Here is a 115,343-nt window from a genome sequence, read left to right as displayed (position 1 = left end):
ATTTAACGTTTTATTACCTGTTTTATTAAAACTGATGAATGTACTCATTATAGAGGATGAACGCTCGCTGGCCCGCGAGGTGGATATTTTTTTGACCAACAGCAACTATGTTTGCGAAGTGGCTTATAATGGCCGGTCCGCGTCCGAAAAAATATCAGTAAACCTGTACGATTTTATACTGATCGATCTCGGCCTGCCTGATTATGATGGTTTGGATCTGCTTAAAGAAGCCAAGCGTAACAACCCCGAAGCAGCCTGCATTATACTTACCGCGCGTGCCGAAGTGAACGACCGCATAACCGGCCTTGATTTGGGTGCTGACGATTATGTGCCCAAGCCATTTTCGCTGCTTGAATTGCAAAGCCGTATGCAGGCCATTACCCGACGCAAGTTTGGTTTAAAGCAGAATACGGTTACCTTAGGCGATTTTTTGATCAACCTTACTGAGCGTACCATCAGCCATGAGGACAATGTGGTTAGCAGCATCACCAAGAAAGAGTTTGACCTGATAGCCTATATGCTGCTGCATAAAAACCGTACCCTTACCCGCACCCAGCTAAGCGAACATATCTGGGGTAGCGTGGTTAATGATGATTACGACTCTAACTATATAGATGCGCATATAAAAAATATACGTAAGAAGCTAAACGCTTTTGCTCCGCCTGCCTGGCTTGAGACAGTGCGCGGCCTGGGCTATAAAATTGTTGTTAACAGTTAAACATTATCCTGTTGAAGCTTAATACAAAACTCACCCTTTTCAATGCCATCTCTAAGTTGGTAATTGTGGTGTTTTTTGTTTTGTTACTGCCACTGCTTATTAACTACATAAGCCTGGGTTACACCGATGGCAAACTGGTTGAGCAAAAGGATAAGGTATTGCAGATAGTTAAAACCCTCGGCATAGGTAACTATATTACCGATGGCGAAAGCTACGGCAGTTATACGTTATTAAAAGAAGAATACATCAGTCTTGACGAAGTGCCTGCAGACGAATACCTGGACACGATTATGAACGAGCGGCGTATTGTTGAGGGTGATACCATTGAGTACCGCATTTTAAGCCACACTTTTAAAGCCGATAAAAAGAATTACCTGTTAGAAGTCGGCAAGAGCGCAAGCACGTTGGATGACACTACCGGCCCGCTGCAAAAAATTGCCTTCCTGGTGTTGGTGGGCATGATATTGCTAACCATAGTGGCCGATCAGGTTTACTCTAACTACGTGTTGCGCCCGCTGCGGCAGATCATTAAAACAAGGTTAAACAGCAGTCGCTTTCCGTATACCGGCAGTTACCGTAAGGTGCGCACTTCAACTGCGGATTTTCAATATCTCGACATCAGCATACACCGCATGATGGAGACGATTACCAATAAATTTCAAAAGGAGCGAGAGTTTATATCAAACGCCTCGCACGAACTGATGACACCTATATCCATCCTGCAAACAAAAATTGAAAACATGTTTGCGGAAGAAGATATTGCTGATGATTTAAAAGTGCGCCTGCTCGAAATGCAACGCATACTCAACCGCCTGAAAAGCATCACCAAAACCTTGCTACTGATATCCCAAATTGAGAATGAGCAGTTTATTAAACAGGATGAGGTAAACCTGAGCGAAATGCTGCACGATGTGCAGGATGAAATATCCATCAGGCTGGAGCAAAAGGAAGTAACACTTACTGTTAACGTGCCGGCAGATGTTGTGATGCACAAGGTTAACAAGTTTTTGCTTTTCAACCTGCTGTTTAACCTGGTTAATAACGCTATTAAGTACAACGTTGAAGGTGGCAGCATAAATATTACAACGCATAAAAATACTTCAGGCTTAATATTAAATATTGCGGATACCGGTATTGGTATTGGTGATGATGAACTGCCGTTTATATTTGACAGGTTTAAAAAACTGAAACGGGCTTTACAGCAGGACAGCTTCGGCCTTGGCCTGCCGATAGTAAAATCTATTGCCGATTTTCATGGTATAACCATTGAGGTAACGTCGCAAAAAGGGCAGGGTAGCACCTTCATCTTACTCATACCGGCGGAAGTATTGAAATAATAAGATACATGCGCTTGTACTAAAAAGAGTGCATGTGTGCAAAAATGACATACGAGCTGAATATTATAATGCGCTTTTGTTTTCCTAAATATTAAAAAATTATTGTAATGGTATTTGCCGGGGCTTAATAATCACAATAAATATTATTAAACCTTTTTGGCACTGCCTTTGTCATAACTGCATAACCAAGATCATACATATACAAAAATGAAAACGTTAAAATTAAGAATAGCCAAATTTGGTATAGCCGTGGCTACCGTAGGTGTTATAGCATCGGGTTGCGATTCGATGACCAAAACTCAAAAAGGTGCCGCTATTGGCGCAGGTGCAGGTGGTACCATTGGTGCGTTTATAGGTAAAGCCGCAGGTAATACTGCGTTGGGTGCCGTAATTGGTGGTGCTGTTGGTGGTACTGCTGGTGCTTTCATTGGCCGTAAAATGGACCGCCAGGCTGCAGAGATCAAACAAACCGTACCGGGCGCTACTGTAACCCGCGAAGGTGAAGGTATCATTGTGAAATTCGACTCAGGTATTTTATTTGATGTTGACAAAACGGACCTAAAATCAGCAGCCCGTACTAACCTGGAGAACCTGGCTACTTCATTAAAGAATAACCCGCAAACCAATATTTCCATTATTGGCCATACTGATAGTACCGGTACTGCAAGCTATAACCAAACGCTGTCTGAGCGCCGTGCTGCTTCTGTAAAATCGTACCTGGTAACCAACGGTGTGTCGGGTTCACGTTTAAGCACTACCGGTAAAGGTAAAAACGAGCCCATCGCGTCAAACGCTACTGCTGAGGGCCGTGCGCAAAACCGCCGTGTAGAGATTGTAATTGTGGCTAATGACGCCATGAAACAAGAGGCTAAACAAGCGAGCAACTAAGCTCAGTTCCCCACAAGAAAAGATTAATAGTAAATAGTTGAAGCCCTGCCACCTGAGGCAGGGTTTTTTATTGGGTTTAATTTATCCGGGAGAGTGGATTTTAGAACATTATTTCTATCTTACCCTAATAAACCAATTACATTATTCCTGATGAAAATTAACCTAAACCGAAAGATCCCTGAAGTTTTATTCGCGTTATTATTGACTCCGGTTTTATTTATGTCGTCGGGATTTAAACAAACCGGTTATGATAGAATTGATACTGCCAAAATTGATGGTATACCGCGTGAAGTGTTGACCAGTCAGCAGATGTATACTGTAGAAGTGACGCCTATCAAAAAAGGCAAATACAAAAACAAAAGAGTTAATTTTCGTGCAGAGCTACGGGATGTATTTCAGGTGTATAGGTATGCTAAGGACACATCAATATTAGAATTAGATTGGGTATTGTGCCCTGATGGTAAATGCCCGGAAGCAAAGTATTATGAACCAGGAACAGCGGAATATGCGCAGCTTGATGTTCTGATCAAAAACGCTAAGGCTGCATTGTCAAAACAGGAGCGTGCCCGTAAAAAGTCAGCTAAATAGTTTGCGTTGATTAATTACTGTCATTTCGAAAGAGGTACGAGGAGAAATCCGTCACTTGGTAACTTCACCCCAACCCTCTCCTTTAGGAGAGGGAGTTAGAAAAATGTCGATTATCTTGGCAGGCAGATTTCTCGCTATCGCATCGAAATGAAATGGATGGTATTTTACTTACGCTATTGCGATTACTTTATCTTTCAACACCCCAAATATTCTGTCTGTCTTTTGGTTGCGGATGGCTACTTTGCCGGTAAACCTGCCAAAAGAAGGTAATATGCCTTGTTTAGCGCCGAACGCAAAGCAGGGCAGGGTAATGTGCTGCCTGCCGAGTCCGGTTAATGATACGCCCGGGTGTATGTGGCCGCAAAAAGAATAAGCGGTAGTTTGTTCCAGTTGTTTGCCGGTAAGCGGATGGTGCAGCATCAGGAAAGGGCCAACCTGCAGTTCATCATGCAGTTCGATATTCAATTCGGTGTAGTGCTTGTCATGTATAATATCGTGATTGCCTCTTATCAATATAATTTCAATTTTAGCGTGGCGGCGGCGCCACATAGCAAACCAATCCCAGTCGGCATTCATATCGCTATGAAAAAGGTCGCCTAAAAATAATATCTTTTCCGGCCGATATTCATCAATCAGGTCCGACAATACAGCTAGGTCATCCTGTTCCATATCTCGCGGAACGGCAATGCCCGCCTTACGGAAATGCCCCACCTTGCCCAGGTGAACATCGGCAGCTATCAGGGTTTTTTGCTGTTGCCAGTAAATGGCACGCTGAGGAAGTAAAATCAGATCTTCGCCTAAAATGTTAAAAGGCAATCCCGCACAAATCGTCATAACAGATGCAAAGATAAGCAAATCCCTAAATGCAAAAAGCCGAGACTAAGTACCCGGCTTTTTGCATTTATAAATATTAAAATCGCTTACAAAATATCCTTTATATGCTTGTAATTGGCTTTGATAGTGTCGAGCACCTCGTCCATTTGTCCGTTGAGCACTAATTTACTCATGGATAGCGCCATGCCTTTTACCTGCTTAAACTCGATCTTTGGCGGCATGGCCAGCGCGTTAGGGTCTGTCATTACGTTGATCAATGCCGGGCCATCATGGGCGAAGGACGCTTGTATGGCCGCTTTAACTCCCGCAGGTTCATTAACAGTAAAGCCCTTCATGCCCATGGCTTGCGCTACCAGCATAAAATCAGGATTATGCATATCAGTTTGCCAGTCGGGCAAGCCTGCTACTTCCATTTCCAGCTTTACCATCCCTAACGACCGGTTATTGAATACGATGATCTTTACCGGTAATTTATATTGTGTGATGGTTGCCAGGTCACCCAGTAGCATAGACAGGCCACCGTCGCCACACAGGGCGACTACCTGCCGGCCCGGAAAAGCCAGCGCCGCGCCGATAGCCTGGGGCATGGCGTTAGCCATGGAGCCGTGGTTGAACGAGCCCAGCATTTTACGCTTGCCTGTCGCGTTGATATAACGCGCACCCCACACGCACGACATACCGGTATCTACAGTGAAAATAGCATCGTCGTTAGCCAGTTCATCAATACAGTGGGAAACATATTCCGGGTGGATCTTATCGGTTTCACCGGTGTCTTCCACATAGGTGTGCATCTTTTTTTTAACCTCCCCGTAAAACTCCTGTTGTTCCTTTAGAAATTTATCATCGGTGCTTTGGTTAACCAACGGAAGCAAGGCTTGCAGGGTATCTTTTACTGATCCGCATAAACCAATATCAACATTGGCACGGCGGCCTATGCGCTCCGGTTTGGTTTCTACCTGCACTATGGTACAGTCAGACGGGATGAAATTAGCGTAAGGAAAATCGGTGCCCAGTAGCAAAATCAGATCCGAATGGTGCATGCTTTGGTAGGCCGATGGTAAACCCAGCAAGCCGGTCATGCCTACCTCATTAGGATTATGGTGCTGTATATCCATCTTGGCACGGAAGGAGTAGGCTACCGTAGCATGCAGTTTTTGGGATAGTGCAACTACCTCATCATGTGCGTCGGCAGCACCTATGCCGCAAAATATGGTAATTTTTTTATGCTGGCCAAGAACAGATGCCAGGTTGCTCAGATCAGCATCCGATGGTTTGATAACCGGAACCGGATTAAAGTTTTGTGTGGCGGTGGTTATTTCTTCGGCATCCATTCCGGTAATGTCGCCAGGCAAGCCTAACACGGCAACGCCTTTTTTATGTAATGCAGCCTGTATAGCACCCTGCAACATACGTGGCAGTTGTTTGGGCGTAGTAGCAATCTGGTTGTAATGACTACAATCGGCAAAAAGTTTTAGCGTATTGGTTTCCTGGAAGTACTCGGTGCCAAACTCGGTAGTGGCTATAGTTGATGCAATGGCAATAACCGGCGCGCCTGAGCGGTGCGCATCATACAATCCATTAATGAGGTGTACGTGGCCCGGTCCGCTGCTACCCGCGCAACAGGCAATGCCAGTTAACTCAGCTTCGGCAGCCGCCGCGTAGGCACCTGCTTCTTCATGGCGCACGTGTACCCATTGTATCTTTCCTGATCGCCTAACGGCATCATTTACCTCGTTCAAACTATCGCCGGTAACGGCGTATATGCGTTTAATGCCCGCGTTTATCAGCATTTCAACCAATTGGTCGGCTACTGTTTTTGCCATAGTTTTATTTGTTAATGTTTAAACACTTACATAGCAACCAATGGTTTAAGTAGGAGTTTTAAAAAAGGTGAAAAGCTTTAATGGTTTATTCATTTATTAAGAGACTGTGCTCTAAACATCGTCAGTCTGCTTTTGGGCGCAGGGCTCAGTTACTTTACCTTAGATGCAAAGTAACCAAACATCAAGCCGGAAAAAACCTTCAGCCCCACAGGCCATACTCCTTGGCCCGGTTTTCCGGCAGGCCACCGCTTTTTTATTTGATTCTATGACTGAGTTAAATGTAAAATCACAAACTGTAAATAAGCTCAATGTCCGGCATCAGTAATGCCCGGAGTAGCACAGACTCTGCCAAAGCATAACCTTTCACCGGGCAGGACGTAGCCGGCGACTTTTGCTTCTTTTGTTCGCACAAAAGAAGTTGAGGACAGGTAATTAACCGTGTATTATTATAAGTCTACAATCTTAGTTATAAATTGCTTTTTATCATCTAAACCCTTATATTGTATGCCCCTTTAAAATAAGGGCATCTATACATGACCGAAAGACAAATCAATATAGCCTTTAAAGAGTATACTTCTGTTGATGAACTATCCGAAGCCGATAAGGCATTATGCCTTGAAGCTGTAAAAGCGCTGGATACTTCGCACTCACCTTATTCGCACTTTAAGGTAGGGGCGGCTTTGCAGTTAAAAAGCGGTAAAGTATTACGCGCCAGCAACCAGGAAAATGTGGCCTATCCATCTGGTTTATGTGCCGAGCGGGTAGCGCTGTTTAACTGGGGTGCCAACCATGCCGATGATGCTGTGGTTACCATGGCCGTTACCGCGCAAACCAATGACTTTGAATTGCTAAAGCCCATAACATCGTGCGGGGCTTGCCTGCAGGTGATGGCCGAATGCGAAAAAATGCAAAACAGCCCATTGCGTGTGCTGTTGTATTGTATAAACGGCCCGGTTTGGGTGGTTGAGGGAGTGCAGAGCTTTTTGCCTTTCCTGTTTTTTGAAGACCGTTTAACACATTAACCAATGAAAATTAAGCTCGTATTACTTTTATTTACTACGCTTTTTACTATTAACGCCAATGCTCAAAAAGGCTTTCCGTTTGATGCCGAGGTGCGCCAGTTTAAACACCAGGATAGCTTACAAATGCCGGCGCCGGGCGGTATATTGTTCGTAGGCAGTTCGTCCATTAGATTGTGGGATGACCTGGAAAAGCGTTTTGAGGGTAAGCCGGTTATAAAACGCGGACTTGGCGGCTCCGAACTTTGGCAATGGGTAGAATATTACACACCTTATGTGTTGTTTCCGTATCAGCCAAAAAAAGTTTTTATATATGCTGGTGAAAATGATATTGCTTCAGGCCGTACGGCGCAAAACGTAGCCGGTAGTTTTGAAAAGCTGTGGACAATGATCCATGATAAGTTGCCCAATACCGAGATCTACTTCCTGTCAATAAAGCCAAGCCCAAGCAGGGCTAAATTTTTAAATGAAGTGATATTGGCCAACAACCTGATCAAGGCTTATGCGGATAGCAAGCCTAAAACTAAATATATTGACGTTGCTACGCCTATCCTCAACAAAAAAACAATGCGCCCTGATTCTTCGCTATTTAAAGGCGATTACCTGCACCTGAATAGCAAGGGGTATGACAAGTGGGAAAAAGTTTTAAAAAAATACGTGAAATAGCCTTAGTTTAGGCAAATGATGAAATGCCGTTCGTTACTTATTGCTTTAATGATTTTGCTTGCACCCGGTATCGGCAGGTCGCAATCGTTTAAAAAAATATCAACCGATCTGGTTTTTACCGATGCCCCTTTTAAGCAATGTCACGCATCAACCATAGTACAAAATAATGCGGGCGAGCTGTTGCTGGCCTGTTTCGGCGGCACGCAGGAGGGCAAGAACGATGTTTCCATATGGATAACCAAGCTTAGTGATGGCAAGGCAAGCGATGTAAAAATAGTAGCCGATGGCGTGGTGAACGACACGTTGCGTTACCCGGCCTGGAACCCCGTGCTATTTAAGGATAAAGCCGGAAAGATTACGTTGTTTTACAAAGTTGGCGCTAACCCCCGGGAGTGGTGGGGGATGTATAAAACCTCAACCGACGATGGCAAAACATGGTCGGCGGCCGTGAAGTTGCCTGCCGGTATTTTGGGGCCAATAAAAAACAAACCCATACAGTTACCAAATGGCGTGATCCTGTCTCCATCGAGCATTGAGGAGATGGGTGAGAATGGCCGCTGGAAAGCGCATATTGAACGTTCGGCAGATAATGGTAAAACCTGGGATAATATCCCGGTAGATACCGCCGGAAAATTCGATGTGATACAACCCAGCGTATTAACCTATCCCGGTGGCAGGTTACAGATACTTTGCCGTAGTAAGCAGGGCAAGGTAGTACAAGCCTGGTCGACCGATGGTGGAAAAACCTGGAGTAAACTTTCGGAAACAACACTGCTCAACCCTAATTCAGGTACAGATGCGGTCACTTTAAAAAGTGGCAGGCAATTAATCGTCTATAATCCGGATGTGCCGGGTAAAGACTGGTTTAACGGTCGCGGGAAATTACGCGTTGCCAAGAGTACCGATGGGCAAAAATGGACAGATGTTGCCGAATTAGAGAATGGTGACAAAGAGGAGTACAGCTATCCCGCCATTATACAAACCAAAGACGGCCTGATCCACATTACCTATACGTACGACCGAAAGAACATAAAGCATGTAGTGCTTCGGGAAAGCAGTAGGTAATATAATACTTACTCTATCAATATATTATCGCCAAATTTTTGCGAAACGGTGGTATGTTCCTTGCCGTTAATGCTAATCACCAGCGAATTATCAAAAGAGATTTTCTCTATCAATTGTATTTTGGTACCAATGCCAATGTTGAGCTTAGCGAGATATTGCAAAAAGGCGCTGCTGGTATCGCGCACTGCCGCTACCTCGCAGGTGCTACCGGCCTTCATGGCTGCAAGCGTAACCGAATAAGGCTTGGCCATTTTACCGTTAGCTTTTGGTATCGGGTCGCCATGAGGGTCATACTCCGGGAACCCTAAAAATTTATCGAGCCTATCGGCCAGGGTATCGTTATTTATATGCTCCAGTTCTTCGGCAATATCATGTATTTCATCCCAATGGTAGCCAAGTTTCTCTAACAAAAAAACTTCCCATAAGCGGTGCCGTCTAACTATCAGCACGGCATCTTTTAAACCCTGAGCGGTTAGTTTTACTCCCTTTTTCTTGTCGTACTCAATTAATTGCTTTTCGCTTAGTTTGCGTATCATATCAACCACCGAGGCGGGGTTGTTGCCTAATGATTCGGCTATGGCAGTGGGGGTTATCTTACCATCCGCCTGTGCTAAACGGTAAATAGTCTTTAAGTAATTTTCTTCGGACAGGGTATACATATCTACAATACGGTTGTACAAACATACTTATTACTTTAAATAAATAAAATTAGTCAAACCTAATTTTATTTATGTCGTATGTATAATTAATTATATATGTTTGTGCAAAATTAGAATGTATGAGGCTATTAGTACTTAATATTATATGTGTATTACTTCCTGGTTTGTTATTCGCGCAGGTTGGTGCTGTTAAAGGTCGCATCATGGCTGATACCGCGGGCCTGCCTTTTGCATCGGTAGCAGTAAGCGGCACAAAACTGGGTACCCGGGCTGATGCCAATGGCTATTTTGAGTTGAAGGGTATTCCGGCGGGAAATCAAGTGATCAATTTTTCAAATGTAACCTTTGAAAGCAAGCGCGTTAAAGTGAATGTCATTAACGGCGAGCAACAAACTATCAACGTAAGCCTTAAGCCGCTGGAAACTAAATTAAATGAGGTAATAGTAACCGGCGTTTCACGGGCAACACAATTGCGTAAAAACCCGGTTCCGGTGGCCGTGCTGTCAAAAAGTACATTGGAGCGGCAGGTGAGTACTAATATAATTGAGAGCGTGGTAAAAGGTGTGCCAGGCGTTAATGCAGTTACTACCGGGCCTAATATATCCAAGCCCTTTATACGCGGTTTGGGCTATAACCGGGTGCTTACATTGTACGATGGTATTCGCCAGGAAGGCCAGCAATGGGGTGATGAACATGGTATCGAGATAGATGCTTACGGCCTGGGCAGGGTTGAAGTGGTAAAAGGCCCGGCAAGTTTAACCTATGGGTCGGACGCTTTGGCGGGGGTGATCAATATGATACCATATATACAGCCGGATAGCGCTGGTTTAAAAGGTGATGTTACCACTGAATACCATACCAATAATGGTATGGCTGGCACATCAATTGGTTTGGCTTATAGCAAAAGCGACTGGAAATACAACTTGCGCGGCACTTATAAAATGGCGCATGATTACCGCAACCGTACCGACGGCTACGTATACAACAGCGGCTTTCGCGAGCTAAATTTCACAGGCATAGCCCGTACCGATAAAAACTGGGGTTACACACAAATAGCCGCCACGCTATACCATAATTTACAGGAGATACCCGATGGCAGCCGCGATTCGCTTACCCGCAGGTTTACCAAACAGGTTGCTGAGAACGATGATATTAAAAACCGTCCGCTGGTTAATGATGATGAGCTGCGTACCTACTCTATAGCCCCCCTGCATCAAAGCATAAAACATTACCGGGTGTACTCGCAAAGCCGGTTTAAGGTGGGCGAGGGCAGCATCAATGCGCTGGTTGGCGTTCAGCAAAATATCCGGCAGGAGTATACGCATCCAACCGCGCTTAAACAGGCCGCGCTGGATATAGTGCTAAATACTTTGAATTACGAAGCCCGCTATAACCTGCCGGTATTTGCCGGGATAGAAAGCACCATTGGCGCTAATGGCTTTTACCAAACCAACCGCAATAAAAGCGCTACCGATTTTCCGATACCTGATTATAACCTGTTTGACATTGGCACTTATATCTTCGCTAAAAAAAGCTGGGGCAAGGTTGATGTATCGGGCGGGTTGAGGTATGATAATCGTCATATTAAATGGAATGATTTTTATGTAGGCACCGATTCGCAAACGGGCTTTGGCAAGCAGGTGCAGACCGGCACGCCCGATGCAGTTCTGCAATTCCCGGAGTTTGATAAAAACTACACCGGCATTTCCGGGAGCCTGGGTTTAACTTATAATATCACCGAGCGACTACTGGTAAAGGCTAACGTAGCCCGAGGTTATCGCGCACCAAATATTACTGAGATCGGCTCAAACGGGCTCGACCCTGGCGCGCACATTGTTTATCTGGGCAACCGTACCTTTAAACCGGAGTTTAGCTTACAGCAGGACGTAGGATTTATTGCCTACCTGCGCCATATGGACATAATGGCCGAGTTATTTAATAATAATATCGACAACTATATTTACCAGGCCCGCCTTACCGATGCTAACGGTAACCCCGTTGTTATTGTGGAAGGTAATAGCACCTATCAATACCAGCAATCAAAGGCACGGCTATATGGTGCCGAGTTTACGCTCAACCTGCATCCCGAAGGGTTAAAGTGGCTCAACTTTAACAATAGTTTGGCTTATGTGCGCGGCATAAATAAAAATGAGGCGTTGATAGAACAATCAAACGGCGCGGCAAAGTACCTGCCTTTTATACCGCCGCTGCACTTACGTTCGCAGTTACGTTTCAAGCTGAATGGTGAATATGGCGCGTTCTCCAAAATTTATGTAGGTATCGAGGCTGATATTTATTCAGAGCAGGATAAGTTCTACGCCCTCGACAACACCGAAACCTACACACCCGGTTACACGCTTATCAATTTAAGCGCGGGTACTGCCATCAAAACCCGGAGCGACAAAAAATACCTTGAGCTTTTTTTACAGGCTGATAATGTGTTTGACAAGGTGTATCAATCCAACCTCAACCGTTTAAAATACTTTGAGTACTATCAGTCATCACCAAACGGCAGGATGGGTATTTACAACATGGGCCGCAATGTAAGCGTAAAAGCGATTTGGCATTTTTAATACGGAGAACCATTCTATACGTCTTCATCACATCAAACCTTAAAATTTAATTAGCGTTTAATGTGGAGAACGTATTTTTACACCATGAAAAACTACAAAATATTATTATCTGCCGCGGCTTTAGCGCTGGCCTCGTGCGGTGCCGGTAACAGCAAATCGGGCAATGCCGATACAACTGCAAACAATGCCGATACTACTGCACAACAGGATGCCCCGAAAACCATCTATGCCACCATGCAAATAGCCGATACGGTGAAAATGGGCGAACCGGTTAATTTAAAATTTACGGTATATAATCCGGCTGATACAGCATCAAAATTCTTGAAATGGCATACCCCATTCGAGCCACCTTTAAGCAAATATGTCGACATTAAAAGCGAGGACGGGCAGGAAGCCAGCTACAAAGGCGCTATGGCCAAACGCATGATGCCGCCACCTGCCGACAGCTACATCAAGCTTGCCCCGGGCGATAGCATCTCAGCTACGGCCGACCTGTCAAAATCATACGCTATTGAAAAACCAGGCAAATATACCGTGGTTTACAACAGCACAGGTGTAAGCGGACTAGTGGTTAAGGATAGCGTGAGCTTTGTGTATGCCCAGTAGTTCAGAACTGCAATGAGGGTGTATGTATTGGATAAAACAAAAGCAAGCAGTATAAAAAGGCGGTTATTGATACGCTCGCTTGCCATTATTTTGCCGGGTGTTTTAATGGTAATGGGTTATCAATATTATACCGCCCCTACAAGCGAAAAAGGCTTGCAACTTTTGGTTTCTCTTTTTGTGCTGTCATTTTTATTGATCGCTATGTACGTAATGGTCAGTAAGATTATGGCGTCCTATATGTTGTTAAAAATAATAGTTAGTGATAACGGGATTGAGGTTAAGGTCGTTACCGGAAGCAGGTTTTTGCCCTGGAACAACCTTGCTGTTAAGCAAAAAGCCGGTGGTTCAATTATATTGTGGGATACAACAGTTTCCGCCTTTGACCGTATGATGAAAGGGACCGGAAAAATAATGATACCTTATGGAATTCTGGATCGCGAAAAGCTGCTGGCTGATATATTAGCATATACCGGTTCGGGCAGATCCTGATGTGCTGTTTGAAAATCTTTTCTTTGATAATTGCCCAAAGAAAGCCAACTTCGCAGTCCGAAAAAACGACGCTTATGGTAACCCATTTCAAAAAAATTGCCACCGAACTTGCTATTGCCGAAAAACAGGTAAGCGCCACCGCCAACCTGCTTGATGAGGGTGCTACCGTGCCCTTTATATCGCGCTACCGTAAGGAGCTGACGGGCAGTTTGGATGAAGTTCAGGTAGCCGCCGTGCGCGACAGGTTGCAGCAATTGCGCGATCTGGATAAGCGTCGGGAAGCCATCCTGAAGTCTCTTGCTGATATGGGCAAGTTAACGCCCGAACTTGAGGCTAAGGTAAATGAGGCTGAAACCATGGTATCATTAGAGGATATCTATCTGCCCTATCGCCCCAAGCGTAAAACCCGGGCAACCGCTGCACGCGAAAAAGGATTACAGCCACTGGCCGACGCCTTGTTGGAGCAGACCCGGTTTGATGTTGAAGCGGAGGCAGAGAAATACATCGATACGGAAAAAGGTGTAGCTGATATAAACGAAGCCCTCGCCGGGGCGCGCGATATTATTGCCGAGTACATTAGCGAGCATGCCGATACCCGTACCAAAATGCGTGAACTATTTATTCAAAAAGGTACTATACAAAGCAAAGTGGTTGACGGCAAGGAGCATGACGGAATTAAATACAAGGATTACTTTGATTGGAGCGAACCGGTAAAAACAGTTCCGTCGCACCGTTTACTGGCCATGCGCCGCGGCGAAAAGGAAGAGATACTTTGGCTGGATATAAAGCCTGAAGATGATGAGGCCACCGCTTTGCTGGAGAAAGCTTTTATAAAGGGTAGCAACCCGGCATCGCAGCAAGTGCAACTGGCCCTGTTGGATAGCTACAAGCGTTTGCTGAAGCCATCCATGGAGACAGAAATTCGTTTGTACACCAAAAAACAGGCTGATGAAGAAGCCATCCGTGTATTTGCGGAGAATGCCCGTCAGTTGTTACTGAGCGCTCCGCTGGGGCAAAAGCGCGTTATGGCCATTGACCCCGGTTTCCGTACGGGTTGTAAGGTGGTTTGTTTGGATGAGCAGGGTAAGCTGTTAGAGAATACAACCATCTACCCGCATACCGGCGCAGGCAATGTACGAGAAGCTGAAAAAACGGTTAAACATTTAGCGGAACAATATCAAATACAGGCTATAGCCATAGGCAACGGCACCGCAGGCCGGGAAACCGAGGTTTTTGTGCGCGGCTTAAACTTGCCGGGCGTTACCACTGTAATGGTGAATGAAAGCGGCGCTTCTATCTACTCTGCTTCAGAGGTTGCACGGGAGGAATTTCCGGACAAGGATGTTACTGTGCGTGGCGCGGTATCTATCGGCCGCAGGCTGATGGACCCATTGGCAGAGCTGGTAAAGATCGACCCAAAATCAATCGGTGTAGGGCAGTATCAGCACGATGTGGATCAGAATAAACTGCAAACCTCGTTGGATGATACCGTTATCAGTTGCGTAAACGCAGTAGGGGTGGAGCTCAACACGGCATCAAAACAAATATTAGCATACATATCGGGCCTTGGCCCGCAGCTGGCGCAAAACATAGTTAGCTATCGCGATCAGAACGGTGCCTTTAAACGCCGTGACCAACTGCGTAAGGTAGCCCGTTTGGGCGACAAGGCCTACGAGCAAGCGGCCGGTTTCTTGCGTATACGTGATGCGGTAAACCCACTTGACGCGAGCGCTGTACACCCCGAACGGTATGCGCTGGTTGAGCAAATGGCCAAAGATCATAACTGTAAGGTTAAAGATTTAATGACCGATGATAAGCTACGCAAAAGCATCAGCCTGCAAAAGTATGTGTCGGATACGGTGGGTTTACCAACCTTGAATGATATTATGGCCGAGTTGGCCAAGCCGGGCCGAGATCCGCGTGAGCAGTTCGAGGCATTTAGCTTTACCGATGGCGTTAATGCTATTGATGATCTGAAAGTAGGTATGAAATTGCCCGGCATTGTAACCAACATTACGGCCTTTGGCGCCTTTGTTGATATTGGCGTACACCAGGATGGCTTAGTGCACCTGAGCCAGATCACTAACCGCTTTATAAAAGATCCGAACGAGGTATTAAAGGTGCATCAGAAGGTTGAAGTGCGTGTTACCGAGGTTGACGTTAACCGCAAGCGTATTTCGCTATCTATGAAGGATGACGAAAAGCCTGCTCAACCGCGTCGTAATGATAATAACCGGGCGGCATCCAACCAAAAAAATAAGCCACACCCGGAAACGGATATGGCTGCTAAGCTTGCTGCTTTAAAAAGTAAGTTTAAGTAAACGTTTTATTCCAGCGTTATCTGGCGTTTAATGCTTTCTTCAAGTGAAATAAATGTCTCGGTACGCTGGATGCCGCTTACGCTTTGTATGTGCTCGTTAAGTACTTCACGCAGGTGGTTGGTGTCATGGCATACAATTTTGGCGAAAATGCTCCAGCTGCCAGTGGTGTAATGCAGTTCAACAATCTCGTTGATCTTTTTTAACTGTGCCACAGCTTCCTGGTATTGCGAACCTTTTTCAAGGTAGATACCCAGGAAAGCGGTAATATCATATCCTAATTTTTGCGGGTCAACCTCCAGGCTCGCACCCTTTATAACGCCCATCTCTTCAAGCTTTTTCATACGTACGTGTATGGTACCGCCTGATACGATAAGTTCCTTTGCAATCTCGGTATACGGAGTAGTTGCATTCTTCATTAAGATTGATAATATCTGTATATCGAGATTATCAATTTCTAAATTTTGGGCTTTTCTGTGGGGCATAAATTAGAAAATCTATATTTTAATACAAGTTTAATTAAAATCTGAATAAAAATAAAATTATTTTATTGAAATATTTGCAAGAATTTAAGTTGTCCCTTAAATTTGTATTAAGCAAATGAGAAATGCTTGAAGTTCTTTAAAAGAAAAAATACTGTTGGGTGGTGAAATTTTTGGCAGACACACCTCCTTGTCCCGGTGGCGGAGATCATAGGAAACCCGAAGCGGGCTAACTACTCTGTGGAGGTTCGAATCCTTCCCCAACAGCATCCGATGGCTCGGATAATTACTGTAGGATGGTGAAATTTTGGCAGACACACCTCCTTGTCCCGGTGGCGGAGAACCTGGGAAACTCTTAGTAATAAGAATAACCACTCCGTGGAGGTTCGACTCCTTCTCCTACAGCTCTTCTCATAATTTAGGTTTATAATTGGTTAGTAAAGGCCCCTGCCCATCAGGGGCTTTGCTTTTTTATGAGGTTTTTACCTTTAAACCCGCCCTTCCAACCCAAACACCTCCGCCAGTAACTCGTATGATCTCACCCTGTCCTCAAAATTTTCGCAAATGGTTATCGCTATAATCTCATTAACCTGATATTCCTCTGCCAGCATGGTAAGTTTTTGTTTGATTTCGTTGGGAGTGCCGGTAACTATGCGTTTGGCATGATGGATAAGCCGGTCAACCTCGGGCTGATTGTATACCACATCCTTTACATCATCATACGTTAGCGGACCAATGGGGCCGCCTTTTTCAAACTGTAAAAAGCGGTGCTCCATAACCGCGCGGTGCTGCATTAGCTTTTCTGCGTCCTCTGAACAAAAAACAAACAACGCCACGTTTGCTTGCGCCTCAGGCATATCTTCGGATGGCTGAAAGCGCTCACGGTAAAGTTTCACCGCCGCCGCGCCGCCATTAGGATTGATAAAGTGCGCATATGATAGGCCCATGCCAAAATGCGAGGCAAACAATCCGCTTTGCCCGCTTGAGCTAAGCAGCCACATACCCGGCACGGTTTGTACCTGTGGTATGGCGCGTATGCGTGCTTTTATTGTTCCCGGTTCGCCACGGTCATGAAAATAGTCAACCAGATCGGCAAGCTGCTCTACAAAATCCTGCTCCTTAAACTGGTTTGATGGGTTAAGTATGCTGGCGGTAATACGGTCGGTACCCGGTGCACGGCCCATGCCCAGATCAATCCGCCCGGGAAACAACGCTTCCAACATTCTGAAATTCTCGGCTACTTTTAAAGTACTGTGGTTAGGCATCATAATACCGCCTGAGCCTATACGCAGGTGTTTAGTAACACCCGCCAGATGGGCGATCAATACCTCGGGTGTCGACCCGGCCAATATGCCGGTGTTATGATGTTCTGATACCCAAAAGCGGTGATAGCCCAGTTTATCGGTAAATTGTGCTAATGCTATAGTTTCCTGAACAGCCTGCTCGGCAGTAGCGCCTTTGCGAACGGGCGACTGATCAAGAACACTCAAGGTGATGTTATTTGTACTCATATAATAGCTTTAGAAAGCACAAATCTATGAGGCGCATCGTCGAAAAACGACTTGACAGCTGATTATGGCATTGTTGTTACTAAAGGCTATTTATTTGCAGTTTTGGTAATTTCATCATTATAATGCTTAAACATTCCTAAGCCATAAACAACACCAAGTGCGAGGTACGGATTTTTTGAGACATTGCCCTGTAGTTTAAAACCAATACTGGCGCCAAATGCCGTAGGCTCACCAACAGGTATAATATGATAAATACGAAAGCGCCGTTTCCTGCCCTTAAACCAGTTCACGTTAAATTCAAAAGGTAAGCCGGGATAATAGGCGTAAGTTATGGTTTTGCCACCGTCGGCTTTAGGATATTTACGTACGCGGTAATTGAATGAGGCGCCAGCCGAAAAACTTAAGCCTCGTGTATTGGTGAGGTATCTTCGGCCGTATAGCATGCCATATTCCTTATAATATCCCTGATCTTCAATGGCAATTATTTGTAATTTTCTTAATTGAGGATTTCTGTCAGCCAGATCGGCAATGGCGTTATATCTTAGGGTGAACAGATTTTTTTTGTGCTGATAATTAATATTGAAACCACCGTAAATACCTGTAGCCCCTAAAAAGGACCACCCAAAATGAAAATCGCTATAAATAACAGGGTTGGTTTTTGTTTGATTTAAACTTTGAGCACTATCAACTTTCAAGCTATCCTGAGCAACAACGTTTACCGTGATGTAGAGCAGTGCAAATAAGGTAAGAATAACTTTAGGTTGCATATGAATGTGATATGCGTTAAATATAAAGAGTAACGGTTATATAAGTTTAAGTCTCTCTATAAAAATTTGGTGCATAAAAAAGCCCGCTTTAAAAATAAAGCAGGCTTTAAAATTGTATTTAGTTTGGTTTGGAGGTCTTATTTGGTAACGTACATTACCTGTTTAACCGCCTTAACCACTCTGTCGGCATTTGGCAGGTACTCCTGTATCAGGGTAGGAGCGTATGGAAGTGGCACGTCGCCACCCATAATACGTTGAATAGGCGCATCTAAATAATCAAACGCGTCTTTTTGAACTTTAAAGGCAACCTCAGTCGCGATAGAACCTAACGGCCAGCTTTCTTCAACAATTACTAAACGGTTGGTTTTCTTAACCGATTCAATAACGGTAGCGTAGTCAATAGGGCGAACGGTGCGCAGGTCAATAACCTCAGCATTGATGCCTTCTTTAGCGAGTTCTTCGGCAGCGGCGTTAACCACTTTCATAATTTTACCGAAGCCTACCAGGGTAACATCAGTACCTTCTTTTACTACTTTAGCTTTACCTATTTCAATGTAGTAGGTTTCTTCAGGCACTTCGCCTTTGTCGCCGTACATTAATTCTGACTCCATGAAGATAACCGGATCCGGATCAAGGATAGCTGATTTTAACAAACCTTTAGCATCGTAAGGGTTTGATGGTACAACCACTTTTAAGCCAGGGCAGTTGGCATACCAGTTTTCAAAACACTGGCTGTGCTGTGAGCTAAGCATACCCGCGTTGCCGGTTGGGCCACGGAAAACGATTGGCACAGAGAACTGGCCACCGCTCATGCTCATCATTTTTGCCGCGGCGTTGATAACCTGGTCAATAGCTACAAGCGAGAAGTTGAAGGTCATGAACTCGATGATCGGCTTTAAGCCATTCATGGCCGAGCCGATACCGATACCTGCAAAACCCAATTCAGAGATAGGCGTATCAATAACGCGTTTCGCGCCAAATTCATCAAGCATACCCTGGCTTACTTTGTAGGCACCGTTATATTCGGCAACCTCTTCACCCATCAGGTATATTTTATCATCATTGCGCATTTCTTCCGACATTGCCTCGCGAAGCGCTTCTCTGAATTGTATTTCTCTCATTGTACTTTGAAAAATGATTTTTTTACGGACGCAAATATAATCGATAATGTTTGAAATGCAATCTGCCCGCATTTTAATAAAGTCATTTTTACAGGGCGTGTTTATAAGTTTGTTACATTAGGCAAACAAAACTTTATCTGCATGAAATTTCCTTCGTTGAAAAATTTAGCCGAAAGTGCCGCCAAAACCGCAAAGCGTTTCCCTTTTGAATTGCTTTTCGCGCTTACGGCAACAATAGCTACCACTGTAAATATTGAGCTGAATACCATTGCCCGCGAGGCCGAGAACTGGTGCCTGCGCCTTACCATGATGGGTAACCTGGGTTTGTTGCTTAATCTTTCGGCTACCCTTTTTGCGGAGGCGCATGCACTTGCCCGGGCCAAAAAGCTGCTGCTAAATTTGCTCGCATCTATCATAGCAGTTGCCATATTGTTCCTGCTTGATCCTACCGAGCGCGAATCAGACTATACCCGTTTCTTTTTACTAAGCATAGCGCTGCACCTGGTGGTGGCCTATTCGGGTTTTACAGAAAGCGGGCGAATACAAGGTTTCTGGCAATTCAATAAAACCTTGTTTCTGCGATTTTTGACCTCGGCACTGTACTGCGTGGTTTTAGGGCTTGGTATTTCGGCAGCTGTAGGTGCAGTAAATTATCTTTTCGGGGTTAATTTTGAGTTTGATACCTACCGCATCATCTGGACCTGGATCGTGTTCATGTTCGGTACCCTGTTCTTTTTATCTGGCGTGCCTACAGATTTTACCGCTTTAGATGGCGACTTTAGTTATCCGAAAGGATTAAAAGTGTTCACCCAGTATGTGCTCATTCCGCTGGCAACCATTTATGTAGCCATATTATTAGCTTATGAGGTTAAGATTTTAGCGAAGTGGAATCTGCCCAAAGGTAATGTGGGCTACCTCATTATGGGGTATTCGGTATTCGGCATACTATCGTTATTGCTGGTTTACCCCATACGTGAGCAAGCCGAAAACAAGTGGCTTAAAACCTATGCGCGCAGTTTTTACTTTTTAATGTTGCCCTTGCTGGTGCTGTTGTTTGTAGCTATAGGCGCAAGGGTTTTTAAATATGGCATTACCGAGTTCAGGTATTTTTTGATAGCATTGGCCTGCTGGCTGTTGTTTATCACCATCTATTTTTTGCTGTTTAAAAAACAGAATATAAAATTGATACCGATAACCTTAAGCATCCTTGCCCTGCTATCGGTGTATGGCCCGCAGGGCGCTTTTTCGGTGTCTGAGTTTTCTCAGCGGCGCATCCTGGCAAACATTATGGAGCGTAATGGCAGTTACCGCGATGGTAAATTCATCCCCGTAAAAAAAATAAGTAAGCAAGATGGTAACCGTGCGGTAGCGGTTTTGGAATATTTGGTTAACCGGCACGACATTACTTCACTGCAATCTTATTTTAACACAAATCTGCAAGCCGTAAGCGATTCGTTAGGTAAACGAAACAGTAAATGGAACAAGGGTTTCGCAATGGACCGGTACGAGTTAAGGATGAATAAATTAACGTGGGTGAAAAAGCAGTTAAACCTGAACAAATTTAGCGGCAGGTATTACGACGGTGATGTGGTAGAAGTTGATTTACCATTTGTAAATTACATTTTTAACAATAAAGATGAAGTGCTGGTTTTAAAAGGATATGATTATATAATTGATTTGAATGCTTATACCGATACAGCCGGTGTGATATCAAGAGGAGCGGATTTAACCATCAAACAAAAATCTAAATCTTACAAGTATTCAATATGGATAAATAATGAACTGATCACTTTTGACCCCAATGAGTTGATTCCTACATTGACTGCCAGGTACCCTAAAAAAGATGATGAGGGAGTTGATACAAATATTGAAGCGGTTGCCATACCGGCATCATTATTAACGCTTTCAGGCCAGTCAAAAAGTTTTGAGGTGAAACTGGTGTTGAGCAGATTAAGTTACAGCTATGAAAATAAAAAGATAACCCGAATTGATCTGAGCGGTACCTACTTGATCAAACGCAAATAAAAAAGTAAAGGGTCCGGTAAATTTTACCAGGCCCTTTACTTTTTTATAATTGCAGTGTATGGTGGCAGTTTTCAATTTCTAATCTCCGATGACTACTCACCACTCACTACTCACCGCTCACCAACTTATTTCCTTTCGCCCTTTAACGTAGCAGCTATTTCTAACGCTTTTTGGGCATTAACAATGCCGCCTGTTTTTGATAGGGTGGTAAAGTCAACCTTATCGGTTTTGCTGCCTGGTTTTAACACCATGGTGCCGTTAAGTGGCGTGGCCGATTGCAGGATAACCTGTTTCAGTTGTTTGGCGCTCAGTTTAGGATAATACTCTAACACTAAGGCCGCAACACCTGCTGTAATTGGCGAGGCAAAGCTGGTACCGTCTGCCGTGTTAAACTCGGCATCCTTGTCAACCGACGTTACCTTTACGCCGGGAGCGAAAACGTCCACATTCTTTTTACCATAGTTGCTGAATGATCCGGCCAGTTCCTGGTCGTTTTTAGCGGCTGATGCGCCTACTACAATCACGTTGTCCATATCTGTAACCGAGCCATCCTCAAAGGTATCATTCGGGAATTGTGGTTTTGCATCAACATCCTGGTTATCGTTACCTGCGGCCTGCACCAGCAATACGTCTTTTGATGCTGCGTATTTAAAGGCCTCATCCACCCATTTTTTATGTGGCGATAGTTTTTTACCAAAGCTCATGTTAATAATCTTGGCACCGTTATCAACCGCGTAGCGGATAGCTTTGGCTATATCCTTGTCGTATTCATCACCATTCGGAACGGCCTTTATACCCATTATGCGCACATTATCGGCAACGCCATCAATACCGTAACCGTTGTTGCGTACCGCACCGATCAGGCCTGCAACGCCAGTACCATGCGATGCATCCGGGAATTTAAGGATGTTGCTGCCGTAAGGCTTGGTGTCCCAAACATCCGGGTTATCACCTACTATGCGCTGGCGCGAAGTAAGGTCAGGGTTGAGGTCGTTATTCAGTTTGGTAAGATATTCGCTAAGCTCCTTAATAACACCCGCGGCATCATCATCCCCGCCTTGCTGGGTAAAGATTGACTGCCATATGGCTTTGCTCTGCATAATGGTATCATTAGCGGAAGTGATCTTCTCCAGGTCGCCTTTTTTAAATGAACCTTCGGCATTCAGTTTAAGTTCGCGTTTAATGTAACCGCTGGTAGCCATCAATACGTTCAATACCGGCGATAACTGATCGGTCTCCGTTTTAGCTTTAGCAACGGTAGTATCGTGTGTTGCCTTTACCTGTTGCCAGTAGGCAAATTCTTTTTTATCAGTAGCGTTTGCTGCGGTAATGCTTGCGTATTTACCTTTCAGGCGATTGTATTCACGCACTTCCTCAGTAGTTTCGGTATAATCGGCTTTGCCGCCCGGGCCGCCTAAAAAGTTCCAGCCGTGTACATCATCAACGTAACCGTTTTTGTCGTCATCCTTGCCGTTGGCGGCTTTTTCTTTCGGGTTTACCCAAAGTATGGGTGCCAGGTCCTTTTGTGCGGTATCAATACCGCTATCAATGGTGGCTACTACCACCGTTTTACTTTTTTTGCCTTTTATCAATTCATAAGCCGGGGTAAGGCTTATGCCAAAGTAACCATCGGTCTTCAGGTCGAGCAGGTGCCAGTTCTTTGGCAATTCGGCCGCAGGCGCAGCGGGTGCCGCCGGTGTTTGGGCATGCGCGCCAACCGTAAGCAATAAAGCGCTGGCAAGCAAGGGGGCGGCTATCGTCTGTTTAAAATTAAGCATGTATAACTGTATTGTTTTAAAGTGTATGATCTATAATGACTGGCGGGCAATGATTGTTTATAAGGAAGAATACCTCTATGCGCGGCCATGTTTGCGGTGTTGTACTAAATTTATAGTTTTTGTCGTTTATATGTAAACAGTAAACGGATTAACAACAAGGTTGCGTATAATGTTGTATCTTTATCAAAGGTAATTTTTTAATCCGATTTCGGCCATCAACCCTCCGCCGTATTCTTGCCCTTTAATATTTGTTTATTATCAGGTAGTTACAGCTGCAGGTTGTTAGCTAATGTTCGGATGTGGAAAACTAAATAAATACCACATTGATTTTAGTTGTTAAATTCAATGCAAATAAGCCTTAAAAAGCAACATTTTAATATGATTGCTTTATAAGCGAGATGTTCTGCAAACAAATTAGTGAATGGAAGAAGAATTTGAATTTGGTTTTACTGAGGATCCCAAGTTCTCGGTAGAACGTTACGAAGAGATGATTCGTAACCACGACCAGTACTTTTTTGATGCCCAGGCGTTTGAGAACATTATCGACTACTACATCGAGAAGAACGATCCGCCGAAAGCATTACAGGTAGTGGAGTATGCCCGTAACCAGCACCCGTTTGCCGCAGTGTTTTTAATTAAGCAGGCACAATTGCTGATGGTTACCAACCGTGCAAGCGATGCTTTTGAAGCCCTTGACAAGGCCGCCATGCTCGAAGCGTCTGACCCGGATATCTACATCATCCGCGGTAATTTGTACGAGAGTATGGAGCGCTATAGCGAAGCCCTCGAGAACTATGAAAAGGCACTTCAACTGGCTGATGATACTGATGAGGTATTATTGCATATGGCCTATGTGCATCAAAATATGGGTGAGTATGAGCAGGCTGTTGTGTACTTAAAACGCTGCCTTGAGCAGAATATGGAAAACCAGGATGCCTTGTACGAACTGGCTTTTTGCTATGATGTGCTCGACAACCAGGAGGAAAGCGTACAGTTTTATCAGCAATATATTGATAACGAGCCTTACAGCTATGCTGCCTGGTATAACCTGGGCAATGCCTTTACCAAGCTTGGCTTGTTTGAAAAGGCTATTGATGCTTACGATTACGCCATCCTGATTAAGGACAGCTTCGCGTCGGCTTATTTTAATAAAGGCAACGCGCTGGTTAACCTCGAAAAATATGCTGAAGCTATTGAGGTTTACCGCCAGACCTTTGAATACGAGCAACCCAATGCCGATACTTACTGTGCCATTGGCGAGTGCTACGAGAAACTGGAGCAGATGGATGAGGCCCGCGCGTTCTACAAAAAATCAGTTAAAATGGATTCCAAGCTGGCTGATGCATGGTTTGGGATAGGAGTAACGCTTGATTTTGAGGAACGCTATTTTGAGGCGCTGCACTTTTACAAAAAGGCACTCGACCTTGACCTGTCAAACGCTGATTACTGGTTTGCCATTGCCGATGCCGAGTACAAACTGGGGCATGTTGAGGAAGCAGAGAAAGCATATGAAAAAGTGGTGGAGCTTAACCCGGTTGATGTAGATGCCTGGTTAGATTATTCGTCCATATTATATGAGCAGGAAAAACTGGCAGAAGCGATAGAGGTGATGACACAGGCCATCAAAAATAATCCTGACGCGGCCGAGCTATATTACCGTATGGTAGCTTACCTGTTTGCCCAGGGCGATTATAATGAGGCGCTGAACCAGTTGGAACTGGCGCTGGCCACTGATCCGGAGAAACATTACATCCTGTTTGATTATTTACCGCAACTGCAAAAAAACAAGGTGATCATTGATATCATCAGCAGGTATACAAGATAGTTTTTTGATTAATGCTTTATTTTTTCAGCGGCCGGATAACCCGGCCGCTGTTTTTTTATAAGCTCAGGTAAGGTGTCCACCAGTTAGAGATCAGGTTTTCGCTAACCTCAGTAGGGGTACCGGGCGATGGCATAAACAAGCTGATGCCTTTTTGCGCGGCATAGTCGATCACCTTTTCGGCCGGCTCGTACCAGGCATGCGGAGCAAGATTAAAAGTGCCCCAATGTATTGGCAGCATTACCTTGCCTTTTAAAGCTAAATGGGCATTGGTGGCATTGTCAGGCCCCATGTGTATATCGGGCCAGTATTTGCCATAGGCGCCAACCTCAAGCATGGTTAAATCAAACGGACCAAACGCATCACCAATATCCTTAAAACTGGGCGATGGCCCCGAGTCGGCACCAAAGTAAATATTATGCTGCGGCCCTTTTATCACGAATGATGACCAGAGCGTTTCATCACGGTTTAACATTCTTCCGGAGAAATGTCTGGCAGGCGTTGCCGTTATTTTAAGGTGATCAAGCTGCGTACTATCGCCCCAGTTTAATTCGGTAACGGTTTTAACTCCCCATTTGCGCAGGTATCGCTCAACGCCTAATGAGCATATAAACGGAATGTTTTTAGTGGCCAGGTATTCAATGGTGTTCTTATCCAGGTGATCATAGTGATCGTGCGAGCTGATCACGGCATCAATATGCGGTAACTGGTTTAACGGTAGCGGGGCATCAAAAAAGCGTTTGGGCCCTATGCGTTGCGTGAATGATACCCGCTGGCTCCAAACCGGATCAGTAAGCAGGCGTTTACCATCAATTTCGATGATGATGCTGGAGTGGCCTATCCAGGTAATTCTCAATCCGCCGGCGGGCGGTGTGTTGTATAGGGATGCATCCGTATTAAATGGCCCTAATGTTTTTTTGGGTACGTTTTCTTCTTTATTGGTGATGTACTCGCGCAGTATCGGCAGCATGCGGCCGAGCCCGGCGGCATCAGTAGGTATAACGTTGACAAATTTTTTGCCTTCTTTTTTAGCGGGTTGTATGCCCATGGTGTGGTGTGTTAATTATAAACACTAATATGGGGCTTTGTAAATCAATCGCTTTGTAAAAAAGTAATGCATTTGTCGCAAAAGTTTTTTAGCACTATGGGCAGTTCTTTAGCTATATAAGGATGTGTGCCGCCGAATACATGATCACCACCGGTGATGACGTAAAGTTGCGAATTGGGCTGCGCAGCATGTAGTTCTTCCGCGTGCGACAGTGGTACGGTTGGGTCAGCATCGCCATGCGCAATTAACCAGGGTTGCGTGATCTCCGTAGCCCGAACAATAATATTCAGCCGCTCCGGATGCTTATCCAGGTCATCCAGCAGCGAAGCCTTTACCGGCATTTGCTGCCCGGTGCGGTAATTAGGGAAATGCATTACGCCCAGCAGTTTCCATTGCTTCTCGGCCTGGCGTGGCCACAGGTTACGAAAGGTAGCCACCGAAGCCATGGTGATCAGCTTTTTTATGCGCGAATCTTCAGCCGTTTGTATGATGCTGATGCCGCCGCCCATGCTATGGCCAATCAGGTAAACTTCCTCAGTACGTTTAAAGGAAGCGCCGCTGGCAGCAAAGTCGAGCACGTGTTTCAGGTCATCCAGTTCAATCGAAAAAGTGTTTTCGCTAAAGCTGGTAAGGTCGGCAAATTCGGTTGGCTCCTCAGCCGTAGTGCCGTTATGCGAAAAGTTGAATTTTAAAAAACGATAGCCATTTTGTGCGAAGTAACGCGCCACCAGGTCATGCGTGCCCCAATCCTTAAATCCCTTAAAACCATGCGCAAAAATAACAAGCGGTGCTTCCCGGTTATCAGTATCAACGGTAATATCAAGCGAGATGGGGCGGCCCTTAGCGCCGGGGGTAACAAAATGGTCCTGTACTATCATTTGCAATAAACGGTTGTATTATTGTAACGGTATGCAAGTGGTTTTGTTTATGCCGCAGGTTTATGGCCGGCTGATCCGCACCACCAGGCCCAGGCAATAAGCAACGGTTGCAATACAATTAAACGAACCCATGCCAATAGGGGCGTTACCGTTACGTTGCCCAATTGCATAGGTGCGCGTACAACCATATCAATATGTACAGGCAAAAAGGCAATCAGCATCAATATGATGCCGTAGGAGGCTAACTTTCTCGTTTGTCTGAATATCAACATCAAGGCAAAAAGCACTTCAAATATGCCTGCCAATAAATTTAAGGTGACTGGCATTGGCAGGTATTGCGGTATAATTTTTATGTATGATGCCGGGTGAATGAAGTGATTTATACCCGCGAGCAGATAGCCTAGGATCATGATTATTAGCGCTGCCTTTTTCATTTAGTAATTTTTTGTGATTGAGAATTAACCCGCTTACAAACATCAGCAGGCATAATAATAAATTAGCATAGGCAACCTTAGCCATAATTAACAGGTACTTACTAACAAGGATAAGTGATAAGCCGCAAATGCAAAATATTGTTTTGCCATGTTGTATGTGCGAACTGAAAAATGTTTATTTGCGACCCCGTAATCAAGAACTGTAGGTTATTTATACACATTCTAAATACGGCTGTTTGACAAAGTGTTGACATAAGGGGTATTTATTCCTGTTATTTTTGTTGGGTTAAATTTAAAACTGCTTTGAAGTATTTAAAGGTTATAGCTTTTACGCACAAACAGATCGAGCTGAAGGAGTTGGGGAAATTGGTGATATGCCAGGAGGATCTGACTGTGAAACTTCAAAGGGTTAAGGTTGAATTTGGCATTTCCGAATTATTTTACCTGGCTACCTGTAACCGTGTAGTATTTGTTATGGCTACCTCTCAGGAAGTTGACAGGCCTTTCGCCGAAAAATTCATCGGTTCGCTCGAGATGGGCTTATGCTCACACTATATGGGTACCTTTATGGATGCCGCCGTTATTTACGAGGGGCAGGATGCGTTGAACCACCTGTTACGCACCTCATGCTCATTAGAAAGCTTGGTGGTTGGCGAAAAGGAAATTTTAGCCCAGATACGCAAAGCTTATGAGCAGGGCAGAGAAGGTGGCCTTACCGGCGACTACCTGCGTATGGTAATGAATTGTGTGGTTAAAACCGCAAAGGAAGTTTACACCCATACCAATATCTCTAAAAATCCGATATCGGTAGTGTCATTGGCTTACCGCAAATTAAAGGATCTTAAACTTTGCTCAAACGCCCGCATTCTTATCATAGGCGCAGGCGAAACTAACCGCAATATCAGCAAGTATCTTCAAAAACATAAATTCAGCAACTTTACAGTATTTAACCGTACGGTAGCCAATGCAGAGCAATTAGCGGCCGATCTGGGCGGTGAAGCTTACGGGCTGGAAGAGCTGGCTAACTATAAAAACGGGTTTGACGCTATCATCACCTGTACCTCTGCAACACTGCCTATTATTACGCCGGAGCTTTATGCATCATTATTAAATGGCGATACCGGCCGTAAAACCATAGTTGACCTTGCCGTTCCGAATGATACCGCTGCCGAAGTACTGGAGCAGTTCCCGGTAAACTTTATCGAGGTGCATTCGCTTAACGAGGTGGCTAAACGTAACCTGCAGGAGCGCTATCAGGAACTGGTACATGCCGAAGCCATTATTGACGAGAACATTGGCGAATTTAACTTGCAGCTTAAGCAACGCCGTGTGGAAATTGCCATGCGCCAGGTGCCCGAAAAAATAAAGGAAATTCGCAGTACTGCCCTTAATACCGTTTTTGTTGACGAAGTGCAAAGCCTCGATCAGCAATCACGAGAGGTATTGGAAAAGGTGATCAGCTACATGGAAAAGAAATATATCAGCGTACCTATGGTAATGGCGAAGGATATATTGATCAACGAAAACTGATCGTTATCGTAAAACCCCGGTAAGGTTTCCATCCCGGTCAAAACACAAAATATACTTATTCAGCAATGCGGCCCCGCTGCTGTCAGTCACCGTAAAGTGGTGATCTAACTTATAGCCAACAAATTTAGGCTTCATCGTATTCATAATAGCAATTTGTTGTTGCCTGAACCCGGCCTGTTTTTTCTCATAATATCCGCTTTGCTTACGCGCCGTAAACAGCTTAAAATTCTCGCCCATTTCCTGAAAACGCAATGCCTCTATCTGCATAATGGAATCCTCAAGCCTGATATAAGCACTGTCATTACGATAGGAAAGTACGATACTATCTATACTGCTAAAGTTAACCGGCTTGTACCCCGGGGTGTCGGCCAGGTTTTTAGCTACCCACTTTTTAGCATTGCTGTTTATTGCCGCGGCCGTGTGCTCATCCACTTTTTTATTGGAGCAGGCGGCCGCAAATAACGTAATCAGCAATAAGCAAAAGTTTAAGCGCATGGCGCAATTTAGCTTTTTCAGTAAGTATTGAGGCTTAACATATTGTATTATTTACGATGTAAATATTTTATCTACATTGCAATATGGTAAGGTCAAGGCTTTTTTGGGCGGCTGCAATTATGCTTGCTTTAATTCCCGTTTTATGCATCGATATTTCAGAGCATTTGCTGGCCTGGAATAAGGATGTGCGTGAGGAGATGATCAACGTAGTACAAAATGTATACGATTTGAGCCGCGAACAAAAAGCGCACATTCTGGATAGCATTCTCGAACGCAACTATTTATTGAATATGCTGATCTATTTCAAAGGCTTTTTGGCGGTGGCATTATTAGTTGGCGGCATCTGGCTGCTTGTAAAGTATAAACGTGTAACCGGCAAAATAGCTAAGCCACTTGCGTTTACCATTGTGTTAATGGTTTTGTTTATCGGAGCGAAATACGTATGGGCGCTAACGCTCAGTCCTCAAAACAAGAATATAAAGTTTGTAGAAGTTGATAATGCGGAAGTTGATCTTAATAAAATTGTAACCGACAATTTTAAAGGGAAAGTAGTTTACGTTGATTTCTGGGGAACAACCTGTGGCCCGTGCCTGGCTGAGTTCCGTGATTTTACAAAGCCTTTAAAAAACAGGTACCGTCAATCAGGCAAGATAGGCTATCTCTATATCTCACAGGGGAATAAATACCTGTGGCGGAAGCAGGTAGATAAATATGATGTTGAAGGCATGCATGTTTTTGTAAGCAGCGAACAGTACGCTAAACTGTTTAAGGATGCGGTGCACGACAACTCGAGGCGGATACTGATGCCAACTTATGTAATTGTAAACGCTGCCGGTAAAATAGTTGAAACTGATGCCAAAAGGCCAAGCGACAACAAAGCGTTGTTTGCCCAGTTAGATAAATATGCGCGGTAGTTGTAGCTATTGCTTTCACTTGCAGGCTTTTCAGTCACTTCAATTTCATATCGTTAATAATTAAGTAAATCAAAGCCTTAAAAAACTAAATTTGTGGTCGCTAATACAAATATCTTTTGGATAGGACACTCATTATAGGAACCCGCGGAAGCGAACTCGCGCTATGGCAAGCCAACTTTGTTAAGGATAGTTTGGCGGCAATTAACATTAAGGCCGAATTAAAGATCATCAAAACACAGGGCGACAGAATACTGAACCTGAGTTTTGATAAGCTGGAAGGTAAAGGTTTTTTTACCAAGGAACTGGAAGAGGAATTGCTTGCCGGTACTATTGACCTGGCTGTGCACTCACACAAGGATTTGCCTACCGAAAATCCTCCTGGCTTGATCATCGCGGCCGTATCTGAACGAGAGGACCCTGCCGAGTTATTACTTATCCTGAAAGATTGCGTGGATGTACGCCAAAAGCTGTCGGTTAAGTACGGCGCTATTGTGGGTACCTCATCCAACAGGCGCAAGGCGCAACTACTGGCCGTTCGCCCGGATCTGGAAATTGAGGATCTGCGTGGCAATGTGCCAACACGTATTGGCAAGCTGCGTGATGAGGACTACGATGCCATTATGCTGGCCAAAGCCGGTGTTGCCCGTTTAGGTTTAGACCTGAGCGAGTTCCATGTAGAGGAATTAACGCCTACCGAACTGATACCCGCGCCTGCGCAAGGTGCGCTGGCTATCCAGATCAGGGAGAACGACCCGGAATTATTTAATGCCTTACAGGCACTGCACCATGCAGATGTTGCCGAAGAGTTAGCAGTAGAGCGCAAGGTACTTAAGCTATTTGGCGGTGGCTGCCACCTGCCATTAGGCTGCTATTGCCGTAAGGATGATGGCAAATTTCAGGTCTTTACCTCGAAGGCTGATACCGGCGAGGGCTTCCCCGACCGTTTATTTGTAGAAGCTGATACCACCGAAGGCCTGGCCGAAAAAATTGTGGCCCGTTTTGATGCAGGGCGTAAACATCCGGCTAAAGTGTTCATCTCGCGAGAGGTGAGCGAGAACAGTTATTTCCGCAAAGCATTATCAAAAAATAATATAGAGATCGAGGCCCGTTCGCTGATACGTACTGTAGCGGTGATCACCAAGCTCGATCCATTCATCCTGCGTAATACCGACTGGGTATTTTTTACCAGTAAGAACGCGGTTGAATATTTCTTTAAGCTCGACCCGCAGTTACCTAAAAAGGTAAAGTTTGGGGTAATGGGTTCAGGGTCTGAGGATGCGCTGCGCCGCCATGGCTACTTTGCCGAATTTACCGGCGAAGGCACCGACACTGCTGATGTTGCCGCGGAGTTTGCCGCATTAGCTAACGGTACTACCGTAACTTTTCCGGGTGCTGCAAGTCCGATGCGCAGCATTCACCAGGGTTTATCGGCCGATACTAAGATCATCGACCTGCCGGTTTACGAAACCGTGCTGGAAGAAGATGTGGAAGCGAGCTCGGCAGACGTAATGATATTTACAAGCCCGTCAAACGTTGATGCTTACTTTGTTGATAACCTGCTCGATCCGCATCAAAAGGTGATCGCCATAGGAAAATCAACCGGAAAGAAATTTGACGAAATGGGTGTACGCTACACGCTGCCTTTCTCGCCCGACGAGGTAGGATTAGCGGAAGCGGTGTTTGGGATATAGTCCACAGTCCATGGTCCATAGTCGATAGACCATAGATATTTTATTAAAAAAAGAAAACCATGGACCATCGACTATGGACCATGGACTGAGTTACATGTTACAACGACCAAGAAGAAACAGGAAAAGCGAGGCGATACGCCAGATGGTACAGGAAACACATGTGAGTGCGGCAAACCTTATTTTTCCGTTATTTATTGTTGAGGGGGAGAATCAGAAAACTGAGGTGGCTTCGATGCCTGGCATTTACAGGTATTCAATTGATAACTTACTGCGCGAGGTAGAGAGCTGCATGAAACTTGGTTTAACGTCGTTTGATCTGTTCCCGAATATTGAGGAAGCTTTAAAAGATAAATACGCTACTGAAAGCCACCGCGAGGGTAGTTTATACCTGCGCGCTATCAGCCAGGTGAAAAAGGAGTTTCCGGAAGCTTGCGTAATTACCGATGTGGCTATGGACCCTTACAGCAGCGATGGCCATGATGGAATTGTGGAGAATGGCGAGATACTGAACGATGAAACGCTGGAGGTATTAGGCAAAATGGCCCTTGCCCACGCACAAAGCGGTGCCGATATTATTGCCCCGTCGGATATGATGGACGGTCGTGTTGGTTACATACGCCGGGTGCTGGACGAGAACGGCTTTAAGCACGTAAGCATCATGTCGTACTCAGCTAAATACGCCAGTGCGTTTTATGGTCCGTTCAGGGATGCCCTGAACTCCGCGCCAAAGTTTGGTGATAAAAAAGGCTACCAGATGAACCCGGCTAATCAGCGCGAAGCATTGATTGAGGCGCGTTTAGATGAAGCTGAAGGCGCCGACTTCCTGATGGTTAAACCGGCATTGCCATACCTTGATGTGATCAAGTTATTAAAAGATAACACGGAGTTGCCCATAGCGGCCTACAACGTAAGCGGCGAATACGCCATGGTTAAAGCTGCTATACAAAACGGCTGGCTTAACGAACAGCGCGCCATTACCGAGGTACTGCTAAGCATCCGCCGCGCTGGTGCCACCGCTATTTTAACCTATCACGCTAAAGAAGTGCTGGAGAATAAGTGGCTGTAATGTTTTGATGTGCGGATGTGTAAATATGCAGATGTGTGGATAAAATAGAAATGGCCTGTCACCCTGAGCTTGTCGAAGGGTGCGTGCGAGGGGAAATAACAAAGCGGAGAGTGCTTCGACAAGCTCAGCATGACAGTCGTAAGTCACCCTGAGCTTGTCGAAGGGTGTGTGTGAGGGGAATAAATAAAGCGGCAAATGCTTCGACAAGCTCAGCATGACAAAGGACTAAAAGCCATGTCATTGAGAGGTACGAAGCAATCTCCGCAAACCCACCCAACCCTCCCAAAGGGAGGGCTATAATAAATAATAAATAAAGTCCTCCCCTTGGGGGAGGGTTTAGGAGGGGTTCGCAATAATAACACAAACAAACAAAAGCTTTAAGCCTTATGCTTTCAGCTTTAAGCATATAAACTATGTTCGATTCAATAAAGAAGATATTTTCAGACGACGAGGGAAAACCGGTGAGCACTACTGCTAAGCCGGATATAAGCAGGGAAAAGTCTGCCGAATTGTATGAGAAGGCCAAGACCTACTTTCCGGGCGGGGTAAACTCGCCGGTAAGGGCATTTAAATCGGTTTATGGTACGCCGCTTTTTATACAAAAAGGTGATGGCTGCCATGTGTGGGATGCCGACGGTAATCAATTCATTGATTTTTGCTGCTCATGGGGACCGCTGATCCTGGGCCATAACAACGCCAAGGTGCGTGAAAAGGTTGTTGAAACCATCCAAAATGGTATGTCATTCGGTGCGCCTACAGCTTTGGAGAATGAGCTGGCCGAACTTATCCTGAAGAATAACAAATACATTGAAAAGATCCGTTTTGTAAGCTCGGGTACTGAGGCGGTTATGTCGGCCATCAGGCTGGCACGGGGTTATACCAAACGCGATAAGATATTGAAATTTGAAGGCTGCTATCACGGCCACTCAGATTCGCTGTTGGTTAAGGCAGGCTCGGGCCTGGTAACCTTTGGCGAAACATCATCGGCAGGTGTGCCCAAATCATTTGCTGATGAAACCATCGTGGTATCATTAAATGATAAGGAAGCGCTGCAAAAGGCCTTTAAAGAATTTAAGGATCAGATAGCCGCTGTTATTATTGAGCCTATCCCGGCCAACAACGGTTTGCTGTTGCAACACAAGGAGTATCTTCAGTTTTTACGTGAAATATGTACCGCCAACGGTACCATGCTGATATTTGACGAGGTGATCTCCGGTTTCCGTGTAGGCTTTGAGGGCGCTGCCGGTTACTATCAAATTCAACCGGACATCATTACCTATGGTAAAATTATTGGTGGTGGTATGCCGGTAGGCGCTTATGGCGCATCGGCACAAATTATGGATCATATATCACCGGTAGGCAGCGTTTACCAGGCAGGTACGCTATCGGGCAATCCGGTAGCTATGGGCGCGGGCATCGCACAAATTACCGAGCTGCTGCGCATGGGCTTTTACCGCGATTTGAACAACAAGGCGCAGGAATTTGCCGAGGCGATACAACGCTTTGCTACCGCGCGTAATTATAAACTAAAGGTGTTCAGCATTGGGTCTATATTCTGGTTCGCGTTTACGGATAAGGACATTCGTACTGCCGAAGACATTGACCCGCAAAGCATGGAGAAATTCAAAAAAATGCACCGGGAGCTGTTGAACAGGGGCGTTTATTTTGGTCCGTCGGGCTACGAGGTAGGTTTTATTTCATCGGCCCACACAAAAACTGACCTTGAAAAAGCTAAACGTGCTATATTTGATAGTCTGGATGTCGTGTTCAGGTCTAATAATTAATAAATTAGCAGTACCAATTGTATACAAACGCATATAAGAATTGTAGAAGATGAAAAGGTCATTAGTCATATTTTACGCGATAATAACTTACGCGGTAGCTGAACTGATCTGGTGGGGATATATGCTGGTTAAGCTGCAGCCAGAGCGCAGCGGCATGATCATGGGTGAGGGTTGTATGTTTGTGGGCGTGTTCTTTTTAGGCGCGTTCTACCTGCATAAATCCATGAACCGTGAGCGCAAGTTGCAGGAGCAGAAAAAGAACTTTTTGCTATCGGTAACGCACGAGCTGAAATCGCCGTTAGCCTCCATCAAGTTATTGCTGCAAACCATACAAAAGCGCGACCTTACAAAGGCGCAGGTGCTTGATTTTATTGATAAATCATTAAACGACATCGAGCGTTTGGATGATATGGTGGAGAATATGCTGCTGGCCTCAAAAATTGAGAACAGCTCGTACACCTTCCCCAAGGCGAGCTTCAACCTGTCAAACCTGGTTGATAATATTGTTAACCGTTTACAGATCAGCAAATGCGATTGTAATCAGCAGATCATCAATGCCGAGATAGAGCCTAAAATTGAAATAACCGGCGACAAGTTTGCCCTTACATCGGTAGTTACCAACCTGATTGAGAATGCCGTAAAGTATTCAAGCCCATGCCAGTCGGTAGATGTAAAATTATACAGAAACGACGGACAAATATTTTTTGAGGTGGCGGACAACGGCATTGGTATAGCCGATACCGAAAAGGCCCGTATATTTGACCGTTTTTACCGCGTTGGCAGTGAAGAAACCCGCAACACAAAAGGCACAGGTTTGGGGTTATATATTGTTAAGCAGGTGCTTGATAAGCATCAGGCCAGCATAAAGGTAAAAGACAACAATCCAACAGGCAGTATATTTGAAGTTACTTTTGGATTAACCTAAAACACATAACATGCAACACAAAAAACGTATATTATTAGCAGAGGACGAAGAACACCTGCTCGAAGCCATAAAACTTAACCTTGAGCTTGAAGGTTACAAGGTATCAACCGCTAAAAACGGTAAAAAAGCGCTGCAACTGTTTAAAGAGGAGCGCTTTAACCTGATTATACTGGACGTAATGATGCCCGAGATTGACGGCTTTGTGGTTGCCGAAACCATCAGGCTGGAGAACAGCGAGGTGCCAATCATGTTCCTGACCGCTAAGAACACCAATGAAGATAAAATATCAGGCCTAAAAAAAGGCGCTGATGATTACCTGACCAAGCCTTTTAACCTGGAAGAGCTGATACTGCGCGTTAACAACCTGGTGAAACGCAGCCTGAAAGGTGAGGATCTGAAAGAGTTTAACAGCTACAAAATTGGCGAGAAAATTATCCACTTTAATTCGTTCGAACTGGTTAACGAAGATGGCTCAATCACCGCCCTTACTAAAAAAGAAACCATGCTGCTGAAATTGTTGATTGAGCGCCGCAATGAGGCTGTATCGCGTGAGCAGATATTGGAGACCGTATGGAATTACGACGTATACCCGTCAACCCGTACAATTGATAACTTTATACTGACCTTCCGTAAATATTTTGAGCCTGATCCCAAAAATCCGGTTTATTTCCACTCTATCCGTGGGGTAGGTTATAAGTTTACCGAGGATCATCACTAATGTTCACTAACAAAGCGCGTATAATGGTTACGCTTTTGTTTTTGGCTTTGGCCGCTGTGTTTGCGTATTATGAAACCTACCAGCTTACTGCGGTTGCGGTAATGTTTGCCGGCTTAGTTGTTTGGGGATATTTTAAAGAGGGTACGGTGATTTTAGCCGCAAAACAATTTCATCATAAGGAATTTGATAAGGCTGAAAAGTTGTTGTTGCAAATACGTAACCCCGATTACCTGAGCAAAAAAAGGCGTGGATTCTACGAATTCATATTCGGTAGCATCAGCCTGCAAAAGCGCGATTATGAAGAGGCCGAAAAGCATTTTGAAATAGCCGCCCAATACCCGCTGCGTACGGTTAATGATCATGTAGCTGCCTTAACGCATGTGGCTACCATAAGCTACCGTAACGGTAACTATGAAAAGGCCACCGCTTTTTTAGGCCTGGCCGAAAAGCATCGTGACAACATTACCGCCAAAATGCGCGAAGTGCTGAATACATTAAAACAAGAGTTAAACAATAAAAAGAGATAATACCCATCATTATCATAAGATAAGTAAATCCCCTCGTCTTGGAGAGGATTTAGGAGGGGTTAAAAGGTATGAAAGATTCGTTATTTATAAAGGCAGCTTTTTCTGAAAAAACAGAACGCCCACCTGTGTGGATGATGCGCCAGGCCGGCCGTTTTATGAAAGAGTATTGGGACATTAAGAACAAGTACTCGTTTTTAGAAATGTGCAAAACGCCTGAGATTGCCGCTGATGTTACCATGTTGCCGGTTGATCTGCTGGGTATTGATGCTGCTATCCTGTTCTCAGACATACTGGTTACCGGCGAGGCCATGGGCGGCAATTTGAGCTTTACCCAGGGTGTAGGGCCAAAGTTTGCCAACCCGGTACGTACCGCTGCTGATATTGATGCGTTGGAAACCGACGTAAACCACCGCCTGCAATACGTTGCTGATGCCATTAAAGTGATTCAGCAGCGTTTGGATGGCAAAATTCCGCTGATCGGTTTTGCCGGTGCGCCGTTTACCGTAATGAGTTATTTGGTTGAGGGTGGCTCGTCAAAGGATTTTAAGCTGACCAAGCTTTTGCTGCATAATGAACCCGAGCTGGCGCACCGCCTGCTTTCAAAAATAGCAACCGTAACTGCCGATTATCTTAACTTACAAATTGCTGCCGGTGTAAATGCTGTACAGATATTTGATAGCTGGGCGCTGGCTTTATCGTGGGATGATTACGCCGAGTTCTCTCACCGTTACATCACCGAGATCATTAGTAAACTAAACCGTAAGGATATTCCGGTAATATCGTTCTGCAAAGGCAGTTCAGTTTTCGCGCCGCTGATGGCTGAAGCCAAGCCTGATGTGGTATCTATCGACTGGAATGTTGATTTGAAGGACATTAAACAACGTTTACCGCAAGGCATCGCCGTACAAGGTAACCTTGACCCGCATATTTTGTATGCTGATAAAAAGGTGATCAAAGAGCGCATTCACCGCCTGTTTGAGCGCATGCGTGGTGAAGATGGCTTTATATTTAACCTCGGCCACGGCATTATGCCCGATATTCCGTTTGATAACGTGAAGTACGCGGTTGAGGTGATCAAGGAGTTTAGATATTAAGCCCCCTAACCCCCTAAAGGGGGAATGGATGTTTTGATGTGCAGATAGAGGGCTTTACCACCCTGAGCCTGTCGAGGGCGAGCGGAAGGCACTAGCAAAGCGGCGAATGCTTCGACAAGCTTAGCATGACAGGAATACTAAATAACGTCACTTCGAGGTACGAAGCAATTCCTCGGGCGATTTTCTTGGAGAATTGTCCTGAAAAGATTGCTTCGTACCTCGCAATGACGTTTGTGATGAAATAATAAAGTACTGAAAAATAAAAGCAAAACCTCTCATAACCCAATCCTCCGGCCTCTTAATTTTCGGGTAGCAGGTTGTAGCACTATCTCTAATAGAAAATTAAAAAGCCGGCGAGTTATTCGTAGTTGTTTGTTTTTTTTATTTGTACTCATGAGATCGCTAAAGCTAAGTTTTGTTTCTTTTGATCGCTCAAAAGAAATTTAGGACAGGTAATAAATATGTTTAACTGGGGAAAGGCCACATGTACGAATATATAAAAGCCATACACATCATATTTGTAGTCTGCTGGATGGCGGGGCTGTTTTACATTGTGCGCCTGTTTATCTACCATACCGAGGCACAGCAAAAGCCCGAGCCGGATCGTCGCGTTCTGTCTGAGCAGTTCGAGATCATGGAACGAAAGCTATGGTATATTATTGCCGTGCCATCTATGGTACTTACCCTGCTGGCTGGTATCAGTATGCTGATATTGGCTCCCGCCTGGCTGCAGCAGGGCTGGATGCACATTAAACTCACCTTTGTTGTAGGATTGATCATTTACCACCACATCTGCCAAAGCAAAATAAAGCAGATGCGCAAAGGCATCTTTAAATGGACATCTACCCAGTTACGCCTCTGGAACGAGCTGGCCACAATATTCCTGTTCGCCATCGTTTTCCTGGTAGTGCTTAAAAGTTCATTAAATTGGATATTCGGGGTTATCGGCATCATCGTTTTTGCGCTAATCCTCATGTCAGCTGTGAAGATCTATAAGTATCTTCGCGAAAAAAAATAATATCTCTATTTTTTTCTTACCCCTTGCAACCATTCTGCCCAAACATTCATCTTACCTTTAAATGATGCTTTTGGAGCCAACCTTTACAATTGATGATGTTATACAGCGATGCCAAACGGGCGACCGTAAAGCGTGCGAAGTGCTGTATAAACAGTATGCTTCAAAAATGCTGGCGGTTTGTATGCGCTACGCGGTTGACAGGATGGAAGCCGAGGATATGCTGCAGAACGGCTTTATTAAGGTGTTTAAAAACCTGGTGAACTACCGCGGCGAAGGATCATTTGAGGGTTGGATACGCCGCATTATGGTGCACAGCTCAATCGAGTACTACCGCAAGCATCATAAAATGATGCAGGTGGTTGATATCATTGAGCATGGGCATGAACAATCAGTTAACCCGGTGGCGGTGGCTAATCTGGATGTTAAAGACCTGATGGGCATGATACAGCAGTTAGCGCCGGGTTACCGCATGGTGTTCAACTTGTATGCTATTGAGGGTTATACGCACAAGGAGATAGCCGAAATTGTAGGCATTACCGAGGGGGCATCAAAGTCGCAGCTATCAAGGGCGCGCGCTATTTTAAAGGAATTAATTGCTAAAAGCGATGGAAAAAGGTATGAATATGCAGGATAAAGAATTGGACGACTTATTCCGGGACAAGTTGAACGGTTTGGATATAGCGCCTTCCGCTCATGTTTGGGGCAACATAGCAGCCGGGCTCGACGGTAAAAAGAAGAAACCGCTTCGGGCTTACATCAGCGCCGCGGCCGCAGTAGTAGTAATTGTTACTGCAGGTATATTGTTGATGCAGCGTGATGTGAAACCGGAAGGAAATACGCAAAGTATTACAAAAGTACAGCCTGCAAAAAAGATAGTTGATAATACCGAACAAGCAGAAGAGCTTGCTCCGGTTCAGAATACTGAAAAGGCTGATGTGGTAACGCAACCGCAGGCAAAAGGCGCAGATAAAGGAAGTCCTGAAAACGAAAAACCTGCGCCTGTAAAGCTAGCCAAAACCCGGGCAACGCCTTTAAAACCGATAGCCGGTATCAAGGCCAGGCCGATCATGATAGCGGCTGTTACCAATCAGCAGGAGATAATAACAGAGCCGGTGTTGCCCGATGCAGATGTGAAGCTTAGCGAACAAACAATTTTACCTGAGCCCGAACCATTTAAAACCAAGCCTGTTGTAATTGCTTCGGCAGGGCTGCCTCAAACGCTGAAAACGTTTGCTGATGAGCCGGTAAAAAAGAAACGCAGGGGCTTTGGCGGTTTGCTTAATGCCATCGTATCAAAAATTGATAAACGTAAGGATAAGATAATTGAATTTGAAGACAACGGTGACGGGCAAAGGCTTACCGGCATTAACCTCGGCATTATAAAAATTGAAACAGAAGAAGAATAGATCAACCTAAAATAACTATAAATAATATATGAAACGCCTGATTTTTACCCTGATAACTGCCGGTTTTACCACGGCCCTGTTCGCCCAAAATAATGCCGACAGCGTGTTCACCACCACAACTACCATAACCACAACTACTACCGCTAAGGGTACCGTTACTGATACTGTTATACGCAAAAAGCGTAAGCTGAAATTCAGTTTTAGTACCGAAAACCGCGATACGGTTTATAAAGAAGCATCCAAACATCCGGGATGGTCGTTCACGCCAACGTTTTCACGGGTGGACATTGGCTTTGCCACGCTGATTGATAACGGCAGCTTCACCCTGTCGCCGGAGAATGAGTTCCTTCGCTATCGCTCATGGAAGAGCAGCAACTTTGGTTTCGACCTGCTGGAGTTGGGCTACCGTTTTAACAGTTCATTCAAAATATACGCATCTGCCGGGTTCGACTGGACCCGCTTTCGCCTGCGTGAGAACGTTACGCCGTTGCGTTTCCAGGATCAGCTTACTTATAGCGTAGATGACATTGATTACGATAAGAATGTATTTTCATCAACCTACCTGCGCATTCCGTTAACATTTTACTGGAGAAGCAAGAACGATAACGCCGGTCACCGTTTCCACATAGCAGCCGGCCCTATAATGGGTATATTGATTGATGGCCACGTACGCCAAAAAAGCCTGGAGAATGGCGATCAGCACTTCCGTGCAGGCTTTAACCTGGCTAAGGTAAGGTATGGTGGCTTTTTACGTGCAGGCTACGGCGGCATAGGTTTCTTTGCCAAATATTATGCTAATGATATGTTTGAGGATAGTCCGGCGCAAAAAGGGTTGAAGAACTTCTCATTCGGTGCTACTGTTGGATTTTAAACTGAATACAGATTATACTCATGAGGCTGCCCACAGGCGGCCTTTTGTTTTATGTATATTTGCCGGTGATGACTGATAATTCATTTTTGCAGGCGGCAAATGTAAGCATGCGTTACCCCGGCGTACATGCCGCGGGTGTAAACAATGTCGACTTGCATATAAAACCTCATGCCATTACGGCTATAGTAGGCGCGAGCGGCAGCGGTAAAACAACTTTGCTAAGATTGCTTTACGGCTTAATGTCGCCTGATTCAGGGTTGATCACTTTTAAGCGCGAACGCATCTGGGGACCGGAAGAAAAGCTGATACCAGGGCACGACAGTATGAAAATGGTGACCCAGCATACCGATGACCTCAACCTGTTTGCCAAGGTGGCCGATAATGTTTCTATCCTGCTGCCAAGCACTAACCTAAAAGCCAAAAAGGAAAAGACCGAGACGGTACTCCAACAGCTCAATATGCTGCACCTGGCCGGTAAACGCATAGCCGACCTGAGCGGAGGCGAAAAGCAGCGGGTAGCTATAGCCCGCGCGCTGGTAACCCAACCCGAAGTATTGTTTTTGGATGAACCCTTTAACCAGGTAGACACATCATTTCGCGACGGTTTGCAGCGAGACATCAGGCAGATAGTTAAAGATACCGGAATCACGGTAGTAATGGTATCGCATGACCCGGCTGAAGTGCTGTCTATGGCCGATGTATTGGTGGTGATGAAGGATGGCGAGATCATTGAGCAAGGCTCGCCGCAGGAGTTATACCAAAATCCGGGTAGCCTTTATACCGCAAAACTGTTAGGTAACTGTAATGTACTTACCGCTGAGAAAGCAAAGCTGCTCCATATATCCGCACAAAAGGAAACTGTAGTTATTTACCCCGATGAATTGACGCTGACCAACAGTTGGAGCCATCGCGACTGGACAGTTAAGGAGATCCTCTTTAAAGGTTTTTATGAAGAGCTGTTGCTCGAACGTGATGGTGTAGTGATCCACACCTATAACATTAAAAAAGGAAGCCACCATGTGGGTGAAAAACTGCATGTAAAAGCAAACAGGTGGCTTGAATATTAAGCCACCTGCTGTAAAATCTATTTCTGCTCTATCACCCGTACCTTTAAAAAGCTCGGGCTGTTTGTTGATGTATGCAGCCTATGGGTAGACTTTTTGAAGTCGCTATCCTTAGCTTTCATAATATCCTGAAACTGCTGCGTGTTCCTGTCAATAAGCGGGAACCAGGTACTTTGTACCTGCACCATAATGCGGTGTCCCTTTTTAAACGTGTGCAATACGTCCTGCAACTCAAAGTTTACAGGCGTAATCTCACCGGGTTTAAAGGGTTCGGGCTTTTCAAAGCTGTTGCGGAATTTGCCGCGCATCGCCTCGCTGCGCACCATTTGCTGATAGCCCGACATGCTTACACCCTTTCCGGTAAACTTATTGCTGCTTGCCGAGTCCGGATAAACATCAATTACCTTCACAATCCAGTCGGCATCGGTACCTGTGGTTGATACCTTCAGATTAGCCCATATATCGCCTGCCAGGGTAACATCATCGGTCAATACATCGGTTTGGTAAACCAATACGTCAGGGCGTTGGGCGGCAAAGCGCTGATCGGCGGTCATGTACTCGCGATTCATATCCATACTGATGCCGTTGATGAATGGCACCGGTTTGTTCGGATCAGACACGAACTCCTCAAAAATTTCTCTTGTATTAGGCGGAGGGGAAAACGATAACTTACCGCCGGGCAGAAAATAAAGATTTTTTTCAGCAGCTTCTTTCGGTGGCCAGGTAGTATAAGTGTTCCACTTGTTAGCGCCGGTTTCAAAAGCGTTTATCTTAGGCAGATTAAAATTGCCGGTGCCTTTAAGGTAATGGCTAAAAAATTTAAATTCTATGCTTTCGCGATAAAACGGGCCGGTTTCGCCGCCAAAATCCACATCACCTAAATGATCGCCTGCTCCGCGTGCCCAGCCGCCATGCACCCACGGGCCAATGGCCCAGTACACCGGCGTTTTCGGGTTATTTTTGGCTAACACTTTATAAGTATTGATGCCGCCATATAGATCCTCAGCATCATACCAGCCGCCCGTAACCAGTACGGCTGTTTTTATATCGTGCAGGTGAGTGAGCACGTTCCTGTCCTGCCAGTGTTTATCGTAATTGGGATGATCCATCATCTCGTTCCACAGGCGGATGGTGTCCTTAAAATACTTTACGTTGCTGTTACGCATCGATCCCATGTCCAGAAAGAACTTGTAGCCATCCTCAGTACCAAAATCTACACGGCTACCACGGCGCTGTGTCGGCTTATCATCCTGGCGGTTGGTGAAGCCCGGGTAAAAGCCAAAGTTGGCCACCAGCATAAACGCGCCGTTATGAAAAGCATCATCACGATACAGGTCAGCAATAGGTGCCTGCGGCGATGCAGCCGCCAACGCCGGATGACGGCTCAACAAGGCCGTTGTAGTGTAAAAGCCGGGATAGGAGATACCCCAAACACCCACCTTGCCGTTATTGCCGGCAACGTTCTTCAGCAGCCAGTCGATAGTATCGTAAGTGTCGGTACCTTCGTCAACATCCTTTTTGCTTTTGTGCTTTTCAAGTTCGGGTGTCATCTCCTCATATATGCCCTCGCTCATCCAGCGGCCGCGTACGTCCTGGTAAACAAATATGAAACCGTCTTTTAAAAATAACGGCGAAGGGCCAAGGCTGCCCCGGTATTTATCTGTGCCGTACGGAGCTACGCTGTACGGCGTACGATCCATCATGAAAGGATATTTCTTCGATTTGTCTTTCGGCACATAAATCGAGGTAAACAACTTTACCCCATCACGCATGGGTATCTGGTACTCAAATTTTTGGTAGTTGGCCTTTACGTATTCGGCATCGGGGTTAACAGTTTGAGCATTTAAGCCCGGCATGCCAAACCCTAAAAGCAGCAGGCATAAAGCTATGATGTAGCGTTTTTTCATGTATAAGAGGTGTGTTAATAGCATGTTAAAAGTAAACAAAAAAGGCGACCTTATGGTCGCCTTTCATTTATCTCAATATGTAAATATTACTCGTTGATCGCTTTTACGCCCGGTAATTCTTTGCCTTCCATATACTCCAGCAAAGCGCCACCACCGGTTGACATGTAGCTAACCTCATCGGCCAAACCGAATTTGGTTACTGCTGCGGCTGAGTCGCCACCACCAATCAGCGTGAAAGCGCCGTTTTCAGTAGCTTTAACTACCGAGTCGGCAACTGCTTTGGTGCCTTTATCAAAGCTTTCCATCTCGAAAACACCCATCGGGCCGTTCCATAAAACGGTTTTTGATTCTTCGATCACCTTGGCAAATGCTTCTCTTGATTCAGGACCGATATCCAGACCCATCCAGTCAGACTTAATGGTATTATTTGGCGATACCGCTGTTTGGGCGTTATTATCAAATTTGTCAGCCACAATACAGTCGGTAGGTAAAATAAGGTTAACACCTTTAGCTTTGGCTTTTTCAACCAGTTCGTTAGCCAGGTCAAGCTTGTCGGCCTCTAATAACGACGTGCCTATTTCACCACCTTTAGCTTTAACAAAAGTATAAGCCATGCCACCGCCGATGATCAGGTTATCTACCTTCTCCAGTAACGATTCGATCAGTTGTATCTTGTCAGAAACCTTAGCGCCACCCATAATTGCGGTGAACGGGCGGGCTGCATTGTTCAATACTTTTTCGGCATTGTCAAGCTCGGCAGCCATCAGGTAGCCAAAGTATTTAGCGTCAGGGAAAAATTGTGCAATAACCGCTGTTGAAGCGTGCGCACGGTGAGCGGTACCAAAGGCATCGTTCACATAAACATCACCCAGTTTTGAAAGCTTTTCAGCAAAGTCTTTGTCGCCTTTTTCTTCTTCTTTGTAAAAGCGCAGGTTTTCCAGTAAAAGTACTTCGCCTTTTTCAAGCTCGGCAGCTATTTGGGTAGCTTGTTCGCCAATGCAATCATCAGCAAATTCCACTTGCTGGCCCAGCAGGTCAGACAAATGCGCTACAATATGCTTCAAAGAGTATTTATCGGTCGGGCCATCTTTTGGTCGGCCCAGGTGCGACATCAGGATAACCGCACCGCCATCATTTAAAATCTTTTTGATGGTAGGTAATGCCGCGGTGATGCGGGTATCGTCGGTAATTTTAAAGTCGCCATCAAGCGGAACGTTAAAATCAACCCTAACAAGGGCTTTTTTGCCCGAAAAACTTATCTGATCAATTGTTTTCATATTCAAACTGGTTGTAAAATTCAGCAGTGCCGCAAAATCAGCAATTTATTTTAAATACGGAACGTAAATGTTAAAAAGTGGGCAGCTTTTTGGTAAATTTCATAGTGGTTTAACAATGGAAAGAATTGATCACTGCTCTATGGCGCGACAACAAGATCTACCTGATGCGCAAATACATTACATGGTGCTGCCCTATGCCCGGTACATCAAACTCGGGTGAAATTATCTCGAAGCCGACATTGTGATAAAAAGCTAGGGCTTTTTTACGGGCATTACACCACAGGTAACTTGCCTTTTGGCCGCGCAGGTAAACAATGGCAAAGTTTAACAACTGGTTACCTAAGCCTTTACCGCGATGTTTCTCAATGGTGGCCATGCCCCGCAGTTGATAACCTAATCCGTTAAAATCGCCGTAGCTTTGCGGATGAAACGAGGCAATACAAGCCAGCTCTTCATTAACATACCAGCCTAAATGAAAAGCACCGTCAATCTTATCCGTCGGGAAGATGCACTCATGTAATTGCAGCATACCTTCGCGCAATACCTCGTTACGTACGCCTAACAACTCCTCAACCGCTATGAATTTTATCATGATTTCAGCGCGTTTATTTTTGCAACCAGATCGGCAAGGCGGCTCGAATAGCCCATCTCATTATCATACCAGCCAACCACTTTTACCAACCCGCCAACTATCGAGGTTAGCTGTGCATCAAATATGCAGCTATGCGGATTGTCTAAAATGTCTGTTGATACAATAGGATCTTCGGTATACTCTAAAATATTCTGCATTGATCCGGCGGCGGCTTGCTTAAACGCTGCGTTGATCTGCTCAACGGTTGTATCGCGCTTTAGGCTGCAGGTAAAATCTGTAAGCGAGCCGTTAAGTACGGGTACACGTATCCCAGCCCCGCCAAGCTTACCGTCTAAATGTGGGAATATATTAGTTATGGCTTTCGCAGCGCCGGTTGTGGTTGGTATAATGGATGCTGATGCCGCACGTGCACGCCGCAGATCCTTATGCGGAGCATCATGCAGGTTCTGATCGCCCGTCATGGAGTGAACAGTGGTGATATAGCCGTCAACAATGCCCCAGTTATCATCCAAAATTTTCACCATGGCTGCCACATTATTCGTTGTGCACGATGCGTTGGACAGGATAGGGGCAGTGAGATCGATTTGCTCATCATTTACGCCAAGTACTACGGTTGGTACCGTTTTATCGGTTGGCGGTGCCGATATAATCACTTGTTTGGCGCCGGCCTGTAAGTGTTGTTCTGCTCCGTTTCGCGAAGTAAATTTCCCGGAGGATTCAATCACCAGGTCAACATCAAGTTCAGCCCAAGGCAATAGCGCGGGTTCACGCTGCGCGAAAACTTTGATAGGTTTATTGTTGATAATGAGCTTATCAACAGTATGCTCAACCGTACCCTTAAAGCCCCGGTGCACCGAATCATATTTGAATAAATGGGCAAGGGTTTGGGTATCTGTTAAATCGTTTATAGCGACAACCTCGATGGCGGATGTGTTCAGAATGTTTCGCAGAAAAATGCGACCTATACGCCCAAAACCATTTATTGCGATCCTCATGTCCTTTACACTAATAAATTAAGGGTACAAAGGTACGTAACCGGAATCGGGGATAAGTATACAGTAAGTAAATTTTCTACCACACACCAACCTTCTGCAAAGTAGATGGAGCTAAAAACACTCAGCTCTGTCGAGAAATCCACCAACAAAGTCCTCCTCAAGGAGGATCAGGAGGGGTCGAGTGTGCTATTGGTTAATAGCCTGCCAAAGCAGATCCTTCAGCTTATCCAGATTTTTTTGCGCGACGGATGAAATAAATACATAAGGAATGTCTTTTGGTACCTGTTGTTTCATTTCCTCGGTTAGTTCGTCGTCCAGCATGTCAGACTTGGTGATGGCCAGTACACGTGGTTTGTGCATCAGTTCAGGATTGTACTCTTGTAGTTCGTGCTGTAATATTTCGTACTCCTGGGTAATTGTACGTGTGGTATCCGCAGGTACCATAAACAATAGCACAGAGTTACGCTCTATGTGGCGAAGGAAACGGAAACCTAAGCCTTTACCTTGCGATGCCCCCTCGATGATACCCGGAATATCGGCCATTACGAATGATTTGTTATCGCGATACGATACGATGCCCAGGTTAGGTACCAAGGTAGTAAAGGCATAATCGGCAATCTCCGGCTTAGCGGCCGAAACGACCGAAAGCAGCGTTGATTTACCCGCGTTAGGAAAGCCCACCAAACCCACGTCAGCCAGTAACTTCAATTCAAGTATGTTCCATACTTCCTGGCCTGGCTCGCCGGGTTGCGCAAAGCGCGGAGTTTGTTGTGTTGATGACTTAAAATGCCAGTTGCCTAATCCGCCGCGACCACCGGGTGTAAGTACCTTGGTTTCGCCGTCGTGCGATATTTCAAATATTACTTCGCCGGTTTCGGCATCCCTGGCAATGGTGCCCAGGGGTACTTCCAATATCTCGTCGCGGCCGGTTTTGCCGGTACACAACGCGCTGCCTCCCGGATCGCCGTTGCCGGCTATTACATGTTTACGGTATTTAAGGTGCAGGAGCGTCCATAGCTGGGCGTTGCCTTTTACAATAACATGCCCGCCACGGCCACCATCGCCACCATCAGGGCCACCTTTTGCGGTGTGCTTATCGCGGTGTAAATGTGTTGAACCAGCGCCCCCATGCCCTGAGCGGCAGCATATCTTTACATAATCAACAAAATTAGAGCCCTGAGCCATGGTATTGCAAGTATCTTAATCCGGAAGACCGGAGGTCCGAAAGGCTGAAAGTCCGGAAGCCCGAAAGCGTGATTTACTTTCTGACTTCCGGACTTACCGACTTTCGGAATAAATATTAATATTTTTCAGTTACCGCAACAATGGCGCTGAAGATCTCATCTATTGAGCCTATGCCGTTGATGCTGGTAAATTTATCCTGGTTTTTATAGTAACCGGCAACCGGTGTGGTTTTATCGTTGTACTCTTTTATGCGCTTGCGGATGATGGCCGGGTCGGCATCATCAGGACGACCTGAATCTTTACCGCGGAGTAAAAGGCGGCGTTCCAATTCATCATCATCAACCTCGAGGGCGATCATGCCTGATATAGCTGATGCTTTTGATTCAAGCAAATTGTCCAGGGCTTCGGCTTGTGCCACTGTACGCGGGAAACCATCGAAAATAAAGCCTTTGGCATCTTTGTTCGCATCCAACTTATTTTCAATCATGCCGATAACTACGGCATCCGGCACTAATAGGCCTTGATCCATCAGCTTTTTGGCCTCCAAACCAAGCTCGGTGCCCTGCGAAATTTCGCCACGCAGCAAATCGCCGGTTGAAAGGTGGATCAGTCCGTATTTGTCAATAAGTTTTTGTGATTGAGTGCCCTTGCCTGCGCCGGGAGGGCCGAACAAAACCAAGTTTAGCATGCTTATAAAATTTAAATAGCCTTTCTGTACGATTACGGAAAGGCTATATTATTATTTGAGTGAACTTGAAGGGAGTCGAACCCCTAACCTTCTCATCCGTAGTGAGATGCTCTATCCAATTGAGCTACAAGTCCGTATTATTTATCCCTTTTGATTGGGACTGCAAAAATACGTTTCTTTTTAATCGATGCAAATTTTTTTTAAAAAATAAGCGGTTGAAACGGCTATCTGCCTCATAGCAAGAGCGATTATTGTTGTGTAAAGCTAATATTTAGATGCCACAAATGGTAAGTAACGGTGGTTACTGTTTATTTTGCAATTTAGCTATGGCAGATTTGTGTATGTACCAGTTGCCTTTATAATGTTTAAATTCTTTTAAAATTGATTTTTGAGGTGACGCAACCGTTCTTAATAAAACATGTTTATCTGATTTATAAGGTCTGATATAAACGTTTCCTACACTATCTGCCTCAATCATAAAGAAGTCATACTCATCAATCGCTGTGGTCATATGTTTTATTTGATTGTCACTCATATAATCCGGACAGTTACTTTGTAATACCAGCTTATTACTAATATCAAAAAATTCCATGATAATGAATTTGCTGTGCTTTACAGCATAAGGCGGGCAATTGAATCCCTTCACCCTTACTCCTGCAAAGTATATTTTGGAATTAGGGTAATTGCCGGAGCTTTGGTAGTGTATGTAAAACTGTTTAAAAAGGCTAAAGTCAGTTTTATCGTATTTTTTTATCAGAGCATCAGTAGCATCTTTATAAGTTATTGGCTTAGTACATGAACTCCAAACAGCAATTAGCAGGAGTAAAGGCAGGTATTGTTTTAAAGCAATCATGAAACTTAAATTTAAATTTAATTCCGCAATCAAACTTCCGCAATCCGCATTCTAAATCATTCCCATCAATTCCTCATCGCTGATGATCGGTATATTCAACTTATTGGCTTTCTCCAGCTTGGCAGGACCCATGTTGTCGCCTGCTACAAGGTAGTTCAGCTTGGCCGATATGCTGCTGAGTATCTTGCCGCCGTTTTGCTCAATAATATCTTTCAGTTCATCGCGCGAAAATTTCTCGAATACGCCCGAAATAATGAAGGTTTTGCCGGCAAGCTTGTGGCTGGTCAGGGTGATCTCTTTTTCCTCGATGGCGAATTGCAGGCCTGCATCCTTTAACTTTTGTATTTCCTGCTGATGTACCTCGCCGCTAAAATATTCAATCAGGCTGAGGGCGATACGGTCGCCAATTTCTTCGGCGGCTATCAATTCATCATAAGTGGCCTTACTTAGCGCATCAATATTTTTAAAATGCAGCGCCAGCTTTTTAGCAACGGTGGCGCCAACATAACGTATACCCAAGCCAAACAACACCCGCTCAAAAGGCATCTGTTTTGATTTTTCGATGCCATCCAGCATATTGGTGATTGATTTTTCGCCGAAGCGCTCCATCTGCTTTAACTCATCTGAATGTTCATGCAAAAGGTAGATGTCGCTTATATGGCGCAGCAAACCTTTTTGGTAAAGCGTCTCAATGGTTTCATCGCCCAGGCCATCAATATTCATAGCCTTACGGTTGATAAAGTGTTGCATTTTACCAACAATTTGTGGAGGGCATCCTTCATCATTAGAGCAATAAAATGCAGCCTCACCTTCTTTGCGTTCAAGCTGGGTGCCACAGGCCGGGCAAGTAGTAATATATGCTACCGGCGCAGCATTCTGATGCCGCTTTTCGGTATTAACGCTGATGATTTTGGGGATGATCTCGCCACCCTTTTCCACATAAACGCTATCACCCTCATGCAAATCAAGCCTTATTATCTCGTTGGCATTGTGCAGCGTGGCGCGTTTTACTGTAGTGCCGGCAAGCAATACCGGCTGCAAATTGGCCACCGGTGTAACCGCGCCTGTGCGGCCTACCTGGTAGCTTACACTAAGAAGTTCCGTTTCAACACGCTCGGCCTTAAATTTATATGATATGGCCCAGCGCGGCGATTTAGCGGTAAAGCCCAATTCCTGCTGCTGCCCGTAGTGGTTTACTTTGATTACGATGCCGTCAATATCATAGCTCAGGTTAAAGCGTTCTGTATCCCAGTAGTTAATAAATTCTAAAACCTTGTCGATATTATTGCACAGGCGACTATGATCGTTTACATTAAAGCCCCATTTTTTCAGCGCTTCAAGGCTCTCCCAATGTGTTTTAAACAAAGTTTTATCGGTATATAATCCGTACAAAAAGCAATCTAACGGGCGTTTCGCCACTTCGGCCGAATCCTGCATTTTTACGGTGCCCGATGCAAAGTTGCGCGGGTTAGCATAGGGTACTTCGCCGTTTTCAATGCGCTCATTATTCAGGCGTTCAAAGGCTTTCCGGTGCATAAATACTTCGCCGCGTATTTCAAAAAGTTCGGGGTAGTCTACCTTATTCAACTTTTTGGGAATGGTATGTATGGTGCGTATGTTGGTGGTAACGTCATCACCCTGTACACCATCTCCACGGGTTACGGCGCGCGCAAGCTGCCCGTTTTCATAAGTTAAGCTCATGGACAGGCCATCGAATTTTAACTCACACACATACTCAAAATTATCGCCGATAGCCTTACGTATGCGCTGATCAAAATCAAGCAGTTCCTGCGCGTTGTAGGTATTGCCTAAAGAGAGCATTGGCCAGCGGTGCCTAACGGTAACAAACTCCTTTGTAACTTCGCCGCCTACTTTTTGGGTAGGCGAATCAGGATCGGCAAACTCCGGGTGCTGTTTTTCGAGTTCGGCCAGTTGCTTTAATTTCTGGTCAAAATCGTAGTCTGCAATGGTAGGCATTGCCAGCACATAATAATTATAGTTGTGTTGTTTAAGCTCAGCGGTGAGCACCTCGATTTGCTTTTTTATCTCGTTGGATGACATAACAACGAAGATACGGTTTTGCCCTGTTCGGCTATATAAATTTACTGTGGCACAGTCAAAACTTATAATTTTTGCTTTTAAATAAAGTGTTACAAAAACCTTTAAAGTGTAAAGGTGTTATAGTTGATAGCAGTGAAAATGCAGTTTTGACGTGCTAATGGCATAAAAATTGCTTAAAGCACAGAAATTAATTTATCGTTTACCTTATTATTCAACTTATGAAGAAAATTTTTCTTTTAGCCGTAATTGCAATCGCACTTTCCGCTACGCAATCTTTCGCTCAATCAAGCTACAAAACAGGCTTAGGTTTAGGCATTGATTTTGGCGATGGTTCAACTTTGGTTGGCCCAAGCGTTAAACATTTTTTTAACGGTCATGACGTTATTCAGGGTGATTTGTTATTTGGTAATGATGCTACCTGGATTGGTGGTTTTTACCAATACCACCAAGCCTTCAGAGAGGCTACAGCGCTAAAATGGTATTTAGGTATTGGCCCGCAGGTAGCTTTATATGATGGTGGTTCAACCTTCTTTTTAAGGCCAACCGGTGGTTTGGATTATAAAATTCCAACAGCTCCGTTAAGCCTTACTTTTGACTGGCGTCCGGCTATCCGTTTAAGCGATGGTTCTGACTTTGAAGCCGCTCGTTTCGGCCTTGGTTTCCGTTATACTTTCTAAGAATCGTTTAACATCGTTCATAAAAAAAGCCGCTTAAAGCGGCTTTTTTCGTTTTTCATAAATTGTATTTAAGGTGTAGGGTAGGTTAAAATTTTAAGCGGACTAACTTTACGCATCCGGTAACAGTTCATAGCGGTTTCGCCCAGTTGATTCAACAGCCGGTAGTTTACCACCGCGCCTACGGCTGCACCGATGAATGGTATCAGTTGCGCCATCTTGGCCAGGTCAATATAATCCCGGTATTCCTGCTGAAAGGTTCGCCAGTCAAATTCCTGTTCATCGTCAGGCAGGCCCTGGCTGTAACCCTGCCAGCCGGCTATTTTTTGATAAACCTCATTGCGTCCTTGCTGACTGCTGAATGCCAGTTGGAAAATATAAAGTATATATAACCGCTCTTTATAATCGTGCACATCATACCCGTAAAGTGTAGCTATTTCAAACAGCAGCTTTATTTTTATGCCGATCAGTATCGGGAAGTCGGCTAAACCCATCAATATTCCGTCCGCGCCGGTAACGGCACCCTCAACCGAGGCGGTGCGTTTATAAAACTCAATTTGCTCCTTTACAAAAGCTTCGCGCATTTGCAGTGAAGCATCAGCAAGCGGGGCTTTGGTAACATATTTGGCGCCAAACAGCACCCCCTTTATCATCTTCTCGATAGCTGTAGTTATAGCAGCGTGTACCTTTTCAGGTATAATATTGTTTATTTTGGTTTGCAGGCCCTTGGCTATCCTGTTGCCCAGCGAGGGCTTTTTTTGCATGCGGTGCTGCCAAAATTCTAATTGTATATATGCCTGTTCTTCATAAGTTGTCATAGTTATAAAATGTATGTTAAGGGTATGACAATTAATAAGGCAAGCTTGTTACGGGGAAAATTTAAAATCCCTCTCTGCATTGCTTTGCAGAGAGGGTGCGCCGGTATTACCAGCTATAGAAAAAACCAAGGTTTAGGTAATTGACTAAATTAGCACTGAAAGTATTGGATGAGCCGGTGGTATAGCCCTTTGATTTGGAATGACTGTAAGATATATTAGCTACATTGGAAGTTATACCCAAATGTTTAGTAGGATAGAACGCGAAATCAAGTCCAACACGTCCGGTGTAACTGTTGGTAGTGGTTACATTGTCTGATTCTTCATCAAGATTTAAGGTTTGCCTGTCGCGAGAATATTGGAAGGACGGACCTGTACGTATGCCGATTTTATCATTAAAGAGGATGTATTTACGTAACTGTACGCCGGCAAATAAACTCGTGAATTTTTGAGTGTAAGCACTTAGGTCGTTTTTTCGGCTATTTTCCTGGAAGCCGTAACCAGTAAATACGGCAATGTCCAGTTTATCAGCTATAAAATAGCTGTAATTAACAGTTGCGTTATACACATTAAATTTAACCTTGTCGGTTGTAGTGGTTGCGCCGTCAAAGGAGGTGTTCTTACTATCGGAGTTTTGAATAGCGAATGAAACGCCAACATTTTGTGTTCCCTTTTCGGTTTGGGCAAAGGCAGCTGAGGAAGCAACGCATAACAGCATTGCAGCAATCATTTTTTTCATGAAAATTGTGTAGTTGTGTTAAGTTGAAATTGTGTGTTTAATTGTCAGTATGACGGGGCATAGAATAGATGGTTTAACGCCTATTTGTGATTTTTTATAAAAGCTTAACAGTCTATGATATAAAATAAATTTCTTGCCTTTAAACCTTACTGATCTGTATCTCTCCAAGTATAAATCTTATCTTTAATACATAACCCAAACCGTATGTCAGCATTAAAAACATTTTTTTTAATTACAAGCTTGTGCTTGCTCAGTAACTTTGGTATTTCGCAACCAAAAACCAGCGCTACTGATTCCTTAAGCGGATATATTACGCTCAATATCGATGTGACTACCCTTAAAGATACCGCCGGGATATTTAAAGTTCGCTTTGGCGGTGAAACTGTGTTCCCGTTGATAAAAGATGGCAGAATTACAGTCAAACATTATCTAAAGGAGCCAAGAAGAGCGTATTTAACATTTTATCCGCGAGATAGCATTAACGTTGATCCAAATCGGTCAACAGATAATATAGTGGCTCGATATAACGACTATTACACTTTCTTTTCGCATCCGGGCAACTTTAAGATCACGGTCAACAATTTTATAAACGCCAGCCGGATTGAGAACCCAAGCCAGTATCAAAAAGATTATGAAAACATGGAGTTGGAACTTAGAAAGTTTGAAGAAAAATTTTGGCAACTAAATGCAGACAAGTATGTAAAGTTACAATCAGTTACCGGTAACGTAAAAGATTCATTATCGATGGAAATGCAAAACTTATCGACAGAAGCATACAGGAAATATTACGATAATGTAGTGCTTACGTATATTAAAACACATCCTGATTCTCCTACGGCTTTGCATTTATTGGAAGAATATTCATACAAGTACGTGGTAAATTATGATGCCTTAGAATTATTGTATAATAATTTTACAGACAGGATAAAGTCTCTTCCCAGTGCCCGTACGGTATATAATACTGTTGACCGGAATAACTTTCAAAGTAACCTGATCGGCAAAATCGCGCCTGATTTTAGTTTGAAGGATGTTGCCGGAAAAGATGTGGCATTAAAGAGCTTTAGGGGCAACGTTACTTTGATAGAATTTTGGGCCAGCTGGTGCGGACCGTGCAGGGCAAACAACCCTGGTTTGGTTAAGGTATACCAAAAATTTAAAGCGAAGGGCTTTAAAATATTAGGTGTGTCATTGGATCACAAAAAAGATGACTGGCTGAATGCTATTAAAGAAGACGGGCTTAAATGGACTCATGTGTCTGACCTGAAATTTTGGAACGGCGAGGTAAGCAAAATGTATCACGTAACCGCGATTCCGATCAACTACCTTATTGATAAGGATGGCAAAGTACTCGCCAAAAACTTAAACGAAAAGGCATTAGAACAACAACTTGAAAGGTTGTTGTAATAGCGGAATTTTAAACAAACAAAAAGCGATGCAGTTGGATGCATCGCTTTTTGTTACGAAATATGTTTATGATTTCTTTTTAGCGCCGGTGTCGGTTTTAACCCGTTTATCACCGGTTTTTGTTTCTTTCTTTTCCTCGGCGTCTTCAGGCTGATCTGCTTTTTTATCACCCGGCTTTTCAACTTCGTTAGTCAGCATGGCTTCCTTGATGTACTTTACCGGTGCGCTGCCGTAACTTAAAAACTTTTCGTTAAACTCTTTCAGGCGGTATTTATCGGCCATTTTTTTCTTGTACTCTTCGCGCAGTTGTTTAATGTCATGATAACCGGTAAAGTAACTGGTGAGTTGTACGCTGCTAACAGTTACGCGCTTCCATTTACCCTCAGCTTCGGCTTGCTGCTGAAACGCTTCTTTGGTAAGCAGTTTTAACGCCTGGTCGCGTGTCATGCTGCCTGCGTGTACGCTGTAATCCAGTATGGCATTGCAAACTGCGCGCAGATTCCATTTACACCACATCAATCGCATTTCGGGTTCGTTGTTGCCGTAGCCGGCATCCAGCATCATTTCCTCACCATAAACTGCCCAGCCTTCAACCATAGCGCCGTTGCCCATTACCGCTTTTATAAGGCTCGGTGTTTTGTTCGCGTAAACCAATTGGGTATAATGGCCCGGTATAGCCTCGTGTATGTTGAGTATTTGCAGGGTGTAGTTGTTATACTCGCGGAGGTAGCTTTCGGCACGTTCTTTATCCCAGCCATCTAAACTGCCTACGTTGTAATAGGTATTGCCATTTTTTTCGTACGGTCCAGGGGATGATACCGACGCACCAGCTACACCGGCCATATAGGCAGGCTCCCGGCGTACAATAAGCGGCTTGCTTGGGTCCATAGTAAGCAAATCTTTCTCTTTAACAAACGCGCTTAGCCTGGGTATTTGCTTTTCAATGGCTGATTGAAATTGTGCCGGTTCAACGTGTTTTACGGAAAGTGCTTCAATCACCTCGCCCACAAGCGCCAGCGAGTCCGACGGTATTTTTTTATCGCCCAGATACTTTGGCCACAACTCCTTGCTAAGCTTAATCATCTCCTTATGCAGCAGTTTTTTACGTTCAACCGCCGCATTAAACATTTGCTGTGAGGTAAGGCTTGATTCTATCTCGTAAGCGAATTTTTCGTCGTACAATGATTTGCCGAGCCTGAAACTCCTGCCTTTATCGCTGCGGATGGTTTTTAGCCAGGCGGTAAAGCCACGTATGGCAGCAACGCTGGTTTTGGCACGTTCGCGCATCAGTTTTTGCTCCGCATCCGTAATGCTGCTTTTGGTGAGTGAATCAATAAAATCTTTTTCAATTACACCCGCACCGCCGTTAAGCTGATCTATCGCCAGGTCAGTAAGTTCCGGAACGGGGCTTTTAACCAGCTTCTGCGCATCTTTGTAATAAGCCGGTATGGCTTCCATCTTTTGATAAAAGCTCTTTAGCCTTTTAGCAAGCGGCGCATATTTCTCGTTCAAAATATAAGCAAAGGTGCCAATAACGTTATACGACGTTGGATCCCATTCGAAAGCTTTAAGCGAGCCGTAAGTCCACTGCGTTTTCCGTAAATAATTTTGGATAAGGTAATAATCCATACGGTTGCTTGCGGTAAGCTCGTTTTGTGGGTAATGGCTTAACGAGTCGAGGTGGTTTTTGGCAAAGTCAACCAGTTTTTTCTTCTGTTCGGCGGGTGTCAGCAAAACACTATCATACATATGGTAGCCGACTGATGTAGCCCAATCGGGGTTAAGCTTCCAAAGCTCGTCTAAAAACTTGCCCTCGTAACGGGTGAATGATTCGTTGTTTTTTTCCTCGTCAGAGAGTTGGCCACCCATGCCATCCTTTTTGCAGGCAGTAAAAAAAGTGAAGCCGCAAACGGCTGTAACCAATAGTTTATAAAGGGTGCGGGTATTGATCATCATGCGCATAAACTTAAGGCATTTACTTTAAATAATACAGCGCAGCTGTTACAAACCTTAAAATTTAAGCCAACTTTAAAGTGGGCTGCTTGTTAAACATTAAAAATTTGATGGTATGAGCGAGCAGCATAACACTTTGATAAATGAACTGGTTAACTTTTTAAGCGGCAAGGGCGCGCATGTAAGCTTCGCCGAGGCGGTTGAGGATTTACCGGCTGACCTTAGAGGCAAAAAGCCCGACAACATGCCGTACAGCATTTGGCAATTGGTTGAACATATACGCATTGCGCAGTGGGATATGCTGGAGTTTAGCCGGGATGCCAGCCATCAATCGCCAAAGTGGCCTGATGAATACTGGCCTGAAGAGGCGGAGCCTGAAAGTGATGACGCCTGGAATCAATCGCTTGCGCAAATTGAAAATGACTTGAACGAGTTTATAAGCCTGTTGAAAAACGCGGATAATATTTATGAACCATTTGCACACGGCAGCGGACAAAACTTATTGCGCGAAGCCCTACAAATAGGCGACCATACAGCCTACCATACCGGCGAAATACTGGCAATCAGGAGGATGCTGGGCGCATGGAAGTAAGACCTCACCCAACCCTCTCCAAAGGAGAGGGCTTTTAAAAAAGGTAATGACTAAGTAAGACTGATATGCGACAGTGCCGTTAATAATATATATTACCGGCCTCTTAATTTTCGGATAGCAGGTGGATGCATTAACTTTGATAGAAAATTAAACAGCCGGCGAGTTATTTGCCGTGTTTTTATTTTTTGTAGTGCTCATGAGATCGCTAACGCTTAGTATTGCTTCTTTTGTTCGCACAAAAGAAGTTTATAAAAAGTATTAAGAATCCACTACTTTACCTTACCTACAAAGTCCACAATACCGTTAACCAATTCAGGCTTCAACGGTAAATCCGGATTATTGTATGTAGCCATGTTCTGCTTGGTATCTGCAGGCGCGGCTTTAAGCACATGGTTCATCTCGGGGATTATAAGCAACTGCGCGTCTGACTTGGCTTTCTTTAACTTTTCGGCCTGTGCTACCGGCACCTGCAAATCCGTTGTTCCCTGTACAATCAGCACGGGCATTTTAAGTTTTTTGATTTCGCGTTGCGGATCATACCTGCACCACGACATGATGTAGTTTTGAATGCTCGGGCGCGCTACTGCATACAGCGAGGCGTCAACGTTCGGTGTGGTTTTGCCGCGTTTCAGGCTGTCGAGCACGCGTTTAAATCCATTGGCAATGTAAGCCGGCTGACTTTTCATTTGCTCGGTAAGTATTTTTTCGGCAGGGTCTCCGGCTCCTGCAACTGATATAAAGGCTTTAACCGGCGCGTCATTAGCGGCAAGCATACCTACCAGTGACCCTTCGCTATGGCCTAAAACAATTATTTTTGAAAACTCGCCCTTATCATTTATATCATTAATCAGGCCCATGGCATCTTCTACCATATCCTCAAACTTCAGCTCCGATTCCTTGGTCGTACTAACCGACTGGCCGATCAGGCGTTTATCATAACGTAAAGTAGCTATACCTTTTTTACCCAGTTCATTAGCCAGTTGTAAATAAGCATTTGTGTTTAAGCCAAGCTTAGCGCCATTACCATCACGGTCAGTTGGGCCTGAACCTGCTATAATGAGCACCAACGGCATTTTTCCTTCGGTTTTAGGCTTAACCAGTGAGCCCGCTATACTGCCCGAAAACGTTTTCAAAGTGTAAGGCGACTCCATGAGGGAGGCATCAATAACGCTTTCTTGTTTTTGTGTATCGCCCGGCGTTGGCTCGTAAGGGCGCAGCAATAAACCCATGTATTGGTTTTGCGCGTTTACGGCAACATTGAGGGTAAACGTAGCCTTTTCAAAGTTAGCCTTATAAACCCCTACGTTATTTTCCATCTTCAAAAAGTCAGCACTTTTTAGCATGCCCAGTTGATTTTTTAACTGGATGGTAGTACTGCGAAATTGCTCGGCAGTAAGTGCTGCTTTCATCTCGGAACCAAAACGCGCGTACACGCTGTCCGGATGGCCGGTATTGTATTGCCTGATAAAAAACTGTGTGGCTTTTTTAATGTGCTCGGGCTCTGCCTGCCCAAATGCTGTTAAGGTGGTTAAACTCAGTATTACAAGGGTTAAATATCTTTGAAATGCAGTCATACAAATTTGCTATTGCTAAAAAGCAAAGCTAATAAAACACCAATTTATGCCGCTATTTGCGGCAACATATTTTCGGCTTTACCGTAAAAAGGTTATTATTGTGATACCATCACCGATTTTTATTGCCAGATGGTTTAAGCTAGTTTTCTTTCTGCTGATTAATGGATAAACTGACCCGGGCCTTACTGCTTTTTGTATTGAGTTTTGCTTGCATTGAAAGCCGGGCGCAAACGGGTACAAAAGTGATAGAGGGCAAAGTGCTTACCGAAGCCCTACAACCCGCAGACGCGGCAACGGTAAAACTGCTAAATCACCCCGACTCGGCACTTATTGCCACCACCATAAGCGATAAAAACGGTTTTTTTGAATTCAGAAGCATAAAGCCGGGTAAATATTTCATCTCTATAAGTAAGGTGGGGTACAACCGTTTTTACACGGTTCAATATGTAATAGGCGAAAATACAGGAAATATAAAAACGCCGGATGTTAAGTTGATCCCCCTTAATTACCAGCTTAAGGAAGTAAAGGTTACCGCCAAAAAGGACTTTGTAGAGGTTCGTCCGGATAAAACGGTAATCAACGTTGAAAAAAGCATTGTGTCGGCAGGTAATAACATGCTGGATGTTTTGCGCAACGCGCCGGGCGTAAAGGTATCAGGCGAGGATGTGCTATTCAAAGGCGGGCAAAAAGCATTAATTGCTATAAACGGCAAAGTTACTCAGCTAACCGGCGAGCAACTGGCCGAGCTGTTAAAAAGCTACCAGAGCAGCATGGTAAATTCTGTTGAACTGATTGCTAATCCATCCGCCAAGTACGATGCCGCAGGCGGCGGACTTATCAATATCGTGTTGAAGAAAAACCGTGATTTGGGCTGGCGCATAGGTGTATCGCAAAGCGTAGCCGTAGGCGAAAATTATAAGTTTAATTCGGTGATAAACCTCAATTACCGATCAAAAAAAGTTAACCTGTTTGGCAGCTATGTGTTTGCAGCCAATGAAATACCGCGTTTCTGGGATGTTGACCGTTTGATCAATGTTGGCCCCAACGTATCTGATTACCGAATGCGTTACAAGGGAACTACTAAGCTGAAAAGTTATACCTTTAATACCGGCGCGGATTGGACTTTATCGCCCAAACAGAATCTGGGCTTTATTGTACACGGTTATGCCACACCGGCTGATATTGACAAGCGCAATACCACTTACATTGCCAACAATGGCGTGCCGGATTCAACAATCACCACCCGATCAGGAATAGACAGGACGATCTATAATTTGAATTATAACATCAACTACAAGGGTTCATTCGGTGCAGATAACAAACATGTGCTATCGGCTGACCTGGACTTGTCTGACTATAACCGTCGCTCAGACGAAAACCTGCGTAATGATTTTTTTAACCCGGCTGGTGCCGTAGTGCGCGACCCGCTTTTTTACGATGTTTATTCGCCTGCCGATATCAATGTGTATTCGGCAAAGGTGGATTATACGCGGGTAGTTTCACCCAACACCAGTGTTGATGCCGGTGTAAAAGTGAGCAAGGTAAACAGCGATAACCGTATTGATTTCAGTGAGCAGGTAAACGGTACTTCACAATTGGTACCCAACCTTACCGATCATTTTGTTTACAAAGAGCGTATTGAGGCCGGATATATAAACCTGCATACCAAGATCGGCTCAACAGACGTTACTGCCGGCCTACGTGCTGAGCAAACGCATGCTAACCGCAGATCGTACAATCCAAACCGGGTGGCCGATACTTCGTACTTCAATCTATTCCCGAGTATTCAGCTCATACGTAGCGTAGGAGAGGAGCATCAGTTTACGCTGTCATACAATCGCCGTATCGGGCGGCCAAACTATCAGGATCTGAATCCCTTTGTAGCATATATTGATCCTTATGCCTTCAGTACTGGTAATCCATTTTTAAAACCACAATATGTTAGCTCGGTTGAGTTGGCCGATACCTATCTCATCAAGTTCAAAGCGGCCTTAAGTTTTAGTGTAACGAATGATTTTTATACCACCATTTACGAGCAGAACAACGCTACCGGGGTTTATACTACCACTAAAAGCAACGTGGCCAACCGGCATGTATATGGCCTGGAAATAACTGCTCCCTTTGATATTACGCCATGGTGGCAAATAACTAATTATGTTGAGCTAAGCCACAGTCGATACTTTTACAAGGAAGCCGGTGCTGCTAATAAACATGCTTATGATTTCCTGACGCAGGTAAACCAATCATTCAGTATAACGGATAAGTTTAAGGCCGAGGTTAACGCCAATTACGAAACGCCTACGTACTTCGGCATAAAAAACTATCGTGAGCAATACTATTTCAGCGCCGGTATGAGCCACGTAATTCTGCACGATATGGGTACCATCAGGTTGGCCATGAGCGATATTTTTAACACGCAGATTGACCGTTACGATACGCGCTTTATGAACCTCAACATGCGTGGGCGCGAAAAACCGGGAACGCGATTTGTTACCGCAACCTTCACCTACCGTTTTGGCAACAACTCGTTAAAAGCGGCCCGTAAACGTACCGGCGGTTCGGCTGAAGAAGTATCAAGAATGGGGGGCAGCAGTAATGAAAATTAAGGAACGCGCTGTTCTTTGTACTTACCTTTTATCTTTTTTACAAAGTAGCGGCCTAACGAAGTAGCGTTAGCGAATTTTTTAAATGCCGCCGGCTTAAAGTTAAAGTATTGCCAGATGCCGCCATTATCTCTGAACTCCAGTTCGAGCACCTGGTTTTCGGCATCATAACCAACACTTTCAAGGGCTGACGATTCTACATGGACGCGTTTCATAACTATCCATCATACAATCAAATTACATACCACGCTAAATTAGCCCGCCTTACCGGTAAGCATACTGAACAGGATGATGCCCAGCACCAACAGGGTGACGAACATGTAGCGGTAATCCTTTTCGGCGGCAAAGCCGATGGCTGAAAATATAAGCCTCACCACCGGCGTGGCTATCAACAGTATAATACCAACCTGAACAATGGCACGGCCGCGCAGTTCAAACACACTGCTGAAAAGATTGCCGGGCTTCACATAGTCGGGCACGCCTTTAAACGTAGCGTAATCAACCATCTCGTGCCCATGGCGGGTAAGGTATATTATTCCGCCTAAAAAAGCTATGCCTATTGATGTGAACACACCTATGCGCAACAACTGGCCTATTATTACTTGTATCTTCATCTGTTTAAACCCTTCCTAATATTCCGTTGTAGATCATCTGTATAGCCAGTATTAAAATTATGCCTGCAAACAAATATTTAAGCCATGCCGCTGATGCGGTGCGCACTAGTATTTTAGAGCCACTTAAAGCACCCAGTACTACGCCAATAACCACCGGCATACAAATAGCCGGATCAATATAACCGCGTTGCAGGTAAACCACAGCACTGGCCGCGGCGGTTACACCTATCATGAAATTACTGGTAGTGGTTGATACTTTGAAGGGTATGCGCATAACTCCATCCATCGCAACCACTTTTAAAGCGCCCGAGCCTATGCCTAATATACCTGATATGATGCCGGCTACTATCATCATCCCGAAGCCACCCACTACGTTAACAACCCGATAAGCTACAAAGCCGCCGGCTTCCGGGAAATTACCATCAAGTTTCAGTTTTTCGGCCAGGTAGCTTTTTTTAAGGTTTACTTCGTTTGATTTTTTCTTGAGGGATATAATAGCTGAACAGATAAGTACCGTTCCAAAAAGTATCGCTATAAAATGCGCCGGAATAAACGCCGCCAATACCGCACCGGTAAACGCGCCGATGGTAGTTGCAATCTCTAAAAAGATGCCCAGCCGCATATTGGTAATGCCTTCTTTTACATAAGCCGCCGCCGAGCCCGATGATGTAGCAATAGCCGATACCAGCGATGCGCCTATGGCATAATGTATATCAACGCCAAGCGCGAGGGTAAGCAGTGGTATCACCACAAAGCCGCCGCCAAGGCCTGTTAATGAGCCTAATAAGCCGGCGGCATAAGCTCCCGCCAACAATATCAGGGTAAATGTAAGTACAGTCATAGTCAACTCTTTCGAGCCGTAAAAGTACAGTTTTTAAAGCAGGGTGGATGTTAGAATACCATTAAAAAGGCAGTTTGAACATTTATTAAGCGCGATGATGCGTATCTTTGCGGCTTAATTTTTTTAGGAAATAACATACCCCTGTTATGAAGCATATTTTAACACTAACGTTAAGCCCTACAATAGATAAAAGCACATCAGTTGATAAAGTTATTGCAGAACATAAGTTGGATTGCGCCGAACCTAAGTTTGAACCGGGCGGCGGCGGTATTAATGTATCACGTGCTTTAAGGAGATTAGGCTTAACTTCCACTGCGGTGTTTACCTCAGGTGGGCTTAGCGGTAAATTATTGCAGGAGCTATTGCATAAGGAGCAGATTGAGCAGCACCCGATAGAAACGGTTAACCTTACCCGCGAGAACTTTATCGTGGTAAACCGCGCCACTAATGAACAGTTACGTTTTGGTATGCCCGCGCCCGCGCTGGTAGAAGGCGAAGAAGAGAGGGTTTTAAAAGCCGTAAAGCAAATGGCTCCCAAAGCCAGCTACATTGTGGCCAGCGGAAGCATACCCAAAGGGGTGAGCACCGACTTTTTAGCCCGGATAGCCCGCATCGCCCGTCAGGAAGACGCAAGGCTGGTGGTGGATACCTCGGGCGAAGCGCTGGAGCAGGCCATTGAAGAAGGCATCTATCTGCTTAAGCCCAACCAAAATGAATTGCGAAAACTTACCGGTATAGAAGCCGAGGATAACGACGCGATTGAGGAAGCAGCCCGTATCATTGTCAACAAAGATAAATGCGGTATAGTAGTAGTATCAATGGGGCCACAGGGCGCCTATGTAGTAACCCGGGATTATGCTGAGTTTGTAAATGCACCATCAGTAAAAAAACGCAGTACTGTAGGCGCCGGTGACAGTATGGTGGCCGGTATGGTGTACGGCTGTGTTAATAATTACGATTTAGGCCATATGGTACGTATGGGTATAGCCTGTGGCAGCGCTGCTACCATGAACCACGGTACCGAACTATTTAAAAAAGAGGACGTTGACCGCTTGTACGAGTGGTTAAATAAGCAGACTACTAACTATTTAGTTTAAACTATAATTTTAGGTATGGGGCGCCGTTATTATGTAAATTTATATAATGACACGCCTTGCCTTAATTATCACCGTAGTAGTACTATCAACAGCATTCACCTCATTTACTGATGACGCAGCTTTTATGCGCGACCAAAAACGTAGCGCGCGTGTTAAGCAGGCTTATAACGATAAGGAAAAGTTACTGAACGAAAAGCTTAAGCCTTATGGCTTGTCGCTCAATGGAATCAATATTTTGATAACTGCTTTCAAAACTGAGCAGCATCTTACGGTTTATATTAAAGCGCCTGCCGAGGCAAAATATCGTAAATTTAAAACCTACAGCGTTTGTTCTATGTCGGGCGTGCTGGGGCCCAAGCGCCGTAGTGGTGATGGGCAGGTACCTGAAGGCTTTTATTATATAGATAGGTTTAATCCGGCGAGCGCTTATTACTTGTCGTTAGGCTTAAATTATCCAAATGCTGCTGACAAGATCAGGAGCGGAAAGGCTAATCCCGGCGGAGATATTTTTATACATGGCAAATGTGTTACCGTTGGTTGTTTGCCCGTCACCGACGATTATATCAAGGAAATATACGTGCTGGCATTACAAGCCTACCAAAGCGGGCAGCATAAAATCCCGGTCTATATATTTCCGTATAAGTTCGACAGTATTTCAGCTGACCGTATCTCCTCACCCTATGCTTCGGATAAAAACATCATCGCTTTTTGGGATAAACTCAAAAAGGGATATAATCAGTTCAACGCAAGGCAACAGGAGTTGGCGATAAGGATCAATCCCGCTGGAGACTACATTTTTAACTAAACAAAAACGCCCTGCTTTTTAGCAAGGCGTTTTTGTCTGTTGTGGTTTCATCCCTACAAAGGCACAAACCGTATTGATTTAAGCAAAGGCGGGTTTTTAACTGCCGCAGTTTGCTTCACTTCAATGTAGTAATCGCGCAGGGCAGGGGTAACCGCTTTTGTTAAAGGTATGGTAGCCGTTGCTGCCTGGTTGCCAGCTGCAAAGTTTATGCTTCCGCTGCCCAGCTTAACACCGCCTTTACCGTTGTAAATGGTGATGGTATAGCTTGCTGACGTACCATTGCCTACACCGTTAAATTGAAGCGCTTTAATGCCTGTGCCATCAAATTTACCCGCTTTAAAACTGCCCGTTGTTGCAGGGAACACCAAGTATTTTGTGCCGTCTGCCTCTTTGCTGGTAAAGCCTGTAACGGCGGTAAACTCGTCGGCTTCAACAACGCTGCTGCGCAATGCCGCTGTGCCCGTGCCTGATAGTGGCCTTACGCCATTGGCTCCCGCATCGGTGTAATTAGCCTGTATGGTGTAAAGCATATCCTGCTTTTGAGCATCTTGCGCGCTCGGTGTTACACTGCCGTTGGCCGGTAACGATTTGGGTTTGTTATCATCTGCCAGCGAACGAATCCAGCCCACAATCAGCTTGGCATCGTCCTCTTTTAACGATGGGTGCGCAGGCATAGCAACCTCACCCCAAACGCCAGCGCCGCCCTTTATAATTTTGCTGACAAGGTGCGTATTGGCATTTCTTGAATCCTTATACTTTTGCGCCACTTTAACAAATGACGGACCGATTGAGGTTTCGTTCTCTTTATGGCAGGCTTTACAATCCAAAGTAAGCATAATGTTTTTGCCAATGGTTGTAGCCTGTACCACCTGGTGCCCAAGGTTGGCACCGGCCATATCACGTCCCTTAATCATGTTAGCGGTAACATAAAGGTTTGAAAGGTTAACCGGCGCGTCTTTATCCTGCACGCTTACCTTGTAGTTAACCGGTTTACCGGGGAAGTAGAAACTGCGGTTGCCGCTTACATTAACCGCTACAGTTGGCTGCACATTACCGGCATAAACCGTTATGGTGTTGCTGGTTGTTGATGCCTTTTTGGTATCTATAACGTCAACGCTTATATCATATTCGCCTGCTTTTGCCACCACGTGTTTTAGTAAAGGTACTTTGGTGGTTTTTTTCACCGCACCGATATGCCAAACGTAAGTAAGCGCATCCTTTTCAGGATCGGTAGCTTTTACTGTTACGGTTATAGTTAACGGCGTGCTGCCGCTTGTTTTATTAACCTTGAAGGTGTTTATGGCAGGCGGACGGTTTCCGGCCAGGTAGTCAATGCGGGAAATAGCCGCATCCGGGTTTTTATTAAACCAGCCGTTACCGTACTCCAATACATAGATGCGGCCATCTGGACCGGCTTCCATGTCTATCATGGAGTTAAACTTCATGCCATCAACAAAAGGCTCTATCTTGTCCACATCACCTGCAGGTGTTTGCGATACGGCCTTAATCCAGCCGCGCACAAAGTCATAAATAATCAGCTTGCCATCATAGTAAGATGGATAGCGGGTAGCTGGCAGATAGTCTGTGCTATGGTAAACAGGGCCGGTCATAGCCGTACGTCCGCCGCTGCCCAGTTCCGGAAAATCTGGTGATTGCGCGTAAGGATACCAGATGTAAGCCGGTTGCGCAGGCGGCAACTCATTTAAGCCTGTATTGTTGCGCGAGTTGTTCATCGGCTTTGCCGGATCAGCCGGTGCCGCATTCTCATTAGTTTCGTAATTGTGGATGTTGTAAGCGTAATTGTCACCTACAAAAAACGGCCAGCCAAAGTTACCGGCTTTGCGAGCCTGGTTCACTTCATCGTAACCGCGCGGGCCACGGGTGCCTATGCTGTCCACGTTGGCGTCCGGGCCAACTTCACCCCAGTACAAGTAGCCTGTTTTTTTATCAATTGATATGCGGTAAGGGTTACGGTTACCCATTACGTAAATCTCCGGGCGGGTTTTGGCTGTGCCTTTCGGGAACAGGTTTCCTTCCGGGATATCGTAGCTGCCATCGGCATTAAGTTTTATCCTTAAAATCTTTCCGCGAAGGTCATTGGTGTTCCCTGCCGAGCGGCGCGCATCATACTGCTCATGGCCGGGGCGGTCATCCATCGGTCCGAAGCTATGGGTTGGATATTTCTGGCCGGGTTCATCAAAAGGAGTAGAGTTATCACCTGCAGATACATACAGGTTATCATCCTTACCAAAAGCAATAGAACCACCGGTATGGCAGCAGATTTCCCGCTGTGTTTTAACTTCCAGTATCACTTTTTCAGAACTGTTATCCAAGGTGTCGCCCTTAAAAACAAAGCGCGATAAACGGTCTATCGACTCATCGCCCGCCGGGCTGTAATACATGTAAATAAAGTGATTGCTGGCATAGTTCGGGTCTGCTGCTATACCTAATAAACCCTCTTCACTATTTACGTTAGGAACTTTTGTTTTGAAGTATACATTGAGGTAGCCCACCTGTTTAACCGTTTTTTTAACAGCATCAAACTTCATCAGTTCGCCTCGGCGTTGGGCAACCAGTATATCAAAGTTTGGCAGGATGGCCATTTCAGTAGGTTCATAGAGTGTTCCCTCGGTAAGCACACGCTTTACAAAACGGTTAGCCTCGGGAGTGCGCTGTGTTTTGGCTTTACTGTAATCGATTGCATTAGCATCACCAATAGCATATTTTATGCCCCCTAAGATATGTTGCAGATACTGCGGATCAGCGTATGATTCGTCAGTGTGGCCAAGCTCGGTGTAGAACGCACGGCCGCCGTCAAAATTATGATACCAGGCCATCGGGTGTTTGTCGCCATTCTCGCCGCCTTTGTAGCTTTTTTCGTCGATGGTGATCAATACCTTAACATCGGGGTTCAGCTTTTTAAAGTTATACCATTCGTCAGTACGGGTCCAGGTATCAGGCAGCTGTTTGGTTGATGGATGATTTTTATCAACCACATTCAATACAGCCTGTTGCGGTGCCGGGTGGCTTTTAAAGTAACCGCCAACTAACCTGCCATACCAACCCCAGCCATACTCGGTATCGCTTGCGGCATGAATGCCTACAAAACCGCCTCCGGCCTGTATGTAGCGCTCAAAATCAGCTTCCTGATATTGGTTTAAAACATCGCCGGTGGTGCTTAAAAATACAACCGCTGCATACTTTTTCAGGTTAGCCTCAGTAAATGCGTTTGCATTGGTGGTGGTATCCACATCGAAATTGTTTTCGGCACCCAGTTTCATTACGGCTGCAAGCCCCTTTGGAATGGATGAATGGTGGAAGCCCGCTGTTTTGGCGAAAACAAGCACCTTTGGCTTAGGCGCCATCCTACCGCATAAAAACAGCACGATGCAAATGCCCAGTGTGGCAAAGCCCGATAAGCGTAAATAAAACGTACTTTTCACAGTTAAAATTGGATTTAAAACAAATAAACCGGTAACTAAGTACCGGTTTATTCTGTATGGTGTAATGTTGGTTAATTCACTATGAGTGTGCCCTGCATCACGTAAAAGTGTCCTGGTACGGTACAAACATAAGTATATTTTCCGGGTTTGCTTGGCGCCTCAAAATAAATGGTTTGCGAACCGCCCGGCCCAACCAGCGTGGTATTATATAATACCTTTGGCGTGTTAGGAATATGGCTTAACTTAACGCTTGACAAACCGAGTTTCATGGCCAGTTCACCAACGGCAACTGCTTGCCCGTCAGGTACCACTACAAAGTTGTGCGGCATATCATCATTATTGCTGAAGGTTAACTTGATCTTGCTGCCCGCTTTAACGGTAAGCTCGCTCTTATCATACTTCAAGCCTGGTTTTGTACCCAGGGTGATGGTTTGATCAATAGTTGTCCATGAAGCAGGTTTAGTAGTTTGATTCTTTTTTAAACCGGTACCTGCCGGAGTTTTAGCTGTTGAAGCTTTAGCCGGTGTGGTGGTTGGTTTGCCCATGTTCATGTGGTCATGGCCGGCCATACCCATTTTAGGTGTACGCTTAGGTACGTTAAGTTTAGCGCCTTCCGGAATGTTGTTTAACGTGTAGTACGCCACAGAGTGCAACACTTTAGCCGCGCTATCAGCTGATACGATCTTGTCGTCAAGCGTGATCTCGTGTACATATTTTTCGCGAAGGCCATCAACCACCAGGCGAACTTTTGTACCATCAGCTGATACGATAGCCGCGTTAACCACGTGCTGCTGCTCGCGCACGGTGTTACTGCCGTATACCGGGTGATATTTGTAGATAAAGCCGGTTATCGCGTAAGCATCCGGATCGGCAGCTGCTTTTTTATTGACAGGTTTGGTAAATTCAATCTCGAAACCATCAGGCATGGCCTTAACGGCTTTCATTTCAAACGGCGTACGTTTACTCCATACCACGCGCTCTAAGCCAAAGTCTTTTTGGCCTTTTGAACCCCAGCCACGGTTGGTTTGGCCTACAAACAGCGAGCCATCATTGCCCCAGGCTAAACGCAGAACGCCTGATTCAAAACCTTCGCGGAAGGTGAAGGCAGCGCCTTGGTACTCGCCTTTTACCTGCTCCAGGTAAACACGATTAAGGCGGCTCTGACCTTGGTCGCCAATAATTACCTGCCCGGCAAACGGACCAAAACGGTCGTCGTTAGGTATCTGTATCATTGATGATGTTGAGGTACCCAGTATAGAGTGCGGCAACCAAACGGTTGGCAGTTTCATGCCCGGTACTTCTTTAGCTACCTCAAAAAATGTTTTGTACGGGCGGTTCGGATCATCATCCTCGATTTTGCCCTGATTAAAGCGCGGGTCAACACGTGAGTATATATCCTGAGTACGTGCCTTAACCGGCGACTCCGGACGTGCAGCCCAGTTTAAACCGGCAGGGTGGCCTGCAAAATCACCTTTATTTAATTGCATCATGTGGCCCGAGCCTACCCAGTCGCCCTGGTTTTCAGAGTAAAAGTATTTGCCATCTATCAAACCCTGGCCTGCAGGTGAACGTAAACCAGTAGCAAACGGCATCATTTTGCCATCAGGCGTGATCTCCATTGTCCAGGCTCTCCATGGCACGTGGCTCTTACCTCTCCACCACTCAAAGCCGTCAAAACCAACGTTGGCGTTAACCATAAAGTTACCGTTAGGCATAACCACCGGGCCGTATGAATACTCGTGGTAGTTACCGGTTAACGGCCAGGCGAATACGGTTTCGTAAACGTCGGCTTTACCGTCGCCGTTCTTGTCAACCAGTTTGGTTAACTCGCCACGCTGTACGGCGTATAACGCGCCATCCTTATAGGCAAGGCCTAATAGCTCGTGCATACCGGTAGCAAACTTGCGGTAGTATGGTGTGGTGCCGTTAAGCATGTACGGGTTTTCAATAATATAAACATCACCACGGCGGGTTGATGCGGCCATATCGCCGTTAGGCAACAGGGCTAAACCGCCAACCTCCAGCTCAACACCTTCGGGTATCGGCAGGGTAACAATGCGGTAAAAATCTTTTTCGGTAGCTCCGGCTTCCTTATTTTGTGCTTTAGCTGTAAACCCAACAACGGCAGTTACAGATAAAGAGAGTAATATATTTTTTACTATAGCTTTCATTTAACAGTGTTTGTTGAGATTACCAGATAATTGAGTATTTAACAGATGCGCCTTTATCAGCATCCTTTACCGGGATAAGCAACTCCTTACCGTTGCCTGCATTGCGCAGTACCGGTTTGGCGCCTTTATCAAACTGTACATAGTACTCGTAGTTGTTTACCGCGTACATGCCGTTACCTGCCTCAACAATATCGCTGCCTGATGCGGCGCGCAGGTAAAGCTTATCTTTAACCGGGCCATTAACTGTAACCACGCGGGTTAAGCTGCGGCCACCATCTTCGCTGGTTAGTTTATCATCTACTTTTAACTGGCTTACTTCGTATTTAAAGGTTGGGTAACCTTTGTCGTCAAGCTCATAACCGCGGCTGCGGAATGCCTGGTCGGCGTTCAGTGAATCAGGCCATGCGGTGTTATCAGCTGATAATACGGCTAAAGATGGCGCATCGGTTAATGGTAACTTACTGCCTATAACGGTAGTATTACCATCGCCACGGAACAACCACATTGGCGTACCATCAACAAAGCCGCCCTTCCATACCTGGAACAATGCTCCCGTACCTAAATCATAAGAGTAGCTGATGTTGCCGGGATAGCCTACGTTAATAGCGTGGGTAACACGTTTTTTATCGTTGATGTCAACAAAACTGCGTAGTAATACCGGCTCATCGGTAACGGTAACAAATACCTGTTTCTCGCTAAAGGTACGTTTTGAACCATCAGTTTCTTTAGTATCAACAGATGTGCTGTATTTGATATTTTTAAAGGCTACAGCACCATGGTCTCCTTGCAGGCGGATTGGGCCGGTAGCAGCCTCATTAGGGAAGGCTGAGCCACGGGTTGGCGCCTGTAATTCTGCGTTTTCAATGATGTTAACACCATTTAGCACAATTTTAACAATACGGGCATTTGCAGTTTTTTTACCCGAAGCGTCAAACTTTGGCGCCTGGAAAACAATGCGGATATTTTGCCAAAGGCCCGGTGCGCGGCTTACGTTGATACGCGGTACTACGCCCTCGTAGGCAAACTGGCCTTGCGGACGGCTTTCGTCCCAACGTGGGTATACAGCACCCAGATCCTGGTAGGTAAGTTTATCTTTACCCCAGGCATCGCTCAGCTGAATTTCATAACGGCCTTGCAGGTAAATGCCCGAGTTTGAGCCCTTAGGCATTAGAAAATCAGCGCTCAGGTCGATGTCGCCGTGCTCAAAGTTTGTAAAAATGTCTTCATTCTTTCCCTTGCCCGGGATAGTAACCAGAATGCCTTGTCCATCTTTCTTCTCAAGCGACTCTTCCTTGTTGAAATCGCTCTTCACCGAACCGGCAACAGACCAGTTAGCAGATGGCTTTTTAAAAGCCGACAGATCGCTCAGAGGTATCTGTGTGTTCTGCGCGTAGCCGGTAAAAGGTATAGCAGCAGCAGACAGAAACAACAGAGATGTTGTTTTTAGTAAAAGGTTTTTTCTCATAATCCGTTTTTATCGAGGTGGGCTAATATAGAGATTTTGAAGATACCTGAATAGCCTGATTAACTTGTTTTTAAAATTTACCCTAATGTCTAAACAAATTGTTACAAAACAGCTTGTATTCTTCATAATTTGATAACATTATCTAACCCTGATCATCGCCAAAGGGCAGCCATAAACAATATTAAATTAATGATGAGATTACAAGTTGCCCATAGTTTTGGGTATGATTTACCTCAGAAGAACAAGGGTTGTATTTTTTTCGGAGATACTGGATAAGGATCATGACGGGGCAGTACGCACCATGTACCAGCTCATCAGCCGTATTAATGCGGAGCGTTATGAATTTCTGTTTATATGCGGCACCGGCCCTGATGAGCTTTATGGTTTTGAATGTTTAAAGGTACCGGCATTTACCGTACCGGTAAACAAGAGTTACAAACTGGCTTTGCCGGCGCTTGTGCAAAATAGCTTGAAAGAAAAGCTGCGCACATTTGATGCCGATGTAGTGCACATTTCAACCCCGTCACTCTTGGGTGAATTCGCGCTCAAATATGCCCGGCAGGAGCAATTGCCCGTGATCACCATATATCACACCCATTTTATATCATACATCGATTATTACTTTAAGCATACCCCTTTCCTGATAGATTTTATCCGCTCAAGAGTCATAGAAAGTCAGCGTAACTTTTACAATGGCTGCGATATGATCTACATGCCATCCGAAGGAATAAGCCGCTGGCTGGGCGATATTGGCGTAAACGCCGGTAAAATGAAAAGCTGGAAACGCGGTATTGATACCCGCCTTTTTTCGCCCGCCAAAAATGATGCTGAACTGATGCGCAACATGACGGGCAATAACGCCCCGGTAATATTGTTTGCCAGCCGTCTGGTTTGGGAAAAGAACCTGGAAACTTTGTTTGATATTTATGACGGCTTAAAGGCTACCAGCATACCGTTTAATATAATAATTGCGGGCGATGGTAAAGAAAAATCCGTATGCGAAGAGCGTATGCCCGACGCGTTTTTTACCGGCAGGGTAGATCATGAAACACTTTCGGCCTTGTATGCATCCGCGGATGTTTTTGTGTTCCCTTCGGTTTCCGAGGCTTATGGCAATGTAGTGCTCGAGGCAATGGCATCAGGACTGCCATGCGTTATCGCGGATGGTGGCGGCTCGGCTGATTTTATGCAGCAGGGCATCAATGGATTTAAGTGTAGCCCTTATGATGCCGGTGAGTACATCAATAAAATTATGCTGTTGCTTAATGATGATAACCTGCGTTGGAACATTATACAGGCGGGTTTAAGTTATAGCAGCACTTTCGACTGGGATGAACTCGCTGACGTATATTTCAATGATCTCAATCAACTGGCCAAACAAAATCACGGCCAACTGCTGCCCGCCGAATGAAATATCTGAAGTTTTTATTGATAATTATTGTACTGATATGTGCCTGGTTCTTTATTCGCCATACCGATTTTAAAAAAGTAGGACAATCACTGCAACAGGTAGGTACACATTTTTTGTGGTTATTGGTTGCCAGCGCATGCTCCTATACTTGTGGTACTATAGCCTGGCGGTATTGCATGGGTGCTGATGGACGGTCTGTTAATCTTTTTCATCTTTTTTGGGTACGGCATGTGGGCGAAACGGTAGGCATCATTAACCCCGCAAGCATAGTAGCCGGTGAAGCGCTTAAGGTTTACCTGCTTCGCGATAGTACAATTGAAAAGCAGACGGTGATCACCTCTGTACTATTATCGCGCGTGCTGATGATGGCTACCCATTTGCTATCGCTGTTGCTTATAACCATCCTGGCTTTTGCGTTTGTACCGGCGCTGCATTTTTCGTTTAAAGTTGCATTAGTAGTGCTTTGTATAGTTGCAGGCATTATAGCATTGATATACCTATTGCTTTTATTTTTTAAACAACTGCATAAAACCCGTATAGGCAACTGGTTGGCGACACGTACCGCAAAGCTGCGGATCAAAATCGCGGAAGTAAAACGTGCCTTACCTGACTTCTATCGTAACAACAAAAAGAATATGCTGATGGCCTGTGGCTTTTTTATGCTGCACTGGGCTTTGGGCTCGCTCGAGCTTTATATCATATTACATCTGCTGGATACCGGTGCCGGATTTATACCGGCCATGTTTGTTGATATGAGTGTGATCGTTTTTAAATCGGCAGGGGCGTTTGTGCCTGCGCAAATTGGGGTTGAAGAATACGGTAACAAATTAATGCTCGCCGCCATCGGCCTTACCGCAACCGAAACATGGGTTACTGCTTCGTTATTGCGGCGCGCGCGCCAGGTGTTCTGGATATTGGTGGGACTGGTGGCTTACTTTTTTATAGACAGGAAACGAACAACTACACTTTATCAAAATGGAAATCCTGTTTGTGAGTCATAAACATCCGCCGGCTACAGGTGGTATGGAAAAACAAAGCTACGAGCTGGTGCGGGGCATGAAAAAGCATACCCGTGTGCATACCATTATTTATAAAGCAGGCACCAGCAAGCTGCGTTTTTTTATGTCGCTTAACCGGCGTATTGTAGCCATGTGCCGCAAGTATCCGGATATCAGCGTTATTCATTATAATGATGGATTGATGGCCGCCATATGTATGCGCCACAAGGGATATGAACATTTAAAGCGTACGGTTACCTTGCACGGGCTTGATGTAGTATTCCCGAACCATACCTACCGGCGCACGGTGCTGCCCGAGTACAAAAAGTTTGAGAAGGTATTTGCGGTAAGCAACGCTACTGCCGATGCCTGCCAGCGGTATGGCATACCGGCTGATAAGATTAAGGTAATAAGCAACGGAGTAGATGCATCCATTGCTGATTGCCAGCCAAACACGCGTCAATTGCGGGACATAGCCAAGCAGCATGGCATCGATCTGAATAATAAAAAAATACTGGTTTGCATGGGGCGAGCAGTAAAGCGTAAAGGTTTCGCGTGGTTAATAAAACACGTGCTGCCTGCGTTGAGCGATGATTTTATGCTGCTCATGGTTGGCCCGTTTAAGCCACGCGCGCCATTGGCCGATAAGGTGATACGCTCTTTGCCTCCCAAAATGCGCAGGCAGGTAACCTCGTTTTTAGGCTGGCCTACTGATGAAGAGGAGATTCGCCGCCTGCTGCAACGCGCTGGTGCAACTGATAGGGTAAAACACCTTGGCCGTATGCCTTTTGAGGATATATTACAATTATTAATAGCCGCCGAAGCCTTTATTATGCCCAACATTCCGGTTAGTGGCGACCTGGAAGGTTTTGGCCTGGTATGCCTGGAAGCCTGCCTTTGCGGCACTAAGGTCTTTGCCTCGAATATTGAAGGCATAAAAGATGTAATTACCAATGGGCGTAATGGTTACCTTTTGCCCGCCGCTGATAAAACTGCCTGGATAAATGTGCTCAACGACCTTGCAGTTATACCATCGCCTTATCCGCTGCAGGCGGCTGAGATAAAAGCTTACACCATGCAGCATTTTGGTTGGGATAAGATGGTGAAGGAATACCTGGAGTGTTTTAAGGAAATTACAAAGACGCAACCCGAGGCTTGCCTGCAAGATTAATTTTTTCATGAACTAAGGTGTTACTCACAAGAAATTTGCGCAATGTTGCTAATTCATCCGTATTAATCAGGTCAACGCCGCAGCCCAACAACTGTTTCCACACGCTTTCCTTTTCGGGCGATGCCCACAGGCGCACCTTTTTGCCCATGCTGTGTGCTTTGGTTACATAGCTGCATAGCAGTTTGCGTTCTTTTTCGGGCATGGTGCCGTTGCCATCCCAATTTAATAGTGAACTGTATTTGCAGCTGGCCATCTGGTAAACGTTGGCATCGCATTTATCCTTGCCTACATCGCGCAAATCTTCATCAATAAATGCCAGGCGCTGTTTTTCATTTTTAATGTAGCGGTAAGGTTTATTGCCCGATAGCACAATAGTTACCTGCCGTTGGTGTACCCTGCCGTTTTCGTAGCTGGAAAGGATGGAGCTATATTTTTTGAGTAAGGGTTTAAGCGCTTGATAAGTATCCTCGGCGCCGGTTTTAATATCGATCATCAGCGTAATCGGGGTATCATACCCTTCAAAAATATTACCTTGCCTTTTAATGCGTTCGGAAAGTGGTTTCAGGTACAAGTTTTCAAGCGTGCGTTTGCCCTGGAAAAAGGGGAAGAAGTGCGCCACTACCATTTCGCCGTTAATGTAAAATATATCGGCCTCAATGTGGGTATAGCCATTGTCAAGCGCGTCAAACAGCGGGCGTTTGTGCCAATAATCGTTATGGGCAAAGCCGTTTTGAAGAGGAGCATTTTGTGCGCGGGCGAGGAGCGGGCCGCAAATGAGTAGAGTTAGTAAGGCGGTTTTAAGGAATTTTACTATCAAATTTGCCGTTCGCATATTAAGTTAAATTTCTTAACTCAAAGCTATGGTTGCACTGTGTGTAAATAATAAAATCAAGGTTAAATAAACTCTAAATCAGCGCTTTTAAGATTAAGGTTTTGTAATTATCTTAAATTAAAGCAGCGCCTACTGGCAAGAACTTATTTTGCAAGTTGATGTTATTAGTTTTATTTGTGTAATGCTCAGACAACTTGCTAACAAACCGGAAAACGATTTTGAATGGATTGACATTTACGATCCGCAGCATGAGGAAATTCATTCAACGGCCGAAAAGTATGGCCTGCATGAGGAATTGTTAGACGATAGCTTACAGCCCGACCACCTGCCCAAATATGAGCAGATGGAGCACTACGCCTTTATCATCTTCAGAATACATACCGATAATCGTGCTACCGAGGCTGATACCGTGCAGCAACTTACACATAAAATAGCCATTTTTTACGCCAAGGATTTTATTGTTACTATTCACCGAAAACCGCACAAGGTGATAGACATGCTGGGCGAACAGGTAAAAAAGGGCAAGTGCCACAGCTCCTTCCATTTGCTGAATAATATTATCAAGGCTTGCTTAATGACGTATGATGAGCCTTCAAACCACCTCTCTCGGAGCCTGGAATATTATGAGGAACAGATTTTTTTGCGGACACGCAAAGCGCCTTTGTTAAAAGGTATGTACTTTTTAAAACGCAAGGCCGATTTGGTGCGGCGCATGCTCATGCTATCCTACGATATAATTGATACCATTGATGCCGAGGACGGCGATGTAAGTACACGCGATACCCGCGATATGTACGTTCGCCTGCAAAATATTTACGATGCCCTTTCTGAAAACATAAACCACCTGCTTAACCTTTATTTCAATGTTTCCGCGCAGCGTACAAATGATACTGTGCGCATACTTACGGTGTTCTCGGTGTTTTTTATGCCGTTAACTTTCATCGTCGGCATCTATGGTATGAATTTCGATTTTATGCCTGAGCTCCGTGCGCATTATGGCTACCCGATGGTGTTGGGTGTAATGGTAATCATCACCCTGCTTATTTATTTCTGGTTCAGGCGTAAGGGGTGGTTGTAAAGAGCGTGGCTATTTAGCTACTTTTACTACTTTAAAGCTATATCAACAATTCAAAATATATTTATTTATAAATCAACGACGTATCTTTCTTTGTCGAGATGACAGAAAATTTTTCATCCCAGCCTTATCCTTAAGGATAGGGCAGGAATAAACCTGCTACCTCATCCCTTCATCCGGCTGCACATCACCTTGATTTTGATCGCGGTTTTGCTTTTTGTTGTTTTCGCTCTTGCGACCGGTTGAGCCAAAGCGGTAACCTATCGAAAAAGATATTACACGCATAGAGAAACGCCTTGACGACTCCTGGTAATAAGGGTACGGACCAATAAGGTTATTGATCTCCGAACGGAAACGGCGGGTGTTGAATACGTCGCGCACGTTACCGCTAATATTTAGCTTATCGGTTATATCATATTTTATACCTGCATCTAAACCGTACATGGCCTTCATTTTACCCTGGGCAATTACCTGCGGGCCCTGGTAATCGTACCGCAACTGCACGCCTACTTTTTTAATCGGTTTTATGTTACCGGTTATGTTGGCATTCCAAGCATAACCTGATGTTTCGCGCAGGCCAAGATCGGCATCGCCGTCAATCTGGCGGTAATAAACGTTTACGTTACCGGTAACATCAAATGCCTGCGAAAAGTTCCATTTGGCTATCAACTCATAACCGGCGTTACGCGCGCTGTTAACATTCTCAAAACGGGTAAGTGTGCGGCTGCTGTCCAACGCCACGCTGATGCGCTGAAAGTTTTGATTGGTAAGTCGGTAATATAATGATGACGTTAGCGTAAGCGCCTTCCAGTAATTTATGTAGCTTAATTCAAATGAATGCGTGTCTTCAGGCCTCAATGTCGGGTTGCCCTGTTGGTAATTCAACGGGTCGCTCCTGTCTAAAAATGGCGATAACTGGCGTTCCCTTGGCCTGCTTACCCTGCGGGTATAGCTTAATTGCAGGGTTTGCGCGTCGGTTAGTTTCTGACTCAGGAAAATACTCGGGTACACCCTGAAATAATCCTGATTGTTGCGTACAGTAGCGGCACTGTCTTGTAGCGAAGTACGAATGTTGGCGTCCTCCAGCCTCACACCGGCCTGTATGCCAAACTTACCAAACTGGCGCTGGTAGTTGGCGTAAACGGCATGTATGTATTCCTTATATAAAAAGCGGTTGGTTTGGCTCAGGTCACGCTGAAACATACCTTGGGTAAAGGCGGTATCAACCAAATAATCATTATCATTTTTGGCAATAGTACTGCGGTAACCTGCCTCAAACCGGCCTTTGTTATCGGCAAAAGGCAGTACATAATCGGCTTGGATGTTCCAGTTATTCTCTTTTTCCTTATTATAGTTGTTCTGCAAAAAATTTCTTGCTGATACAGGTTCGTAGTAACGATACGCTGTGTTCAGGTAATCGTAATTATCCTCATCGCCGCGCGAGTAGCCCAGATTGGCGGTTAATTGCTCACCCTTGCGTTTAAATTTCTGATCGAGATCAAGGTTAATATCAAAGTTGGTACCGCTGCCATTGCTTACGTTATTTTGTACGGTTTGTTGGGTAAGCGTGCGTGACTGGCCAAACAAGTCAGTTGCGCCGGTTTGGAAACGGTCGCGTTTGCGAGTATTTACATTACCTGACAAGCTGATTGTAGTTTTTTCGGCCGCGTTCCAGTCGATACCTGCACGGATATTATGCGAATCGAACACAAAACTTTGATCCTGAGTTTGATTTTGAAACAAGGTATCGGCACCAATAAAGGTTTGCCTGTTGGTATAACCGTTACCAACCCTTTTACCATGGCGGTAGCTGTAGTTGGTATACAGGTTAAATTTCTCGGTTTGATAACCCAGGTTAAGGTTGCCGTTATAAGTATCATAGTTACCTGCGGTAAATGCGGCTTGTCCGTTAAATCCAACACGGGCGTTCTTTTTAAGGATGATGTTAATGATACCGGATTGCCCTTCCGGATCATATTTAGACGACGGGTTAGTGATCACCTCTATGTTTTCAATAGAGCTGGCGGGTAATGATTGCAGAATATCGCTTACGCTGCCGCCCGTTAAAGCTGATTGTTTGCCGTTGATCAGCACGCGCACGTTGCTTGAACCACGCAGGTTCACGTTACCGTCCACATCCACCTGTACCGATGGCACATTGCTCAGCAGATCAGTAGCCGAACCACCCTGGCTCACCAGGCTTTGGTCTACACTAAAGGTTTTTTTATCTACCCCCAGCTGTATAGTGTTAGGCTGCGCCTTAACCACCACCTCTTTTAACAAGCTGTTGGTGCGTGCAAGCTTTATTGTTCCTAGGTTAAATACCTTTTGCGCAGCGCTAATGATAATACTATCCTTTGTAAAGCTGGCGTAGCTTACAAAGGTGATACGTACCTGGTAGCTGCCATCGGCAAGGCCGTTGATAGCGAACTTTCCATCCAACCCGGTTTGTACACCTTTTACCGGCTGGTTGGTAGCCTTATCAAATAAGCCAACGGTTGCAAACTCAACAGGTTTGTTGGTTTCAGCATCGGTAAGCACACCGGTAACCGAGCCGGTTTGCTGGGCATATAAATTGGTGGTAGCAGTTAGTAATAAAATACTCACAATCCCCTTTATCAACATTCTCATGCTGCAAAAGTGCCCTTTTTAATAGGGTAGGGCGAGGATAGTATGTAACTTTATTATTATGTAACTTAATTGATAGGATAGTTTAATAACTACGCCTCAACAGCATCATACACAATTACTTTCTCCCAAAGGTGGCTATGGTTCTTTATAAATTCCTGATGGATGGGATGATCCTGATAGGTTTTCTGTCCTTCCAGATCGGCAAAGAACATCAGTTCGGATACACCCCAGGTATTATCAACCACGTCGCGTTTTTCGGTACTGGCTACCACGCCAACATGTATCTGTTTAATAGTTTCAATTTTAGCTAAGGCTTTAACACCGGCCACCAGTTTGTCGCGATCCTCTACTGACCCCGGGTTTTTAAGCCAGAAAAATACATGGTGAACAATAGGATATTTACTTTTTGCCAATTCTAAGGGTAATGCCGATGCCGCTGTTGATGCTGCCATAACTGCTGTTGTTGCTATAAAATTTCGTCTGTTTGTGCTCATGGTATTGTATAATGAGAGCCTAATTTAGCATAAAGTTTGAAAAAACATCCACCTCTCCTAAACGGCAAAGCCCTCATGAGCTCCGTTAAAGATAACTAAAGCGAATAATCCTACCTAAGTGGGAGTACCTAATTTAGAGGACTTTTCTTTTTAGCCATCCCTTGGGGAGGGTTGGGTGGGTTGTCACATGCAGCCCCTTTATCTGTCGCTTTTGCACAGCACGCCTCAACAGTTAGCTGGGTATGTTTGTATAAACAAAATCATCTAACCAATAAACTTACTGTTATGCAAAAAATCGCGCCTTTTCTTTGGTTTGACAATAATGCCGAAGAAGCTATGAACTACTATCTGAGCGTATTTAAAGATTCAAAACCGATCAGCATTATGCGCGCTACCGAGGGTATGCCCGGTGCGCCCGGCTCAGTACTGGTAGCTTACTTTGAATTGAACGGCGTGGAATTCGCGGCGATGAACGGCGGCCCGCAGTTTAAGTTTGATGAGGCCATCTCATTCGTGATAAACTGTGAGGACCAGGAAGAAGTGGATTATTACTGGAACACTTTTATTGGCGATGGAGGTACCGAATCGGCCTGCGGCTGGTTGAAGGACAAGTTCGGCGTATCATGGCAGGTAACCCCTACCCGGCTGATTGAACTGATGCAGGATAAAGACCCGGTTAAGGCACAACGCGTAGCTCAGGCCATGATGGGCATGATCAAGATTGATATCGCAGAGCTGGAAAAAGCCTACGCCGGTTAATAATGAACAGCAAAGAAAAGCCTTTTATAGCCACTACGGTTGACGAATACCTGGCTTCGCTGCCTGAGCCTGCCAGGAGCGCCCTTGCTAACTTGCGTGCTGCTATCCGCGAAGCTGCACCCGAGGCAGAAGAATGCATCAGCTACCAGATGCCCTCCTATAAATACAAAGGTATGCTGGTGCATTTCGCTGCTTTCAAAAATCATTGTGGCTTTTATGGCGTAAGTAAAACGCTCATCGATCAGTATAAAGATAGGTTGCCCGGCTGTAAAATAAACGGTACCACTATTCAGTTTAAAGCCAGCCAGGGTTTACCGGCTGCTGTGGTTAAAGAGATTGTTGCCATACGTGTCAAACAAAACGATGATAATTCCGAACATGGCCGCAAGCAATACGGCAAAAAAGATTAATATTTTTTTGCTAAAAAAATTATCAAGCTAAAAAACAATCCGGTATTTTTGTGGCGATGTCATTATACATTGCAGCATTAAATTCGGGCAGTAACGGCAATTGTTATTACGTTGGTAACGAGCATGAGGCCGTGCTTATTGATGTGGGTATCTCCTGCCGCGAGGTGGAGCGCCGCATGGCCAGGCTTGGGCTGCAAATGACTAAGGTAAAGGCCATATTTATCTCCCACGAGCATAGCGACCATATCAGCGGCTTGGCCGTACTTTGCCGCAAGTATAAGCTGCCGGTATACATAACACCGGGTACCATGCTGCATGGGCGATTGATGCTTGATTGTGTGATGAACTTTACCGAGCACCAACCGGTTGCTATCGGTAGTTTGACTGTAACCGCATTTACAAAACTACATGATGCTGCCGAACCGCACAGTTTTATTGTGGCTGATAGAAACATCACCATAGGCGTATTTACAGATTTAGGTGCCGTATGCAGCAACCTGACCAAATACTTTAAGCTTTGCCACGCCGCTTTTTTAGAAGCGAATTATGATGAGCAGATGCTGGATAGCGGCCGGTACCCTTACTTTTTAAAGCGACGTATTCGAGGTGGCAAGGGGCACCTTTCTAACGCGCAGGCGTTACAGCTTTTTATTGAGCATAAACCATCGTTCATGTCGCACTTACTATTATCGCATCTATCTAAAGACAATAATTCACCCGAGCTGGCGCTTGAACTTTTTAACCAGCACGCCGGTGATGTGCATGTGGCCGTGGCCTCGCGCTATGTTGAAACAGCGGTTTACCGGGTGGATGGAAATAAAGGCGCTCACCATAGCATTTTGCAATCGGCGCAAATGGCGTTAGCACTATAGCTCCGCACAATACTAAGCCTTTTGGTCAATTTTGAACATTAACATAATTTCTTGCCGGCGTTTTTACAATAACAAGAAGCGTAGTTTAAAGGCGGGCGTAAGTTAACTTGTAACAACTCCTTTACAAAGTATTTGTAGCTAAATTGCGTAATATTATGCCTTCCCAGGCAAGTGCACGGCAGCAACCGGCCTTGTTGTTACTTACAGTTGATTAAATACTAAAAAAATGACCAGACCTCTTAAAAGCCTCTTGCTTGCAGCGTCGGTATTGGCGGCATCGCTAACCGTTAATGCGCAGCAGGCGCAGCCTAAACTCGTTGAAAAAATCACCCGCAAAGGTACCGAGTTAGTTATTCCTTATGAGAAATACGTATTGCCTAACGGCCTTACTGTAGTTTTAACCGAAGATCATTCAGACCCTATTGTACACGTTGACGTTACTTACCACGTTGGCTCAGCCCGTGAGGAGATCGGTAAATCAGGCTTCGCGCACTTTTTTGAGCACATGATGTTCCAGGGATCTGACCACGTGGCCAATGGCGATCACTTTAAGATCATCACCGCGGCAGGTGGTACCCTTAATGGCTCAACCAACCGCGACCGTACCAATTACTATGAAACTGTACCGGCTAATCAGCTGGAAAAAATGCTTTGGCTGGAATCAGACCGTATGGGTTTTTTGCTTGATGCCGTTACCCAGCAAAAGTTTGAGGTGCAACGCGCGACGGTAAAAAACGAACGCGGACAGAATTATGATAACCGTCCTTACGGTTTGGTAGGCGAGTATTCATCAAGATCATTATACCCATATGGCCACCCGTATTCATGGTTAACCATCGGTTACATTGAGGAGCTGAACGCGGTTAGCCTGGCCGATTTAAAGAACTTTTTTTTACGCTGGTACGGGCCAAACAACGCTACCATCACCATTGGTGGCGACATCAATACCAAACAAACGCTGGCATGGGTAAGCAAATATTTTGGCGGCATACCAAAAGGGCCGGAAGTTAAGAACGTTAACCTGCCTGCACCGGTGTTAAAGGCTGACCGTTACGTATCTTACACCGACAATTACGCCAAGTTGCCTTTGCTGTCCATTAGCTACCCGGGTGTTAAAATGTATGTCAAAGATATGTCAGCGCTTGATGTGCTTTCAAACATCATTGGCCAGGGCAAAAATTCCATCTTCTATAAAAATTTTGTAAAGACCCGTAAGGCTGCCCAGGCTTACATGGGCTCATCAAATACCGAGCTTGCGGGTGAGATCAGCATCCGTGTTATCCCGTTCCCGGGCCAATCGCTGGCTGATATGAAAAAGCTGGTTGATTCATCACTGATCGAGTTTGAAAAGAAAGGCGTTAGCGATGATGACCTGATCCGTTTCAAAGCCAGTGCCGAGGCTAACTATATCAACGGCCTGCAAAGCATCAGCGGCAAGGTGTCTGAACTGGCAGCCGCGCAAACCTTTACCGGTAACCCCAACCAGATTGGCCGCGAGCTGAACGATATCCGTTCGGTAACCAAGGCTGATGTTATGCGTGTGTATAATCAGTATGTAAAAGGCAAGCCAGCGGTTATATTAAGCGTATTGCCAAAAGGCGGCGCCGCACAAGCGGTAGCTCCTGATAATTATACCATTGACAAGTCAGGCTATAAAGCCCCTGATTATGGCTACAATGGTTTGAAGTATGTTAAAGCTAAAGATAATTTTGATCGCGCCAGGGTACCAGGTACAGGTGCCAACCCTGCCATCAAAGTTCCGGCTATATGGACGGCTAAAACCGCTAACGGCATCCGCATGGTAGGTACTGATACCAAGGAGATACCAACGGTAACCATTTCTATGTCGATAGATGGTGGTGGCTTGTGGGCTATCAACAATCCGCAAAAAGCAGGTTTGGCCAACATTGTTGCCCGTATGCTTAACGAGGATACTAAGAATTATACTGCCGAGCAATACAATGCCGAGCTGGAAAAACTGGGTAGCGATATCAGTGCCTATGCAACTAATGATAACATCTCGATAGAGGTGTCATCACTAACTAAAAACCTCGACAAAACCGTTGCGTTGCTACAGGAAAAACTGTTCAACCCTAAGTTTACGCAGGAAGCGCTCGATCGCAACAAAACGCAGATAATGGAAGGGTTTAAACAGGCTAAAACTCAACCGGCAGGTGTGGCATCAAGCGTGTACAATAAAATTTTGTACGGGGTTGACAACGTGCGTACCTTCTCTACTCAGGGTAACGAGCAAACCGTGCCGGGTATAACCTTGCAGGATGTGCAGAACTACTATGATAGCTACTTCGTTCCATCATTAACCAAAGTTGTTGTGGTAGGCGATATCAGCGAAGCTGCGGTGAAAACCAAGCTGGCCTTCCTGAACACCTGGAAAGATAAAAAGGTTGATTTACCAAAACCTGCGGGCGGTAAATCATTTGATAAAACTACGCTGTACTTGGTTGACGTACCTAACGCAGCGCAATCAGAAATACGCATTGGTTACCTGAGCGGCCTTAACTATGATGCTACCGGAGACTATTATAAACTGGGCATAGCCAACTACATTTTAGGTGGAGCATTTAACAGCCGTATCAATATGAACCTGCGCGAAAACAAGGGCTGGACTTACGGTGCCCGTTCTGGTTTCGCATCGGGCAAATTTGGTGGTAACTTTACTGCAAGTGCGGGTGTACGTGCCTCATCAACTGACAGCGCTGTAGTAGAGTTTATCAAGGAGATCAAAAATTACAATGCCGCCGGTATAACTAATGATGAACTTGCATTCACCAAGCAGTCGATAGGCCAGAGCGATGCCCGTAAGTATGAAACTAACGGACAAAAAGCCAACTTCCTGTCTATGTTGATGGAGTACGATTTAAAGCCAACGTTTGTGGATGAGCAGAACAAGATTCTTTCCGGCATCAATAATTCGGAGATCAACGCATTGGCAAAGAAATACCTCAACACGGATAATATGGTGATACTGGTAGTTGGCGATAAAGCCAAAGTATTATCAGGTCTGCAAAAATTAGGTTACCCGATTGTGGAGCTTGATGCAGATGGCAAAACGCTTTAAGCAGAACTAAATAGAACAGAGCCCTTCAATGTAAATTGAGGGGCTTTTTAGTAAACAATCAATTTTAAACAACTTGATGAATAACGATATTATATTGACTGATTATCATTTTATAATGAAATGGATGTCAATTTTGTATTATTAGTGTAGTTATCCAAAACTTATTAGCAAATTTTGTGGTAATGTATTTAAGGCGTTTACCATATGAAGATAGTTATCATAGGCGGGGGGTTTGCCGGTTTAAAACTGGCCCGCGAGTTAAATAACAAAAAAGGGTTCGAAATAATGTTGCTTGATAAGGTAACGTTTCACCAGTTTCAGCCACTTTTTTACCAGGTTGCTACTGCCAGTTTAGAGGCCAGCAACATATCGTTCCCGCTACGCAAGGTCTTTCATAACAGCAAAAATGTACGCATACGTTTTGCCGAGGTTGAGGAAATAAAACCGGAGATAAATACGGTGGTAACCGATATTTGCAACTTTGAATACGACCTACTGGTTCTGGCCACCGGTACGCAGACCAATTTTTTTGGTAATCAGCAAATACAGTCGCATGCCTTCCCAATGAAAACCACTTTTGAGGCGTTGCGGTTGATGAACCGCATTATTAATAATTTTGAGGATGCGCTTGAAGTTAATGATGATGCTGAAAAGAGCCGCATAATGAGCATTGCGATAGTAGGTGCCGGGCCAACAGGTGTGGAGCTTGCCGGCGCCCTGGCTGAAATGCGTAAGAATATACTACCAAAGGATTACCCGGAGCTCAACTGGGATTTAATGCACATTTACCTGATCGACCATAATAAGAACCCGCTTTCGGCTATGAGCGAAAAGTCAAGCAACGAGGCACGCAAGTATTTACAGGATTTAGGCATTATACTTAAACTCGGTGCCGGCGTTGAGGAGTTTGATGGCGAGCGGATAGTGGAAGACAACGGTGAGATAATCAATGTGAAAACGGTGATATGGGCGGCTGGCGTGCGCGGTAATCTGCCCGAGGGCATCCCGCCCGAAAACGTTGCGCGGGGCAACCGGGTAAAGGTTGACCGGTTTAATAAGGTAATAGGCTCAGGTAATATTTATGCCATTGGCGATATCGCTTATATGGAAACCGACCAGTACCCGAACGGGCACCCACAGTTGGCCAGTGTGGCCGGCGATCAGGGTGAGCACCTGGCCAAAAACCTGATCCGGTTAGCAGCAGGCGATCCGCCTGTGCCTTTTGAGTTTGATAACAAAGGCGTAATGGCTACAATCGGCAAGCGTAAGGCGGTTGTCGATCTCGAAAAGCCGAAAATTCACTTTAAAGGCCGCATTGCTTGGTTTATTTGGATGTTTTTACATTTAATGCTGATATTGGGCATCAAAAACAAATTACAGATATTTATCAATTGGGCTTACAAATATTTCACATCCGACCAAAGCCTGCGCCTGGCGCAACGCATACGCGGTAAAGGCGAGGAGTTACAGATTTTCAGGCCGCCCAATCACGCTTCAGTTAACAAAGTATAAATGGAATTAGGTATAAGCACCTTTGGCGAAGTTACGCCGGATAATAAAGCAGGCGGCGCGGTAAATGCGCGTTTACGTGTTCAACAACTGCTTGAAGAGGTAAAACTTGCCGATGAAGTTGGACTGGATGTATTTGCGTTTGGCGAACACCATCGCCCGGATTTTGTAATCTCGGCGCCCGAAGTTTTTATGGCAGCTGCGGCATCTATTACTAAAAACGTAAAGCTCACCAGCTCGGTAACGGTATTAAGCTCGGCTGATCCGGTACGTACCTTTCAGAATTTTGCAACCGTTGATTTAATCTCCGGCGGAAGGGCTGAAATAATTGCGGGCAGAGGATCGTTTATTGAATCGTTTCCGCTGTTCGGCTTCGACTTGGACGATTATAACGAGCTGTTCAGTGAAAAGCTGGATATGCTGCTCAAAATAAATGAAAGTGAAAAACTGAACTGGGAAGGCAAATTCAGGGCACCTGTAAAAGGGCAGGGCGTTTATCCGAGACCTTTGCAACAAAAGCTACCGGTTTGGATAGGCGTAGGCGGCACACCTGCCTCTGCCAAGCGAGCGGGTGCTTTAGGTCTACCCATGATCATCGCGATCTTAGGCAGCTCGCCCCGGCATTTTGTAACGTTTGTTGAGCTTTATCGTGAATCAGCTGAAAAGGCCGGTCATGATGTAAGTAAATTGCAGTTGGGTATAAGTTCACAATTTTATGTGGCTGATAGTACGCAGCAGGCGCAAAATGATTTCTATCCGTCATACGAGGCGTTAATGAACCGTGTTGGCAGGGATAGGGGATGGTCGGCCATGACACGTGAATCATTCAATTACCTGCGTGAGGAAGGTCCGCTTGTAGTTGGTGATACACAACATGCTGTTGAAAAGATACTGGAACAATATGAACTGTTTGGCAATACCCGTTTTTTGGCACAATTGGTAACCGGGCATACACCGCATAAGCAGGTGTTAAAAAACATTGAGTTATACGGTACCAAAGTAGCGCCCGAGGTACGCAAGCATATTGCCAACGCTTAACAAAATTCGTTAGCTTCGGCCGGATTGTCAATGCTCTCCATGCCTACTTCGTTAGCCTGTAAGTGATGTTTGGCAAGTAGTTCATCAAACTTTGAGCGCAGCATGGTATCAATGTTCAGGTCTGGATCTAACCGGAGAGAATGAATGCATAGCGTCTCGTTGGTTTGCTTATTATAGTAGCGGTAATGTATTTGATCTGAATCCATACTAAAGCAACGTATCAGGTTGTAAAAAGTTCATCACATACATATTACATGCAGCAAACAAAATATGTTTTTGGTGTTATTATTTTTGCGCGTTGCCTATGAGTACTGAAAATAATAAACCCGCCTTAACACCGGCGCTTACCTGGCTTATGGCCATTGGGGCAGGTTTGGTGGTAGCCAATAATTACTATAATCAACCCCTGCTTGGTAAAATTGCTGCCGAGTTTAAGATAACCGAAGCTAAAGCCAGCATGATAGCTATGCTTACGCAAATTGGCTATGCAACCGGCTTATTGCTCATAATTCCCTTGGGCGATATGCTCAGGCGCAAAAAGCTCATTCTGTTCGACTTTGTGTTCATTGTAATTGCTTTGCTGGCGGCGGCTTGGGCGAAGAGTATCACAATCCTTATGGTAGCCAGTTTTTTCATTGGTTTAACATCGGTAGTACCACAGCTTTTTGTGCCGCTGGCTGCTCAGTTGGCGAGGCCTGAAGAAAGTGGTAAGGCAATAGGTACTGTTATGAGTGGCTTACTTGTAGGGGTATTAACATCGCGCACCATAAGCGGGTTTGTGGGCGAGCACTTTGGCTGGCGATCCATTTTTTTCATCGCCGCGGGCTTGATGGTGCTGCTATGGGTTGCCTTATTTATTAAACTGCCCGACCTCAGGCCGCAATTTAAAGGTACTTATAGTTCATTAATGCGATCGCTGGTGCACCTCGCGCGTACCGAACCTGCTTTGCGCCTTGCTGCGGCTCGCGGGATGCTGGGCTTTGCAAGCTTCAGCGCGTTTTGGACCACGCTGGTATTTCTGCTTGAAGGGCCCCCGTTTTTTAAAGGTGCTGATGTTAGCGGTGCGTTTGGTATAATAGGCGCAGGCGGAGCAATAGCGGCGTCAGTAGTAGGGCGATTGAGCGATAAAATGAAACGCTCGCTTATTATTACTACAACCTTAATAATGATGGTTGCCGCCTGGGGTGTGTTTGGAGTTTATGGCTACTACTTTGCCGGGTTAATAATAGGAGTGATTTTGCTTGATCTGGGCTTGCAGGCTATGCATATCGTTAATCAAACCATAATTTTTGCTTTGCATCCTGAGGCGCGAAACCGCCTTAATACCGTTTACATGGTATGCTATTTTATTGGAGGGGCACTGGGCACATGGCTCGGCGGTATATGCTGGCAAAACTGGGGATGGCTTGGCGTAACTGTATTAGGAGGGGCATTAGTACTAAGCGCCCTTTTATTACACTTGCTATTCGGACGAAAGGGTTAAAATAGTTTGCCGGTCACCGACCCTGCACTATGTTAAACTAAGTACAGGGCGGTAAGTGACAAATTTCAGCCTTACAAATCAAAAACCGGCGTGGCAGTTTTTGTAATGTTGTGTTTCTTTCTGTAAACCATAATACTGAGGGTTAATACGGCTATACAGATTGATAGAGTAGCGGCAATTATAGCATGAGTGATCGGAAATGCCGCCGTGGCTGATGATCCGGTTAAAAACAAACCAAGATCAGGAATAAGCAGGCCTAATAACGGGAAGCTTAAAAAAATTCTGAATTTTATAATATCTTCCATAAACAGATGTGTTTGTTATTACTTTACAAATATATACAGTAAATTGTTGAGATTTATATAAAAAATAAAACAAAATTTAAAAAAGGGTTATTTCACCGGCTCATACACAGTGATTTACATTTTTTAAAATCAATAACAGGTAGTAATTGATACTTTAGCCCGATAATTTTAAATATAAACCATGTCGAAAAGTTTAATTTTAGGTTTACGCACAGTGATTTATAAGGTGACTGATCTGGAGTCAGCAAAAAACTGGTATGCTCAGGTTTTCAATACGCAGCCCTATTTCGATGAAGTATTTTATGTTGGCTTTAATATAGGCGGCTACGAACTCGGTTTACAGCCAGATGAGTGTACGGTTGGCGACAATACGGTAACTTATTGGGGCGTAGAAAATGTTGAAAACGCTTACGCAAACTTCATAGCCGCCGGTGCCACATCATTTGAGAATCCCCAAAACGTAGGAGGCGACATTGTCGTTGCCACGGTTAAAGATCCTTGGGGCAACGTTATTGGTTTAATTTATAACCCAAGTTTTAAGGCCGAATAATCAGGTTACTTAAAACGGATATCAAACTTACCTGTCACCTTATGTAGTGTGGCGTTTTTACCTGTATCAGATGCCAGGTAGGTTACAAAAGTGCCTTTTGCGGCAACGTCGTCTTTTTCGTTAGTATATTTTTTCAAGGAAAGTTTACCCAGGTCCATTTCGTGTGCCGATTTACTCAGGGTAAAACTTGAGTCGGCTTTGTCGTTCACAAACAAAAACTGGCTTCCCTCAACCTTAGTGCTCGATTTATTGATGGCTTCGCCCAACCCGCTGATGCCGAAGCTCATGCTGTGGCTATCATTTATAGCGGTGATGCCAAAATATTTATTGCCGGCTGTATCCACTCTAACAAAGGCAATACTATCTTTTTCGGCATCAAAAATATAGGTGCTGTCGTTAAAGGTGATGCTTAACTCTCCGGTAGTAGCAATAAAACTGCCTGATGATGATGGAAGTGCTGTGCTATCCTTGTCGTTTTTAAAGCTTTGTAAATCCTCGTCCTTACGGCATGAGGTAACAACTGCTGACAGGAGCATTGCAAATATGAAAAGTAAAAAAGTAAACTTTTTTGATCCCATCCGGACAGATTATGGTTAAATGTACAAATTAATTATCCACAAAATCAATAGCAAAAAGGCAGCCACAGGCGCATTTAACATATTTTAACTTTCAGAAAAACTATTTAACTGATTTAGATAATTACAAACAAAAAATAATCTTTATAAAATTCTTTATTATTAAAGAAATATCTGTATATTTGTATTGTTCTTCAATATTACTTAAACCCATGCCCATAAAATTTAATTCATCGTCAGCTTTTCAGCAAAGGGTTGATGCGTACTTTGACCAGTTTAATAATCACGATAAAGTTACGGTTAATAAAACTGAAGTGCCTACATTTTGCGGCCTGCTTTTATATCTCGGGTTTAACAGCCGGGAAGAATTTATAGTATATGAGCAAAGCGGTAGGTTTAACCAAGCTGCAAAGCGGGCCAGGTTACAAATTGAGGCCGAATATGAAAAGCGTTTGCACCTTTCATCGTCAACCGGAGCAGTGTTTGCGTTACGCACTTTGGGTTGGGGCGGCGATCAGGCGTCGGGTTCAATCAATATCAGTCAGCCGGTGCTGCAGATTGAAATCCAGGGAACCGGTTTCCTTCCTGCTGGTAGTGAAACTCAAGTAGACTTAACTTAATTAAATGCCAAAAGGCATAATTTTCATAATGCGTACATCGGTATTATTTGATCTTAATTATAACGCTACTGAGCCTATAGTGGTGAATCAGGGCGGCACCTCGTCGGGTAAAACGTTTGCCATTTTGCAGGTACTTTTTTGTTTGGCTATTGAAACAGGCGGATTAGTAATTACGGTTTGCGGGCAGGATATGCCCAACTTAAAGGCGGGCGCGGTACGAGATGCGCTTGCCATATATCATTCCGGCACGCAGTTAAGCCAAGCAGTTAAAACTTATAATAAAAGCGATAGATTTTTTGAGTTTGTAAACGGCAGTATCATAGAGTTCAAAAGTTACGAAAGTGCCCAGGATGCAAAGTCAGGAAAGCGCGATTATTTATTTGTTAATGAGGCCAATGGTATTAGCTGGGATGTATACAATGAATTAGCGCTTCGCACCAAAAAACGTGTTTTTTTAGATTACAACCCTAACGTAGAGTTTTGGGTGCACGACAGGTTGCTCGGGCAGAGCGGAGTTCAGTTGATCATATCAGATCACCGGCATAATCCCTTTATTGATGATGCAGTACGCCAAAAAATTGAGTCGTTAAAATATGTTGACGAGGAACTTTGGAAGGTATACGCCCGCGGCCTTACCGGTAAAATTAACGGATTGATATTCAACAATTGGCAGCTTTGCGAAGCAATACCTCAGGATGCAAGGCTGATTGCAACCGGGCTCGACTTTGGATTTACCAACGACCCAACGGCTTGCTTGCAGGTATACCGGCAAAATGGTGAGTTATGGGTACAGGAATTGTTTTATGAACCGGCGCTCACTAATACCGATATTTCAGCCAGGTTAAAGCAATACGGATTAAGTTTTAGTAATGAAATAATTGCTGACAGTGCTGAACCTAAATCCATTGAAGAGCTTAGGCGCATGGGCTGGAATATCAGTGCCGCTAAAAAAGGACCTGACAGCGTAGCCAACTCTATTGATATTTTGCAGCGGTACAAAGTAAATATCACCCGGGCAAGTACCAATTTACGTAATGAGCTTGGCCGCTATAAGTGGAAAACTGATAAAGCCGGCCGTTCCGTTAATCAGCCGGTAGATTCATGGAACCACCTGATAGACGCATTTCGCTATGTGGCGCTGAACAAGCTGGGAGTAAATAATCAGGGCGGTGTACGTTCAAAACTGCCCTTGCTCCATGCGTCTCCCGGTACCGATCCATTGCTTAATGGCATTTTATAGTTGTAAACTAATTTATATGATCAATAAAACTGTGAAAACCCACAAAGGCAAGCTGAGCGTTGCTATGCCTGAGAGTTTGGATGAGATAACTTTAGGACAGATGATTACCCTGCAATCGGCCGAAAAATTAGGCGACGCTGAAGCAATCAGTATACTGTCGGGTATTCCGGCAGAGGAACTGAAGCAAATTAAAGACGCGTCTGAACTATCCGTGTTCAGCGAGCTAATTTTAAAACTCGCCTTTTCTATTAAAAACCTGTACAATAGCGATGCTATTCCAAATTTGGTTATCTTGGATGTTGATGGTGTTAGCAAAAGAATGAAGGTTATCAGCGATTTAGCTATAGAGCCGGCAGGCGCTTACTGGGCTGCGCGTGATATTATTGCCGACGAGATAGCATCACACATCAAGAAGTATGGCAACGACGATTGGCAGGCAAATTTCAACCCCTCGCTACAAGTATGCAGCAAGCTGCTGGCGCAATACTTTTATTGCCGGGCTACCGGAAAACCTTATGATGAGTACCAGGCCGCCGCTTTTGTTAATGTGATAAATACTATGCGGGTAACGGAGGCACTGCCCATTTCGAAGCATTTTTTTACCTCATATCCGCACTTTTTGAAAGTGAAAACAGGCTTTTGGCATCAGTTCCGTCAGCTTTGGAAAAACGTGCAGGAATACAGGCGTTTGAAAAATTTAAGCACATTAATACCATAAACGCGCTTTCGGGCGGCGATGTTACCAAGTGGGATCTCATCCTGAACACTCCGTACGAACGGGTGCTCACCAAACTGCTGCTCAACAAAACGGAAGCTGATTATCAGCGCAAGTATACCGAGATGTTGCAGGCCAGCAAATCTTGAATAAAAATTTAAAACTTATAACTATGCCTATCCGCAATTATATTGAGGCTATTGTGCAAAGCCTTGACGGTACACCGGGTTTTATTTACGGTACCGCTAATGAGCTCAATACCCTGGCCGACTCTGCTACGTTCCCATGCGTTTTTATGTACCCTTTAGAGGGTATTGAATTATTGCCGCAGGTAAACGGCAAGGTTGATAATATTTTCAATTTAACTATCGAGTTCTTGTTCCAAACTGATTTTGGCGAATACACTGCCGATAACGAAAGCTATGTAGCAGAAGCGCTTGCGATGGCCTCACAGTTTATTCAAAAAGCGGCGGCGTACCGGCAGGGAAACAAGCGGTATTTTAAAATTAAACCCGGTGATAAAGCACGATGCCGCCCGGTGTATAACAAGTTTAATGTAAACACAACCGGCGTAGTGCTGAATATTGCGCTCGCCGCCACTAACTCCTAAAAAATAAAATGGCTATCATCGCAAAAATTGATATTACCAATTATACTTATACCTACCCGGACTATAACGGGGGAGAAACCACCTATGCCGATGTATTTATCCGGTTGACCGACTCAACTACGGGCGCACCGGTTAACGGTAATAATACCATTGTGTATTATAACGAGATAGAGGGTGGCGGCTACAGCACTTACTCGGTAACCATACCCGGGCAAAGCATGCTTATTTTCAGTGGCATGATCAGCGACCTTCGATATGATTACACGGGGGTGATGATCTCTTCATACAGCAAAAGTTTCGCCATACAATCTGTTGTACCTGGCATCGAACCATCTAACCCCGCAGCCTGCGATCTTAAGATCAATTATGTTACCATAAACAAGCCGGAAAGCGCGCCCGGATCTGCCGATGGGCAAATCACCGTAAACGCCAGCTCGAGTTTTAGCCCTATAGGCTATAGTATTGACGGTGGCGATACCTACCAGGTATCTCCCGTGTTCAGCGGTTTGCGGGGTGGCTTAGTGCAGGTAACCGTTCATGACCGTAATCCGCTGGGTTGTACACAACAAACATCCGTACAGTTAACTGTGCAAACAGGCTTGCTGATTGATGATCCGTCGGTAACCGTAGGTAATAACACTTCGCGCTGGAGTGCGGCTTTCAATCCGGTGGTGTTTACCTATCAGCGCCGCGATTTTGACGTAACAAAAATTGATAGCTACAACACGCGCGATAAAGGGATTAAAGCCAGGCTTTACATTAACGGCGATATGGGTAAGGTTAAAATAGGCGATTCAATTTATTTAAACGCAGGTTTGTATAAAGGGGTGTTTGAGGTTGTGGATATTATTGGGGGCAAACTAATTATCAACACAGCATACAAAATTAACCAAACCGGATTTGTTAATATTAACAGCCTGCGCCCGTATTATAAAATGGAAACGCGCATAACTTATCAGGATGCGGATAGCGGGCAGGAGCAAACCATTACCGCCACTCACCGTCCTGATAGCACCGGCCTAACCCGTGCCGATGTTTCGACTTTTTTGCAAAGTTTGCTGAAGGTTGCGGATAGCAGCGATTATACGCGAGTAAATCATCGTGATAACAACCTGAGCGCCAGCTATAGCATAGCGTACGACGAAGTTTGGGATGGCAAATACGCAAATGCCGACCAACAGAAGTTTACCGCCATAGCAGGCAACTATTACGTACTTTATGCCGCTAAACAATTGGGCGATAAGCATGGCGGTAACCTGGCGGCTTATGTGCCGTTCCGGTCGGTTGCAGGGCCATCGTTGAGGGCGAGGTGGGTGACTGATTTTGATGAACCAGCCTACAGCAACGGTTATCCGTTTGATATCGGTTTTATATACAGCGAAGCATTATTAGGGCGCCAGTTGTTTTGCGAGCTCAAGATGCTCGATGTTAACCGTAAACCTTTGGTAGGCGCTTTGCAAAATCAATATCTACTTAATGAAAATGGATCATGGTTGCTTAACCAGGATGGCAGTAAACTGGTTATAACCAGGCAAACGACGGGGGATATATCTGTACCCGCGCAGTTAGGGCTTAACCGTTTGCTTATTAATCAGCAATTCCCGCAGGAGGCGCATTATATTACCATCGACCTGAAATATAATGATGATAACGGGCAAGAGAAAATAGTTACCCAAACGCAAACCATCCGCGTAGATAAAGCGGTTGATGATAACTCAGTCTACTTGCGCTGGATCGGTCTTTCGGGTTCCTGGAATTACTACCGTTTTGTCTTTAATCAGGAAATTTCATTAGATGTGCAGAATGCCGTAATCATTAAAAATTATGTGCACGATTGGGAAAACCAGCAAGGCATTGAGGAAGTGATAAGCAAAAGCGCGGGGCAAAAAGTAAAGGTTATGGCTGAGGATCTGTCCGTAAGTGATATAGAGGGTTTACAATCCATTAAATACTCCCCGAAAGTGCAGTTATTAGTAAGTCGCAATCCGGTAAAATGGCAAACTGTGGTGGTAAACACGGCAACTTATGCCGAGTATGAAACACGCAACGGGCAGGCTCCTTTCAGCATCACCTTCAACATGCCTGCCATTAATATACAGGCACAATAAAATAGTTAAACATGCAGCTTTTAATAAACGATCAGTTGGTTGACCTGGCGGATGACAGCCCCATTGCCCTTACTTTTCAAATTAATAACCTCGGAGAGGTAAAAAACCAGCAGGGCAACACTTCAAACCAGTTCAAACTACCTTTAACCCAACGTAACCGCCGGATTTTAGGTTTTCCGGACGATGTGGCGTTTAACACGGGCGCCCTATATAAACGGTATAATGCCAAATTGGTGCAGAATGGCTTGGAGATCATCCCTTACGGTATTGCCGAACTTAATAGTGTGGATAATGATACAGTAAACCTGACCGTACTATCAGGTAACGTTGATTTTTTTGACGCCCTTGGCGGAAAAATTTATGAGATGGGCGATAGTACCAGCCCATACGGAAAGCAGCAGCTTTGGAAGGCGTATGACCACACCTGGAACTTACAAAATGTTGTGGCCTCACAGCAAAAAAAAGAAGGGTGGATATACCCGATAATAGACTATGGCAAACTTAAGTATAACCCTGCAGGTGGCGAGCATGAAGTAAATGTGCGCCAGCTACGTCCCGGCTTCTTTGTAAAAACAGCTGTTGACATACTGGTGCGCTCAACCGGTTACCGGGCGGACGGCTCTTTACTTACCGATCCGCTATACGATAAGCTGATCTGCCAGTTTAGTAACAGCAAATGGGAGCACGGCACGGATCACCAAAATAAATTTGATAACAACGGTATTCATGTTAGCAGGGCAAGCAATTTGGATGTGTCGCATATACCCATTCATGATAACAAGGGCACTGTAACTTTCAATAAAATAGATGAAGGTAATAGTGCGCAGTTTACAGCGGCCAGTACTTACACTTCAAAAGAGATTATCACGGTTGATGTATCATTACATATACCAACATTTATTTTTAGAGGTAAGGTTACAGGTAAGCATCCTTCATATCTCAAATTATTTATCAGAGTTTTCAAGGGCGGATCACAACAGGATGTTAACGAGCTAAGATTTGATTTTTCAAATGGATTTAACCGGGAGCAGGGTAGCGGGGGTAACATATGGGGTAATTACGTTACAACAAATGCAAGCATGTCATCGCAATTAGTACTAAACGTTGGTGATAAAGTGCGTATTGATTACGAATTTTGGGGAGACAGGCCGTCTTATTTCACGATGTCTTCAGGCGCCTCACTTACCATAAAGCCTATTAACCAGGATGTGCAATATGGCCAAACCGTGCAATGTGAGCGTATATTGCCAGATTTGAGTCAGAAAGATTTTTTAAAGGACGTATTGCAAAGGTTCGGTATCATTTGCCAAACCAATTCGGATGAGCGAAAAATCATATTTTCAAGTTTGCGCGATATCGTGAAAAATATCCCGCTGGCTAAAGATTGGACAGCCAAATGCCTCGATCAGGGTAAGCAGATCAGCTATCAGTTGGGTAATTACGCGCAAGTAAATTATATGCAGTTTGAAGAGGATGAAGCCATACCGCTAAACTACGGCAGGGCGCAGCTAAATATTAATGACGCCTCGCTCCCGGCTTCAGCCGAGTTGTTTAAATCGCCGTTTGCGCCAAGCTTAACCACGCCTTACATTGGGGGCCAGATAACGCAGATCAGAATGGTGGAGCAGGATAGTGATGACTTTAGCATTGATGTTGCGCCGCGTTTATTGATTAACGAAACACGATTTGTAAGTGATGCTACGCCGATAAAGTTTATTGACGGCGACGGCAATAGCATAATACTGAAAAATGATAAGATAAGTGTGCCTTATTTTTATAAAGAAGGCACGCCCGATCATTTGTGTTACGCGGATATGTTTGATGGTAATACAACCCATGCGGGTATAAAAACACGCTACTATGCCGAGTTTGAAAAAGTGCTGACGCAAACCAAAAAGGTGGTACGTTATTTTATGCTTACCCCAAGAGACGTATTGGAGCTTGATCTGCTAATTCCGGTGTACTTGCGACAGGATGGCGCATATTACTACATTAATAAAATTGATAGCTGGCGTAAGGGTCAACCCACTAAAGTTGAATTAATAAGGCTTTGATGCTAATTATATTAGTTTTTATGGATAACATTTTTTATGTTTATCACGTAAAAACGATCATTTTAACTTGATGAAAAATACACTCCTTATACTGCTTATCGCACTCATAAATTTCCCGGCTTTTTGCCAAAGCAAGGCTGACTCAATTGAAATAGCAAGACTGCTTAAAATTGATAAAATGGCTAAACGGCCCGATAGGTATTTTTTTGGCCCGGTACCTTATCGTACACTTGAAGAAACTATTGGCGAGGAATATATGATATTACCGCTTGACTCGGGAATGAAAAAGTTTGGATATACCTATATAAGAGCTCAGGGCTCAATAAAAAGGCTTTACAGTAAAGATATTGAAGGAAAGTTGCTTGTATTAAAAAGCGTAACTAAAGATAGCGCTTATTTTGCTGATAGTGATGGCAATAAGTACGTATCAGTCATAGCTTATAACCACACCATTGCAAACATAGCTCCTATAGCTGAATTTAAATTTGCCCGAAAATTGTATCTTAATAAAACTTTATGGATTAAGACTTTTACTGTTAAAGTTGGTAACCACAGAGATGTCATCAATACGGAAACTAAAAATGCAATTTTTGAACCAGTTCATATCCTTGATATAGTTCCATCAACCTCAAATATGTATCCGTTAGTTTTTATAATTAAAACTTCTGATGGAACAATAGGGTACACTGTTGCTGCACTTAGTAAAACAAATACGGACCGCGATCCCGATTTTGATTTTTACAATCGTTTTTATATCAAAGACCCGAAGCTGATTTACAAATACACCCCGGCTATGTGGGCTAACCTGAAAAAGAGTAAGGTAATTATTGGTATGACGGAAGAGCAGGTATTATTAATACGCAAAGACCCGGATCAGGTTAACAAAGTAATTGTTGGTGGCAAAGTATATAAGGATTGGATATACCTGGAACCCAAATATCATTCATATCTGTTTTTAAATGGTAAGGTTACTATGGTAAAAGAGTAATCAAACTTATCAGGAGCTAACATATAAAAATATAATTCAATTATGCCATTTGGCATTTAAAGCATTAATCAATATGGCAAACACATATAATATTGAAGATCAGTTAAAGGCCCAACAGGAGGCTGTTGATGAGTTAAGAGATTCATTAACTGAGGTTATAAGCATATACCCCAAGTTTGCTCAGGGTTTTGAAGCAGGCCTATCCGCCCTGGGCGAGAAATTACCTGAAGTTGTTGAATCGATAAAACAGCTTAATACACAAAACAGGGAGCTTGTAGCATCGGGCCAAAAACCGCAAAGCGTTTTAAAGCAACTGGCCTCATCATTACTTTCATGGAATAGCGTTATATCAGTTGGCATCACACTGCTCAGCGTATACGGAAAGGAGATTTTAAGCTGGGTATCATCCTTATTAAAGGGTGAGCAGCGTTTAACGGCTTACGGCAAAGCGCTTAAGGATAGTCGCATTGTAATGGGCGCGTTAATAGAAGTACAAAAGCGCGGCAATTTATCGGCGCAAGATGAATTGGTTAAGTTAAAACTGCTTTACAATGCCACACAGGATGTTACCCTGGGTATAACCGAACGAAAAAAAGCGGTTAATGCCCTACAGGAAAAATATCCGGCTTATTTTAAGAACGTTAAGGACGAAGCGATACTTGCCGGACAAGCCAAAAGCCAATATGATCAGCTTGCCCAATCCATCATTGCCACTGCCAGGGCACGTGCTGCCGAAAATTTGATTGTAAACAACGAGCAGCGTAAACTAACTAATGAAACACGCGCCGGTAAATTTAATGACGAACTAAAAGCACAGCAAAAGGAGTTAGATGCGGCTCGTAAGCATCAAAAAGAGTTGGACAAGGTGCCTATGCAAGTTTCCAGTATGGGTGTGCCTGTTTCTGCAAGCGGTTCTTTTGGTTATATTGAAATAAATGAGCTTGAAGAAAAAGTAAAGCGTACGCAAAAAAGTATTGCTGATTTAAGCACAGATACTATGCTGTTAAATAAGCAAAACAACGTGCTGGTTAAAGCGGTTGAAGATGATGTGAAGAAGTACGGTATTGGTTTATTGTTAGATACCAAAAAAAATAATGCGGAGATTAATAACTCGTACCGTACTACTATTAAGGAGCAGGATGATCTATTCAGATCGGCCAGCCAGGAGCGGCTTGAGGAGATAGCCGGGCAAACCATACAAACCTTAAAAAGTTATGAGGAACAGATAAAAACAGCCGAAGCGTATTTTAATAAGCTAAGGGCCGGGCATGCAAAAAATAAAAAGGATATTGAGCAGATTGACAAGGAGCAGGCCAAAACGCTAAAGGCGATCAGTAACAAGTTTCAGCAGGAGGATGTAGCGCAACTACAGCGCTACGAGGACGAGTTGAAACAACTGAAACTGGATAATATTGAAGATGTTACCGCCCGTGAGCAAGTTCGTTTAAAGCAAGAAACTGAGGATAGGAATAAGCAGTATGAGGAGGAATATAAAGTTCTTGATGAAAGAATAAAACATAGAACTAAATTACTTGAAAAAGATGACGGACTTACCTTAGCTGAAAAAGTAAAACTCAAAGAAACCATCGCCCAGGAACAAAAACTCCTTGAAGATATGGCCGCCTGGAAAGAGCAGTTTGATACCCGGCAGTGGCAAAAGCAAAATGCGCTTAACCAACAAAATGCCCAGCCCGACAAAAGCCAGGAAGAGCAGGATAAACTCCGGAATGCCATTACTGAAAATGAGCAGAATGGCAAACATTTACAAGCGTTATTGCTACAGCAGCAATTGCTTGATTTGCAACACCAGCAGGCTGTAACCGCCGCTCAAAAACGTAGTGAATCTGTTGAAAAAATTGAGGCGGATTATGCCGCCAAACGAGCCGCGCTCGAGCAGGACCTGGTTAGCGCGAAACTGCATGCAGGCGATAAACTGATAGATGGCGTGCTGAAAAACTCTAAAAAGGATTCGGCCATATTTAAAGCCGCCTTTGTGGCCAAAAAAGCCACCGCGGTTGGCGATATTATTATCAGTACACGAAAAGCCATTATGGAATCGTTGCAAGCCTACTCGGGTATACCATTTATAGGGCAGGCTTTGGGTATTGCGCAGGCGGCATTTATGGCTGCACAGGGGGCTACCTCCATAGCCGATATTGTAAAGCAAAAACCCGGCTACGCGCAAGGCGGTCGCTTTATATCCGATGGGCGCGGCGCGTTGTTAGGGGGCTATAGCCGTACTGATGATACCAATGCCTATCTTCGCTCGGGCGAAGCGGTGGTGGTTTCTGAAGCCATGCGCAACCCCTGGGCACGTAACCTGGTAAGCGCCATAAATGTAGCCTATGGCGGGCGCGATTTTTCAACGGGTAATACCTCGCCGGCTTATGCGCTTGGTGGTGTATATACCGATGGTGGCAACGCCGGGCGTTATTATAGCCAGCCGGTAAATGATGTTAAGGAGATGGCTAATACACTGGCTTATCAAATTATCAACAACTTTCCGCCGGTATATGTTGATGTAAAGGATATCAATACGCAGCAAAGTATTTTAGCGCGTACGGTTGATAGGGTAAACCTGTAATTTGCTTTGCAATTTTGGAGGCCACTTATTATATTTACCAAAATTTTTAGCAAAAAGAGATGAACCGCCTGATCTGGACCTTAATTTTATCATTAAATATATCCCTGTGCTTTGCCCAGCAAGATGATACCGAAAAACTGACAGAGGAACAACGTACCTACATTGGTCCGTTACGTTACCGTACTTTAAAGGAAACCATAGGTGAAACTTACGTTGTATTGCCGTTGGATATAGATGATATGAAGAGTGGCTATGCTTTTTTAGCTAATGTAACTACCGGCGAAAAAAGGGCTATAGCATCAACCGCTGGCAAGCATTTAAAGCTTTTATCAATTGATGATGATTTTAAATATGGAAATTTTGTTGATAGCGTAGGGATGCAGTATCAGGCAAAAACATCACTATTAAAGTTATTTTATCAAGTAGCGCCGGCGAAAGATATTGAGGATGCGAGACAGCTTTTGCTAAACAAAAAGCTGTGGATCAATTTTCTCTTCTTAAAAACAGGGAATCCATATGATTGGAGAGGAGCTTTGATCGGGATAGAAAATGTTCGTTTTGAACCTGTAACTGTTATAAATGTATCGCCAAGTACAACTAATGGTGCTCCTGTTTTGTTGACCCTGAAAACCGATAAAGGTATTATTGGATATAGCTTTGTTGATGTAAGCGGTACTAATACCGATCACGATCCTGTTGCTTATTTCAAGAATAATTTTTTCACTAAAGACCCTCAAACCATTTACAAATATCCGGCGGCGGTATGGAAAAATATTAAGGCCGGCAAGGTAACCTTAGGCATGACGGAGGAGCAGGTAACCCTGATAAAAGGCGAGCCCGAACGTGTGAACGTAGTGAAAACAGGCGGCAAGGTATACCGGGATATGATCTACATGGAACCTAAATACCAATCATACCTTTTGTTAAACGGTAAAGTAACTTTAATAAAATAGTTATTGTAATGAAACAGAGATCTTGATCTCTTAAACTAAAATATGCCAATAGGCATAATAAGCATATTAATATGAATATCCAAATCGCTAATTCTCTTTACGAAACCGGCGTGTTAACAACGCTCTTTAAATCCGGACTGATCAGTGCCAAAGTATTTACTTATCGGGAGATTTACTTATGGGTGCATGCCCAGGTAAAAACACGCGGCATCAGTGTAAATAAAGCCGTATTAGAGGCCGAAATACAGTTTGATAAAGGCGAACGCACTATCTGGCGGGCGTTGAACACCTTTACGCAGGGGGAGTAACGCCCCTCCTAAATCCTCCCCAAGCGTAGACTTTGTTCTATAGCCCTCCCTTCGGGAGGGTTGGGGGGGTACTGCCACACCACTGGCACCAAAACCTAAATTAAAAGCGGCGATATTTGTATTGTCGGATGATTGATAGATCAAAATAATAAAAATGCCTACTGCCAAAACATCGGCACCATCCTGGCGAAAATTTCTTCCGAAATTTGAATTAACAAATCGCCTCCGCAAAAAAGATCACGCTTAAACCTGTGTGGTCTGCATCCAATACATAATATCAAATAATTGCAACCGCAATTACCAACTGTAGCAATTACAGTGTTTCAGAAATGCCATACCGGCAAGCTGGCTTTTCAGCCACGCATCATGCTTGATGACAAATAAATCAATTTACAATGAAGATATACCTATATGATAACGAAACGGATAGCATAGGCTCGGGCAGCCTGTCATCCGCCCATATCAAAACCCAGCTCGATGCTGCCGCGGGTGCTGATGTGGATGTACATATCAGCTCGGCAGGCGGCAGCGCGTTTGATGCCATTGCCATATACGATATGCTGAAGAAGTACCCCGGCGCCGTTACCGTTTATATTGACGCTTTGGCCGCCTCGGCAGCATCGGTAGTGGCCATGGCCGGCGATACGGTGGTGATGGGCAAATACGCCTTGCTGATGATACACAAACCCATGGTAGGCAGCGGCGGCAATGCCGATGAGCTGCTGAAAGATGTACAGATGCTCAATGTGGTACAGGAGCGCCTGGCGCAGATATACACCGACCGTTCAGGGTTAGATAGCGTAACCGTTAACAGCCTCATCAACGCCGTTACCTGGATGACTGCCGACCAGGCACTTAGTCTGGGTTTTATTGACCGGGTGGATGATTACAGCATGCCCATCACCAACAACCTGCACATTAAGCAATTCGCTTCAACCGCGCCCGCGGTTTACCAGCGCTGCATCAACAAAATACTAAATACAAATACAAACATGAACACGGAGAACAAGGAGCTTATCGAAAAAACGACTACGGTGTTGGACAAGATTATGAATTTCTTTAAGCGGGTGGTAAACAAACATACCATAACCGACAAATGTACCCTTCACCACGAGGGCGAGCTTGCCGAAGGCAGCGAGGTTTACCAGGATGAGGAAATGCACCAACCTGCCGGTACAGACGTTTACACTACGGCTAACGGCAAAAAGCTAAAGGTAACGGATGGCCTGGTTGAACAAATTGAGCAACCGGCACAAACAGAACCTGACGAAGAACCATTGCCGGAAAAACAGAAACAAAAATTTCAGGCCAAAAAGATGGAAGTAGAGAACCGCATCCAGGAACTAAAGGCCCGGCTCCACGCCCAGAACGCATTGCTTACCGAAGCCCGTGCTGCTTTAGAAACTGCCAATACAAAGCTCAATAAAACAACAGAACAGGTGCGCAACGAGATCCGCTCAGATTTTATGCCTGTAGGCTCAAAACGCAGTACGAAAGGTAAAACTGAAGAGCAGCCGTTTTTTACGCCGCAAAGCGATCTGGCACGCACCGCAGTTAAAAAAGCCGTGCAGGATAAAACTACAGCCCCCTAACCCCCTAAAAGGGGAACTCTTGCTCATCAATTAAACCTTATCAATTTATATTAATAAAAAATCCTTACTCCCTTTAGCAGGGACTCGCCTAAATCTTTTAACTCCCCCTTTAGGGGGCAGGGGGGCTCGCTTTAGGGGAAGGGGCTTTAAACTAACAAATGGCTCAATTTACATTTACAAACAACACCTATGCCGGCGAAGCGCTGGCGGGTTTTATGGCAAGCACGCTGCTTGAGGCCGACTCAGTAAAGCGCGGATTGCTAACAGTAATTAACGACGTAAAATCGCGCAAGATCATCCTTGATGTTGATGATGACGTAAAACTGCAGGACCCATCGGGTATGTTTAACGATCAGGGTACCACGGCATCACAAACCGAAAGCTACCTTGACCCGGTGATTTACGAATTTATGAAACAGGAGCAGTGGGATAACCTGGTACAATCATGGGAAGCCCAAAGGCTAAGCCCCGGCGCATTCAGCGATTATGAGGGCGTTGTTGACCTGTCGGATTTTATGGTGCAGCGCTACCTCACTAAAATTCAGATCGCTAACGAGCGTTTGTACTGGCTGGGCAAGGGCGCAACCAAAGAGGCTACGTTTACCGCTCCTTTCACCGGCCTGTTGCCGAGCATAGCGGCAGCATCGGGCGTGTACAAGGTAGGCCTGGGTAAGCCGTCTACCTCAATGGCAGCTACGGCAATTGATGCCTCGGGCGTAGTAACTGTATCAAGCACCGTTACTTTGGCTGATGGGGATGTGGTAACAGTTACTGCGGTAACAGGCAGCAGCAAGGATACTACCAATGGCACCACCGGTGCACCCAATGTTCAGGGGCAATCGTACTTTATCAAAGTACTGAGCGCTACTACCTTTAAGCTGGTGCGTAATTTTAACGAGATTAACACCCGCAAGCCTGCCACCTTTACCGGTACAGCTACCGCGGCAACAGTAAGCTACATTAATGCCAGCAACGTATTAACGGTATTAGGCGAGGTATATGCCCAGCTTGACCCGGCCGACCGTAGCCAGGATGATTTTAACCTGCAGGTGCCGCTGCATGTGGGCTATGCTTATGCACAGGCACAGGCGGATAAGGCAGTAAACGTTTTGAATGCCTTTACCGATAAAAAGAAAATGGATTACCTCGGCATTCCGCTGCAACTGATGAACCACTGGCAGGCCAATACCATTCTGGGTGCGCGTTCATCAAATCTTTTCCTGGGCGTTGATCTGCTGGGCGATGCTTCAGAGCTTTCAACCGTTTACATGAAACCTTATACTAATGATAATGTGGTGCGCATGAAGGCCCGCATGAAAGCAGCCGTTAACTTCAAGTTCGCTAACGAACTGTTCTACCTGGGCGCGTAACTAAACGCGCATTAACCGAAGCAGATAGTCCTGATCTGGCCTATCGGTACTGTTCTATCAAAAACCTAATTCATAAAAACAATATGTCGATTTATAATAAAATAAACGCGGGCTTTGCCCTGGGCGCAAGTGAGCCTGTAACCGCCGGTATTGAGGATGTGATATACATTTTTAACGAGGATGAGATCACCCTGACCTACAGCACCACCAACCCACTGATAGTAACCGGACTTACTGCCGTGGCAACCGCCAAAGTGTACAAGTTTGAAGGTACTAATAACAGCTTTAACGCTACCTCAAAACTGGCCAAAACACAGGTAGGCCCACGCTATACCGAGGAGATTGATTTCAACGTGGCCGGCCTGTCGGTTGAAATAAAAGCACAGCTACAGGCTATGGGCTATGGTAAGGTACGTGCCATTGTGGTAAATAACTATAAAGCCAGCGATTCGGCTGTGGAATTGTACGGCGCGGTGAATGGCCTGGTACTAACCGAGGCTGAGCGTAACGCCGCTGACGAAGCATTGGATGGCGGTTACAAAGTAAAACTGAGCAATCCGGAAAAACTGAAGGAGCCTTATCCGCCGCGCGCAGTATCTATTGCGCCACAATCAGGCACAGCTACGTACGCCAGCACCATCGCCGCGATTGAAGAATTAGTATCCTAAACCTATCCTGATGGCGTAAACACATCATTGCCCCGGCCCTTAAATTAACCTTATCACATAATCGGGCCATCAGCATCAATGGCCGCGGGCAATGATCTTAATTATTTTAATAAATGAGTACACCCAAAAAATATGTGTTAAAGCCCGGCAGGCATCAGTTTGCACCCGGCGAAACGGCGGCTCATACCAATGATAACTTAACCGATGAGCAGGCGGAGTGGTACCTTAATCGCTACCCGCATATCGCATTGTTATTTGTTAAAGCCGAAGCGAAGGTAAAGGCATCCGGCAAAGAAAAAACACTTAAAAAGCAAAGCGTTGATTTGCAACAGGAGGGTGGCGAATGAAAACCTATCTCCCGCAAATAGAACGCCGCATACTGGTAAGGCCCAATCAAACCTTCGGCATACTCAATTTTGATATCGATAACGCCTATCCGCAACGGATGCTCGAACTGGTGGCCGCGTCGCCCACAGCAAAGGACTGCTGGAACAAGCGGGCCAAGTTTATAGCCGGTGTAGGTTTCGAGGATGCCAAATTGGGTAAGCGGATGATCAACAGTAAAGGGCTAACCCTGGCCAAGCTTTTAAAAGCCATAGCTACAGATAAGGCCTTGTTTACAGGCTTTGGTATTCATGTAAACTATAACGCCAATTTTAAGATATGCTCGGTAAACTACGTGAAGTTTGAGGATATCCGCATGGGCGATACCGATAATGCGGATACTGCCGGTAAGTACGCCGTGTATAATGATTGGGGGCGAAAGACCTGGAAGCATATATTGCGTAGCAAGGTAATTTTTTTTGACCGATACGACCCTAACCCAGACGTTATAAAACAACAGGTATCAGCAGCCGGAGGCTGGGAGCAGTACAAAGGGCAGTTGTTCTATTTTAATCCGCAGATAGATGATTACCCGCTGATAGAAGCTGATAGTGTTTGGGAGGATTTTGAAACCGAAGCCGGTATAAAGGCTTTTAACAACCGCGAGGTTACAACAGGTTTTCTGCCTTCAACCATGCTGTTTATGCCGGCTCGCCGCGAGGAAGCGGACAATAGCGGCGGTGTAGGGGAGGGCAACAATTCTCCATCACAGTTGGAGAAGGACCTGGGTACGTTCCAGGGTGCTAAGAGTGCTCAAAAGATTATTGTAATAGAATACGAAGATGAAAAATCAAAGCCTGAGTTTCAGCCCTATTCCATCCAGAATAACGATAAGCTTTTTGAAAGCACGGAGCGCTCGGTTGAGGCGCGTATCATCAAAGGTTTTTCGGTACCAAAGGAGCTGGTCAACCCTGAAAAATCATCAGGCTTAAGTAATGGCGGCGAAAAGAAGGAAGCCATACGAGAGTTTAATGATAACACCGCACCCGACCGGGCGGAGATAGCCGAGGTGCTGGAAGAATTGTTCAGCCATTACCATCAACCTTTAAATCCATCAGGTAACTGGAACATAATACCTGTACCCGCCAATGTTGCTGAAGATAGTATTGGCGTGAAGGCCGGCGCGGCCATTAATCAGTTACTGCTTGCCAATATGCCTGCTGAGAGTAAGATAGCCACGCTGGTATATGCTTACGGATTTAAACAAGCCGAAGCCAAGGCCATGGTTCAGGGGCTGATATAGCCTGTCGATAATTATTTGCGGATCAGTTTACCTGATGCAAGCCTTTCTCTTAACCGCGGCATGTGCTAATGCTGCATTAATTAACCATTACATTCTTTAAACATGACCCAGATATATTTAATTGACAAAAGCACATTTCAGCAATATCAGGACATATCGGTAAACATAAAACTCGAACGCCTCAACGCTTTTATCAAAAAAGCACAGGATTTGGATTTAAAGCCATTTTTAGGGCGCGATTTATACAACACGCTTTTAAAACAATTTGATGAAACAGGTGCGATAAAGTTTGATACCCCGCAACGTTACAAAGATTTGCTGACAGGCACGGAATATCTTGATGATAAAGGTAATATTGTACTTTACGAAGGCCTCATTCCGGCTTTGGTGTATTTTACCTTTGCGCGCTTTATAGAGAACGATGCGGTTCATTACACACCAACTGGCCCGGTAATAAAGCACCAGGACATGGGGCAGGCATTGGCTACGTCCGAAATCATGAAACTGGTGCAGCAACAACGTAGCATAGCTAATGCTTATGCCAATGATGTTGAACGCTATTTAAATGACCATCAGCAAGACTTTCCGCAATGGCGTTTAAGTAATGCTAACCGCATTGCCAGGCAGCCGGGGCCACGCATTCGCGCCGTAGACAGAAACCGGTATAATTACCCGCTTACTGCTTCATCAACTGAACTAAGCTATCCGATAACCGAATTTTTAAACTAATGGCAATTGATAAAAAAATAAGTGAGTTGCCCATAACATCAGCCCTCACGGCAGATGGCGTATCAGTTGTAGTACAGGATGGAGCCGATTATCAATATAATCTGGAACAGCTGCTCTCTTTTGTGGGCGATAACATTAATACGGGTGTTAGCTTAAATTTTGGTACTATACTGCCGCAAAATAACTACGGTAAAAACGGTGATGTGTTTATAAACACACTTTCCGGCGCGATGTATCAAAAGGTAAACGCGGTATGGTTGAGTACCTACATCCCGGTGCCCTTTAATGCTGGTGGCAATACAACTATCTATGCTCCGGGATTACCTGCTGGAACCATTGGTGCGAACGGAGATAGCTATATAAATACTGACACAGGTATCTTTTACAAAAAAACTAACAGTGTATGGCTGCAGGTGTTTTCTATGGCCAGCGGTCCGCAAGGGCCTCGCGGTAACAGTATGTTAAGTGGTAACGTTAATCCGCTAAACAGCGTAGGGTTAAATGGTGATTTCTTTTTTAACACAGTTACACTCACTGTATTCGGTCCAAAAGCTGACGGCATTTGGCCGGCTGGTGTGAGTATAAAAGGAGAAGATGCCAATACGTTGCTTTACGGCGACACTAATCCAGCAAACAGTATTGGAAAAAATGGCGACTTTTTTTTAAACACAACCAGTTATACATTGTACGGACCCAAAGCAGATAATGACTGGCCGCAGGGTATTTCACTGATCTATCAACCCGCAGAAGCTGTTACGATAGACATCCCGGAGGGATCATCGATTCCATTTGTAATTCAATATGCCGCAAATTTTAGTGAATTCGGAAACGATCCGGTAGTTACAGTCGATCTGATTGCCTCGAACAATATTCGTCGATCAGTCAGTGATGTAATAGTCGAGAAACGCTATTCAGCCGGGAGTTTAAGTACAATACATGTGTACGGGCACGACAGCGGGGACGGATTGACGACGATAGATGACTTAATAATCACCATAAAATAGACTTATGAAAAAAATATATTTAATAACGTGGTGCTTGTGCTTTTTTATAAGTATAAGTTATGCGCAAAATACAACAACGCTGCCACAAGGAACTATACAGACTACGCCCCAGTTCAGGATGAAAAACCCCGCGGATAGTTTGCGGCAAACCTGGGTAACTTTTCCTTTCTACGGAGCTAACCGGTTTTATTCGGCCACTGAAACAAATCAACTTATACAGGGATTGAAGAATGATACCATTGCTTTTTTTGGTGTGGATGCGGCTAAATTCGGTTTAAAGGCAGATAGCTTACCGGAGAGTGCCAACAAAAATGTTAAAGCGTTTAATAAAGCAGCAGCTTATGCCAAAGCAAAAAAACTCAGGTTGATACTACCCGCAGGCACAATTTACGTGGATAGTACACTCAACGCAACCGGCTTAAGGGCTGTAATTGGTGCTGGAAGTAATCTTACTACAATTAAAATTGCACCAGGTACTGACGTGAGTCGCTTCCCTGAAAACAGAGGGGTTTTAAAAATTGAGGGAGCCACTACTTTGCTTTCATCGGTTGGTTCACCCGTAAAAAAAGGTGATACTTCTGTTGTTTTGCCTGTAAATGTGAGTTTAAAAAGAGGCGATATAGTCAGATTAATTGACACGGTAAATTCATCCTTTAATCTTTGGCGAAATTATTACAAAGAAGGGGAGTATTTCATTGTGAGAAATGATGTAATCAATAGTAATAAGATTATTGTCGATCATCCGGTGAGCAGTAATTACACAACGCTTTCGGGCACCAAGCTATATCAAGTAAAAATGCAGCAATGTGATTTGAAAGGATTTTCGTTGTATGCGATACCTTACACCGCTTCAACTATGAATGGTATTTGGTTAAATTACGTTTTCCGCTCATCAATTGAAGATGTGGCTGTATATAATGCTGCGAGAGCTAATATTTCAGTCAATCAATGCCTGGCTTTAAAGTTTGATCATATCTATTCCTATAAATTTGATGAAGAAACCAATTCAGCCAGTGAAACAAGCTATGGATTAGCGTTTAACAGCGGGTGTCAGGATATGCAGTTATTAAACTCAGATTTATTTGGTTCACGGCATGGTTTCGCTACCGGAGGATCGTATGTTAATAGATTTATTTATGTGAAGAACACGAAGTCGTCCTCAACACGTGAGTTTGGCTTTAATATTCATGGCAACACACAGTTCGCGGTTATTGATGGTAATAACATGCCTACGGGAGCGTCAATCGGCGGTAAAGACATTACTTTTATAAATAATAATGTAGGTTGGAATATTGGCGACATTGGCAATACTATTAATTCGCCTGGCGCCTCTTTATATATAAATGAACCTTGTGGAACTTCCTTTAATATTTCAGGCAATACTTTTAGGGCTAAATACATAAACGAGGACAGTAAAGGTGTCGCAATGAGAGTTTACAAACACGTGGATACGTCTTCTGTATTTTCGTTTACCAATAATAATGTTTTATTTGAAAACAATGCCATGGCTGATAGTGCAGTGGCTTATGCACTTTTTATCAGCTATAACCTGACTTATGGATCAGGTAAGTGTAATGCTCAATTTAATATAAAAAACAATATTTTTAAGACAACTGATAACATAAAACGTGTGTTAACCGCAGTTAATGGTTCAGCAACAAGTAATAGTTATTTTAAAGATATTGTTTATGAGGGTAACACAACTTATGGCGTTACTTTAACAGATAACTATATCGATAATAAAATATATACTGGGAATAAAATAAATGAGACCAGATGGAATGGAGCTGTGTCGAGGTTTGGAACGCAAGTATTATTTTTAAACAATATTTTCAATGATTACTGTAAATCTCAAATCAATTCTGATGTTAATCAAAATGCATATCGCTTAACAGACTTGTCGATTGTAAGACGATCAAACAATTTGGGTTATAGTAAAGGTTTTGCTTTGATCAAGGCATTAATTGAAAATGTAATAGATCTAAAATCTGGGCCTGAAACATATCCATCATCTCAACAGGATGCATTAGTAAATGTAACAGCAGAAGGTGCTTTTTCATATCCTCTTTTCAACCAAGGAGTTTTGTCAACTGCGGTAACTTTAGATGTAAGCAAAACTGCGAAGGTTAGAAGTTATCAATTAAGTGGAAACGATGGTCAACTAAATCTCCGCGCTACAAATGCACCAAGCCAAGGACCAACTATTTCAATGTGGGGAAGGGATTTTGCTAATGCGAACTATGCTGGTAAAACAACTATTGATGTAGGAGGATATGATAATAAGGGTAGATTATATTTTAGGCAGGCTAATTCAAATGGCAATTACATCTATCCGTTCGAAATGGATTATGCAGGAAACTTTGGTGTCGGGACAGTAACTAACTTTTTAGATACAAACCGACTTGCTGATCGGTTTACGATCAAAGGTACGACTGCCAACAACTACATCCTAAACTTGCAAACCAATTCAGGTAATCGGCTTTTCACGGTGGCAAATACGGGCGATTATCCGGTAATGCTACAAAAAAATGCCGGTAACCTTATTGGATATGCTTTGGGTAGAGCCAATAAAAATAGATTTACATTTGGTTTAACGGCAACCTCAGAAACAGGATCAAATTTTGGATCAAATTTTATATTCTATGCTTGGGATGACGCGGGCAATATACCACAAACAGTGTTCAGTGCTAACCGGGCCAATCAAACCGTTTCATTTAAAGAGTCGCCGATTTTTATAAATACGCCTAATGGAGTTGCGGGTACCGATAGCTTGCTTGTTAAGGACGACTCAAGCAATTCAATACGTAAAATATCTTCTAACTTTTATGCCGTAGCGGCTAATCAACCGTATTTTATTAAATTAATCGGTAGCGGCAATGGTTCAGGAAACACGATCGCAATTCCACATGGCCTAAGCGGTCTTTCATCTAACAGTTCAATATCTATAACTCCTCGAAATAGCGCATCTCAAGGAATAGCTTACGCCGCGGTCGATGCGCTGAACATTACGTTAACCTTTGTTTCGCCACCGCCATCAGGAACCAATAATTTATTATTCGACGTTTTACTAAAACCATAACCTATGAAATTTACAACTTTATGGCATCGGCTCATAACGGAGACGCCTGCCTTTTTTAAACGCGCCCAGCTTTTTGGTGCCGGCTTAATAAGTCTTGCACTATCGTTGTCTCAAATCGGAACTTTTTCCGAGCGCTTCATTACTATTCTATCTTCGGTAGGGGCTACTATTGTTGCAATGTCCCAGTTCGCAATAAAACAGTATCCGGATACATATACTCAAAAAGATCACTCATGACAAACATCGAGCACAAAGAAATAAAAGGTATCACGCTGAAAAACCTTATAGTGACAGTGTTTAGTATGATCAGTATAGTGGTTTCAGTGATGGGGACTTACTTCAAACTTCAAATTGACCTAAGCGAACTCAAAACGGAGCAAGCTGCGCAATCAAGAATAAGTGAAGTAAGATTAAAGGTGCTTGAAGAGCAAGTGGCTTTGTTGCAGCAACAAATGAAAGAAATAATAATAAGTAAAAATGAATATAACCGCAATTTTAAATAAGATAGCGAATTTCATCAAAAACCTGTTTTCAAAAGTATCGGTGGAAATAAGGGAGGCTATTGAAATAGCTGTCATCATAACTGAAAACCTGAAGACATTTGTTGATTCACCGGGCGCAGATGCCTTTACCACCCTGATACCAGGTACTGCTGACGATAAACTTAAAGATTGGCTGCGGCAGGTGTTGCCCGTTATTTTGGTCAAATTGAAGTTGGCTCAACATGACGAGGAAAATATTGTGGCAAAAGCTGTAGCTGAATTGAATGTTATGGATCAGCAAGTTAAAAGCGCCTATCTGCACAGCATATCAGTGCTTTGCGCCCGGGAGGTTTCAAAAAATAAGTTGAGCTGGAGCGATGGTGTTTACTTATTGGAGTGGTATTATAAAAACAAATATCAACATAAGTAGTGGTAGTGCTATTTGGCGCGGGCTTTGCTCCAACAATCTTATGAAAATTGAAATTGAAGTAAGCCGGGAGCAGTTTGATAAACTAATACG

104 protein-coding genes and 2 tRNA genes (2 of these 106 cut by a window edge) are annotated in these 115,343 nt (G+C 44.5%); 69 read left to right on the top strand and 37 right to left on the bottom strand.

Features of this window, described 5'->3' with window-relative positions; genetic code table 11:
* From LT679_RS07665 to LT679_RS07645, 5 genes are all read left to right on the top strand, one after another.
* A protein-coding gene (locus LT679_RS07665; protein ID WP_232176872.1) for a hypothetical protein crosses the window boundary here: on the top strand, window positions 1-29 show its end. It extends 847 nt beyond the left edge of the window; the window shows 29 of its 876 coding nt (coding positions 848-876); its start codon lies beyond the left edge, outside the window; the stop codon is at window positions 27-29.
* A gap of 5 nt (window positions 30-34) precedes the next feature.
* Window positions 35-718 carry a response regulator transcription factor gene (locus LT679_RS07660; protein WP_232176871.1) on the top strand — a complete coding sequence of 228 codons (684 nt, stop codon included), beginning with the start codon at window positions 35-37 and terminating at the stop codon, window positions 716-718.
* 11 nt (window positions 719-729) lie between these two features.
* Entirely contained in the window at window positions 730-2,055 is a 1,326-nt protein-coding gene (locus LT679_RS07655) for a sensor histidine kinase (RefSeq protein ID WP_232176870.1), read from the top strand.
* Window positions 2,056-2,262: 207 nt separating this feature from the next.
* The gene (locus LT679_RS07650) at window positions 2,263-2,943 is read left to right on the top strand and encodes an OmpA family protein (protein ID WP_232176869.1); all 681 of its coding nucleotides are present in this window, start codon (window positions 2,263-2,265) and stop codon (window positions 2,941-2,943) included.
* A 150-nt stretch (window positions 2,944-3,093) separates the two neighbouring features.
* Complete coding sequence (locus LT679_RS07645; protein ID WP_232176868.1) at window positions 3,094-3,531, top strand: hypothetical protein; 438 nt, start codon at window positions 3,094-3,096, stop codon at window positions 3,529-3,531.
* Window positions 3,532-3,699: 168 nt separating this feature from the next.
* On the opposite strand, the gene pdeM is transcribed toward LT679_RS07645, so the two are convergent.
* Window positions 3,700-4,365, bottom strand: a complete 666-nt coding sequence (pdeM, locus tag LT679_RS07640; protein ID WP_232176867.1) for a ligase-associated DNA damage response endonuclease PdeM — start codon at window positions 4,363-4,365, stop codon at window positions 3,700-3,702.
* 86 nt (window positions 4,366-4,451) lie between these two features.
* The gene (locus LT679_RS07635) at window positions 4,452-6,188 is read right to left on the bottom strand and encodes a thiamine pyrophosphate-dependent enzyme (protein ID WP_232176866.1); all 1,737 of its coding nucleotides are present in this window, start codon (window positions 6,186-6,188) and stop codon (window positions 4,452-4,454) included.
* A 533-nt stretch (window positions 6,189-6,721) separates the two neighbouring features.
* On the opposite strand from LT679_RS07635, the gene LT679_RS07630 reads away from it, so the two are divergent.
* The 3 genes from LT679_RS07630 to LT679_RS07620 are packed head-to-tail and all read left to right on the top strand — an operon-like array spanning window position 6,722 to window position 8,938.
* Complete coding sequence (locus LT679_RS07630; protein ID WP_232176865.1) at window positions 6,722-7,210, top strand: cytidine deaminase family protein; 489 nt, start codon at window positions 6,722-6,724, stop codon at window positions 7,208-7,210.
* Window positions 7,211-7,213: 3 nt separating this feature from the next.
* On the top strand, window positions 7,214-7,873 hold the full coding sequence (locus LT679_RS07625) for a GDSL-type esterase/lipase family protein (RefSeq protein ID WP_232176864.1): 660 nt from the start codon (window positions 7,214-7,216) through the stop codon (window positions 7,871-7,873).
* 15 nt (window positions 7,874-7,888) lie between these two features.
* A complete protein-coding gene (locus tag LT679_RS07620) occupies window positions 7,889-8,938 on the top strand; it encodes a sialidase family protein (RefSeq protein ID WP_232176863.1) in 1,050 nt (349 codons plus the stop codon).
* Between the two features lie 8 nt (window positions 8,939-8,946).
* Here LT679_RS07620 and LT679_RS07615 read toward each other — a convergent pair whose 3' ends face one another.
* Window positions 8,947-9,597: a metal-dependent transcriptional regulator gene (locus LT679_RS07615; protein WP_232176862.1), complete on the bottom strand. Its 651-nt coding sequence runs from the start codon at window positions 9,595-9,597 to the stop codon at window positions 8,947-8,949.
* Between the two features lie 119 nt (window positions 9,598-9,716).
* Here LT679_RS07615 and LT679_RS07610 point away from each other — a divergent pair, with 119 nt between their 5' ends.
* From LT679_RS07610 to LT679_RS07595, 4 genes are all read left to right on the top strand, one after another.
* Window positions 9,717-12,170, top strand: coding sequence for a TonB-dependent receptor (locus LT679_RS07610; protein ID WP_232176861.1), 2,454 nt, complete (start codon window positions 9,717-9,719; stop codon window positions 12,168-12,170).
* Between the two features lie 84 nt (window positions 12,171-12,254).
* Window positions 12,255-12,776: a protease gene (locus LT679_RS07605; protein ID WP_232176860.1), complete on the top strand. Its 522-nt coding sequence runs from the start codon at window positions 12,255-12,257 to the stop codon at window positions 12,774-12,776.
* A 12-nt stretch (window positions 12,777-12,788) separates the two neighbouring features.
* Window positions 12,789-13,265 carry a hypothetical protein gene (locus LT679_RS07600; RefSeq protein ID WP_232176859.1) on the top strand — a complete coding sequence of 159 codons (477 nt, stop codon included), beginning with the start codon at window positions 12,789-12,791 and terminating at the stop codon, window positions 13,263-13,265.
* Window positions 13,266-13,339: 74 nt separating this feature from the next.
* On the top strand, window positions 13,340-15,586 hold the full coding sequence (locus LT679_RS07595) for a Tex family protein (RefSeq protein WP_232176858.1): 2,247 nt from the start codon (window positions 13,340-13,342) through the stop codon (window positions 15,584-15,586).
* A gap of 5 nt (window positions 15,587-15,591) precedes the next feature.
* Here the strand turns inward: LT679_RS07595 and LT679_RS07590 are convergent, their stop codons facing one another.
* Entirely contained in the window at window positions 15,592-16,068 is a 477-nt protein-coding gene (locus LT679_RS07590; protein WP_228951284.1) for an Lrp/AsnC ligand binding domain-containing protein, read from the bottom strand.
* Window positions 16,069-16,220: 152 nt separating this feature from the next.
* Here LT679_RS07590 and LT679_RS07585 point away from each other — a divergent pair.
* Window positions 16,221-16,332, top strand: a tRNA-Asp gene (locus LT679_RS07585).
* 221 nt (window positions 16,333-16,553) lie between these two features.
* Here LT679_RS07585 and LT679_RS07580 read toward each other — a convergent pair.
* From LT679_RS07580 to LT679_RS07570, 3 genes are all read right to left on the bottom strand, one after another.
* Window positions 16,554-17,576, bottom strand: coding sequence for an LLM class flavin-dependent oxidoreductase (locus LT679_RS07580; RefSeq protein WP_232176857.1), 1,023 nt, complete (start codon window positions 17,574-17,576; stop codon window positions 16,554-16,556).
* 86 nt (window positions 17,577-17,662) lie between these two features.
* Window positions 17,663-18,343, bottom strand: a complete 681-nt coding sequence (locus LT679_RS07575; protein ID WP_232176856.1) for a hypothetical protein — start codon at window positions 18,341-18,343, stop codon at window positions 17,663-17,665.
* A 137-nt stretch (window positions 18,344-18,480) separates the two neighbouring features.
* A complete protein-coding gene (locus LT679_RS07570) occupies window positions 18,481-19,536 on the bottom strand; it encodes a pyruvate dehydrogenase complex E1 component subunit beta (RefSeq protein ID WP_262909258.1) in 1,056 nt (351 codons plus the stop codon).
* A 69-nt stretch (window positions 19,537-19,605) separates the two neighbouring features.
* Between LT679_RS07570 and LT679_RS07565 the strand changes: the two genes are divergently transcribed.
* Window positions 19,606-21,489, top strand: coding sequence for a DUF4153 domain-containing protein (locus tag LT679_RS07565; protein WP_232176854.1), 1,884 nt, complete (start codon window positions 19,606-19,608; stop codon window positions 21,487-21,489).
* A gap of 125 nt (window positions 21,490-21,614) precedes the next feature.
* On the opposite strand, the gene LT679_RS07560 is transcribed toward LT679_RS07565, so the two are convergent.
* Window positions 21,615-23,267 (bottom strand): S8 family serine peptidase, encoded by a 1,653-nt coding sequence (locus tag LT679_RS07560; protein WP_232176853.1) that lies wholly within the window; start codon window positions 23,265-23,267, stop codon window positions 21,615-21,617.
* 421 nt (window positions 23,268-23,688) lie between these two features.
* On the opposite strand from LT679_RS07560, the gene LT679_RS07555 reads away from it, so the two are divergent.
* Window positions 23,689-25,092 carry a tetratricopeptide repeat protein gene (locus tag LT679_RS07555; RefSeq protein ID WP_232176852.1) on the top strand — a complete coding sequence of 468 codons (1,404 nt, stop codon included), beginning with the start codon at window positions 23,689-23,691 and terminating at the stop codon, window positions 25,090-25,092.
* 55 nt (window positions 25,093-25,147) lie between these two features.
* On the opposite strand, the gene LT679_RS07550 is transcribed toward LT679_RS07555, so the two are convergent.
* From LT679_RS07550 to LT679_RS07540, 3 genes are read right to left on the bottom strand one after another with little or no spacing between them, the layout of a single operon-like run.
* Complete coding sequence (locus LT679_RS07550) at window positions 25,148-26,137, bottom strand: MBL fold metallo-hydrolase (protein WP_232176851.1); 990 nt, start codon at window positions 26,135-26,137, stop codon at window positions 25,148-25,150.
* Between the two features lie 44 nt (window positions 26,138-26,181).
* Window positions 26,182-27,015, bottom strand: coding sequence for an alpha/beta hydrolase family protein (locus LT679_RS07545; protein WP_232176850.1), 834 nt, complete (start codon window positions 27,013-27,015; stop codon window positions 26,182-26,184).
* Between the two features lie 47 nt (window positions 27,016-27,062).
* A complete protein-coding gene (locus LT679_RS07540) occupies window positions 27,063-27,449 on the bottom strand; it encodes a DoxX family protein (RefSeq protein ID WP_232176849.1) in 387 nt (128 codons plus the stop codon).
* Between the two features lie 303 nt (window positions 27,450-27,752).
* Here LT679_RS07540 and hemA point away from each other — a divergent pair, with 303 nt between their 5' ends.
* The gene (hemA, locus tag LT679_RS07535; RefSeq protein ID WP_232176848.1) at window positions 27,753-28,979 is read left to right on the top strand and encodes a glutamyl-tRNA reductase; all 1,227 of its coding nucleotides are present in this window, start codon (window positions 27,753-27,755) and stop codon (window positions 28,977-28,979) included.
* Window positions 28,980-28,982: 3 nt separating this feature from the next.
* Here the strand turns inward: hemA and LT679_RS07530 are convergent, their stop codons facing one another.
* Window positions 28,983-29,453: a hypothetical protein gene (locus LT679_RS07530; RefSeq protein ID WP_232176847.1), complete on the bottom strand. Its 471-nt coding sequence runs from the start codon at window positions 29,451-29,453 to the stop codon at window positions 28,983-28,985.
* A 140-nt stretch (window positions 29,454-29,593) separates the two neighbouring features.
* Between LT679_RS07530 and LT679_RS07525 the strand changes: the two genes are divergently transcribed.
* From LT679_RS07525 to LT679_RS07465, 13 genes are all read left to right on the top strand, one after another.
* Window positions 29,594-30,388, top strand: coding sequence for a TlpA family protein disulfide reductase (locus LT679_RS07525; protein ID WP_232176846.1), 795 nt, complete (start codon window positions 29,594-29,596; stop codon window positions 30,386-30,388).
* A gap of 116 nt (window positions 30,389-30,504) precedes the next feature.
* Window positions 30,505-32,079 (top strand): hydroxymethylbilane synthase, encoded by a 1,575-nt coding sequence (gene hemC / locus LT679_RS07520; RefSeq protein ID WP_232176845.1) that lies wholly within the window; start codon window positions 30,505-30,507, stop codon window positions 32,077-32,079.
* 94 nt (window positions 32,080-32,173) lie between these two features.
* Entirely contained in the window at window positions 32,174-33,145 is a 972-nt protein-coding gene (gene hemB, locus LT679_RS07515) for a porphobilinogen synthase (RefSeq protein ID WP_232176844.1), read from the top strand.
* Between the two features lie 413 nt (window positions 33,146-33,558).
* Window positions 33,559-34,929 carry a glutamate-1-semialdehyde 2,1-aminomutase gene (gene hemL, locus LT679_RS07510; RefSeq protein ID WP_232176843.1) on the top strand — a complete coding sequence of 457 codons (1,371 nt, stop codon included), beginning with the start codon at window positions 33,559-33,561 and terminating at the stop codon, window positions 34,927-34,929.
* Window positions 34,930-34,978: 49 nt separating this feature from the next.
* A complete protein-coding gene (locus tag LT679_RS07505) occupies window positions 34,979-35,854 on the top strand; it encodes a sensor histidine kinase (protein ID WP_232176842.1) in 876 nt (291 codons plus the stop codon).
* Between the two features lie 10 nt (window positions 35,855-35,864).
* The gene (locus LT679_RS07500; RefSeq protein WP_232176841.1) at window positions 35,865-36,572 is read left to right on the top strand and encodes a response regulator transcription factor; all 708 of its coding nucleotides are present in this window, start codon (window positions 35,865-35,867) and stop codon (window positions 36,570-36,572) included.
* Entirely contained in the window at window positions 36,572-37,099 is a 528-nt protein-coding gene (locus LT679_RS07495; RefSeq protein WP_232176840.1) for a tetratricopeptide repeat protein, read from the top strand. The genes LT679_RS07500 and LT679_RS07495 overlap by 1 nt, the downstream gene beginning before the upstream one ends.
* 68 nt (window positions 37,100-37,167) lie before the next feature.
* On the top strand, window positions 37,168-38,193 hold the full coding sequence (hemE, locus tag LT679_RS07490) for a uroporphyrinogen decarboxylase (RefSeq protein ID WP_232176839.1): 1,026 nt from the start codon (window positions 37,168-37,170) through the stop codon (window positions 38,191-38,193).
* Between the two features lie 484 nt (window positions 38,194-38,677).
* Window positions 38,678-39,211 (top strand): protoporphyrinogen oxidase HemJ, encoded by a 534-nt coding sequence (gene hemJ, locus LT679_RS07485; protein WP_232176838.1) that lies wholly within the window; start codon window positions 38,678-38,680, stop codon window positions 39,209-39,211.
* Between the two features lie 64 nt (window positions 39,212-39,275).
* The gene (locus LT679_RS07480; protein ID WP_232177163.1) at window positions 39,276-39,845 is read left to right on the top strand and encodes an RNA polymerase sigma factor; all 570 of its coding nucleotides are present in this window, start codon (window positions 39,276-39,278) and stop codon (window positions 39,843-39,845) included.
* On the top strand, window positions 39,817-40,617 hold the full coding sequence (locus LT679_RS07475; RefSeq protein WP_232176837.1) for a hypothetical protein: 801 nt from the start codon (window positions 39,817-39,819) through the stop codon (window positions 40,615-40,617). Before LT679_RS07480 ends, LT679_RS07475 begins: the two co-directional genes overlap by 29 nt.
* Window positions 40,618-40,645: 28 nt before the next feature.
* A complete protein-coding gene (locus LT679_RS07470) occupies window positions 40,646-41,488 on the top strand; it encodes an outer membrane beta-barrel protein (RefSeq protein ID WP_232176836.1) in 843 nt (280 codons plus the stop codon).
* 20 nt (window positions 41,489-41,508) lie between these two features.
* Complete coding sequence (locus LT679_RS07465; protein ID WP_232176835.1) at window positions 41,509-42,555, top strand: ABC transporter ATP-binding protein; 1,047 nt, start codon at window positions 41,509-41,511, stop codon at window positions 42,553-42,555.
* 17 nt (window positions 42,556-42,572) lie between these two features.
* Here LT679_RS07465 and LT679_RS07460 read toward each other — a convergent pair whose 3' ends face one another.
* The 9 genes from LT679_RS07460 to ligA form a co-directional block, all read right to left on the bottom strand.
* Entirely contained in the window at window positions 42,573-44,459 is a 1,887-nt protein-coding gene (locus LT679_RS07460; RefSeq protein ID WP_232176834.1) for a CocE/NonD family hydrolase, read from the bottom strand.
* Between the two features lie 86 nt (window positions 44,460-44,545).
* Entirely contained in the window at window positions 44,546-45,736 is a 1,191-nt protein-coding gene (locus LT679_RS07455) for a phosphoglycerate kinase (protein WP_317206534.1), read from the bottom strand.
* 157 nt (window positions 45,737-45,893) lie between these two features.
* Window positions 45,894-46,328 (bottom strand): GNAT family N-acetyltransferase, encoded by a 435-nt coding sequence (locus tag LT679_RS07450; RefSeq protein WP_232176832.1) that lies wholly within the window; start codon window positions 46,326-46,328, stop codon window positions 45,894-45,896.
* Window positions 46,325-47,323 (bottom strand): type I glyceraldehyde-3-phosphate dehydrogenase, encoded by a 999-nt coding sequence (gene gap / locus LT679_RS07445; protein ID WP_232176831.1) that lies wholly within the window; start codon window positions 47,321-47,323, stop codon window positions 46,325-46,327. Before gap ends, LT679_RS07450 begins: the two co-directional genes overlap by 4 nt.
* A gap of 186 nt (window positions 47,324-47,509) precedes the next feature.
* Complete coding sequence (gene obgE / locus LT679_RS07440) at window positions 47,510-48,508, bottom strand: GTPase ObgE (RefSeq protein WP_232176830.1); 999 nt, start codon at window positions 48,506-48,508, stop codon at window positions 47,510-47,512.
* Window positions 48,509-48,623: 115 nt separating this feature from the next.
* A complete protein-coding gene (locus LT679_RS07435) occupies window positions 48,624-49,196 on the bottom strand; it encodes an adenylate kinase (RefSeq protein ID WP_232176829.1) in 573 nt (190 codons plus the stop codon).
* Between the two features lie 60 nt (window positions 49,197-49,256).
* Window positions 49,257-49,330, bottom strand: a tRNA-Arg gene (locus tag LT679_RS07430).
* A gap of 167 nt (window positions 49,331-49,497) precedes the next feature.
* Window positions 49,498-50,049, bottom strand: a complete 552-nt coding sequence (locus tag LT679_RS07425) for a hypothetical protein (RefSeq protein WP_232176828.1) — start codon at window positions 50,047-50,049, stop codon at window positions 49,498-49,500.
* A 51-nt stretch (window positions 50,050-50,100) separates the two neighbouring features.
* Window positions 50,101-52,110: an NAD-dependent DNA ligase LigA gene (gene ligA / locus LT679_RS07420; RefSeq protein ID WP_232176827.1), complete on the bottom strand. Its 2,010-nt coding sequence runs from the start codon at window positions 52,108-52,110 to the stop codon at window positions 50,101-50,103.
* 218 nt (window positions 52,111-52,328) lie between these two features.
* Here ligA and LT679_RS07415 point away from each other — a divergent pair, with 218 nt between their 5' ends.
* Entirely contained in the window at window positions 52,329-52,787 is a 459-nt protein-coding gene (locus LT679_RS07415; RefSeq protein ID WP_232176826.1) for a hypothetical protein, read from the top strand.
* Window positions 52,788-52,855: 68 nt separating this feature from the next.
* Here LT679_RS07415 and LT679_RS07410 read toward each other — a convergent pair whose 3' ends face one another.
* Entirely contained in the window at window positions 52,856-53,602 is a 747-nt protein-coding gene (locus LT679_RS07410) for an EcsC family protein (protein WP_232176825.1), read from the bottom strand.
* A gap of 106 nt (window positions 53,603-53,708) precedes the next feature.
* The gene (locus LT679_RS07405; protein ID WP_232176824.1) at window positions 53,709-54,338 is read right to left on the bottom strand and encodes a hypothetical protein; all 630 of its coding nucleotides are present in this window, start codon (window positions 54,336-54,338) and stop codon (window positions 53,709-53,711) included.
* Between the two features lie 204 nt (window positions 54,339-54,542).
* Between LT679_RS07405 and LT679_RS07400 the strand changes: the two genes are divergently transcribed.
* Complete coding sequence (locus tag LT679_RS07400; RefSeq protein WP_232176823.1) at window positions 54,543-55,742, top strand: peroxiredoxin family protein; 1,200 nt, start codon at window positions 54,543-54,545, stop codon at window positions 55,740-55,742.
* Between the two features lie 66 nt (window positions 55,743-55,808).
* On the opposite strand, the gene LT679_RS07395 is transcribed toward LT679_RS07400, so the two are convergent.
* Window positions 55,809-57,698 (bottom strand): DUF885 domain-containing protein, encoded by a 1,890-nt coding sequence (locus LT679_RS07395; protein ID WP_232176822.1) that lies wholly within the window; start codon window positions 57,696-57,698, stop codon window positions 55,809-55,811.
* Between the two features lie 112 nt (window positions 57,699-57,810).
* On the opposite strand from LT679_RS07395, the gene LT679_RS07390 reads away from it, so the two are divergent.
* Complete coding sequence (locus tag LT679_RS07390; protein WP_232176821.1) at window positions 57,811-58,287, top strand: DinB family protein; 477 nt, start codon at window positions 57,811-57,813, stop codon at window positions 58,285-58,287.
* 269 nt (window positions 58,288-58,556) lie between these two features.
* On the opposite strand, the gene LT679_RS07385 is transcribed toward LT679_RS07390, so the two are convergent.
* The gene (locus tag LT679_RS07385) at window positions 58,557-59,861 is read right to left on the bottom strand and encodes an alpha/beta hydrolase (protein WP_232176820.1); all 1,305 of its coding nucleotides are present in this window, start codon (window positions 59,859-59,861) and stop codon (window positions 58,557-58,559) included.
* 161 nt (window positions 59,862-60,022) lie between these two features.
* Here LT679_RS07385 and LT679_RS07380 point away from each other — a divergent pair, with 161 nt between their 5' ends.
* A complete protein-coding gene (locus LT679_RS07380) occupies window positions 60,023-62,467 on the top strand; it encodes an outer membrane beta-barrel family protein (RefSeq protein ID WP_232176819.1) in 2,445 nt (814 codons plus the stop codon).
* Here the strand turns inward: LT679_RS07380 and LT679_RS07375 are convergent.
* From LT679_RS07375 to LT679_RS07365, 3 genes are read right to left on the bottom strand one after another with little or no spacing between them, the layout of a single operon-like run.
* Window positions 62,464-62,679, bottom strand: coding sequence for a KTSC domain-containing protein (locus tag LT679_RS07375; RefSeq protein WP_232176818.1), 216 nt, complete (start codon window positions 62,677-62,679; stop codon window positions 62,464-62,466). The genes LT679_RS07380 and LT679_RS07375 overlap by 4 nt on opposite strands.
* A gap of 39 nt (window positions 62,680-62,718) precedes the next feature.
* Window positions 62,719-63,078 (bottom strand): DUF1634 domain-containing protein, encoded by a 360-nt coding sequence (locus LT679_RS07370; RefSeq protein ID WP_232176817.1) that lies wholly within the window; start codon window positions 63,076-63,078, stop codon window positions 62,719-62,721.
* A gap of 4 nt (window positions 63,079-63,082) precedes the next feature.
* Window positions 63,083-63,919 carry a sulfite exporter TauE/SafE family protein gene (locus LT679_RS07365; RefSeq protein ID WP_232176816.1) on the bottom strand — a complete coding sequence of 279 codons (837 nt, stop codon included), beginning with the start codon at window positions 63,917-63,919 and terminating at the stop codon, window positions 63,083-63,085.
* 146 nt (window positions 63,920-64,065) lie between these two features.
* On the opposite strand from LT679_RS07365, the gene LT679_RS07360 reads away from it, so the two are divergent.
* On the top strand, window positions 64,066-65,016 hold the full coding sequence (locus LT679_RS07360; protein ID WP_232176815.1) for a 1-phosphofructokinase family hexose kinase: 951 nt from the start codon (window positions 64,066-64,068) through the stop codon (window positions 65,014-65,016).
* Between the two features lie 46 nt (window positions 65,017-65,062).
* Complete coding sequence (locus tag LT679_RS07355; protein WP_232176814.1) at window positions 65,063-65,821, top strand: L,D-transpeptidase family protein; 759 nt, start codon at window positions 65,063-65,065, stop codon at window positions 65,819-65,821.
* Window positions 65,822-65,874: 53 nt separating this feature from the next.
* Here the strand turns inward: LT679_RS07355 and LT679_RS07350 are convergent, their stop codons facing one another.
* The 3 genes from LT679_RS07350 to LT679_RS07340 all read right to left on the bottom strand — a co-directional run bounded on the left by LT679_RS07350 (window position 65,875) and on the right by LT679_RS07340 (window position 72,900).
* Window positions 65,875-69,264 (bottom strand): ThuA domain-containing protein, encoded by a 3,390-nt coding sequence (locus tag LT679_RS07350; protein WP_232176813.1) that lies wholly within the window; start codon window positions 69,262-69,264, stop codon window positions 65,875-65,877.
* Window positions 69,265-69,335: 71 nt separating this feature from the next.
* Window positions 69,336-71,435 carry a plastocyanin/azurin family copper-binding protein gene (locus tag LT679_RS07345; protein ID WP_232176812.1) on the bottom strand — a complete coding sequence of 700 codons (2,100 nt, stop codon included), beginning with the start codon at window positions 71,433-71,435 and terminating at the stop codon, window positions 69,336-69,338.
* A gap of 19 nt (window positions 71,436-71,454) precedes the next feature.
* Window positions 71,455-72,900, bottom strand: a complete 1,446-nt coding sequence (locus tag LT679_RS07340) for a 3-keto-disaccharide hydrolase (RefSeq protein WP_232176811.1) — start codon at window positions 72,898-72,900, stop codon at window positions 71,455-71,457.
* Between the two features lie 205 nt (window positions 72,901-73,105).
* Between LT679_RS07340 and LT679_RS07335 the strand changes: the two genes are divergently transcribed.
* Genes LT679_RS07335 through LT679_RS07325 form a run of 3 tightly spaced genes read left to right on the top strand, consistent with a single transcriptional unit; the run spans window position 73,106 to window position 76,480 of the window.
* Window positions 73,106-74,311: a glycosyltransferase family 4 protein gene (locus LT679_RS07335; RefSeq protein WP_232176810.1), complete on the top strand. Its 1,206-nt coding sequence runs from the start codon at window positions 73,106-73,108 to the stop codon at window positions 74,309-74,311.
* Window positions 74,308-75,312, top strand: a complete 1,005-nt coding sequence (locus LT679_RS07330) for a lysylphosphatidylglycerol synthase transmembrane domain-containing protein (RefSeq protein WP_232176809.1) — start codon at window positions 74,308-74,310, stop codon at window positions 75,310-75,312. Before LT679_RS07335 ends, LT679_RS07330 begins: the two co-directional genes overlap by 4 nt.
* Entirely contained in the window at window positions 75,287-76,480 is a 1,194-nt protein-coding gene (locus LT679_RS07325; protein WP_232176808.1) for a glycosyltransferase family 4 protein, read from the top strand. The genes LT679_RS07330 and LT679_RS07325 overlap by 26 nt, the downstream gene beginning before the upstream one ends.
* On the opposite strand, the gene LT679_RS07320 is transcribed toward LT679_RS07325, so the two are convergent.
* The gene (locus LT679_RS07320; protein ID WP_232176807.1) at window positions 76,443-77,312 is read right to left on the bottom strand and encodes a phosphatidylinositol-specific phospholipase C/glycerophosphodiester phosphodiesterase family protein; all 870 of its coding nucleotides are present in this window, start codon (window positions 77,310-77,312) and stop codon (window positions 76,443-76,445) included. The genes LT679_RS07325 and LT679_RS07320 overlap by 38 nt on opposite strands.
* Before the next feature lie 181 nt (window positions 77,313-77,493).
* On the opposite strand from LT679_RS07320, the gene LT679_RS07315 reads away from it, so the two are divergent.
* The gene (locus LT679_RS07315; protein ID WP_232176806.1) at window positions 77,494-78,390 is read left to right on the top strand and encodes a magnesium transporter CorA family protein; all 897 of its coding nucleotides are present in this window, start codon (window positions 77,494-77,496) and stop codon (window positions 78,388-78,390) included.
* Between the two features lie 156 nt (window positions 78,391-78,546).
* On the opposite strand, the gene LT679_RS07310 is transcribed toward LT679_RS07315, so the two are convergent.
* Window positions 78,547-81,018 carry a TonB-dependent receptor domain-containing protein gene (locus tag LT679_RS07310; protein ID WP_232176805.1) on the bottom strand — a complete coding sequence of 824 codons (2,472 nt, stop codon included), beginning with the start codon at window positions 81,016-81,018 and terminating at the stop codon, window positions 78,547-78,549.
* An 89-nt stretch (window positions 81,019-81,107) separates the two neighbouring features.
* The gene (locus LT679_RS07305) at window positions 81,108-81,512 is read right to left on the bottom strand and encodes a Dabb family protein (RefSeq protein ID WP_232176804.1); all 405 of its coding nucleotides are present in this window, start codon (window positions 81,510-81,512) and stop codon (window positions 81,108-81,110) included.
* Window positions 81,513-81,797: 285 nt separating this feature from the next.
* On the opposite strand from LT679_RS07305, the gene LT679_RS07300 reads away from it, so the two are divergent.
* From LT679_RS07300 to LT679_RS07275, 6 genes are all read left to right on the top strand, one after another.
* The gene (locus tag LT679_RS07300) at window positions 81,798-82,271 is read left to right on the top strand and encodes a VOC family protein (protein ID WP_232176803.1); all 474 of its coding nucleotides are present in this window, start codon (window positions 81,798-81,800) and stop codon (window positions 82,269-82,271) included.
* A gap of 2 nt (window positions 82,272-82,273) precedes the next feature.
* Window positions 82,274-82,681, top strand: coding sequence for an iron chaperone (locus LT679_RS07295; protein WP_232176802.1), 408 nt, complete (start codon window positions 82,274-82,276; stop codon window positions 82,679-82,681).
* A 56-nt stretch (window positions 82,682-82,737) separates the two neighbouring features.
* Window positions 82,738-83,553, top strand: a complete 816-nt coding sequence (locus LT679_RS07290; RefSeq protein WP_232176801.1) for an MBL fold metallo-hydrolase — start codon at window positions 82,738-82,740, stop codon at window positions 83,551-83,553.
* 226 nt (window positions 83,554-83,779) lie between these two features.
* On the top strand, window positions 83,780-86,632 hold the full coding sequence (locus LT679_RS07285) for a M16 family metallopeptidase (protein ID WP_232176800.1): 2,853 nt from the start codon (window positions 83,780-83,782) through the stop codon (window positions 86,630-86,632).
* A 204-nt stretch (window positions 86,633-86,836) separates the two neighbouring features.
* A complete protein-coding gene (locus LT679_RS07280) occupies window positions 86,837-88,144 on the top strand; it encodes an NAD(P)/FAD-dependent oxidoreductase (protein WP_232176799.1) in 1,308 nt (435 codons plus the stop codon).
* Window positions 88,145-89,179: an LLM class flavin-dependent oxidoreductase gene (locus LT679_RS07275; RefSeq protein ID WP_232176798.1), complete on the top strand. Its 1,035-nt coding sequence runs from the start codon at window positions 88,145-88,147 to the stop codon at window positions 89,177-89,179. It begins immediately after the preceding gene.
* On the opposite strand, the gene LT679_RS07270 is transcribed toward LT679_RS07275, so the two are convergent.
* The gene (locus tag LT679_RS07270) at window positions 89,176-89,385 is read right to left on the bottom strand and encodes a hypothetical protein (protein WP_232176797.1); all 210 of its coding nucleotides are present in this window, start codon (window positions 89,383-89,385) and stop codon (window positions 89,176-89,178) included. The two genes, LT679_RS07275 and LT679_RS07270, sit on opposite strands and share 4 nt — an antisense overlap.
* Before the next feature lie 98 nt (window positions 89,386-89,483).
* On the opposite strand from LT679_RS07270, the gene LT679_RS07265 reads away from it, so the two are divergent.
* The gene (locus LT679_RS07265) at window positions 89,484-90,662 is read left to right on the top strand and encodes an MFS transporter (RefSeq protein ID WP_232176796.1); all 1,179 of its coding nucleotides are present in this window, start codon (window positions 89,484-89,486) and stop codon (window positions 90,660-90,662) included.
* A gap of 71 nt (window positions 90,663-90,733) precedes the next feature.
* On the opposite strand, the gene LT679_RS07260 is transcribed toward LT679_RS07265, so the two are convergent.
* On the bottom strand, window positions 90,734-90,967 hold the full coding sequence (locus LT679_RS07260; RefSeq protein WP_232176795.1) for a hypothetical protein: 234 nt from the start codon (window positions 90,965-90,967) through the stop codon (window positions 90,734-90,736).
* Between the two features lie 181 nt (window positions 90,968-91,148).
* On the opposite strand from LT679_RS07260, the gene LT679_RS07255 reads away from it, so the two are divergent.
* On the top strand, window positions 91,149-91,517 hold the full coding sequence (locus LT679_RS07255) for a VOC family protein (protein ID WP_232176794.1): 369 nt from the start codon (window positions 91,149-91,151) through the stop codon (window positions 91,515-91,517).
* Between the two features lie 5 nt (window positions 91,518-91,522).
* Here the strand turns inward: LT679_RS07255 and LT679_RS07250 are convergent, their stop codons facing one another.
* Window positions 91,523-92,053 carry a hypothetical protein gene (locus LT679_RS07250; protein WP_232176793.1) on the bottom strand — a complete coding sequence of 177 codons (531 nt, stop codon included), beginning with the start codon at window positions 92,051-92,053 and terminating at the stop codon, window positions 91,523-91,525.
* Window positions 92,054-92,304: 251 nt separating this feature from the next.
* On the opposite strand from LT679_RS07250, the gene LT679_RS07245 reads away from it, so the two are divergent.
* The 22 genes from LT679_RS07245 to LT679_RS07140 all read left to right on the top strand — a co-directional run.
* Window positions 92,305-92,712 carry a DNA-packaging protein gene (locus tag LT679_RS07245; protein WP_232176792.1) on the top strand — a complete coding sequence of 136 codons (408 nt, stop codon included), beginning with the start codon at window positions 92,305-92,307 and terminating at the stop codon, window positions 92,710-92,712.
* Between the two features lie 4 nt (window positions 92,713-92,716).
* On the top strand, window positions 92,717-93,952 hold the full coding sequence (locus tag LT679_RS07240) for a PBSX family phage terminase large subunit (RefSeq protein ID WP_232176791.1): 1,236 nt from the start codon (window positions 92,717-92,719) through the stop codon (window positions 93,950-93,952).
* A 16-nt stretch (window positions 93,953-93,968) separates the two neighbouring features.
* Window positions 93,969-94,670 carry a hypothetical protein gene (locus tag LT679_RS07235; RefSeq protein WP_232176790.1) on the top strand — a complete coding sequence of 234 codons (702 nt, stop codon included), beginning with the start codon at window positions 93,969-93,971 and terminating at the stop codon, window positions 94,668-94,670.
* Complete coding sequence (locus LT679_RS07230) at window positions 94,613-94,816, top strand: hypothetical protein (protein ID WP_232176789.1); 204 nt, start codon at window positions 94,613-94,615, stop codon at window positions 94,814-94,816. Before LT679_RS07235 ends, LT679_RS07230 begins: the two co-directional genes overlap by 58 nt.
* A gap of 23 nt (window positions 94,817-94,839) precedes the next feature.
* On the top strand, window positions 94,840-95,277 hold the full coding sequence (locus LT679_RS07225; RefSeq protein ID WP_232176788.1) for a hypothetical protein: 438 nt from the start codon (window positions 94,840-94,842) through the stop codon (window positions 95,275-95,277).
* Between the two features lie 8 nt (window positions 95,278-95,285).
* Entirely contained in the window at window positions 95,286-97,385 is a 2,100-nt protein-coding gene (locus LT679_RS07220) for a hypothetical protein (protein ID WP_232176787.1), read from the top strand.
* A gap of 11 nt (window positions 97,386-97,396) precedes the next feature.
* Window positions 97,397-99,439: a hypothetical protein gene (locus LT679_RS07215; protein ID WP_232176786.1), complete on the top strand. Its 2,043-nt coding sequence runs from the start codon at window positions 97,397-97,399 to the stop codon at window positions 99,437-99,439.
* Window positions 99,440-99,509: 70 nt separating this feature from the next.
* Window positions 99,510-100,427 carry a hypothetical protein gene (locus LT679_RS07210; RefSeq protein WP_232176785.1) on the top strand — a complete coding sequence of 306 codons (918 nt, stop codon included), beginning with the start codon at window positions 99,510-99,512 and terminating at the stop codon, window positions 100,425-100,427.
* A 73-nt stretch (window positions 100,428-100,500) separates the two neighbouring features.
* The gene (locus LT679_RS07205; protein ID WP_232176784.1) at window positions 100,501-103,011 is read left to right on the top strand and encodes a coiled-coil domain-containing protein; all 2,511 of its coding nucleotides are present in this window, start codon (window positions 100,501-100,503) and stop codon (window positions 103,009-103,011) included.
* Window positions 103,012-103,070: 59 nt separating this feature from the next.
* Window positions 103,071-103,964, top strand: coding sequence for a hypothetical protein (locus tag LT679_RS07200; protein WP_232176783.1), 894 nt, complete (start codon window positions 103,071-103,073; stop codon window positions 103,962-103,964).
* A gap of 71 nt (window positions 103,965-104,035) precedes the next feature.
* On the top strand, window positions 104,036-104,272 hold the full coding sequence (locus tag LT679_RS07195; protein ID WP_232176782.1) for a hypothetical protein: 237 nt from the start codon (window positions 104,036-104,038) through the stop codon (window positions 104,270-104,272).
* Window positions 104,273-104,667: 395 nt separating this feature from the next.
* Entirely contained in the window at window positions 104,668-105,864 is a 1,197-nt protein-coding gene (locus tag LT679_RS07190) for a head maturation protease, ClpP-related (RefSeq protein ID WP_232176781.1), read from the top strand.
* 158 nt (window positions 105,865-106,022) lie between these two features.
* Window positions 106,023-107,234 (top strand): hypothetical protein, encoded by a 1,212-nt coding sequence (locus LT679_RS07185; protein ID WP_232176780.1) that lies wholly within the window; start codon window positions 106,023-106,025, stop codon window positions 107,232-107,234.
* An 83-nt stretch (window positions 107,235-107,317) separates the two neighbouring features.
* Window positions 107,318-107,902 carry a hypothetical protein gene (locus LT679_RS07180; RefSeq protein WP_232176779.1) on the top strand — a complete coding sequence of 195 codons (585 nt, stop codon included), beginning with the start codon at window positions 107,318-107,320 and terminating at the stop codon, window positions 107,900-107,902.
* A gap of 113 nt (window positions 107,903-108,015) precedes the next feature.
* Complete coding sequence (locus tag LT679_RS07175; protein ID WP_232176778.1) at window positions 108,016-108,249, top strand: hypothetical protein; 234 nt, start codon at window positions 108,016-108,018, stop codon at window positions 108,247-108,249.
* Window positions 108,246-109,529 (top strand): hypothetical protein, encoded by a 1,284-nt coding sequence (locus LT679_RS07170; RefSeq protein ID WP_232176777.1) that lies wholly within the window; start codon window positions 108,246-108,248, stop codon window positions 109,527-109,529. The genes LT679_RS07175 and LT679_RS07170 overlap by 4 nt, the downstream gene beginning before the upstream one ends.
* 102 nt (window positions 109,530-109,631) lie before the next feature.
* Window positions 109,632-110,258 (top strand): DUF6712 family protein, encoded by a 627-nt coding sequence (locus LT679_RS07165; protein WP_232176776.1) that lies wholly within the window; start codon window positions 109,632-109,634, stop codon window positions 110,256-110,258.
* Window positions 110,258-111,262, top strand: a complete 1,005-nt coding sequence (locus LT679_RS07160; RefSeq protein WP_232176775.1) for a hypothetical protein — start codon at window positions 110,258-110,260, stop codon at window positions 111,260-111,262. Before LT679_RS07165 ends, LT679_RS07160 begins: the two co-directional genes overlap by 1 nt.
* 4 nt (window positions 111,263-111,266) lie before the next feature.
* Entirely contained in the window at window positions 111,267-114,341 is a 3,075-nt protein-coding gene (locus LT679_RS07155; RefSeq protein ID WP_232176774.1) for a hypothetical protein, read from the top strand.
* 233 nt (window positions 114,342-114,574) lie between these two features.
* Window positions 114,575-114,844: a hypothetical protein gene (locus LT679_RS07150; RefSeq protein WP_232176773.1), complete on the top strand. Its 270-nt coding sequence runs from the start codon at window positions 114,575-114,577 to the stop codon at window positions 114,842-114,844.
* Entirely contained in the window at window positions 114,819-115,253 is a 435-nt protein-coding gene (locus tag LT679_RS07145) for a hypothetical protein (RefSeq protein WP_232176772.1), read from the top strand. Before LT679_RS07150 ends, LT679_RS07145 begins: the two co-directional genes overlap by 26 nt.
* Before the next feature lie 40 nt (window positions 115,254-115,293).
* On the top strand, window positions 115,294-115,343 hold the beginning of the coding sequence (locus LT679_RS07140) for a hypothetical protein (RefSeq protein WP_232176771.1). The gene runs 133 nt beyond the window's last position; the window shows 50 of its 183 coding nt (coding positions 1-50); it begins with the start codon at window positions 115,294-115,296; the stop codon falls past the right edge of the window.

Source organism: Mucilaginibacter roseus (genome assembly GCF_021215455.1).
GTDB classification, from domain to species: Bacteria; Bacteroidota; Bacteroidia; order Sphingobacteriales; family Sphingobacteriaceae; genus Mucilaginibacter; species Mucilaginibacter roseus.
The sequence above is the reverse complement of the archived record's forward strand: the minus strand, read 5'-3'. Positions and strand labels throughout refer to the sequence as shown.

Coding starts and splice junctions, on each gene's coding strand:
- LT679_RS07595 (WP_232176858.1), top strand. CDS start 13,340: ATGGTAACCCATTTCAAAAAAATTGCCACCGAACTTGCTATTGCCGAA.
- LT679_RS07555 (WP_232176852.1), top strand. CDS start 23,689: ATGGAAGAAGAATTTGAATTTGGTTTTACTGAGGATCCCAAGTTCTCG.
- LT679_RS07615 (WP_232176862.1), bottom strand. CDS start 9,597: ATGTATACCCTGTCCGAAGAAAATTACTTAAAGACTATTTACCGTTTA.
- LT679_RS07480 (WP_232177163.1), top strand. CDS start 39,276: ATGCTTTTGGAGCCAACCTTTACAATTGATGATGTTATACAGCGATGC.
- LT679_RS07465 (WP_232176835.1), top strand. CDS start 41,509: ATGAGGCTGCCCACAGGCGGCCTTTTGTTTTATGTATATTTGCCGGTG.
- LT679_RS07310 (WP_232176805.1), bottom strand. CDS start 81,018: ATGAGAATGTTGATAAAGGGGATTGTGAGTATTTTATTACTAACTGCT.
- LT679_RS07400 (WP_232176823.1), top strand. CDS start 54,543: ATGTCAGCATTAAAAACATTTTTTTTAATTACAAGCTTGTGCTTGCTC.
- LT679_RS07540 (WP_232176849.1), bottom strand. CDS start 27,449: ATGAAAAAGGCAGCGCTAATAATCATGATCCTAGGCTATCTGCTCGCG.
- LT679_RS07250 (WP_232176793.1), bottom strand. CDS start 92,053: ATGCTCCTGTCAGCAGTTGTTACCTCATGCCGTAAGGACGAGGATTTA.
- LT679_RS07175 (WP_232176778.1), top strand. CDS start 108,016: ATGAGTACACCCAAAAAATATGTGTTAAAGCCCGGCAGGCATCAGTTT.
- hemL (WP_232176843.1), top strand. CDS start 33,559: ATGTTCGATTCAATAAAGAAGATATTTTCAGACGACGAGGGAAAACCG.
- LT679_RS07280 (WP_232176799.1), top strand. CDS start 86,837: ATGAAGATAGTTATCATAGGCGGGGGGTTTGCCGGTTTAAAACTGGCC.
- LT679_RS07275 (WP_232176798.1), top strand. CDS start 88,145: ATGGAATTAGGTATAAGCACCTTTGGCGAAGTTACGCCGGATAATAAA.
- LT679_RS07235 (WP_232176790.1), top strand. CDS start 93,969: ATGATCAATAAAACTGTGAAAACCCACAAAGGCAAGCTGAGCGTTGCT.
- hemB (WP_232176844.1), top strand. CDS start 32,174: ATGTTACAACGACCAAGAAGAAACAGGAAAAGCGAGGCGATACGCCAG.
- LT679_RS07545 (WP_232176850.1), bottom strand. CDS start 27,015: ATGATAGTACAGGACCATTTTGTTACCCCCGGCGCTAAGGGCCGCCCC.
- gap (WP_232176831.1), bottom strand. CDS start 47,323: ATGAGGATCGCAATAAATGGTTTTGGGCGTATAGGTCGCATTTTTCTG.
- LT679_RS07165 (WP_232176776.1), top strand. CDS start 109,632: ATGACCCAGATATATTTAATTGACAAAAGCACATTTCAGCAATATCAG.
- LT679_RS07395 (WP_232176822.1), bottom strand. CDS start 57,698: ATGATGATCAATACCCGCACCCTTTATAAACTATTGGTTACAGCCGTT.
- LT679_RS07300 (WP_232176803.1), top strand. CDS start 81,798: ATGCAAAAAATCGCGCCTTTTCTTTGGTTTGACAATAATGCCGAAGAA.
- LT679_RS07265 (WP_232176796.1), top strand. CDS start 89,484: ATGAGTACTGAAAATAATAAACCCGCCTTAACACCGGCGCTTACCTGG.
- LT679_RS07215 (WP_232176786.1), top strand. CDS start 97,397: ATGCAGCTTTTAATAAACGATCAGTTGGTTGACCTGGCGGATGACAGC.
- LT679_RS07435 (WP_232176829.1), bottom strand. CDS start 49,196: ATGCTAAACTTGGTTTTGTTCGGCCCTCCCGGCGCAGGCAAGGGCACT.
- LT679_RS07525 (WP_232176846.1), top strand. CDS start 29,594: ATGCTTGCTTTAATTCCCGTTTTATGCATCGATATTTCAGAGCATTTG.
- LT679_RS07580 (WP_232176857.1), bottom strand. CDS start 17,576: ATGAGTACAAATAACATCACCTTGAGTGTTCTTGATCAGTCGCCCGTT.
- LT679_RS07345 (WP_232176812.1), bottom strand. CDS start 71,435: ATGAAAGCTATAGTAAAAAATATATTACTCTCTTTATCTGTAACTGCC.
- LT679_RS07270 (WP_232176797.1), bottom strand. CDS start 89,385: ATGGATTCAGATCAAATACATTACCGCTACTATAATAAGCAAACCAAC.
- LT679_RS07305 (WP_232176804.1), bottom strand. CDS start 81,512: ATGAGCACAAACAGACGAAATTTTATAGCAACAACAGCAGTTATGGCA.
- LT679_RS07320 (WP_232176807.1), bottom strand. CDS start 77,312: ATGCGAACGGCAAATTTGATAGTAAAATTCCTTAAAACCGCCTTACTA.
- LT679_RS07200 (WP_232176783.1), top strand. CDS start 103,071: ATGAACCGCCTGATCTGGACCTTAATTTTATCATTAAATATATCCCTG.
- LT679_RS07290 (WP_232176801.1), top strand. CDS start 82,738: ATGTCATTATACATTGCAGCATTAAATTCGGGCAGTAACGGCAATTGT.
- LT679_RS07355 (WP_232176814.1), top strand. CDS start 65,063: ATGACACGCCTTGCCTTAATTATCACCGTAGTAGTACTATCAACAGCA.
- LT679_RS07145 (WP_232176772.1), top strand. CDS start 114,819: ATGAATATAACCGCAATTTTAAATAAGATAGCGAATTTCATCAAAAAC.
- LT679_RS07240 (WP_232176791.1), top strand. CDS start 92,717: ATGCCAAAAGGCATAATTTTCATAATGCGTACATCGGTATTATTTGAT.
- LT679_RS07170 (WP_232176777.1), top strand. CDS start 108,246: ATGAAAACCTATCTCCCGCAAATAGAACGCCGCATACTGGTAAGGCCC.
- hemJ (WP_232176838.1), top strand. CDS start 38,678: ATGTACGAATATATAAAAGCCATACACATCATATTTGTAGTCTGCTGG.
- LT679_RS07570 (WP_262909258.1), bottom strand. CDS start 19,536: ATGCGGGCAGATTGCATTTCAAACATTATCGATTATATTTGCGTCCGT.
- LT679_RS07625 (WP_232176864.1), top strand. CDS start 7,214: ATGAAAATTAAGCTCGTATTACTTTTATTTACTACGCTTTTTACTATT.
- LT679_RS07245 (WP_232176792.1), top strand. CDS start 92,305: ATGCCCATAAAATTTAATTCATCGTCAGCTTTTCAGCAAAGGGTTGAT.
- LT679_RS07470 (WP_232176836.1), top strand. CDS start 40,646: ATGAAACGCCTGATTTTTACCCTGATAACTGCCGGTTTTACCACGGCC.
- LT679_RS07370 (WP_232176817.1), bottom strand. CDS start 63,078: ATGAAGATACAAGTAATAATAGGCCAGTTGTTGCGCATAGGTGTGTTC.
- LT679_RS07415 (WP_232176826.1), top strand. CDS start 52,329: ATGAAGAAAATTTTTCTTTTAGCCGTAATTGCAATCGCACTTTCCGCT.
- LT679_RS07460 (WP_232176834.1), bottom strand. CDS start 44,459: ATGAAAAAACGCTACATCATAGCTTTATGCCTGCTGCTTTTAGGGTTT.
- LT679_RS07365 (WP_232176816.1), bottom strand. CDS start 63,919: ATGACTGTACTTACATTTACCCTGATATTGTTGGCGGGAGCTTATGCC.
- LT679_RS07560 (WP_232176853.1), bottom strand. CDS start 23,267: ATGCTTAATTTTAAACAGACGATAGCCGCCCCCTTGCTTGCCAGCGCT.
- LT679_RS07225 (WP_232176788.1), top strand. CDS start 94,840: ATGCCTATCCGCAATTATATTGAGGCTATTGTGCAAAGCCTTGACGGT.
- LT679_RS07455 (WP_317206534.1), bottom strand. CDS start 45,736: ATGAAAACAATTGATCAGATAAGTTTTTCGGGCAAAAAAGCCCTTGTT.
- LT679_RS07635 (WP_232176866.1), bottom strand. CDS start 6,188: ATGGCAAAAACAGTAGCCGACCAATTGGTTGAAATGCTGATAAACGCG.
- LT679_RS07195 (WP_232176782.1), top strand. CDS start 104,036: ATGAATATCCAAATCGCTAATTCTCTTTACGAAACCGGCGTGTTAACA.
- LT679_RS07160 (WP_232176775.1), top strand. CDS start 110,258: ATGGCAATTGATAAAAAAATAAGTGAGTTGCCCATAACATCAGCCCTC.
- LT679_RS07450 (WP_232176832.1), bottom strand. CDS start 46,328: ATGATAAAATTCATAGCGGTTGAGGAGTTGTTAGGCGTACGTAACGAG.
- LT679_RS07285 (WP_232176800.1), top strand. CDS start 83,780: ATGACCAGACCTCTTAAAAGCCTCTTGCTTGCAGCGTCGGTATTGGCG.
- LT679_RS07260 (WP_232176795.1), bottom strand. CDS start 90,967: ATGGAAGATATTATAAAATTCAGAATTTTTTTAAGCTTCCCGTTATTA.
- LT679_RS07315 (WP_232176806.1), top strand. CDS start 77,494: ATGCTCAGACAACTTGCTAACAAACCGGAAAACGATTTTGAATGGATT.
- LT679_RS07380 (WP_232176819.1), top strand. CDS start 60,023: ATGGATAAACTGACCCGGGCCTTACTGCTTTTTGTATTGAGTTTTGCT.
- LT679_RS07500 (WP_232176841.1), top strand. CDS start 35,865: ATGCAACACAAAAAACGTATATTATTAGCAGAGGACGAAGAACACCTG.
- LT679_RS07600 (WP_232176859.1), top strand. CDS start 12,789: ATGAGGGTGTATGTATTGGATAAAACAAAAGCAAGCAGTATAAAAAGG.
- LT679_RS07330 (WP_232176809.1), top strand. CDS start 74,308: ATGAAATATCTGAAGTTTTTATTGATAATTATTGTACTGATATGTGCC.
- LT679_RS07650 (WP_232176869.1), top strand. CDS start 2,263: ATGAAAACGTTAAAATTAAGAATAGCCAAATTTGGTATAGCCGTGGCT.
- LT679_RS07340 (WP_232176811.1), bottom strand. CDS start 72,900: ATGAGAAAAAACCTTTTACTAAAAACAACATCTCTGTTGTTTCTGTCT.
- LT679_RS07150 (WP_232176773.1), top strand. CDS start 114,575: ATGACAAACATCGAGCACAAAGAAATAAAAGGTATCACGCTGAAAAAC.
- LT679_RS07630 (WP_232176865.1), top strand. CDS start 6,722: ATGACCGAAAGACAAATCAATATAGCCTTTAAAGAGTATACTTCTGTT.
- LT679_RS07375 (WP_232176818.1), bottom strand. CDS start 62,679: ATGAAACGCGTCCATGTAGAATCGTCAGCCCTTGAAAGTGTTGGTTAT.
- pdeM (WP_232176867.1), bottom strand. CDS start 4,365: ATGACGATTTGTGCGGGATTGCCTTTTAACATTTTAGGCGAAGATCTG.
- hemE (WP_232176839.1), top strand. CDS start 37,168: ATGAAAGATTCGTTATTTATAAAGGCAGCTTTTTCTGAAAAAACAGAA.
- ligA (WP_232176827.1), bottom strand. CDS start 52,110: ATGTCATCCAACGAGATAAAAAAGCAAATCGAGGTGCTCACCGCTGAG.
- LT679_RS07405 (WP_232176824.1), bottom strand. CDS start 54,338: ATGAAAAAAATGATTGCTGCAATGCTGTTATGCGTTGCTTCCTCAGCT.
- LT679_RS07610 (WP_232176861.1), top strand. CDS start 9,717: ATGAGGCTATTAGTACTTAATATTATATGTGTATTACTTCCTGGTTTG.
- LT679_RS07325 (WP_232176808.1), top strand. CDS start 75,287: ATGGAAATCCTGTTTGTGAGTCATAAACATCCGCCGGCTACAGGTGGT.
- LT679_RS07255 (WP_232176794.1), top strand. CDS start 91,149: ATGTCGAAAAGTTTAATTTTAGGTTTACGCACAGTGATTTATAAGGTG.
- LT679_RS07360 (WP_232176815.1), top strand. CDS start 64,066: ATGAAGCATATTTTAACACTAACGTTAAGCCCTACAATAGATAAAAGC.
- LT679_RS07565 (WP_232176854.1), top strand. CDS start 19,606: ATGAAATTTCCTTCGTTGAAAAATTTAGCCGAAAGTGCCGCCAAAACC.
- LT679_RS07220 (WP_232176787.1), top strand. CDS start 95,286: ATGGCTATCATCGCAAAAATTGATATTACCAATTATACTTATACCTAC.
- LT679_RS07575 (WP_232176856.1), bottom strand. CDS start 18,343: ATGCAACCTAAAGTTATTCTTACCTTATTTGCACTGCTCTACATCACG.
- LT679_RS07620 (WP_232176863.1), top strand. CDS start 7,889: ATGATGAAATGCCGTTCGTTACTTATTGCTTTAATGATTTTGCTTGCA.
- LT679_RS07605 (WP_232176860.1), top strand. CDS start 12,255: ATGAAAAACTACAAAATATTATTATCTGCCGCGGCTTTAGCGCTGGCC.
- LT679_RS07475 (WP_232176837.1), top strand. CDS start 39,817: ATGGAAAAAGGTATGAATATGCAGGATAAAGAATTGGACGACTTATTC.
- LT679_RS07210 (WP_232176785.1), top strand. CDS start 99,510: ATGAAAAATACACTCCTTATACTGCTTATCGCACTCATAAATTTCCCG.
- LT679_RS07385 (WP_232176820.1), bottom strand. CDS start 59,861: ATGACTGCATTTCAAAGATATTTAACCCTTGTAATACTGAGTTTAACC.
- LT679_RS07645 (WP_232176868.1), top strand. CDS start 3,094: ATGAAAATTAACCTAAACCGAAAGATCCCTGAAGTTTTATTCGCGTTA.
- LT679_RS07205 (WP_232176784.1), top strand. CDS start 100,501: ATGGCAAACACATATAATATTGAAGATCAGTTAAAGGCCCAACAGGAG.
- LT679_RS07155 (WP_232176774.1), top strand. CDS start 111,267: ATGAAAAAAATATATTTAATAACGTGGTGCTTGTGCTTTTTTATAAGT.
- LT679_RS07425 (WP_232176828.1), bottom strand. CDS start 50,049: ATGATTGCTTTAAAACAATACCTGCCTTTACTCCTGCTAATTGCTGTT.
- LT679_RS07590 (WP_228951284.1), bottom strand. CDS start 16,068: ATGCCCCACAGAAAAGCCCAAAATTTAGAAATTGATAATCTCGATATA.
- LT679_RS07495 (WP_232176840.1), top strand. CDS start 36,572: ATGTTCACTAACAAAGCGCGTATAATGGTTACGCTTTTGTTTTTGGCT.
- LT679_RS07190 (WP_232176781.1), top strand. CDS start 104,668: ATGAAGATATACCTATATGATAACGAAACGGATAGCATAGGCTCGGGC.
- LT679_RS07550 (WP_232176851.1), bottom strand. CDS start 26,137: ATGGGCATACAACCCGCTAAAAAAGAAGGCAAAAAATTTGTCAACGTT.
- LT679_RS07295 (WP_232176802.1), top strand. CDS start 82,274: ATGAACAGCAAAGAAAAGCCTTTTATAGCCACTACGGTTGACGAATAC.
- LT679_RS07390 (WP_232176821.1), top strand. CDS start 57,811: ATGAGCGAGCAGCATAACACTTTGATAAATGAACTGGTTAACTTTTTA.
- LT679_RS07410 (WP_232176825.1), bottom strand. CDS start 53,602: ATGACAACTTATGAAGAACAGGCATATATACAATTAGAATTTTGGCAG.
- LT679_RS07505 (WP_232176842.1), top strand. CDS start 34,979: ATGAAAAGGTCATTAGTCATATTTTACGCGATAATAACTTACGCGGTA.
- LT679_RS07185 (WP_232176780.1), top strand. CDS start 106,023: ATGGCTCAATTTACATTTACAAACAACACCTATGCCGGCGAAGCGCTG.
- LT679_RS07660 (WP_232176871.1), top strand. CDS start 35: ATGAATGTACTCATTATAGAGGATGAACGCTCGCTGGCCCGCGAGGTG.
- obgE (WP_232176830.1), bottom strand. CDS start 48,508: ATGGCTCAGGGCTCTAATTTTGTTGATTATGTAAAGATATGCTGCCGC.
- LT679_RS07180 (WP_232176779.1), top strand. CDS start 107,318: ATGTCGATTTATAATAAAATAAACGCGGGCTTTGCCCTGGGCGCAAGT.